At 64.3% G+C, this 96,855-nt stretch carries 76 protein-coding genes, 1 tRNA gene, 1 pseudogene and 1 riboswitch; of the genes and pseudogenes, 28 read left to right on the forward strand and 50 right to left on the reverse strand.

The genetic code is table 11. The annotated features are described in order from the left end of the window. Nucleotides 1–880: pseudogene (locus G3N64_RS06550) on the forward strand (hypothetical protein); the annotation flags it as partial. A gap of 88 nt (nt 881–968) precedes the next feature. On the opposite strand, the gene lnt reads toward G3N64_RS06550, so the two are convergent. The 8 genes from lnt to G3N64_RS06590 form a co-directional block, all read right to left on the reverse strand. Further along, nucleotides 969–2,657, reverse strand: a complete 1,689-nt coding sequence (gene lnt / locus G3N64_RS06555) for an apolipoprotein N-acyltransferase (RefSeq protein ID WP_205782905.1) — start codon at nt 2,655–2,657, stop codon at nt 969–971. 52 nt (nt 2,658–2,709) lie between these two features. Next, nucleotides 2,710–3,597, reverse strand: a complete 888-nt coding sequence (locus tag G3N64_RS06560; RefSeq protein ID WP_043190655.1) for a transporter associated domain-containing protein — start codon at nt 3,595–3,597, stop codon at nt 2,710–2,712. 306 nt (nt 3,598–3,903) lie between these two features. Then, a complete protein-coding gene (locus G3N64_RS06565) occupies nt 3,904–4,053 on the reverse strand; it encodes a hypothetical protein (RefSeq protein WP_205782906.1) in 150 nt (49 codons plus the stop codon). Nucleotides 4,054–4,106: 53 nt separating this feature from the next. Continuing rightward, nucleotides 4,107–4,739, reverse strand: a complete 633-nt coding sequence (locus G3N64_RS06570; protein ID WP_166963509.1) for a gamma-glutamylcyclotransferase — start codon at nt 4,737–4,739, stop codon at nt 4,107–4,109. A gap of 12 nt (nt 4,740–4,751) precedes the next feature. After that, the gene (gene ybeY / locus G3N64_RS06575) at nt 4,752–5,528 is read right to left on the reverse strand and encodes an rRNA maturation RNase YbeY (protein WP_166963507.1); all 777 of its coding nucleotides are present in this window, start codon (nt 5,526–5,528) and stop codon (nt 4,752–4,754) included. A 145-nt stretch (nt 5,529–5,673) separates the two neighbouring features. Continuing rightward, nucleotides 5,674–6,720, reverse strand: a complete 1,047-nt coding sequence (locus G3N64_RS06580; RefSeq protein WP_205782907.1) for a PhoH family protein — start codon at nt 6,718–6,720, stop codon at nt 5,674–5,676. A 29-nt stretch (nt 6,721–6,749) separates the two neighbouring features. Further along, entirely contained in the window at nt 6,750–8,135 is a 1,386-nt protein-coding gene (gene miaB / locus G3N64_RS06585; protein WP_205782908.1) for a tRNA (N6-isopentenyl adenosine(37)-C2)-methylthiotransferase MiaB, read from the reverse strand. A gap of 213 nt (nt 8,136–8,348) precedes the next feature. Then, nucleotides 8,349–9,290, reverse strand: a complete 942-nt coding sequence (locus tag G3N64_RS06590) for a LysR family transcriptional regulator (RefSeq protein ID WP_205782914.1) — start codon at nt 9,288–9,290, stop codon at nt 8,349–8,351. 144 nt (nt 9,291–9,434) lie between these two features. On the opposite strand from G3N64_RS06590, the gene G3N64_RS06595 reads away from it, so the two are divergent. The 3 genes from G3N64_RS06595 to ribB all read left to right on the forward strand — a co-directional run bounded on the left by G3N64_RS06595 (nt 9,435) and on the right by ribB (nt 12,699). Beyond that, on the forward strand, nt 9,435–10,610 hold the full coding sequence (locus tag G3N64_RS06595) for an MFS transporter (protein ID WP_205782916.1): 1,176 nt from the start codon (nt 9,435–9,437) through the stop codon (nt 10,608–10,610). 230 nt (nt 10,611–10,840) lie between these two features. Then, on the forward strand, nt 10,841–11,533 hold the full coding sequence (locus G3N64_RS06600) for an XRE family transcriptional regulator (protein WP_205782918.1): 693 nt from the start codon (nt 10,841–10,843) through the stop codon (nt 11,531–11,533). Between the two features lie 188 nt (nt 11,534–11,721). Further along, nucleotides 11,722–11,870: riboswitch (FMN riboswitch) on the forward strand. Between the two features lie 118 nt (nt 11,871–11,988). Next, nucleotides 11,989–12,699: a 3,4-dihydroxy-2-butanone-4-phosphate synthase gene (ribB, locus tag G3N64_RS06605; RefSeq protein WP_205782920.1), complete on the forward strand. Its 711-nt coding sequence runs from the start codon at nt 11,989–11,991 to the stop codon at nt 12,697–12,699. 98 nt (nt 12,700–12,797) lie between these two features. On the opposite strand, the gene G3N64_RS06610 is transcribed toward ribB, so the two are convergent. The 5 genes from G3N64_RS06610 to G3N64_RS06630 form a co-directional block, all read right to left on the reverse strand. After that, the gene (locus tag G3N64_RS06610; protein ID WP_205782922.1) at nt 12,798–13,484 is read right to left on the reverse strand and encodes an HAD family hydrolase; all 687 of its coding nucleotides are present in this window, start codon (nt 13,482–13,484) and stop codon (nt 12,798–12,800) included. A gap of 192 nt (nt 13,485–13,676) precedes the next feature. Next, complete coding sequence (gene iolG / locus G3N64_RS06615) at nt 13,677–14,663, reverse strand: inositol 2-dehydrogenase (protein WP_205782924.1); 987 nt, start codon at nt 14,661–14,663, stop codon at nt 13,677–13,679. Between the two features lie 70 nt (nt 14,664–14,733). Continuing rightward, a complete protein-coding gene (locus tag G3N64_RS06620; protein ID WP_205782933.1) occupies nt 14,734–15,561 on the reverse strand; it encodes a TIM barrel protein in 828 nt (275 codons plus the stop codon). 38 nt (nt 15,562–15,599) lie between these two features. Beyond that, nucleotides 15,600–16,634 carry a xylose isomerase gene (locus G3N64_RS06625; protein ID WP_205782935.1) on the reverse strand — a complete coding sequence of 345 codons (1,035 nt, stop codon included), beginning with the start codon at nt 16,632–16,634 and terminating at the stop codon, nt 15,600–15,602. 168 nt (nt 16,635–16,802) lie between these two features. Next, a complete protein-coding gene (locus G3N64_RS06630; RefSeq protein WP_205782937.1) occupies nt 16,803–17,867 on the reverse strand; it encodes a LacI family DNA-binding transcriptional regulator in 1,065 nt (354 codons plus the stop codon). Between the two features lie 232 nt (nt 17,868–18,099). Between G3N64_RS06630 and G3N64_RS06635 the strand changes: the two genes are divergently transcribed. Genes G3N64_RS06635 through G3N64_RS06645 form a run of 3 tightly spaced genes read left to right on the forward strand, consistent with a single transcriptional unit; the run spans nt 18,100 to nt 20,722 of the window. Next, entirely contained in the window at nt 18,100–19,122 is a 1,023-nt protein-coding gene (locus G3N64_RS06635; RefSeq protein WP_205783038.1) for a fatty acid desaturase family protein, read from the forward strand. A gap of 36 nt (nt 19,123–19,158) precedes the next feature. Continuing rightward, nucleotides 19,159–19,467: a non-heme iron oxygenase ferredoxin subunit gene (locus G3N64_RS06640; protein ID WP_205782939.1), complete on the forward strand. Its 309-nt coding sequence runs from the start codon at nt 19,159–19,161 to the stop codon at nt 19,465–19,467. A 4-nt stretch (nt 19,468–19,471) separates the two neighbouring features. After that, a complete protein-coding gene (locus G3N64_RS06645) occupies nt 19,472–20,722 on the forward strand; it encodes an FAD-dependent oxidoreductase (RefSeq protein ID WP_205782946.1) in 1,251 nt (416 codons plus the stop codon). Nucleotides 20,723–20,798: 76 nt separating this feature from the next. Here the strand turns inward: G3N64_RS06645 and G3N64_RS06650 are convergent, their stop codons facing one another. The 3 genes from G3N64_RS06650 to glpD form a co-directional block, all read right to left on the reverse strand. Continuing rightward, on the reverse strand, nt 20,799–21,515 hold the full coding sequence (locus G3N64_RS06650) for an MIP/aquaporin family protein (protein ID WP_006484467.1): 717 nt from the start codon (nt 21,513–21,515) through the stop codon (nt 20,799–20,801). Nucleotides 21,516–21,596: 81 nt separating this feature from the next. Further along, on the reverse strand, nt 21,597–23,099 hold the full coding sequence (gene glpK, locus G3N64_RS06655) for a glycerol kinase GlpK (protein WP_174955545.1): 1,503 nt from the start codon (nt 23,097–23,099) through the stop codon (nt 21,597–21,599). Between the two features lie 104 nt (nt 23,100–23,203). Next, entirely contained in the window at nt 23,204–24,727 is a 1,524-nt protein-coding gene (glpD, locus tag G3N64_RS06660) for a glycerol-3-phosphate dehydrogenase (RefSeq protein ID WP_205782955.1), read from the reverse strand. 162 nt (nt 24,728–24,889) lie between these two features. Here glpD and G3N64_RS06665 point away from each other — a divergent pair, with 162 nt between their 5' ends. Further along, nucleotides 24,890–25,258 (forward strand): hypothetical protein, encoded by a 369-nt coding sequence (locus tag G3N64_RS06665; protein ID WP_205782957.1) that lies wholly within the window; start codon nt 24,890–24,892, stop codon nt 25,256–25,258. Nucleotides 25,259–25,347: 89 nt separating this feature from the next. Here the strand turns inward: G3N64_RS06665 and G3N64_RS06670 are convergent, their stop codons facing one another. Both G3N64_RS06670 and G3N64_RS06675 read right to left on the reverse strand, forming a co-directional pair. Further along, nucleotides 25,348–25,545: a hypothetical protein gene (locus G3N64_RS06670; RefSeq protein ID WP_006751304.1), complete on the reverse strand. Its 198-nt coding sequence runs from the start codon at nt 25,543–25,545 to the stop codon at nt 25,348–25,350. Between the two features lie 302 nt (nt 25,546–25,847). Beyond that, nucleotides 25,848–26,627, reverse strand: coding sequence for a DeoR/GlpR family DNA-binding transcription regulator (locus G3N64_RS06675; protein WP_048025981.1), 780 nt, complete (start codon nt 26,625–26,627; stop codon nt 25,848–25,850). A gap of 222 nt (nt 26,628–26,849) precedes the next feature. Here G3N64_RS06675 and G3N64_RS06680 point away from each other — a divergent pair, with 222 nt between their 5' ends. The 3 genes from G3N64_RS06680 to G3N64_RS06690 all read left to right on the forward strand — a co-directional run bounded on the left by G3N64_RS06680 (nt 26,850) and on the right by G3N64_RS06690 (nt 30,223). Next, entirely contained in the window at nt 26,850–28,490 is a 1,641-nt protein-coding gene (locus G3N64_RS06680; RefSeq protein WP_205782958.1) for a gamma-glutamyltransferase family protein, read from the forward strand. 328 nt (nt 28,491–28,818) lie between these two features. After that, complete coding sequence (locus G3N64_RS06685; RefSeq protein ID WP_205782960.1) at nt 28,819–29,646, forward strand: ferritin-like domain-containing protein; 828 nt, start codon at nt 28,819–28,821, stop codon at nt 29,644–29,646. A gap of 70 nt (nt 29,647–29,716) precedes the next feature. Next, complete coding sequence (locus G3N64_RS06690) at nt 29,717–30,223, forward strand: hypothetical protein (protein WP_205782962.1); 507 nt, start codon at nt 29,717–29,719, stop codon at nt 30,221–30,223. Here the strand turns inward: G3N64_RS06690 and G3N64_RS06695 are convergent. From G3N64_RS06695 to G3N64_RS06705, 3 genes are all read right to left on the reverse strand, one after another. After that, nucleotides 30,217–31,665, reverse strand: coding sequence for a DEAD/DEAH box helicase (locus G3N64_RS06695; protein WP_205782971.1), 1,449 nt, complete (start codon nt 31,663–31,665; stop codon nt 30,217–30,219). The two genes, G3N64_RS06690 and G3N64_RS06695, sit on opposite strands and share 7 nt — an antisense overlap. 137 nt (nt 31,666–31,802) lie before the next feature. Continuing rightward, nucleotides 31,803–33,101: a cytochrome c gene (locus G3N64_RS06700; protein ID WP_205782972.1), complete on the reverse strand. Its 1,299-nt coding sequence runs from the start codon at nt 33,099–33,101 to the stop codon at nt 31,803–31,805. A gap of 19 nt (nt 33,102–33,120) precedes the next feature. Then, entirely contained in the window at nt 33,121–33,885 is a 765-nt protein-coding gene (locus G3N64_RS06705) for a c-type cytochrome (protein WP_041492946.1), read from the reverse strand. A gap of 376 nt (nt 33,886–34,261) precedes the next feature. Here G3N64_RS06705 and G3N64_RS06710 point away from each other — a divergent pair, with 376 nt between their 5' ends. Continuing rightward, nucleotides 34,262–35,194 carry a CopD family protein gene (locus G3N64_RS06710; RefSeq protein WP_205782973.1) on the forward strand — a complete coding sequence of 311 codons (933 nt, stop codon included), beginning with the start codon at nt 34,262–34,264 and terminating at the stop codon, nt 35,192–35,194. Nucleotides 35,195–35,361: 167 nt separating this feature from the next. Here the strand turns inward: G3N64_RS06710 and dgoD are convergent, their stop codons facing one another. Then, a complete protein-coding gene (gene dgoD / locus G3N64_RS06715; RefSeq protein ID WP_072443519.1) occupies nt 35,362–36,510 on the reverse strand; it encodes a galactonate dehydratase in 1,149 nt (382 codons plus the stop codon). 163 nt (nt 36,511–36,673) lie between these two features. On the opposite strand from dgoD, the gene G3N64_RS06720 reads away from it, so the two are divergent. Continuing rightward, nucleotides 36,674–37,357: an FCD domain-containing protein gene (locus G3N64_RS06720; protein WP_205783040.1), complete on the forward strand. Its 684-nt coding sequence runs from the start codon at nt 36,674–36,676 to the stop codon at nt 37,355–37,357. 23 nt (nt 37,358–37,380) lie between these two features. On the opposite strand, the gene G3N64_RS06725 is transcribed toward G3N64_RS06720, so the two are convergent. Next, nucleotides 37,381–37,626 carry a DUF1272 domain-containing protein gene (locus G3N64_RS06725; RefSeq protein WP_085042327.1) on the reverse strand — a complete coding sequence of 82 codons (246 nt, stop codon included), beginning with the start codon at nt 37,624–37,626 and terminating at the stop codon, nt 37,381–37,383. A 155-nt stretch (nt 37,627–37,781) separates the two neighbouring features. Between G3N64_RS06725 and G3N64_RS06730 the strand changes: the two genes are divergently transcribed. Then, complete coding sequence (locus G3N64_RS06730; RefSeq protein ID WP_205782974.1) at nt 37,782–38,129, forward strand: GFA family protein; 348 nt, start codon at nt 37,782–37,784, stop codon at nt 38,127–38,129. A gap of 34 nt (nt 38,130–38,163) precedes the next feature. Here the strand turns inward: G3N64_RS06730 and G3N64_RS06735 are convergent, their stop codons facing one another. The 3 genes from G3N64_RS06735 to G3N64_RS06745 form a co-directional block, all read right to left on the reverse strand. Continuing rightward, entirely contained in the window at nt 38,164–41,271 is a 3,108-nt protein-coding gene (locus G3N64_RS06735) for a transglycosylase domain-containing protein (RefSeq protein ID WP_205782977.1), read from the reverse strand. A gap of 245 nt (nt 41,272–41,516) precedes the next feature. Next, nucleotides 41,517–42,404 (reverse strand): LysR family transcriptional regulator, encoded by an 888-nt coding sequence (locus tag G3N64_RS06740; RefSeq protein WP_205782978.1) that lies wholly within the window; start codon nt 42,402–42,404, stop codon nt 41,517–41,519. A 291-nt stretch (nt 42,405–42,695) separates the two neighbouring features. Further along, nucleotides 42,696–43,613 carry a LysR substrate-binding domain-containing protein gene (locus G3N64_RS06745; RefSeq protein WP_205782979.1) on the reverse strand — a complete coding sequence of 306 codons (918 nt, stop codon included), beginning with the start codon at nt 43,611–43,613 and terminating at the stop codon, nt 42,696–42,698. Nucleotides 43,614–43,812: 199 nt separating this feature from the next. Between G3N64_RS06745 and G3N64_RS06750 the strand changes: the two genes are divergently transcribed. From G3N64_RS06750 to G3N64_RS06770, 5 genes are all read left to right on the forward strand, one after another. Then, nucleotides 43,813–45,129, forward strand: coding sequence for an MFS transporter (locus G3N64_RS06750; RefSeq protein ID WP_205782981.1), 1,317 nt, complete (start codon nt 43,813–43,815; stop codon nt 45,127–45,129). Nucleotides 45,130–45,180: 51 nt separating this feature from the next. Continuing rightward, entirely contained in the window at nt 45,181–46,659 is a 1,479-nt protein-coding gene (locus tag G3N64_RS06755; RefSeq protein WP_205782982.1) for an amidase, read from the forward strand. A gap of 117 nt (nt 46,660–46,776) precedes the next feature. Continuing rightward, nucleotides 46,777–47,979 carry a porin gene (locus G3N64_RS06760; RefSeq protein WP_205782983.1) on the forward strand — a complete coding sequence of 401 codons (1,203 nt, stop codon included), beginning with the start codon at nt 46,777–46,779 and terminating at the stop codon, nt 47,977–47,979. A gap of 356 nt (nt 47,980–48,335) precedes the next feature. Further along, nucleotides 48,336–49,814: a group II intron reverse transcriptase/maturase gene (gene ltrA / locus G3N64_RS06765; protein WP_205782984.1), complete on the forward strand. Its 1,479-nt coding sequence runs from the start codon at nt 48,336–48,338 to the stop codon at nt 49,812–49,814. Nucleotides 49,815–50,012: 198 nt separating this feature from the next. Then, nucleotides 50,013–50,297 carry a PAAR domain-containing protein gene (locus G3N64_RS06770; protein ID WP_059495397.1) on the forward strand — a complete coding sequence of 95 codons (285 nt, stop codon included), beginning with the start codon at nt 50,013–50,015 and terminating at the stop codon, nt 50,295–50,297. 58 nt (nt 50,298–50,355) lie between these two features. On the opposite strand, the gene G3N64_RS06775 is transcribed toward G3N64_RS06770, so the two are convergent. Together G3N64_RS06775 and G3N64_RS06780 are read right to left on the reverse strand one after the other, a co-directional pair. Next, a complete protein-coding gene (locus tag G3N64_RS06775) occupies nt 50,356–50,667 on the reverse strand; it encodes a cupin domain-containing protein (protein ID WP_205782985.1) in 312 nt (103 codons plus the stop codon). 67 nt (nt 50,668–50,734) lie between these two features. Then, nucleotides 50,735–51,418, reverse strand: coding sequence for a DJ-1/PfpI family protein (locus G3N64_RS06780; protein WP_205782986.1), 684 nt, complete (start codon nt 51,416–51,418; stop codon nt 50,735–50,737). 116 nt (nt 51,419–51,534) lie between these two features. Between G3N64_RS06780 and G3N64_RS06785 the strand changes: the two genes are divergently transcribed. The 4 genes from G3N64_RS06785 (at nt 51,535) to G3N64_RS06800 (ending at nt 55,240) form a co-directional block, all read left to right on the forward strand. Next, the gene (locus G3N64_RS06785) at nt 51,535–52,506 is read left to right on the forward strand and encodes a GlxA family transcriptional regulator (RefSeq protein ID WP_205782987.1); all 972 of its coding nucleotides are present in this window, start codon (nt 51,535–51,537) and stop codon (nt 52,504–52,506) included. A gap of 181 nt (nt 52,507–52,687) precedes the next feature. Next, nucleotides 52,688–53,662 (forward strand): LysR family transcriptional regulator, encoded by a 975-nt coding sequence (locus G3N64_RS06790; protein WP_205782988.1) that lies wholly within the window; start codon nt 52,688–52,690, stop codon nt 53,660–53,662. A 383-nt stretch (nt 53,663–54,045) separates the two neighbouring features. Next, nucleotides 54,046–54,705, forward strand: a complete 660-nt coding sequence (locus G3N64_RS06795; protein ID WP_205782990.1) for a hypothetical protein — start codon at nt 54,046–54,048, stop codon at nt 54,703–54,705. Nucleotides 54,706–54,748: 43 nt separating this feature from the next. Continuing rightward, nucleotides 54,749–55,240, forward strand: a complete 492-nt coding sequence (locus tag G3N64_RS06800; protein WP_205782992.1) for a DUF1566 domain-containing protein — start codon at nt 54,749–54,751, stop codon at nt 55,238–55,240. Nucleotides 55,241–55,831: 591 nt separating this feature from the next. Here the strand turns inward: G3N64_RS06800 and G3N64_RS06805 are convergent. The 5 genes from G3N64_RS06805 to G3N64_RS06825 all read right to left on the reverse strand — a co-directional run bounded on the left by G3N64_RS06805 (nt 55,832) and on the right by G3N64_RS06825 (nt 61,844). Then, a complete protein-coding gene (locus tag G3N64_RS06805; protein WP_205782994.1) occupies nt 55,832–56,170 on the reverse strand; it encodes a DUF2623 domain-containing protein in 339 nt (112 codons plus the stop codon). A 3-nt stretch (nt 56,171–56,173) separates the two neighbouring features. Then, nucleotides 56,174–57,226: a hypothetical protein gene (locus G3N64_RS06810; protein WP_205782996.1), complete on the reverse strand. Its 1,053-nt coding sequence runs from the start codon at nt 57,224–57,226 to the stop codon at nt 56,174–56,176. A gap of 709 nt (nt 57,227–57,935) precedes the next feature. Further along, the gene (locus tag G3N64_RS06815; protein WP_205782998.1) at nt 57,936–59,993 is read right to left on the reverse strand and encodes a hypothetical protein; all 2,058 of its coding nucleotides are present in this window, start codon (nt 59,991–59,993) and stop codon (nt 57,936–57,938) included. A gap of 531 nt (nt 59,994–60,524) precedes the next feature. Then, a complete protein-coding gene (locus G3N64_RS06820) occupies nt 60,525–60,866 on the reverse strand; it encodes a helix-turn-helix transcriptional regulator (RefSeq protein ID WP_046196282.1) in 342 nt (113 codons plus the stop codon). Nucleotides 60,867–61,574: 708 nt separating this feature from the next. Beyond that, nucleotides 61,575–61,844, reverse strand: a complete 270-nt coding sequence (locus G3N64_RS06825; protein ID WP_165935654.1) for a hypothetical protein — start codon at nt 61,842–61,844, stop codon at nt 61,575–61,577. On the opposite strand from G3N64_RS06825, the gene G3N64_RS39650 reads away from it, so the two are divergent. Together G3N64_RS39650 and G3N64_RS06830 are read left to right on the forward strand one after the other, a co-directional pair. Beyond that, nucleotides 61,789–62,205 carry a DUF6088 family protein gene (locus G3N64_RS39650; RefSeq protein ID WP_241020816.1) on the forward strand — a complete coding sequence of 139 codons (417 nt, stop codon included), beginning with the start codon at nt 61,789–61,791 and terminating at the stop codon, nt 62,203–62,205. The two genes, G3N64_RS06825 and G3N64_RS39650, sit on opposite strands and share 56 nt — an antisense overlap. Nucleotides 62,206–62,788: 583 nt before the next feature. Next, nucleotides 62,789–63,280: an HAD domain-containing protein gene (locus tag G3N64_RS06830; RefSeq protein ID WP_257010795.1), complete on the forward strand. Its 492-nt coding sequence runs from the start codon at nt 62,789–62,791 to the stop codon at nt 63,278–63,280. A 106-nt stretch (nt 63,281–63,386) separates the two neighbouring features. Here G3N64_RS06830 and G3N64_RS06835 read toward each other — a convergent pair whose 3' ends face one another. Continuing rightward, the gene (locus G3N64_RS06835; RefSeq protein ID WP_095413095.1) at nt 63,387–63,734 is read right to left on the reverse strand and encodes a helix-turn-helix transcriptional regulator; all 348 of its coding nucleotides are present in this window, start codon (nt 63,732–63,734) and stop codon (nt 63,387–63,389) included. Nucleotides 63,735–64,093: 359 nt separating this feature from the next. Here G3N64_RS06835 and G3N64_RS06840 point away from each other — a divergent pair, with 359 nt between their 5' ends. Both G3N64_RS06840 and G3N64_RS06845 read left to right on the forward strand, forming a co-directional pair. Next, the gene (locus tag G3N64_RS06840; RefSeq protein WP_205783000.1) at nt 64,094–65,047 is read left to right on the forward strand and encodes a DUF4189 domain-containing protein; all 954 of its coding nucleotides are present in this window, start codon (nt 64,094–64,096) and stop codon (nt 65,045–65,047) included. A gap of 323 nt (nt 65,048–65,370) precedes the next feature. Further along, entirely contained in the window at nt 65,371–65,673 is a 303-nt protein-coding gene (locus G3N64_RS06845; protein WP_205783001.1) for an H-NS histone family protein, read from the forward strand. A gap of 68 nt (nt 65,674–65,741) precedes the next feature. Here G3N64_RS06845 and G3N64_RS06850 read toward each other — a convergent pair whose 3' ends face one another. From G3N64_RS06850 to G3N64_RS06875, 6 genes are all read right to left on the reverse strand, one after another. Beyond that, nucleotides 65,742–66,752: a PoNe immunity protein domain-containing protein gene (locus tag G3N64_RS06850; protein WP_205783003.1), complete on the reverse strand. Its 1,011-nt coding sequence runs from the start codon at nt 66,750–66,752 to the stop codon at nt 65,742–65,744. 15 nt (nt 66,753–66,767) lie between these two features. Further along, the gene (locus G3N64_RS06855) at nt 66,768–68,369 is read right to left on the reverse strand and encodes a hypothetical protein (RefSeq protein WP_205783006.1); all 1,602 of its coding nucleotides are present in this window, start codon (nt 68,367–68,369) and stop codon (nt 66,768–66,770) included. After that, nucleotides 68,366–71,188 carry a type VI secretion system tip protein VgrG gene (locus G3N64_RS06860; protein ID WP_205783008.1) on the reverse strand — a complete coding sequence of 941 codons (2,823 nt, stop codon included), beginning with the start codon at nt 71,186–71,188 and terminating at the stop codon, nt 68,366–68,368. Before G3N64_RS06860 ends, G3N64_RS06855 begins: the two co-directional genes overlap by 4 nt. 301 nt (nt 71,189–71,489) lie before the next feature. Beyond that, entirely contained in the window at nt 71,490–73,490 is a 2,001-nt protein-coding gene (locus tag G3N64_RS06865) for a DUF3732 domain-containing protein (RefSeq protein WP_205783010.1), read from the reverse strand. A gap of 1 nt (nt 73,491) precedes the next feature. Beyond that, nucleotides 73,492–73,980: a three component ABC system middle component gene (locus G3N64_RS06870; RefSeq protein WP_205783012.1), complete on the reverse strand. Its 489-nt coding sequence runs from the start codon at nt 73,978–73,980 to the stop codon at nt 73,492–73,494. Continuing rightward, nucleotides 73,980–75,305, reverse strand: coding sequence for an ABC-three component system protein (locus G3N64_RS06875; protein ID WP_205783019.1), 1,326 nt, complete (start codon nt 75,303–75,305; stop codon nt 73,980–73,982). The genes G3N64_RS06870 and G3N64_RS06875 overlap by 1 nt, the downstream gene beginning before the upstream one ends. Nucleotides 75,306–76,396: 1,091 nt before the next feature. On the opposite strand from G3N64_RS06875, the gene G3N64_RS06880 reads away from it, so the two are divergent. Further along, nucleotides 76,397–76,777, forward strand: a complete 381-nt coding sequence (locus G3N64_RS06880; RefSeq protein WP_241020822.1) for a very short patch repair endonuclease — start codon at nt 76,397–76,399, stop codon at nt 76,775–76,777. On the opposite strand, the gene G3N64_RS06885 is transcribed toward G3N64_RS06880, so the two are convergent. The 10 genes from G3N64_RS06885 to G3N64_RS06930 all read right to left on the reverse strand — a co-directional run bounded on the left by G3N64_RS06885 (nt 76,759) and on the right by G3N64_RS06930 (nt 96,830). Continuing rightward, nucleotides 76,759–77,385, reverse strand: a complete 627-nt coding sequence (locus G3N64_RS06885) for an MAE_28990/MAE_18760 family HEPN-like nuclease (protein ID WP_205783023.1) — start codon at nt 77,383–77,385, stop codon at nt 76,759–76,761. The genes G3N64_RS06880 and G3N64_RS06885 overlap by 19 nt on opposite strands. 3 nt (nt 77,386–77,388) lie before the next feature. After that, a complete protein-coding gene (locus G3N64_RS06890) occupies nt 77,389–78,486 on the reverse strand; it encodes a DUF262 domain-containing protein (RefSeq protein WP_205783025.1) in 1,098 nt (365 codons plus the stop codon). 53 nt (nt 78,487–78,539) lie between these two features. Continuing rightward, the gene (locus G3N64_RS06895; RefSeq protein ID WP_186100895.1) at nt 78,540–79,715 is read right to left on the reverse strand and encodes a DNA cytosine methyltransferase; all 1,176 of its coding nucleotides are present in this window, start codon (nt 79,713–79,715) and stop codon (nt 78,540–78,542) included. Between the two features lie 298 nt (nt 79,716–80,013). Further along, nucleotides 80,014–85,860 carry a DEAD/DEAH box helicase gene (locus G3N64_RS06900; protein ID WP_205783028.1) on the reverse strand — a complete coding sequence of 1,949 codons (5,847 nt, stop codon included), beginning with the start codon at nt 85,858–85,860 and terminating at the stop codon, nt 80,014–80,016. Nucleotides 85,861–85,885: 25 nt separating this feature from the next. Continuing rightward, the gene (locus G3N64_RS06905; RefSeq protein ID WP_205783030.1) at nt 85,886–87,970 is read right to left on the reverse strand and encodes a hypothetical protein; all 2,085 of its coding nucleotides are present in this window, start codon (nt 87,968–87,970) and stop codon (nt 85,886–85,888) included. Between the two features lie 22 nt (nt 87,971–87,992). Next, the gene (locus G3N64_RS06910; protein ID WP_205783032.1) at nt 87,993–90,833 is read right to left on the reverse strand and encodes a hypothetical protein; all 2,841 of its coding nucleotides are present in this window, start codon (nt 90,831–90,833) and stop codon (nt 87,993–87,995) included. A 406-nt stretch (nt 90,834–91,239) separates the two neighbouring features. Beyond that, complete coding sequence (locus tag G3N64_RS40380) at nt 91,240–92,985, reverse strand: site-specific integrase (RefSeq protein WP_205783034.1); 1,746 nt, start codon at nt 92,983–92,985, stop codon at nt 91,240–91,242. Between the two features lie 175 nt (nt 92,986–93,160). Beyond that, nucleotides 93,161–93,237, reverse strand: a tRNA-Met gene (locus G3N64_RS06920). A gap of 160 nt (nt 93,238–93,397) precedes the next feature. Further along, nucleotides 93,398–95,056, reverse strand: a complete 1,659-nt coding sequence (locus G3N64_RS06925; RefSeq protein ID WP_205783036.1) for an MFS transporter — start codon at nt 95,054–95,056, stop codon at nt 93,398–93,400. 226 nt (nt 95,057–95,282) lie between these two features. Further along, nucleotides 95,283–96,830: a sensor histidine kinase gene (locus G3N64_RS06930; RefSeq protein WP_205783043.1), complete on the reverse strand. Its 1,548-nt coding sequence runs from the start codon at nt 96,828–96,830 to the stop codon at nt 95,283–95,285. Nucleotides 96,831–96,855 lie beyond the last annotated feature (25 nt).

Below are 96,855 nucleotides of genomic sequence, written 5' to 3' on the forward strand. Positions count from 1 at the left end.
TCCGGGCCCGCGCTGGCAGGGCGAGCCGCTTGCCGGCAAGACGCTGCTCGTGTGGGGCGAGCAGGGGCTCGGCGACGTGCTGCAGTTCTGCCGCTTCGTCGCGCCGCTCGCCGAGCGCGTGCATCGCGAGGGCGGCCGGCTCATCTGGAATACCTTCCCGCAGGTGGGTACGCTGATGCAGCGCAGCCTCGGTGCGCATGCGGACGCGTTCAGCGCGGGCGGCGGCGTCGACGTGCTGCCCGCGTTCGATTACGAAGTACCGCTGATCGGCCTGCCGCTGATGCTCGGCATGGAAGGGTCGACGCTCGCGTCGTCGGTGCCGTACCTGCGGGCCGATCCGCCCGCGCGCGACGCGTGGCGCGCGCGGCTCGCGGGCGACAGCCGGCTGAAGGTCGGGCTCGTGTGGACGGGCAGTGCGGGGCACCAGCGCAATCCGTTCCGGCGCGTCGGGCTCGAGCGTTATGCCGATGCGTTCCGCGGGATCGACGGCGTCGCGTTTCATTCGCTGCAGCCGGGCGCGCAGGCGGAGGTCGCGGCGGCGCGCGCGGCCGGCTTCGCGATCGAGGATGTCACGGCGGAACTGACGAGCTTCGACGATACGGCTGCGTTCATCGGCGCGCTGGATCTCGTGATTACCATATGCACGTCGGTTGCACACCTGGCGGGCGCGCTCGGCGCGCGCACCTGGGTGCTGCTCGACGTGAATCCGCACTGGCCGTGGCTGCTCGAACGCAAGGACAGTCCGTGGTACCCGACTGCGACGCTGTACCGGCAACGGGCGTTCGGCGCGTGGGAGCCGGTGATGGAGGACGTGAGCCGCGACCTGCGGCACCTCGCCGCGCAGCCGGTTCAACCGGCGGAGTCGGCCCGGCAGGCCTGAGCGGCCGGGCGGTTCGCTGCGACGGGCCGCTGCTGCATGTTGCATTTGGCGGCGGCCGCCACGCATTGCGCAGCGGCTGCCTGCTGCGTCATTCCGGCTGGTCGTCGCCGTTCTTCCGGCCGTTGCGCCGGCGCAGCCCGGGGCCGAACGTGAAGCCGAACGCGAGCAGCACGAACGACACCGCGAGCACGATGTTGTTGCCGCTCGTCACGTAAGGCGTGAAGCCGCTCGTGCCTTCGATCCGCACGTCGAGCGAGCCGATCGTGAACGGCTTCAACTGGCCGAGCACGCGGCCGCGCGCATCGATCGCGGCCGTCATCCCCGTGTTGGTCGACCGCAGCATCGGGCGGCCCGTCTCGAGCGAGCGCATCCGCGCGATCTGCAGGTGCTGGTCGAGCGCGATCGTGTCGCCGAACCACGCGAGGTTCGTCACGTTGACGAGCACGCCCGGCGGCTGCGGGTTGTCGCGGATCGTCGCGGCGATTTCCTCGCCGAACAAGTCCTCGTAGCAGATGTCGGCCATCACGGGCTGGTTGTGCACGAGGAACGGCTTCTGCACGGGCGCGCCGCGCGCGAAGTCGCCGAGCGGCATCTTCATCAGGTTGACGAACCACCGGAAGCCCCACGGGATGAATTCGCCGAAGGGCACGAGGTGGTGCTTGTCGTAGTGGTAGATGTCGCGCGAATTCGGCGTCACGCCGTACAGGCTGTTCGTATAGTCGACGTAGTGGCCGTCCTCGGTCACCGATGCGCCGACCGCGCCGAACAGCACCGCCGAGCCCGTCGTGTCGCTGAACTTGCGGATCGCGACGGCGAACGGCTCGGGCAACTCCTGGATCATCACCGCGATCGCGGTTTCGGGCGTGACGATCAGGTCGGCCGGCTTCTCGACGATCATCTTCGTGTACATCTTGATCGCCGCGTCGATGCCCGCTTCCTCGAACTTGATGTCCTGCTTCACGTTGCCCTGCAGCAGCCGCACGGTGAGCGGCGCGTTCGCGGGCACGGTCCACGCGACCTGCGACAGCCCGAGACCGGCCGCGACCAGCGCGACCGCGATGCCGGCCGGCGCGGCGATGCGCACGCGCGCATTACCGGCGCGGGGCTCGGCGAGCGGCGACGGCCGGGCGGCGGCGAGCGCCTGCACGACGAGCGCGGCGAACAGCGCGAGTACCCACGCGATCCCGTACACGCCGGCGACGGGCGCGAAGCCGGCGAACGGGCCGTCGACCTGCGAATAGCCGCTTGCGAGCCACGGGAAGCCGGTCAGCACGGTGCCGCGCAGCCATTCGCCGAGTGCCCATGCGCTCGCGAACGCGAATGCGCCGTGCCAGGTCGGCGAGAACGGCCGCGGATCGGCCGTGCGGCGATGCCACGCATGGCCCGCGCAGAACGACCACAGCCCGGCGGAGAACGCCGGGTACAGCGACAGGTACAGCGAGAACAGCACGAGCGCGCCGCCCGCGAGCGGCGCGGCCATCTCGCCGTACACGTGCATGCTGATGTAGAGCCACCAGATGCCGCTGATGAAGTTGCCGAAGCCGAACGCGCCGCCGGTGAGCGCGGCGCTGCGCCAGCTCGCGGTGCGCGTGAGCTGCGCGAAAAACCAGACGAATACGACGAGTTGCAGCCAGCCGCCATGCGGCGTCGGTGCGAAGCTGAGCGTATTGGCTGCGCCGGCGAGCAGCGCGGCCGGGTAGTGCCAGCGCGGCAGCGCGCGGCCGGGTGTCGGCGCGAGAAGGCCGCCAGCCGGGCGGGACAGGATCGGATCGTCCATGTGAAGCGAAAGTGGGCGAGCGGTTGTGGAACGCGCGGCTGGCGCGCGACGGTCAGTCCTCGTGCGAGGTTTCGGCGCGACGGCTGGCGAGCGGGTTGCGGCGCACCAGCAGCACGTGCACCTGGCGCGCATCGCCGCGCTGGATCTCGAACACGAGGTTGCCGAGCTGCAGCTTCTCGCCGCGATGCGGGACGCGGCCGAAATGATGCGTGATCAGCCCGCCGATCGTGTCGACCTCGTCGTCGGGGAAATCGGTGCCGAACGTCTCGTTGAACTGTTCGATCTCGGTGAGCGCGCGCACGCGGTAGCGGCCGTCGGGCCCCGAGATGATGTTGCCGGCTTCCTCGTCGAAGTCGTATTCGTCCTCGATGTCGCCGACGATCTGCTCGAGCACGTCCTCGATCGTGATCAGGCCCGCGACGCCGCCGTATTCGTCGACGACGATCGCGAGGTGGTTGCGGTTCACGCGGAAGTCGTGCAGCAGCACGTTCAGGCGCTTCGATTCGGGAATGAACACGGCCGGGCGCAGCATCCCACGCACGTCGAATTCCTCTTCGGCATAGAAACGCAGCAGATCCTTCGCGAGCAGCACGCCGATGACGTTGTCGCGGTTCTCCTCGTACACGGGGTAGCGCGAGTGCGCCTTTTCGAGGACGAACGGGATGAAATCTTCAGGTTTGTCGGCGATGTTGATCGCGTCCATCTGGGCGCGCGGCACCATGATGTCGCGCGCGCACAGGTCGGATACCTGGAAAACGCCTTCGATCATCGACAGCGAATCGGCGTCGATCAGGTTGCGTTCGTGGGCGTCCTGGAGGATTTCCAACAGCTCGCCGCGGGATTCGGGCTCGGGCGAGATGAAGTCGGTCAGGCGCTCGAGCAGCGAGCGCTTTTCTTGCGGTTTGTCGGTTGACTTACGACTGGGATACGAATCGTTCATGGTGGTGCGCCCGGGTCATGCCGGAGCGCGCTGTCACGGAGTAGGCAAGGATACACCAAGGGCACGACGCGACCGTGTCACACCAGCCGCATGGCCAGGGTGGGCAGATCGCGCGGGCCCCGCTCGCGGACGGCCGCGCCGGGCGCGACATCGTCCTCGTGTCCATCCTATCTCAGAAAGGGGCGGCAGGGCAGCGGCGACAAAAAACGGGTGCGGAAGGGGCGGGGAGCCGTGGCGCGGGAAAACGTCCGGCCGAGGCGGCCAGCGGCGGCATTCTGCCGCACGCGGGCGTCGCCGGGCCGAGGTTCAGAACCGCATGCCGGCCGAGCAGCCGCCAGCGGCCGCGCCGTTGGTCGCGGCGCCGCCGCAGCCGAGGATCCCGCAGCCGGACAGCGCGACGCACGCGGCGACGATCAGCGCGGCGACCCTGCAACGCGACCAGCGCGACGGTTTCATCGGTCCTGCCCTCGGTCGAGTGCGCACGCGGCGCGGCCGTGCGCCGTGCTGCATCACCGGCATCGTGCGAGCAGTCCTTCGAGCGCGCGATCGGGGATGCCGCTCGCGCGCAGCGCGTCGACCGTGCGGCTCACGTAGTCGAGCGTCGTGCCGTAGCGGCCGGCCGCGCAGCCGAACACTTCCTTGACGACGGGATCGGACAGCTTGCCCGTGTAGGTCGGCGCGTCGCGGCGCATCACGAACGCGAGCGCGTTTACGCGCTCGCCGTTCTCGAGCGAGCACGGCAGCCACGCGGGCCGGTACGAACCCATCGGCATCTCGCGTTTCCACAACGTTTCGAGGTGCGGCTGCGCGGTCGGGCCGGCGAGCCGGAACGCGATGCCCGAGCACGAGCCGCCGCGATCGAGCGCGAGCACGAGGCCCGGGCGTTCGGGCGTGCCGCGGTTCACGCGCGACCACAGGTAGAGCCCGCGATGATAGCCGTGCACCTTGCCGCGCACGGCGGCGACGGTCGGCAATCCCGGGTTCCAGATCAGCGAGCCATAGCCGAACAGCCAGAGATCCTGCTGGCCGTCCCAGTCGCGCATCGTGTGCGCGAGCGAGGCCGCGAGCTCGTCTTCCGTCAGCAGGCGCCCGTCGCCGATCGACGGCGGGTAGGCGGGCGGGAGCGTCGCGGCGTTGCGCATCGTGCGGACGGCTTACTGGTACGGGTTCGGGAAGCCCAGCTTCGCGAGGATGTCGACTTCGAGCGCTTCCATTTCGGCCGCGTCCTCGTCGCTCGTCTCATGGTCGTAGCCCTGCGCATGCAATGCGCCGTGCACCAGCAGGTGCGCGTAATGGGCCGTGAGCGGCTTGCCCTGGTCGTGTGCTTCCTTCTCGACGACCGGGCAGCACAGCACGAGGTCGCCGATCACGGTGCCGTCGGGCGCCGCGTCGTACGCGAAGGTCAGCACGTTGGTCGGGTAGTCCTTGTGGCGGTAGCCGGCGTTCAGCGTGCGGCCTTCGTCTTCGCCGACGAAGCGCACGGTGAGCTGCGCGCTGGCGAACAGCGCCGGCTCGATCCATTCGGCGATCAGCTTGCGCTTGGGGAGCGTCTTGCGCACGTCGCTCGTGATTTCGTCGCCGTACTGCACGGACAGGTCGAGCTCCGGTTCGCGCAGCGCGTCTTCGGTGTCGTCTTCGCGCGGTGCGGGCTCGGCGCCCACGTGCAGCGTCACGCTGTCGTAGTGTTCGGGCTGCAGCGCGAGCTTTGCGCGCATGGCCGGATCGTTGTGCTGCGCGACGATCGCAACGGCGGCTTCCCCCGAACTGCCCGACAGGTCGAACATCAGGCTGCGGCCGTCCGGGAAGTCGATGCGCAGCCCTTGCGCGTTGACGGTCCGGGCCTTGCCCTTCGCATCGAACAGCGAAAGGCGGGGGGAGGCGGGCGCGGCGGACTGGGCGCGCCCGGACTTGCGGGAACGGGAGGATTTCATGACGCGTGCGGCGATTGGAACGCGTTGAGGATACACCAAACGGCCGATCGCACCCGAATTCACGCAGGCGAAAAAAAGCCCGGCGCGCCGTCTGGCGGGCCGGGCCGGGGTCAGGCCGGGGCGGCGTGCAGGTGCCGCCGGCCGGTCAGCCGTCCTGGTGCTGCGCGTGGAATTCGTCGTAGGCCTCGACGATGCGCGCGACGAGCGGATGGCGCACGACGTCCGCGCTCGTGAAGCGCGTGAGCGCGATGCCGCGCACGCCGCTGAGGACCTGCTGCGCCTCGACGAGGCCGCTCTTGTGGCCGCGCGGCAGGTCGACCTGGCTCGTGTCGCCGGTCACGACCGCCTTCGAGCCGAAGCCGATCCGCGTGAGGAACATCTTCATCTGCTCGGGCGTCGTGTTCTGCGCCTCGTCGAGGATGATGAACGCGTGGTTCAGCGTGCGGCCGCGCATGTACGCGAGCGGCGCGATCTCGATCATCTGGCGCTCGAACATCTTCGCCGTCTTGTCGAAGCCGAGCAGGTCGTACAGCGCGTCGTACAGCGGACGCAGGTACGGGTCGACCTTCTGCGCGAGATCGCCCGGCAGGAAGCCGAGCCGCTCGCCGGCCTCGACGGCCGGGCGCGTCAGCACGATCCGCTTGACCTGGTCGCGCTCGAGCGCATCGACCGCGCAGGCGACCGCGAGGTAGGTCTTGCCGGTGCCGGCCGGCCCGATGCCCAACGTCACGTCGTGCGACAGGATCTGCTTCAGGTATTCGCGCTGCGCGGGCGTGCGGCCGCGCAGGTCGGCGCGCCGCGTGTAGAGCTTCGGCGCGGGCTCCTCGTCCGGCTCGCTGGCGTCGAGCTGCACGACGGGGTCGTCGAACGGATGGTCGGGGTCGCCGCGGAAGCGCACGTCGAGCGTGTCCTGGCGGCCGTTGCCGGACGTGTGGCGCACTTCGACCAGCGCGAGCTGGATGTCGTCGACCGACAGCGCATCGCGCGCGCGGTTGTAGAAGTTCTCGAGTGCGGCGAGCGCGAGCTTGGCGCCGCGACCGCGGATCGCGATCCGGTGGCCGCGTCGCGACAGCGTGACGTCGAGCGCCTGTTCGATCTGCCGCAGGTTCTCGTCGAGCGGGCCGCAGAGGTTGGCAAGGCGCGCATTGTCGTCGCGCGGCGCGACGAATTCCAGTGCTTGGGTCGGCTTCAAAGTGGCGTCGGGCTCCTGTTGAGCGTCAGTCAGTGGGTGGCCGCGCTCGCGTCGTCGCTCACGAGCACGAGCTCGCCGCGCAGCGAATGCGGGTACGCGTGGTTGATCTTCACGTCGATCATCTGGCCGATCAGGCGCGGGTGCGACGCGAGCGGCGCCGGGAAATTCACGACCCGGTTGTTCTCGGTGCGGCCCGCGAGCTCGTTCGGGTCCTTGCGCGACGGGCCCTCGACGAGGATCCGCTCGACCTTCCCGACCATCGACTGGCTGATGCGCGCGACGTTTTCCTCGATGGTCGCCTGCAGATGTTGCAGGCGTTTGAGCTTCACTTCGCGCGGCGTGTCGTCGTGCAGGTTCGCGGCCGGCGTGCCGGGGCGCGGGCTGTAGATGAACGAGAAGCTGGTGTCGTAGCGCATCTCGTGCACGAGCGCCATCATCTTGTCGAAATCCTCCTCGGTCTCGCCGGGGAAGCCGACGATCATGTCGGTCGACAGCGACAGGTCCGGGCGGATCGCGCGCAGCTTGCGGATCACCGACTTGTATTCGAGCACCGTGTAGCCGCGCTTCATCGCCATCAGGATGCGGTCGGAGCCGTGCTGGACCGGCAGGTGCAGGTGGCTCACGAGCTTCGGCACTTTCGCGTAGGTGTCGATCAGACGCTGCGTGAATTCCTTCGGGTGCGACGTCGTATAGCGGATTCGCTCGATGCCGGGGATGTCGGCGACGTATTCGATCAGCGTCGCGAAATCGGCGATGTCCGACGAACCGGCCGTCAGCGCGCCGCCGAATTTTCCACGATAAGCGTTCACGTTCTGGCCGAGCAGCGTGACTTCGCGCACGCCCTGGTCGGCGAGGCCGGCCACTTCGGTCAGCACGTCGTCGAGCGGGCGCGACACTTCATCGCCGCGCGTGTACGGCACCACGCAGTAGCTGCAGTACTTCGAGCAGCCTTCCATGATCGACACGAATGCGCTCGGCCCCTCGACGCGCGCGGGCGGCAGGTGGTCGAACTTCTCAATTTCGGGGAACGTGATGTCGACCTGCGCACGGCCGCTCTGGCGGCGCGCATCGATCATCTGCGGCAGGCGGTGCAGGGTTTGCGGGCCGAACACGAGGTCGACGTACGGCGCGCGCGACACGATCGATGCACCTTCCTGGCTCGCGACGCAGCCGCCGACGCCGATCAGCAGGCCGGGCTTCGCTTCCTTCAGCTCGCGCACGCGGCCGAGATCGGAGAACACCTTCTCCTGCGCCTTTTCACGCACCGAGCACGTGTTGAACAGGATGATGTCCGCGTCTTCCGGCGTATCGGTCTTTTCGAGGCCTTCGGCCGCATTCAGCACGTCCACCATCTTGTCCGAGTCGTACTCGTTCATCTGGCAGCCGAAGGTCTTTACGTAAACTTTCTTGGTCATGGGGATTCGCCGTTCGCAGTGGTTGACCTGGGGGCGTCGTCAAGTGTGAATCGGGACGGCCGTGCGCTGCATGCGGATGGCGCGCAGCCAGCATGAAAGGCCGTCGGGAAAGCTTTCCATTATAGCTTTTCATGCCGCCCGGGACGGGGGCAGGTTGCGGCCGCGCGACGCGGACTGTCAGGTTCCGACCCTTGGGCGGCGGCACGCCGGCCGTCAGCGGCACGCGTTCAGCAGGTCGTCGTGCGCGGCTTCCTCGCGCGCGAAGCGCTCGGCGAGAAAGTCGAGCAGCACGCGCACGCGCGGCGCCATGTAGCGCTTGCCCGGATAGATCGCGTGCAGCGACGCGCTCTGGTGCCGCCAGTCGGGCAGCAGGACCTTGAGCCGCCCGGCGCGGATGTCGTCGGCGACATCCCAGATCGAGTTCAGCACGATGCCGCGGCCGCGCAGCGCCCACTCGCGGGCGAGGCCGCCGTCGTTGGTCTCGAACGCGGTGGCGAGCGGCACCGTGCAGGTCTGCATATCGTCGCCTCGGTCGCCGCGCGTAAAGCGCCACGTGTTCATCGGCCCGGACGCCACCGTGATCACGTTGCACGGAAAGCGGGCCAGATCGTGCGGATCGCGCGGCACGCCGTGGCGTTCGACGAACGATGGCGCCGCGCACGGCACGCGCCGGTCCGCGGCGAGCCGGCGGGCGATCAGCGCGCCGTCCGGCGGCGCGGCGAAGCGGATCGCGAGGTCGATCTCGTCCTGCCACAGGTTCACCGTCGAGTCGGACGCCGTCAGCGAGAACGTCACGTCCGGGTAGCGCGTGTTGAATTCGTCGAGCCAGTCGAGCAGCCGGCGGCGGCCGAAATCGGACGTCGCCGACAGCCGCACCCGGCCGCCGACGACGTTGCGGCCGGCCTGCAGCAGCGCGTTGGCGTCGTCGAGCGCCTGCAACGCCTGCCGGCAGCCGTTCAGGTACAGGCGGCCTTCGTCGGTGAGCCGCAACTGCCGGGTCGACCGGTCGAACAGCCGGGTGGCGACCGCGGCCTCGAGCTTCGCGAGGCGCGCGCTCGCGGCGGCCGGCGTGAGGTTCAGCTTGCGTCCGGCGGCGGACAGGCTACCCAGGTCGGCCGCCTCGACGAACAGCCGGATATCGCCCAGTCGATCCATGCGATTTTCCAGAGATATTTGAAAATGGTTCAAATGCCACGCCAATTATCAAATATAGGCATCTTCGGGACAATGCGCACATCCTGCCTTTTGTGCGGTGCGGCACCGACCGGGCGCCGCGTCCGCCGCCTTCCGGAGAACGTCATGCCCATTCCGTTACTGGCGCTTGCGATCAGCGCCTTCGCCATCGGTACCACCGAGTTCATCATCATGGGCCTGCTGCCCGAAGTCGCGCACGACCTGGCCGTGTCGCTGCCGTCGGCCGGCCTGCTGGTCACGGGCTACGCGCTCGGTGTCGCGGCCGGCGCGCCGCTGCTCGCGGTGCTGACGAGCCGCATGCCGCGCAAGGCCGCGCTGCAGTGGCTGATGGTGATCTTCATCGTCGGCAACGTGCTGTGCGCGACCGCGTCCGGCTACGCGATGCTGATGGTCGCGCGCGTCGTCACGTCGTTCGCGCACGGGTCGTTCTTCGGGATCGGCGCGGTGGTCGCCGCGTCGCTCGTGCCGACCGACAAGCGTGCGAGCGCGATCGCGCTGATGTTCACGGGGCTCACGCTGGCGAACGTGCTCGGCGTGCCGTTCGGCACGTTCGTCGGCCAGTTGCTCGGCTGGCGCGCGTCGTTCTGGATCGTCGCCGCACTCGGCGTGCTGGCGCTCGGCGGTGTCGCCGCGCTCGTGCCGAACCGCCACGACAGCGGGCCGGTCGGCCTCGGCCACGAAGTGCGCGTGCTGAAGGAGCCGCAGGTGTGGCTCGCGCTGCTGATGACCGTGCTCGGCTTCGGCGGCGTGTTCGTCGTGTTCACGTACATCGCGCCGATTCTCGAGACCGTGTCGGGCTTCTCGCCGCGCTCGGTCGCGCTGATCCTCGTGCTGTTCGGCGCGGGGCTGACGATCGGCAACACGCTCGGCGGCAAGTTCGCCGACCGCGCGCTGATGCCGTCGCTGATCGTGATCCTCGTCGCGCTGATGGCCGTGATGGCCGTGTTCGCGAAGACGAGCCACCTGCCGGTCGCGGCTGCGGTCACCGTGTTCGTATGGGGGATCGCCGCGTTCGCGACGGTGCCGCCGCTGCAGGCGCGCATGGTCGAGAAGGCCGCGAGCGCGCCGCATCTCGCATCGACGCTCAATATCGGCGCGTTCAACGTCGGCAATGCGGGCGGCGCGTGGCTCGGCGGCGTTGCGCTGGAACACGGCCTCGCGCTCGATGCGCTGCCGTGGGTTGCGGTCGCGGTGACGTTCGCGGCGCTCGTGGTCACGTGGTTCGCGATGCGGCTCGACGCGCGCGGGCCGGCACGCGGCGCGGCGCCGGCGGCGCAGTGAGCGACGAAACGAGCGACGAAACGAGCGGTACCCGCGCGACGCGATAGCGGCAGGAAAAGGTTCGCGAGGAACGCATTCCTCCGCGATGCTGATAACGGTGTGAAGATAACTTCGTTTGCCGGTGCAAGACCGGGTGATAGCGTTTCGATACGCGCCATTGCTGGCGCAACCCGATTCCGATCCCGGCTTACCCCATACGCAGGGCTGCACAGCGGCCCGGAGGCAATGCTATGTCTTCATCCCTGGCGCTCGTGCGCGACGTGTCTTCCTTCGAGTCCGGCAACGCCGCCGATGCGCGGGCGTCCGCGTCGCTCGACGTTCTCGAACAGGTCGTTGGTGTGAACCTCGCGCGGTTGCGCGCCGAGCGGCAGTTGTCGCTCGATGCGCTCGCGCGGCTGTCCGGCGTGTCGCGCGCAATGCTCGCGCAGATCGAGTCGGCGCGCAGCGTGCCGTCGATCAAGGTGCTCTGCAAGATCGCCGCAGCGCTGAAGGTATCGGTCGCCGCCTTCCTGCGCCGCCATGCGGTGAACGGCTTCGAGCACCTGGCGGCCGAGCGCGCGTCGCGCGTCGTCAGCTCGAATGGCCGCTTCTCGGCGCGCGCGCTGTACCCGGAAGGCGAGCCGGCCGCGGCCGAGTTCCACGAGCTGCGGATCGCGCCGCTGCATACGGAGCCCGGCGCCCGCCGCGCACCCGGCACGACGGTCAACCTCGTCGTCAGCGAGGGCACGCTCGAAGTCAGCGTGCATGACCGCCGCCAGCTGCTCGCGACCGGCGACGCGATCGTGTTCGATGCCGACCAGCCGTACAGCCTGCGCAACCCGGGCGACAGCGAGGCGCGCGCATTTCGCGTGACGGTGAGCCCCGAGGTGCCGCCGCGCTGGCTCGTGCCCGACGCGGCACATGCCGCGCACGCGGCCGGCTGATCGCGCAGGCCGCACGGAGCGGGCCGCGTTCTCCCCGTTCGGGCGGGATCGCGGGCCATTCGTCGGCCGTTTGGACGATGCCGTTAGACGGGGTCGTCAGTAAGGTTTTAGGTGGTGTTGGCTGCGCCGCGCGCGCAGCTGTTGTATGCTTGGCCCGCCGTTGATGGGGTTGTCCCGTCCGGCAATCAGTGCGTCTTCAGGGCGGGGCGAAATTCCCCACCGGCGGTAGGCTGGCGTAAGCCGGCGAGCCCGCGAGCGCCCGCGCTTCCGCGCGGGGTCAGCAGATCTGGTCGAATGCCAGAGCCGACGGTCACAGTCCGGATGAGAGAAGATGTGCAGATAGTCATGTCCGCCAGGGCCGCTTCGCCATGCGTGCGAAGCGGGTTGTCGTTCTGTCTGTTTGCAATGCCCTGAAACGTTTTTCGCCCAAATCGTATTTGCGAGGAGCGTTTCACATGTCCTTGATGTCCGTTTCGTCGGCGCCCGCCGACGCCTTTGCCGATCTCCCGTTGCTGGATTCCGAACCGGTGCCGCCGCGCATCGCCGCCGCGCTCGATGCGATGCGCGCTGGCCGTGCGGTCGTGCTGCAGGACGACCACGACCGCGAGAACGAAGCCGACCTGATCGTTGCCGCCGAGCGCATCACGCCCGAGACGATGGCGCTGCTGATCCGCGAATGCAGCGGCATCGTGTGCCTGTGCCTGACCGACGACACGGTGCGCGCGCTCGAGCTGCCGCCGATGGTGCAGACCAACGAGAGCCGCAACGGCACCGCGTTCACCGTCTCGATCGAGGCGCGCGAGGGCGTGCATACGGGCGTATCGGCGGCCGATCGCGTGACGACGATCCGCGCGGCGATCGCCGAAGGCGCGAAGCCGTACGACATCGTGCGCCCCGGCCACGTGTTTCCGTTGCGTGCGCAGCCGGGCGGCGTGCTGGCGCGCCGCGGTCACACCGAAGGCACGGTCGACCTGTCGATCCTCGCGGGCCTGAAGCCGGCCGGCGTGCTGTGCGAGCTGATGAATCCGGACGGCACGATGACGCGCGGCGACGAAGTCGAGCGTTTTGCGCAACGGCACGGGTTGCCGATGCTGACGATCGCGGAACTCGTCGAGTTCCGCAAGGCGCTGGCCGCCGCGCGCGAGCGCTGCTGCGAACCGGCCTGAGTGAAGGGAAGGCGGGCGCGTTCGCGCCCGTGGGACGGCGTGCGTGAACCGGCGCACGCCGGATCGGCCCGCTCAGCCGGATCGGGCCGGCACGACTGTCAGGACTGTACGTCCCCGAATTCGCCGCGCATGCCGGCTTCGACGAACGCCGGCAGTTCGTCCATCTTGCGCATGATCCGTGTGATGCCCATCGCGCGCAGCGCGTCCGCGTAGTTGTCGGGGATGTGGCTCGCGCCGACGAACGCGATCGTCTTCATGCCTGCCGCACGCGCGGCATTCAACCCCGACACGCTGTCCTCGACGACGATGCAGCGCGCCGGCGCGACGCCGAGCGTGTGCGCCGCATGCAGGTAGACGTCGGGGTAGGGCTTCGGCCGCGCCACCTGCTCGGAGCTGAACACGCGATCGCCGAAGATTTCGCTGAGCGACGCGCGCTTCAGCGAGCTGCGCACGCGTGCGAGCCGGCTGTTCGACACGACGGCCACCGGCAGGCTCACCTTCAGCAGCGCGTCGCGCACGCCGGAGATCGGCGCGAGCGATTGCGCCAGCGCGCTCTCGATGTTGTGCTCGATGGTCTCGATGAAATTGGCGGGCATCTCGATCCCGAAGCGGGTTTCGATCCCGGCGAGGAAGCGCGACGTCTGCTGGCCGAACGCCGATTTCGCGGCGGCTTCGAAATCGAGATTCGGGAACGTGGTGGACAGCGTGTCGAGCAGCACGCGGTCGGCAATGACTTCGCTGTCGACGAGCACGCCGTCGCAGTCGCAGATGAGGTGATCGAGCATGGTGGTGAAAAAGCGGGATGTCGGCGACGCAGATCAATTCGCCATCATACGTGCTTTCACGCGCAGGCCGCGCGCCGCTTCGGCAAATTTTCCCGACGCGGTCGCGCGCTTTCCGCGTTTCGTCCGGGGGTGCTGCCGATCGTCCGGCGGCGGCTCGCTTGCGCGGCTCGCCCACGCTCGCCACCGGTTGCGTTACAGCTCGATTACGCGCCCCGTTTTCCACGACGTCATCGCGGCCTCGGCCAGTTCGAGCGCGGCGAGCCCGTCGTCGATCGTCGTCCGGACCGGCGTGCCGTCGCGCAGCGCGTCGACGAAGTGCGCGATCTCGGTCGCGTACGCATGCCGGTAGCGCTCGAGGAAGAATGGTTCCGGCACGTCCGTCGCGACGCCGCCCGCGAGCCACGCGCTCACCTCGGTCGGCCGCACGTTGCCGGCCTGCAGCATGCCGTTGCTGCCGAGCAGCTCGAAGCGCTGGTCGTAGCCGTAGGCGGCGCGCCGCGACGTGTTGATCTGGCACAGCAGCCCGCGCCGCGTGCGGATCGTCACGGCGGTCGAATCGATGTCGCCTGCGTCGCGCACCGCCGGATCGGTCAGGCAACTGCCGGTCGCGTGCAGCGTCTGCGCTTCGTCGCCGAGGATCCAGCGGAATACGTCGAAGTCGTGGATCAGCATGTCCTTGAAGATGCCGCCCGAACTGCGGATGTAGTCGACGGGCGGCGCGCCCGGGTCGCGGCTCGTGACGACCAGCATTTCCGGCGCGCCGATCTCGCCGCGCGCGACGCGCGCCTTCAGCGCGGCGAACGTCGGGTCGAAGCGGCGCTGGAAGCCGATCATGCAGGTCACGCCGCTGCGCCGGACGACGTCCGCGCACGCACGCGAGCGCTCGACGGTCAGGTCGACGGGTTTCTCGCAGAACACCGCCTTGCCCGCGTTCGCCGCCGCGACGATGAGGTCTGCATGCGTGTCGGTACTCGATGCGATCACCACGGCCCGGACGGCCGGATCGCCGAGCGCGCGCTCGATGTCGGCCACCTGTGCACCGTGCGCGCGGGCCAGCGCGTCGGCCGACGGCGCATGCCGGTCGACCACGTACCTGAGTTTCGCGCCCGGGTGGCGCGCGAGATTCGCCGCGTGGATCTTGCCGATCCTCCCTGCGCCGAACAACGCGAATTCGATCATTCCGTTCTCCTGTTGATTGCGTGGTTGTGCGCCGGCGCGCGGTTCGAGCCGCCGCGCGCCGTGGTGGCGGTCATTGATCCGACAGTTCGCCGCGCACGTAGCCGATGCTCGAACGCAACCGCTCCTCGATGTCGTCGGCCTCGGCGATTTCGTTCGCGAACGGCTCGAACGAGAACGCGCCGCGGTAGCCGCGCGCGAGCAGTTCGCGCAGTTGGCGGAGATTGCCGAGCCGGTCGGCGCCGCCGACCAGCACACGATGGCCGTCGCGCATCCGGTCGACCGGCAGCTTGTCTTCCTCGACACCCGAGATGTGCACGAGGCCCGTCAGGTTCGGGAAGAAGATGTCCTCGCCCGACAGGTGATGGTGGAACGTGTCGTGCACGAGCCGGAACACCTGTTCGCCCGCCGCGTCGTAGATCCCTTTCACCGCATCCGACTTGCGGCGCAGCGCGCATTCCTCGAAGCCGAGCGGCTCGATGAAGCCGAGCAGGCCACGCGCCTCGAGGATCGGCTTGAGCGCCTTCAACGCCTTCACGAGATCCGCGTGGCGCACGTCCACGCCGCGCGTGTCGCTGCGGCTGTTGGTCGGGCACAGCACCAGCGCACGCGCGCCGCATTGCGCTGCGTAGTCGGCCAGCACGGTCGCCTCGTCCGCACGCTCGGCGTTCCATTGCTCGAAGCGCTGCAGCGCGTTGATCGTCAGGATCGTCACGCCGCCGGCTTCGGCCGTCGCGCGTACGGCGGCAGCCGGTGTGCCGTCGGCGATCTCCACGCCGTCGAGATCGTTGCGGATCTCGATCGTGTCGACGCCGAGGCGCCTGCACAGCGCGACGTAACGGTCGAACGGCAAGCGCGGTGCGCTCATCCGGTTCAGCGAAAAATGGAAGGCTTGCGTCATCGTTCTGTCCTTGAGTCTTGAGTGGGGCGGGGGCCGAATCAGGTGGCGGTGCGCGCGATACCGTCTGCCGGCCGGTTTGCCGGCGGCGCGGCGAGCGCATGCCACGTGTCGCGCAGCCATTGCGCGCACGCAACGTTGTTGTCGAAGATCGAATAGCGTGCGCCGCCGCCGTAGTCGGGAAACGGGATGAACTCGCAACTGATCTGTTCGACGCGCGCCGGCAGTGCGTGGGCCTGCGATTGCAGCAACTGCCGAAGCGCGGCCTTCCACGTGTCGAGCGCCTCGGCGCGCCATGCGCCGTGATAGGCGCCCGGCGCGGGTGCGACGAACGGGTACTGGATGCCGCGCCCGGGCCTGCCGTCGGCGCGGCGCATCCACGGGTTGTCCGGATTGTTCGGCATCACGCTGCGCGCATGCGCATGCCGGACCCAGCCGCGCGCGATCCAGTCGGCGTAGAGGGCGTCGGGCGAGGCCGGGTCGAGCATGCGGCGGCCGTCGTCGGCCGCGTCGCGCATGCCCGATGCGTCGAGCTCGGCGCGATTGCCGATCTTGAACAGCAGGTGCGAATGATCGAGCGTGATCCGGAACGGCGCGCCGGCCTGTTCGACAAGCCGCGCGACGCGTGCGATGCGCGTGAAATCCTCGCTCCACATGTCGACGTGCACTTCGAGGCTCGGCAGGCAGCCGGCCGGCTCGCCGCGTTCGCAGGTACGCAGGTAGAAATCGGCGACCTCGCGGTCGGACAGCGGATGGCCGTCCGCGTGATTTGCATACAGCTGGCAGTTGAGCACCGTGCTGCCGAAGCGCGCGCCCGCATCGACGATCTCGGCGACGTGTGCTTCGTCACGTCCCGCGCACCAGATGCCGCCGATCACGCGAATCGGCAGCGCATGGCGTTCGACCAGCGCGAAATACGGCGACAGGTCTTCGCCGCGCGCCGGGTTCTTTTCGACGTAGTCGAATACACCGGCGCAGGCGACCATGCCAAAGCGTTCGGCCGGCGAGGGCAACGGCAGGCCGTCGTGTTCGAGCACGCCGTCGAGGTTCACGCCGATGAGGATCGGTTCTGCCATCGTCTCCTGTCCGCCGTTGTCATGGGATTGGCTGCCCAATGTACGGATGCGCGGCGCGGGCTGCATGACAAACGTTGGCGAAAAATCGCCAATGCGGCAGTCGATTTTTTCGCAACGCGCGTGCGGTGCGACAGACGGCGCGACAGACGGCGCACCAGGCGGCGCGATTCAGGCCGGCAGGTAGGCGCTGGTCCTCACGTTTGCCGGACAGAACACGCGGAACTCGACCGGGTCGGCCGGCGGCGGCTGGTCGACGATCCCGCACGCATGCAGCACGTGCTGCAGCGCGGCAATCACCTGGCCGTCCGGATCCTGGTCGATCGCGAGGTCCATCGCGCCAGCTTCGATGAAGGTGCGGTGCAGGTCGATCATCTCGTGGCCGATCCATACGACACGGCCGGCCGCGCCGGCCTTGCGCAACGCCGCTTCGATGCCGGCCGAGCCGGCGCCGCTGTTGTAGATCGCGACCACGTCGTCGTGCGCCTGCAGCGCCTTCGTCACGGCGCGGTAGCAGCGGTCGTCCTGGTCGAGCGTCTCGACCGGCTCGTCGTCGCTTCGGACGGCGGCGAATGCTTCGGCGAGCTGGTCGCGGCAGCCGGCCATCCGGTCCGCGTGCGCGCGGTAGCCCATGCGCCCGCCGAGCAGCAGCACGCGGCCGGGGCGCGCCGCGAGGCGGCCGATGTAGTAGCCGGCCGTGCGCCCGGCCCGGTAGTTGTCGATGCCCGCGAAGTGCACGCGGTCGATGCCGCCGATGTCGGTGACCATCGTGACGACGGTCTCGCCGCGCGCGATCGCGCCAGCCAGCGCGTTGCGCACGCGGGCCGTGTCGCGCGCCGTGACGATCAGCGCCGCGCGCCGGTAGGCGGGACGCTCGATCAGCGCGGCGGCCCGCTCGTCGTCGGCGGCGGGCAGGATCGTCCGGTGCACGACCACGCGCCGGTCGAGCATCTGCAGCGAGCGCTGCAGCGCCAGCTGCAGCCGGTGGAAGAACGCCGCGTCGGTATCCGGCAGCAGCACGTCGACGTGGATCAGCCCGTGCCGCGTGTCGGGCAGCTGGCGCGGCACGCCGAGCTGCCGCGCGGCCGCCACCACGCGTTCGCGCGCCTGCGCCGACACGCTGCCGCGCTCGTTCAGCACGCGGTCGACGGTGGTCGTGCTGACCCCGGCGAGCGCCGCGATCTCGTCGAAGCGCGCGGTGCGCTTGCGCCAGCGCGGCCCGGATTCGCCTGCCATGGTTGTCTCCATCGTGGTGTCGCCATCGAGACGTGGCGATGCGAGGAACGCTAAAGCGATGGCGAAATTTCGTCAATGTTTCGATTGAGCGGAACGGGCCGCGGGCCTAATTTTGATTCCATGCCGAAGCGCTTGCCGCGCTTCCTACGGACAAGGAATCCAGGAGACGCACGTGGTTCATATCGACGACCAGGCGCACGGCCGCACGGCGGCGCGCCGTCAGGACTACCGGATGATCGGCGGCGCCGGCGAACGCGCGCACGCGGCCGGGCTCGTCAATGCCGAGTGGTACCGGTGCCCGGTGCCGCGGCCGCTGATGAAGCAGCTGATGCAGCGCGGCGATGCGCGCGCGATCCGCGACACGCTGATCTGGTACGCGGCGATCGCGACCAGCGGCGTGCTCGCGTGGCTGGCGTGGCGCGCGCATTCGGCGTGGGCGATCCCCGCGTTCTTCGTGTACGGCACGCTCTACTGCAGCCCGGCCGACTCGCGCTGGCACGAATGCGGGCACGGCACCGCGTTCCGCACGCGCTGGATGAACGACGTGCTGTACCAAGTCGCGTCGTTCCAGGTGTTCCGCCGCGCGACGGCGTGGCGCTGGAGCCATGCGCGCCATCACACCGATACGCTGGTCGTCGGGCGCGATCCGGAAATCGCCGCGCCGAAGCCGACCGACTGGCTCTCGCTCGCGCTGAACGTCGTCGCGCTGAAGCATGTGGCCGGCGAGCTGCGCAAGATGATCGCGACCGCGTTCACCGGCCGGCTCGACGACGAGGAGCGTACCTACGTGCCCGCATCGGAAGTGCCGAAGGTCGTGCGCGAATCGCGCGTCCATCTCGCGGTATATGTGTGCGTGGTGGGCGCGTCGCTGTACGGGCACACGATCCTGCCGCTGCTCTACATCGGGTTGCCGAGCCTCTACGGCGCGTGGCTGTACCTGTACTTCGGCCTCACGCAGCACGCGGGCATGCCCGAGAACGTGCTCGATCACCGGTGCAACTGCCGGACCGTGATGATGAATCCCGTGTTCCGCTTCCTGTACTGGAACATGAACTACCACGTCGAGCACCACATGTTTCCGATGGTGCCGTTCCACGCGCTGCCGAAGCTGCACGAAGCGGTGAAGGCCGACATGCCGCCGCCGTATCGCGGCACGCTGGCCGCGTATGCGGAGATCGTGCCGGCGCTGGTCCGGCAGACGCGCGACCCGTCCCATTACGTCGTGCGGCCCGTGCCCGATGCCGCGCGTGCATGACCGACATCGACCCTTCCCACCCAGGAGACACGCAACATGACGCAATGGATCGACACCGGCGCGCTCGACGACATCGACGACGAAGACGTCGCGCGCTTCGACCATGCCGGCCACACGTACGCGATCTACCGCATCGACGGCGAAGTCTATGCGAGCGACGGCCTGTGCACGCACGAGCATGTGCATCTCGCGGACGGGCTCGTGATCGACCACGTGATCGAATGCCCGAAGCACAACGGGCGCTTCGACATACGCGACGGCCGGCCGCTGTCCGCACCCGCATGCGAGAAGCTGCGCACGTACCGCGCGAAGATCGAAGACGGCCGCATCCTGATCGAGGTGTGACGCGATGACGAACGATCGGGTGATGGCGATCGTCGGCGCGGGCCACGCGGGCGGTCGCGCGGCGCAGGTGCTGCGTGAGTCCGGCTGGGGCGGGCGGATCGTGCTGATCGGCGCGGAGGCGCACCTGCCGTACGAGCGGCCGCCGTTGTCGAAAGGCGTGCTGACCGGCGAGCGCAGCGCGGCGCAGTGCCGGTTGCGCGACCCGGACGCATGGGCGGCCGATCGCATCGAGCTGGTCGTCGCGACGGTCGAGCGCATCGATCCGCACGCACGCGAAGTGCACATGTCGGGCGCTCGCGTGTTCGGCTACGACGCGCTGCTGCTCGCGACCGGCGGCCGCGCGCGCCGCCTGGCGATTCCGGGCGCGACGCTCGACGGCGTGTTTGCGTTGCGCACGCTCGACGACGCGGCGGCGCTCGGCACACGGCTCGTGCCCGATGCGCGGGTCGTGCTGATCGGCGGCGGCTTCATCGGTCTCGAAGTCGCGGCGTCGGCACGATTGTGCGGCTGCCGCGTGACGGTGCTCGATGCGGCGTCGCGCCTGCTCGGGCGCGCGGTGCCGGAGACGATCGCGGCGCGCGTGCACGCGCTTCACGAACGGCAAGGCGTGGTCATTTGCGTGAACCGGAAGCCGGTTGCGATCGAGCGCACGGCGGGCGGCGCGCTGGCCGTCGTGCTCGACGACGGCGACACGCTGATCGCCGACACGGTCGTCGCCGGCATCGGCATCGAGCCGGCCGACGAGCTGGCGCGCGATGCGGGCCTCGCGGTCGAGCGCGGCATCGTCGTGAATGCGCGGCTCGAGACTTCGGCACGCGGCATCCATGCGGCCGGCGACGTCGCGGTGTTTCCGAGTGCGTTGTCGGGGCGGCTGGTCCGGCAGGAGACGTGGCATGGCGCCGAGACCCAGGCGCGCGTCGCCGCGCGCAACATGCTCGGCGCCGACGAGCCGTATCGCGAGACGCCGTGGTTCTGGTCGGATCAATACGACGCGCAGTTGCAGGTGGCCGGAGAGCCGGCGCTCGGCGAGCGATCGGTCGCGCGCGTGCTCGGCGACGACGCGGAAATCCATTTCCATTTCGACGCCGGTGCGCGGCTCGTCGCCGCGAGCGGTTTCGGCCGTGCGTCGGGATTCGTCAAGGAAATGCGCGTGGCGAGAATGCTGGTCGAGCGCGGGATCGACGTGAGCCCGGCGGCCGTTGCGGATACGGGGGTAAAGCTGAAGTCGCTGGTTTCGGCCGAGGGCGACCGATAGCGGAAACGAAGCGGAGGGGGGCGAAGGAGGGAGAAGCGCGCGGCAGTGGAGGCCGCGCGCTTCGGTCAGACGGCGATCAGATCGTCGTGTGCAGGTGCAGGTACAGGCCGGCCGCCGCGGCGCCGCCCAGCAGCGGGCCGACGACGGGCACCCATGCATAGCGCCAGTCGCTGTCGCGCTTGCCGGGGATCGGCAGCAGCGCGTGCATGATGCGTGGCGACAGGTCGCGCGCGGGGCTCATCGCATAGCCGGTCGGGCCGCCGAGCGAGATGCCGATGCCGAGCACGAGCAGGCCGACGGGCAGCGCGTCGAGTGCACCGAGGCCGACCTGCGGCGACGCGAGGTACAGCACGCCGAGGATCAGCACGAACGTGCAGATCGCTTCGGTCAGCACGTTGTGCGTGACGCTGCGGATCGCGGGCGCCGTGCAGAACACCGCGAGCTTCAGGTCCGCATCGGCTTCCTTCGCGAAGTGCTGGCGATAGGCGAGCCACACGAGCAGCGCGCCCGCCATCCCGCCGAGCATCTGCGCGAGGACGTAGCCGCCGACTTTCGACCACGCGAACTTGCCCGCGAGCGCGAGACTGATGGTGACGATCGGGTTCAGGTGCGCGCCGCTGAACGACGCGGTCACGTAGACCGCGACGAACACGGCCATCGCCCAGCCCATCACGATCACGATCAGGTCCGCGCCTTTGCCCTTGGTCTTTGCAAGCAGCACGTTTGCGACCGCGCCGTTGCCGAGCAGCACGAGGATCGCTGTGCCGATGAACTCTGCAATATAAGGTGACATGTTTGTCTCTCGTAAGTCGCGGCGGACTCGCGCATTGCGCGGTCCGCCGGTGTTGTTGTATTTCGTCCGGATGTCTGATGATTACTGGGCGTCGTCGGCCCACGCCTTCGCGGCGCGTACCGCACGCTGCCAGCCCGACATGCAGCGCTCCACCTGCTCCTTCGGCATCGACGGCGAGAAGCGGCGATCGAGCTGCCACTGGTCGCGCACTTCGTCGAGGTTCTTCCAGTAGCCGATCGCGAGGCCCGCGAGGTAGGCCGCGCCGAGCGCGGTCGTCTCGGTGATCTGCGGACGCACCGCGTCCACGCCGAGCAGGTCGGCCTGGAACTGCATCAGCAGGTCGTTCGCGCTCGCGCCGCCGTCCACACGCAACTCGCCGATGCTGATGCCCGAATCGGCTTCCATCGCGGCCAGCACATCGAGCGACTGGTACGCGATCGAATCGAGCGCCGCGCGTGCGAGATGCGCGGAGGTCGTGCCGCGCGTGACGCCGAACACCGAGCCGCGCGCCCGTGCGTTCCAGTGCGGGGCGCCGAGGCCGGCGAACGCGGGTACCAGGTAGACGCCGTCGGTGTGCGGCACGCTCGCGGCGAGCGCTTCGATCTCAGCGGCCGACTTGATGATGCCGACGCCGTCGCGCAGCCACTGCACCACCGCGCCCGCGATGAAAATGCTGCCTTCCAGCGCGTACTGCACGTTGTCGCCGATCTGCCAGGCGATCGTCGTGACGAGGTTGTTCTTCGATTCGATCGGCTTGTCGCCGGTGTTCATCATCAGGAAGCAGCCGGTGCCGTAGGTGTTCTTCACCATGCCGGACTGCGTGCACATCTGGCCGAACAGCGCCGCCTGCTGGTCGCCGGCGATGCCCGCGAGCGGGATCTTCGACGCGAACACGGTGGTCTTGGTGTGGCCGTAGATTTCCGACGACGCCTTCACTTCCGGCAGCATGCTGCGCGGGATGTCGAGCAGCTCGAGCAGTTCGTTGTCCCACTCGCGCGTGTGGATGTTGAACAGCATCGTGCGCGACGCGTTCGTCACGTCGGTCACGTGCAGTTCGTGCTTCGTGAAGTTCCACACGAGCCAGCTGTCGACGGTGCCGAACGCGAGCTTGCCCTGTTTGGCCTTCTCGCGTGCGCCGGGCACGTTGTCGAGGATCCAGCGGATCTTGGTTCCTGAGAAGTACGAATCGATCGGCAGGCCGGTCTTCGCGCGCACCTTCGCCTCGAGGCCCTGTGCTTTCAGCGAATCGCAGAAGTCGGCCGTGCGGCGATCCTGCCAGACGATCGCGTTGTAGACGGGCTGGCCCGTCTCGCGATCCCAGACGATCGTGGTTTCACGCTGGTTGGTGATGCCGATCGCGGCGATCGACGTGCCGTTCAGGCCCGTGCGCGTGACGGCTTCGGCGGCGACGCCGGCTTGCGTCGACCAGATTTCCTGCGGGTCGTGCTCGACCCAGCCGGGTTGCGGGTAGATCTGCTCGAATTCCTTCTGGGCGATCGATACGATATTACCCTGGCGATCGAACAGCATCGCGCGGGAACTCGTGGTGCCCTGGTCAAGCGCGAGGATGTACTGATCCTGCATGTCTCTCATCTCCATCCGTGGATTGGCGTAGTTGTGATGCGCGCCGCATGGGGGCGGCGCGTCGGTGAGTCAACGGCGGTACGGCAACTGCAACTGCATTCGGATCAGGCGTGCGGCGCGTGCGCGGCGGCGAACCACGCGTCGACCGCGGCGGTCACCGCATCGAGCGTGCCCGGCGTCACGTGCAGGCCGAGCTTCGAGCGGCGCCACAGCACGTCCTGCGCGCAGGTCGCCCATTCGGCGTCGCGCAGGTAGCGCAGTTCGGCGTCGTGGATGCCCGGTGCGATTTCGGTGCCGAGCTCGGCGAGCGACTTCGCGCCGTCGATCACGCGTTCCGCGCGCGTGCCGTATGCGCGTGCATAGCGGCGGGCGAGCGCGGCGGGCAGCCACGGATGACGCTTCGCGAACTGCGCGGCGAACGCGTCGAACTTCGCATCGGCGATGTCGCCGCCCGGCAGCGCGACGCCGGCCGTCCAGGTCTTCGCGTCGCGGCCGAGCGCGCGGCACAGCATGTCGCCGGCTTCTTCCGCGAGCTTGCGGAACGTCGTGATCTTGCCGCCGAACACCGACAGCAGCGGGGCGCCCGCGCCGTCGTCCAGCTCGAGGCGGTAGTCGCGCGTGACCGCCGATGCGTTCGCGGCGTTCTCGTCTTCCAGCAGCGGGCGCACGCCCGAGTAGGTCCAGTGCACGTCGGCCGGCGAGATCTTGCGCTTGAAGTAGCGATTGATCGAGTCGCACAGGTACTGCGTCTCGTCGCGATCGATCGCGACCTTCGCGGGATCGTTCGTGTATTCGACGTCGGTCGTGCCGATCAGCGTGAAATCGTGTTCGTACGGAATCGCGAAGATGATCCGCTTGTCCGGGTTCTGGAAGATGTACGCGTGGTCGTGATCGAACAGGCGGCGCGTGATGATGTGGCTGCCCTTCACGAGCCGCACGCTGTGATGCGCGCCGCGGCCGAGCGCGCCGTGCAGCACGTCGCCGACCCACGGGCCGGCCGCGTTCGCGATCGCGCGCGCATGCACGATGCGGATCGAGCCGTCGGCGTGCTGCAGCCGCGCTTCCCATTCGTCGCCGCGGCGCTCGGCGGATACCAGCTTCGTGCGCGTCAGGATCTCGGCGCCGCGCTCCTTCGCATCCATCGCGTTCAGCACGACGAGGCGCGCGTCGTCGACCCAGCCGTCCGAATAGACGAAGCCGCGCTTGATCGAATCGATCAGCGGCGCGCCGGCCGCATGGCGGCGCATGTCGATGCCGCGCGAGCCGGGCAGCAGTTCGCGTTTCGCGAGGTGATCGTAAAGGAACAGGCCGATGCGGATCAGCCAAGCCGGACGCAGGTTCGGCATGTGCGGCATCACGAAGCGCAGCGGCCACATGATGTGCGGCGCCGCGCGCAGCAGCGTCTCGCGCTCCTGCAGCGCCTTGCGCACGAGCCCGAACTCGTTGTACTCGAGGTAGCGCAGGCCGCCGTGAATCAGCTTCGTGCTGGACGACGACGTGTGCGACGCGAGATCGTCCTGCTCGCAGAGCATGACCGACAGGCCGCGGCCGGCCGCATCGCGCGCGATGCCCGCGCCGTTGATGCCGCCGCCGACGACGAGCAGATCGTAGCGATTCGGTTGGGTCACCTGCTGTCCTTATCGTCTGAGAGAAATGGTTGAACAGAAAATGTTCGAATTCGAAATTTAACGAACGAAATCGAAAAAGTAAAGTTCGAAAAAGCGGGGCCAGTAGCGCGCGGCGCGATCCCGGACGATACTGGCGGAATCGACCGTTTCGCGAGGTGAATCATGCGTATTGGGATGTGGGCCGGCGTGTGCGCCGTCCTTCTGGCGGGGTGCAGTGCCGGCATGCCGCCGCTCGTCGGCAACTGGCGCACGCCGTCGTTCGTCGACCTGCAGACGTCGTGCGGCGGCACGGCGCGAGACTGGGGTGCGGACGCGCAGCCGGTCTACTCGACGCTGGTCGACGCATATGTGGCGAAACGGTATCGCGGGCTGACCGAAGCGAACTATTGTGCGTTCGTAAACGAACTTTCGACCCACTATGTGGCGCCTGACGCGGCGGCGCGCGCCGGCTGGATCGCGTATTTCAACGGCGCGCGCGCGCAGGCCATCAGCTGGCGGGCGGCGGTCGATCCGACGCTGCGCGGCGGCTGAAGCAGGCCGCGGCGGGCCGGCGAGAGAAACGGAAACGACCGCGCGGCCCGGAATCCGGGCGGCACGGTCGGGTCAGGAACGGTGTGGTCTTACGAATAGCGGTATTTGATGGATCGCAGCGCGGCGTCGCCGGTTTCGGTCACGCAGTATTTGCGCCCCGATCCGAGCCCTTCCAGGCGAACGAGCTGCTGTTCGAGCAGTGCATCGATCTCGTCCCGATCCATGTTGGTTTGATCGGGGGCATCCTTCACAAGCAATAGCGTGGCGAATTCATGCGGACTCAGCATCGTTCTCTCCATGGCGACCAGTCAGCCCGCGCGGCCGGCGCAAAAGCCGACGCGCGATACCCATCGGGGTATGGCTTGGGGGGAAAGCTGTATTCGCCGGCCATGCCATTCGTCCGCGCCCTGGCACAGGCGGAACGGTCGAACGGGCCGGGGAACTGGAGTCTAGTCGAGCGCGCAGGCAACGACAAATCGTGCCCCGTTAATTTTCCCTTTGACAGCCGGGGCGCGCGCAAGCGGTTTGCTTGCGACGCCAACTTCTTGATTTCACTTGAAGTTTCAGGTGCGGTGCAGCATGGGAACCGTCACTCCGCGACGTACACCTGGGTGCCGGCGGCCGCCACGGCGTCGGCCATCTCGGGCGGCAGCGGCTTGTCGGTGAAGAGCGCGTGTACCTGGCTCAGATGGCCCTGGCGCACCAGCGCAGGACGGCCGACTTTCGAATGGTCGGCCACAAGGTAGACCGTGCGCGCATGCTGCATGATCGCCTCGGCCACGCGCACCTCGCGCGTGTCGAAGTCGCGCAGCGTGCCGTCGGCTTCGATCGCCGATGTGCCGATGATCGCGTAGTCGACCTTGAACTGGCGGATGAAGTCGATCGCGAGTTCGCCGACGATCCCCTTGTCCCACGGCCGCACGATGCCGCCCGTGATCAGCACCTCGCAGTCGGGGTAGCCGCTCATCATCGACGCGACGTTCAGGTTGTTCGTGATCACGTGCAGCCCGTGGTGGCGGTTCAGCGCGCGCGCGACTTCCTCGGTGGTCGTGCCGAGGTTGATGAACAGCGAGGCCTGGTCGGGAATGTGCGACGCCGCGAGCGCCGCAATGCGCCGCTTCTCGTCGTGGAACATCCGCTGGCGCGCCGTGTACGACACGTTCTCCGAACTGGTCGGCAGGCTCGCGCCGCCGTGATAGCGGCGCAGCAGGTTCAGGTCGGCAAGCCAGTTCACGTCGCGGCGGATCGTCTGTGGCGTCACCGCGAAGTGCGCGGCGAGATCGTCGACGGTCACGAAGCCGTCGCGCTGCACCCATTCGAGCAGTTCCTGCTGACGCGCGTTGAGGGTGAGGCGGGGATCTCGGGTCATGGCTCGATGGTCGTGTCGTGAGACGGAGCGGCTATTGTAAGGGCGGCAACGGCGTTAGGCCGGCCTGGCCCGCATGGTCGCCTGCTATTCATGCGGAAATTGCATTTATTCATGTGACAAATGAATTTGTGCGATTGCGCTGATCGCGCTGGAATGGTGGATTGCCCGCACACGCGGGTGCGCGTCCGGCGCGTTCATTCAGCTTTCGACGAGGTGGAACCGATGACTGGCTTCAACTGGCACAACCCGTATCCGACGACCCGCATTCCGGTATTCGCGCGCAACGTCGTGTCGACGTCGCACCCGCTCGCCGCGCAGGCCGGGCTGCGGATGCTGTGGAAGGGCGGCAACGCGGTCGACGCGGCGCTGGCCGCTGCGGCAGCGATCACGGTCGTCGAGCCCGTGTCGTGCGGGCTCGGCGGCGACGCGTTCGCGCTTGTCTGGGACGGCGAGCGGCTGTCCGGGCTGAACGCGTCGGGCGTCGCACCGGCCGCATGGAACGTCGACTATTTCCGCAAGCGCCACGGCGAGGCCGTGAACGGCCTCGCGAACAAGCCGACGCGCGGCTGGGACACCGTCACCGTGCCGGGCGTGATCGCGGGCTGGGAAGCGCTGCATGCGAAGTTCGGTTCGCTGCCGTTCGCGGAGCTGCTCGAACCGGCGATCGAGATCGCGGAGCGCGGCTATGCGGTGCCGCCGGTCGTCGCGCACAAGTGGGCGGCCGCCGTGCCCGAACTGCAGGGGCTGCCGGGCTTCGCGGACACCTTCATGCCGCGCGGCCGTGCGCCGCTCGTCGGCGAGCGCGTGTGCCTGCCCGGTCATGCGCTGACGCTGCGCACGCTCGCGAAGGAGGGCGCCCGCGCGTTCTACGAGGGCGCGCTCGCCGAGCGCATCGCCGCATTCTCCCGCGAAGGCGGTGGCGCGCTGACCGCAGCCGACCTAGGTGCGTACCGGCCGGAATGGGTCGAGCCGATCGGCAAGCGCTTCGGCCGCCACACGATCCACGAGATTCCACCGAACGGGCAGGGCATCGCCGCGCTGATCGCGCTCGGGATCGCCGAGCACGCGGGCGTGACCGAATGGCCGGTCGATTCGGTCGACTCGCAGCATCTGCAGATCGAGGCGATGAAGCTCGCGTTCGCCGATGTTTATCGCTACGTCGCCGATCCGCGCGCGATGGAAGTCACGCCGGAACAGATGCTCGACGACGCGTATCTCGCCGAACGCGCGAAGCTGATCGATCCCGCGCGCGCGACGCACTTCGGTGCCGGCCGGCCGCATTCGGGCGGCACGATCTACCTGTCGGCAGCCGACGAACGCGGCATGATGGTGAGCTTCATCCAGTCGAACTACATGGGCTTCGGCTCGGGGCTCGTCGTGCCCGGCACCGGCATCGCGCTGCAGAACCGCGGGCACGGCTTCTCGATGGACCCGGCTTCGCCGAACGTCGTCGCGGGCGGCAAGCGGCCGTTCCACACGATCATCCCGGCGTTCGTCACCGAGGAGGTCGACGGCCGCACCGAGGCCGTGATGAGCTTCGGCGTGATGGGCGGCGACATGCAGCCGCAGGGCCATCTGCAGACTGTCGTGCGGATGCTCGGCTACGGGCAGCAGCCGCAGGCTGCCTGCGATGCGCCGCGCTGGAAGGTCAACCGCGACTTCACGCTCGACGTCGAAGCGACGATGAATCGCGCGACCGTCGATGCGCTGGCCGCACGCGGCCATACGATCAAGTCGATCGATGATCCTTACATGGATTTCGGTTCGGGGCAGTTCATCTGGCGCCTCGACCGCGACGATCGCGAGCGCGGCTACGTGGCCGCGAGCGACAGCCGGCGCGACGGTCTGGCGGCCGGTTTCTGACGGATCGCTTCCAGCGTTCGCTTGCAGTTCTTGTCCTTTTGCGGGCGGCCGAACGGCCGCCCGTTTCGTTTGGTGCGGCCCGTTCCGTCGAGCGGCTGCAAGCGGTTCGAAGGACTCGTCTAACGAACGGCAACAAACGCCGCGGAACTGCGCTTGTCGGCTATGGTCAGTGCTCTGGAGCACGAACATCAAAGTCCGGCTAAGATGCCAGCATGGTTCGGCCGGACCAATCCACTATAAACGCAAGTAAAACGCCGCCTGCGGATCGGCTGGCGCCTGTGCCGGAGGCATGGGCCGGCCCCCGCGCAGCGACTGGGAGTGCACCACCATGGACACCGAAACGACGCATGTGATGCCGTGGCGAATCGAAGACATCGACCTGAACCGGATCGATCGTCAGCGTGCCGCCGCGAACGAGGATCTGTTGTTGCTGCTGTGCGCGTCGTCGTTCATCGAAAGCGGCTCGGATCTCTACACGAGCAATCTGAGCCAGTTCTTCAACGACGATCCGGAAGTCTCCGCATGGCTCAACAATGCATGGGAGCACGAAGAATTGCAGCACGGGCGCGCGCTGAAGGCGTACATCGCGCACGTGTGGCCGGAGTTCGACTGGGATACCGCGTTCGCGAACTTCTTCGCCGAGTATTCGCAGACCTGCAAGGTCGAGGCGTTCGAGAAGACTCGCGCGCTCGAGATGGTCGCGCGCTGCGTCGTCGAGACGGGCACGGCCACGCTCTATCGCGCGATCAACGAATGCTCGGACGAGCCGGTGCTGAAGGAAATCACCGACAACATCCGCACGGACGAAGTGCGTCACTACAAGCACTTCTTCAAGTTCTTCAAGAAGTACAACCAGGTCGAAGGCAACGGCCGGCTCGCGGTGCTCGGCGCACTGGCGCGCCGCGTGATGGAAATCAAGAACGAGGATTCCGAGATCGCGCTGCGCCACGTGTTCGCGGTCCGCTACCCGGATCGTGTCGGCGACAGCCAGTACAACCGCGAGCGCGCCGCGCGCATCAGCACGCTCGTGCGGCGCAACCTGTCGGCCGACATGTGCGTGAAGATGCTGCTCAAGCCGCTCGACCTGCCCGCGAAGATCCAGCCGGGCGTCCACTATCCGCTCACGAAGATCACGCGGCACGTGTTCCTGCGCTGATCGCCGCGGCGCGGCCCGTCGCGCGTATGCTGCGGCTTCTTCATCCGCTTTCCACCGGGGCCACGCCATCATGACCGATACCCATCGCCACGCGCTCGAACAATGGACGTTCGATGCGTGGCCGCCGGCCGTCGTCGCGCTGTTCGACGGCACCGCGCTCGAGCGTCATGCCGACTTCGCCGCATCGCTGATCGTCGCGACCGACGACGGCCAGTTGCGCACGACGCTGCTCGGCGTCGGCGAGATCTATGCACACGATGCACGCACGCTGCTGCTGGCGCTCTGGCCGCGATCGCGTGCGGCGCGCGCGATCGCGCAACGGCATACGGCCGCGTTGACGCTCGTCGCGGACGGCGCGTTCTTTCAGGCGCAATTGAGGATGGCGCCGCTCGAAGGAGACTTCGGCGGACTGGCCGGATTCGCTGCGACGATCGCGCACGGCGATGCGCAGCGGGTCGGCTATGCGCGTCTCGCGACAGGCGTCACGTTCACGCTGGAAGGGGAGCGCACCGCGGTGCTCGTGCGCTGGCAACGCCAGGTCGAGCACCTGCGGCGCGCAGCCGCGCGGCTTCAGTGACCGCGCTGGCCGCTGCGCGACGAACGGTTGCGGTTCGCGTGCGCGGCATTGCCGTTCGCCGGGCGTGCGCTGTTGCTGCCGCCCGAAGGACGCCCGCTGTTGCCGCCGGCGCCGCCTTGCCCTTGCGTGCGCGGCTTCGCGGCCTTTTGCTGCGATGCCTTCGGTTGCGCGTTGCCGTCGCGTTTCGCGGCCGGCTGGCCTGAGCCGCCCGCGCGCGGCTGGCGATTGCCGCCGCCGCCACCACTGCCGCGCGGCTGCTGCTGGCCGCGGCGCTGCTGGATCGGCTCCGGCTTCACGTTCGGATCGGGTTCGAAGCCCGCGATCACTTCCTGCGGAATCTCGCGCTTGATCAGCCGCTCGATGTCGCGCAGCAGTTGCTTTTCATCGACGCACACGAGCGACACCGCTTCGCCGGTCGCACCCGCGCGGCCCGTGCGGCCGATCCGGTGCACGTAATCCTCGGGTACGTTCGGCAGGTCGAAGTTGACGACGTGCGGCAACTGGTCGATGTCGATCCCGCGCGCGGCGATATCGGTCGCGACGAGCACCTGCAGCGTGCTGTTCTTGAACTCGGCCAGCGCGCGCGTGCGGGCCGACTGGCTCTTGTTGCCGTGGATCGCCATCGCGCTGATGCCGTCCTTCGTCAACTGCTCGGCGAGCCGGTTCGCGCCGTGCTTCGTGCGCGTGAACACGAGCACCTGGAACCAGTTGTGTTCGCGGATCAGGTGCGTGAGCAGCTCGCGCTTGCGATCGCGGTCGACCGGGTGGATCTTCTGCGCGACGCTTTCGGCGGTCGTGTTGCGGCGAGCGACCTCGATCAGCGCGGGCGAATCGAGCAGGCTGTCGGCGAGCGACTTGATCTCGTCGGAGAAGGTGGCCGAGAACAGCAGGTTCTGGCGGTCCGGCGGCAGCTTCGCGAGCACGCGCTTGATGTCGTGGATGAAGCCCATGTCGAGCATCCGGTCGGCTTCGTCGAGCACGAGGATGTCGAGATCCGACAGGTCGATGGTCTTCTGCTGCATGTGGTCGAGCAGGCGGCCCGGCGTCGCGACGACGATGTCGACGCCGCGCTTGAGCGCATCGATCTGCGGATTGATGCTGACGCCGCCGAACATCACGGTCGAGCGCAGCTTCAGATATTTGCTGTATGCACGGACGCTTTCCTCGACCTGCGCGGCGAGTTCGCGCGTCGGCGTGAGGATCAGCGCGCGCACCGCGCGCTTCGCACCGCGATTGTCAGCGTAGAACGTGTGCAGGCGTTGCAGGATCGGCAGCGTGAAGCCGGCGGTCTTGCCGGTGCCCGTTTGCGCGCCGGCGAGCAGGTCGCCGCCGCCGAGGACGGCCGGGATCGCCTGCTGCTGGATCGGAGTCGGCGACGTGTAGCCGAGCTCGTTGACCGCCTTGACCAGCGGTTCGGCCAGGCCGAGAGATTCGAAAGACATAGATACCACTCTTGAGTTTTATGATCGGCGATGCATCGCGCGGCCCGCGCGGCAAACCTGCATCGCTAAACAGCCAAAAAGCAAAAGGGCGCGGCCGCGGTTTCCCGCAGCCGCGCCCCGTTTGTGTGAGCCGCTTCTTAGTCGAGCGGCGCGGAACGCAGGTCGCTCACCTGTTGCGGCGAGATCGGCGTACCGTTGTTACCCCAAGACATCCGAATATACGTGACGACCGCCGCGACTTCCTGGTTCGACAACGACTGTGCGAACGGCGGCATCCCGTACGGACGCGGATTCTTGAACGTGCTCGGCGGATAGCCACCGTTCAGCACCATGCGGATCGGGTTGACCGCCGATTCCATCATGATCGAGTGGTTGCCCGCGAGCGGCGGATAGGCCGGCGGCTTGCCCGCGCCGCTTTCGGCGTGGCAGGTCGCGCAGTTGTCCGCGTAGATCTTCTTGCCCTGGTCGAACAGCGTGTTGCCGAACTGCTTCGACGGCTCGTACTGCATGTTCTTCGGCGCTTCAGCCTTCTGCGGGATCGACTTCAGGTACGTCGACATCGCGCGCGTATCTTCGTCGGTCATGTACTGCAGGCTGTTGTGGACCACGTCCGCCATCGGGCCGAACACTGCGCCCTTCTGCGACACGCCGGCCTGCAGCAGGTCGGACAGCTCCTGCACGTGCCAGTCGCCGAGGCCGAGTTCCTTGTCGTTCGTCAGCGACGGCGCATACCAGTTCTGCAGCGGGATCAGGCCGCCTGCGAACGCCGACGAGGTCACTGGGCCGCCCATCATGTTGATCGACGTGTGGCACATCGAGCAGTGGCCGAGGCCTTCGACGAGGTACGCGCCGCGGTTCCATTCGACCGACTTGGTCGGATCCGGCTTGTACTCGCCTTCCTTGAAGAACAGCGTGCGCCAGCCGATCAGCAGGTTGCGGTTGTTGAACGGGAACTTCAGTTCGTGCGGACGGCTCGGCACCGACACCGGCGCGACCGAGCGCAGGTACGCGTAGATCGCATCCGAATCCGAGCGCGTGACCTTCGTGTAGCTCGCGAACGGGAAGCCCGGGTAGAGCAGGCTGCCGTCCTTCGAACGGCCGGTATGCATCGCGCGGTAGAAGTCGTCCGACGTCCACTTGCCGATGCCGTCCTTGTCGTCCGGCGTGATGTTCGGCGTGTACATCGTGCCGAACGGCGTCGCCATCGGCAGGCCGCCCGCGAACGACTTGCCGCCGCGCACGGTGTGGCACGCGATACAGTCGCCGACGCGCGCGAGGTATTCGCCCTTCTTGATCAGCGCGGCCTGGTCGGCCGGCGTGGCCGCGACGGCGGAGGCGCCGTGCAGCGTGTCGTTACCCGGCCACAGGACCGGCACGAGGGCGGCAGCCGCGACGATCGCGGCAGCCGAGAGTGCAAACAGGGACTTGCGTTTCATTGTGTCTGTCTCCCTTGCCTTATTGCGGTTCGCTGCCGCAGGCGAGCGGAGTCTTCATCGAACGCGCCGGAGCCGGCACGGGGTTGGCGGGCGCCGGTTGCGCGGCGAGCCATGCGGTCACGGCCGTCACGTCTTCGTCGGAAAGCTTCGAAGCGACGTCATGCATGCAATCGGGCGCCTTCGCGTGACGGTTGCCCGAACGCCATGCACCGATCTGCGCGCTCAGGTAGTCGGCGTGCAGGCCGACCAGGCCCGGGATCGCCGGCTGCATGCCGGTCAGCGTCGCGCCGTGGCAGGCCACGCACGCCGGCAGCTTGCGGGACGGGTCGCCTTGCGTGACGAGCTGCTTGCCGCGCGCGAGCGTCGCGGCCGGCAGCGTCGGCTTCGCCGGCGCCGGGTACGGCGGGCGTTCGGCCGAGAAGTGCTCGGCCATCTCGCGCAGGTAGTCGTCGTTCAGGTACGTCAGCAGGTAGTTCATCGGCGGGTACTTGCGCCGGCCGTCACGGAAGTTGACGAGCTGGTTGTACAGGTACTCGGCCGGCTTGCCGGCAAGACGCGGGAAGTAGTCGTTGTCCGTGCCCTGGCCATGGACGCCATGGCAGGCCGTACAGCCGCGCACGCGCTCGGCCATGGTATCGGGTGCCTTGAGCGGCGCCTGCTGGGCGTGCGCTTGCTCCGTGGGCTTGGTCTGCGCTTGGGCAGCGCTCATAAGGCCCGCGCTGCCGAACATCAGAACGGCGAGCAGCGGACGGAAGAGGCGTCTTGAAGACACACGAGACTCCATGTTTATTCGACGGGGACCTGTCCGGGCTACGATCGGCTCGGCGCATGACGGCAAGGCAGCCGGGCTGCTGCGACGCGGCATTCTATCATCGATGGGTAATGGCGGCTATTTGGCAAAAGGACAGCGGTTCCTGTCCGTTTGCGACTTGCGACAATTTGACGCGCATTGCGACGCACCCGTGTGAACCGGCGTGCGTTTTCACCATCGAAGACCGTACACTCGCGGGTCGCGCGGCGCCGCCTCCGCCGCAGGTCCAGTCATTTCTCCCGTTTCCGGATTCATCGATGACGTTTTCTACCGTGCCGTTGCCTTCCTCACGCTGTCTGTCCCGCTGTTGCCGCACCGTCGGCCTGCCGCATTCGGGAGGGCGTGCGCGATGAAGTTCGACAGCTTGTGGATCGGTCAGGTCGCGCTCGCGGCGCTGATGGACGCCGCGTTCGCGATCGCGGTCGGCTCGGCGCTGCTCAAGGCCTGGCTCGGCAAGGACGGTGCGCGTCCGGTCGTCGCGCCGTCGCATCCCGCGTGGCTGCGCGCGCAACATTCGCTGGTCGCGGCGGCGCTGGCGCTGGTGCTCGCGGATCTCGGCTGGCTCGTCTACGAGGCCGCGACGATGAGCGGGGCGGGGCTCGGCGGCGCGTTCGCCGCGATTCCCGTCATGCTGATGCAGACGCATACGGGCTTCGCGTGGAGCGTCGCGTTCGCCGGCGCCGTGGTGCTCGCGATCGTCGCGCTGGCGAAGCCGGACGGCCCGGTCGCACACGCGGTGCTGTGGCTCGCGGTGATCGTGGTCGCGGCCGGCAAGGCGTCGCTCGGCCATGCGGCCGATACGGGCGCGCTGTCCGCGGCGGTCGGCGTGCAGACGCTGCACCTGCTCGCAACCGCCGTGTGGGGCGGCCTCGTGCTCGCGGGCGGGCTCGCGGTGCTGCCGGCGCTCGGTTCGTCGGTCGCGCGCGGGGCGCTGATCCGCATCGGCCAGCATCTGTCGCGTACGTCGATCATCGCGGTCGTCTTCGTGCTCGGCACCGGCGCACTCAACGCGATCCGCGGGCTCGGCGGTTCGCTCGCGCCGCTCGACGGCAGCACGTGGGGGCGCGTGTTGCTGCTGAAGCTGCTGCTCGTCGCGCTTGCGCTCGTGCTCGGCGGCCTGAACCGATTCGCGGCGCTGCCGCGCCTGCGCCGCACCGCGTCGACCGAGGATGCGCACACGTTCCGCAACATCCTGCATCTCGAAGCGCTGACGACGATCGGCGTGTTCGTCGCGGCCGCGGTGCTGTCGTTCAGTGTGCCGGGGTTCGCGGCGCTCGGCTGACGGCAGGATTCGCGCGGCGCGGCGCAAGGCTGCCGAACGCGCGCCCGGCACGCGCCGGGTGTCGCACCGCGCATGCAAAAACGGCTGCCCGTCGGGCAGCCGTTCTCGAATCGAAACCTATCGCGACTTACCGCGCGGGCCGCAGCCGCGCGCGTTGTCCCTCGCGCTCACCACTCGGCGACGCTGCCGTCCGCGTGGCGCCACACCGGGTTGCGCCAGCGGTGGCCCGTCTTCGCCATCTCGCGCACCTTCTCCTCGTTCACGTCGATGCCGAGCCCCGGGCCCTGCGGGATCGCGACGAAGCCGTCCTCGTAGCGGAACACCTCGGGGTTGCGCAGGTAGTCGAGCAGGTCGTTGCCCTGGTTGTAGTGGATGCCGAGGCTCTGCTCCTGGATGAACGCGTTGTAGCTGACCGCGTCGAGCTGCAGGCACGCGGCGAGCGCGATCGGGCCGAGCGGGCAGTGCAGCGCGAGCGCGACGTCGTAGCTCTCCGCGAGCGTCGCGATCTTGCGGCACTCGGTGATGCCGCCCGCGTGCGACGCGTCGGGCTGGATGATGTCGACGTAGCCGCCCGCGAGGATGTGCTTGAAATCCCAGCGCGAGTAGAGCCGCTCGCCGAGCGCGATCGGCGTGTTGGTCTGGTTGACGATGTCGCGCAGCGCCTCGGCGTTTTCCGACAGCACCGGCTCCTCGATGAACATCAGCTTGTACGGGTCGAGCTCCTTCGCGAGCACCTTCGCCATCGGCTTGTGCACGCGGCCGTGGAAGTCGACGCCGATCCCGACGTGCGGGCCGACCGCGTCGCGCACCGCCGCGACGTTCGCGATCACCTGCTCGACCTTGTCGTAGGTGTCGACGATCTGCAGTTCCTCGGAGCCGTTCATCTTCACGGCCTTGAAGCCGCGCTCGACCACCGCGCGCGCATTGTTCGCGACGTCGCTCGGCCGGTCGCCGCCGATCCACGAATACACCTTGATGCGATCGCGCACCTGGCCGCCGAGCAGCGCATGCACGGGCACGCCGTGATGCTTGCCCTTGATGTCCCACAGCGCCTGATCGACGCCCGCGATCGCGCTCATCATGATCGGGCCGCCGCGGTAGAAGCCCGCGCGGTACATCACCTGCCAGTGATCCTCGATCAGCAGCGGGTCGCGGCCGACGAGGTAGTCGGCCAGTTCCTGCACGGCGGCCTCGACCGTGTGCGCGCGGCCTTCGACGATCGGTTCGCCCCAGCCGACGATGCCTTCGTCGGTTTCGATCTTGAGGAACAGCCAGCGCGGCGGGACGACGAAGGTTTCGAGGCGGGTGATTTTCACGATGCGGGTCTCCGGGGTTGACCGGCGCGGGCAGTCGGGCGCGGCGCACGGTCGCATGATTTCGCGGTTATCCTAGCGCAGACCGATAAAAAATAGTATTAATAGCACTATTGTGCAGATAGTGGGCAGCCGGCACGCCCGGGGACCGGCATAACGGAGAACGATCATTCGACGCGACCTGCATGGACAGACGGCCTTCCGGCTTGCCACGGCGATCCTGCGCGGCGACTACCCGCCCGAGTCGCTGCTGCCGAGGGAGCCCGACCTGATGGCGCTGTACGGCGTGAGCCGCACGGTGATGCGCGAGGCGCTGCGTACGCTCACGTCGAAGGGGCTCGTCGAATCGCGGCCGAAGATCGGCACGCGCGTGCGGCCGCGCGGCGTGTGGAACCTGCTCGACGCCGACCTGCTCGACTGGTACGCGCGTGTCGCGCCGCCGCTCGCGTTCGCGCTGAAGCTGCAGGAGATGCGCGAGATGGTCGAGCCGTACGCGGCCGCGCTCGCCGCGCGCATGCATACGCCGGACACGTTCGACGCGATCGACGCTGCGGCGCGCGCGATGGCCGCCGCGCGCAACGTCGACGAATGGGTGCGCGCCGACCTGCGCTTTCACCTGAGCGTGCTCGAGGCCGGCGGCAACGAGCTGCTGGTGCCGCTCGGCGCGCTGATCGATCGCACGCTCGAGGCGCAACTGCATCTGAATGCGCGCCGCGCAGACGTGTACAACGCGTCGCTCGCCGAGCACACGGCCGTCAGCGACGCGATCCGCGTGCGCGACGAGGACGGTGCGCGCCGCGCGATGGCGGCGCTGCTCGCGGTGACGCGCGCGCGGATCGAGATGTCGTGACGGGCGCGGGCGGGGCGGCGCCGTCAGGCGTTCGCGCAGCCACCCGGCTTGTGGATGCGCTCGGTCGACGCCGGGTATTTCGCGAGCAGGCTCGCCGACCGCCGCGGGCGCACGACCAGGTCGCCGCCGCAGTTCGGGCAGCGGCCCTTCAGCACGTCGTCGGCGCAGGTCGCGCAGAACGTGCACTCGAACGTACAGATGCGTGCATCCGCCGAATCGGGCGGCAGGTCCTTGTCGCAGCATTCGCAGCCGGGGCGCAGTTCGAGCATGACGGTTTTCCTCGGGTTCGGGCAGGGTCGGGACGGGCGGCGCCGGACATTGCGTGCGGCGCATGTGCGCGCTACTGTACCTGCTTGGATCGGCCCGGCCAACAGTGTCCCGCCGGGGCACCGTCGATGCGCACGGGCCGCACCGGGAGACGACCATGCTTTATCGCGGAAGCTGTCACTGCGGAGACGTGAAGTTCGAGGCGGAAGGCGACCTGCAGGGCGTGATGGCGTGCAATTGCTCGATCTGCCAGCGCAAGGGCGCGCTGATGTGGTTCGTGCCGCGCGACCACATGACACTCCTCACGCCCGACGAACATCTCGCCACCTACACGTTCAACAAGCACGTGATCAAGCACCGCTTCTGCAAGCGCTGCGGGATTCACACGTTCGGCGAGGGCGTCCACCCGAACGGCACCGCGATGGCCGCGATCAACGTGCGCTGTCTCGAAGGTGTCGATATCGACGCGCTGCCGGTCACGCACTACGACGGCCGCTCGCACTGAGCGGCGCGTCGGCGCATGAACGTCCGCGCGGCCGTCAGGACGGTTGCGCGGCAGCGGCACCCGGCGCGGGTGTTTCCGCCTGCGGGGCGGGGCCCGCGGTGTGCGTGCCGGTGCCGGCCGGGCGTTCGATCAGCGGGGCGAGCGCCGGCGCCATCGACTTCAGCAACTGCACGGCCATCGCGCTCGTGAAGTCGTAGCGCGCCGCATACGGTTCGTGCGCCGTTGCGGTCAGGACCCCGAAGAACCGGTCGCCGAGCACGAACACGAACGTGCCGCTGCGGTTCACCTTGCGCGACTCGATCAGCCGCGCGCCGCGCGCATAGACGTTGAAGCGCTGGTCGCCCGTCCCCGTCTTGCCGTACACGTCGAGCGTCTTGCCGTCGGGCAGCGTGAAGCCGCCCGCGAGGCGCCGCGCGGTGCCGTTGAGCACGACGCCGCGTAGCAGCGTATGCACGACGTTGACGATCTCCGGCGACAGCATCGGCTGCGGCTGCGCGGCCGCGCGCACGAAGCGCGTTTCATACGGCGTGCCCTTCGCGAAGTCGAGCCGCGTGATCGTCTCGGTCGGCGCTTTCTGGCCGCCGTTCGCGATCAGGCCGATCAGTTTCGCGAGTGCGTCGGGCTGGTCGCCCGATGCGCCGATCGCGGCCGCGTACGACGGCGTGACTTCCGCGAACGGGTAGCCGAGCGCGCGCCACGACTTCGTGATTTCCGCGTACGCGCGCAGCTCGACCATGCGGCGGATGCGGCGGTCCTGGGTCGCGTGGTAGCGCGTCTTGTACAGCCACGAGTACGTGTAGAAACGTGCATCGCGGCTCTCGCGCTGGACATCGGCAAGCGACGCCGCCGGGTGCGCGCGCAGGTAGTTGAGCGTCCACAGCGCGAGCGGATGCACGCTCGCGATATAGCCGCGATCGTTGAGGTTGAAGCGGTCGATCGCGTACTTCGCGTAGAGCCTGGCGAGGTCGTCGTCGGACAGCGTCGCGGCCGGCGTGCCCTTCAGTTGCGCGCGCATCTGCGCGTCGAACCACGCGAGCGATTCGTTCGGCGCGACGCTGCGCAGCACCGTCGCAATTTTCGGCGGCGACTTGCGCACGTCCTTCAGCATCAGCGCGAGCGCGTCGTCGGGCGCCTTGCCTGCATAGCGCGTGTAGTAGCGCTTCACGTAGACCTGGCTTTCGCCGTCGACGAACTGCCGCAGGTAATGCTGGCGCTGCCCCGGATCGCCGAGCCACGACGTCGACGGGCCGGCGGCCTGCAGCGTCTCGTAGTGGACGATGTCGCGCATCAGCCGCACGAACACGAGGTTGACCGAATGCTCGAACGCGGCGTGCAGCGTCAGGATGCGGCCGTTGTCCGATTTCTCGAAGTTCGAGAACACCTGTGCGCCGCCGCCCGTGTAGAACACGTCGGGGCTCGCCGAGTATTTGCGCTCGACGGACGCGTCGAGCATCGCCTGCAGCGAGCGGTCGCGCGTATGCGACAGATAGTCGAGCGCCCACCGCGACAGCCCGTCGATCGGGTCGGGCTTCACGCGGGCCAGCTCCGCGTTCGACAGGTTCGCGTAGCGCGCATGCAGGTCGGACACGATCTGCAGGTAGGTGATCAGCGTACGCAGTTTCGCGGTCGAGCCGAGGTTGATGCGGCCGCCGCGATTGACGTCGAACGGCTCGTTCACGCTGTCGGTCTGCACGCGCAGCAGGTTCGCGCCGTTGCGGCGTTCGTACAGCGTGAAGCTGTACGTGAGGTGCGACGGGTCGTCCTTCGGCGCGAGCATCTCGAAACCGTACAGGCCGGCGGCCTGCGCGCCGTCGCGCGTCGACGCCTTCGCGAGCCGCTCTGCGACGGCCCGCTGCACGCCGTTGTCGAGCGTGCTCGTCGCCTCCAGGTCGAACTGGTCGAGCTGGTACACGTCGCTGATGCCGAGCGCCGACAGTAGCGATGCGCGCGCGGACGTCACGGCCTTGCGCGACACGAACGACTGCACGTGCGCGGCGGCCGGTGGCGCGCTGCGTTCGATCTGCGCGGCGAGCGCGGCATCGCGCAGCGCGGGCGAGATCACGCCGCCGTTCGACAGCAGCCGCAGGTAGCTGTCGGTCAGCTTCTGCAGCGCCGGATAGCCGCGGTTGAGGAAGTACGACGGCGCACGCTGCGCGATGATCAGCGACAGCACTTCGCGGAACGTCTTGCCCTGTTCGTCGACGTTGTCGCCGGTCGTCGGCGCGGACAGGATGCGGTTCACGTCGTTGAAGTCGCGGCCGTACCACGCGGCGAGACCGTCGCCGATGCCGGTGATCTCGCCGATATGCGGCCGCGCGGCGAGCGGCACCGAGTTCAGGTAGCGCACGACGATGGTGCGGCGCGCGAGCATCGTCTGCGGGCCGTTCAGGTACGCGCGCACCGACGCGGACCCGATCTGCCGCAGCTTCTCGGGCGGCGTCGCGGTGCGGCCTTCGGGCGAATGACGGAACTTCTCGATCTGCGTCGCGAGCGTGCTGCCGCCCGGGCGCGCCTGGTGACGGTTGACGACGTGCAGCGCCTGGTCGGCGAGTGCGCGGCTGAAGCGCCCCCAGTCGATCGCCGGGTTGCGGTTCGGCTCGTTCGCATCGAGCAGGTAGCGATCCTCGATGAACAGCAGCGAATCGACGACCACGCGCGGCACCGTGTCGAAGTCGGCGTATACGCGCTGCGGGAACACGGTCGCGAACAGCGGCGCGCCGGTCGAGTCGAACAGCATCAGGCCCGCCTGGTCCTTCTCTTCGAACGGGAGGAACAAGCCGCGATCGCCGAGCGACAGCATCCGTTGCGAATCGCGCGCCTGCTTGCCGACGACGAAGCCGCGCGCGAGCAGCCGCTCCTGAAACGCCGGAATCATCGCGTAGCCGAGGCGCTGGTCGTACGGGCCGTTCGCGGGAAAGCGGATGTGATCGCTCGGGCCCGTCTCGACCGTATAGCCGACGTCGCGGGTGAGCTCGGACAGGTAGTGCGCCTGCAGCCGGGACGTTTCGAACTCGCTCTGCACGAGCCGCGCAACGATCGCGACCGCGATCAGCAGCGCGGCCAGCAAAGACCACTTGACCCACGTCCAGACCGATGCGAGACCGGTCACGCGCGGCAGGATACGATTCAGCGGCCGATTCATGGCGGCGTCTCCCTGAAGGCGCGGGCTCCGGCCGCACCCCATTAAGGATTAGTGTAGTCCTCAACAGCGGGCTGCCAAGGGCGGTTCTCTACGGAGATGCACCGGCGCAACAGATGTGCCCGCACGGTTCGCGGGTCGTGGCGCGATCGCCCGAGCCCCGGCTGGCGCGCCTTCGCAGGCGTCGGCGGGTGCGTTGGCGGAGCCCGTCATCGATGCAGGAAATGGTGCGCGATCGCATCCTTTTTTCATCTGACGAAATGATCGATCAGGTGATCGACGAACAGCCGGGCCTTGCGTGGAAAGTGCCGCCGGCTCGGGTAGGCGACATTCATCTCGAGTTCCTCGAGCCGATAGTCGGGGAGCAGCGCGAGCAACTGCCCGTCGGCGAGTTCCGCTTCGACGAGGAAGTCGGGCAGGACCGCGATGCCCATGCCCGACAACGCCCAGTTCCGGATCAGCCCGATGTTGTTCGACGATGCGGACTTGTTCGGCCGCACGGTGATGCGCGTAGGGTCGTGATCGAACGACAGGTATTCGCCCGCAAAATCGGCATGGAACGCGAGGCACGCGTGCGACGCGAGATCGTGCGGATGGCCCGGTGCGCCGTGCGTTTCGACATACCGGGGCGCCGCGCAGACGATCCGCTTGAGCCGCGTGAGCGGGCGCTTCACCAGCGTGTTGTTGCTGATGTGCTGCGACAGCAGCAGCCCGACGTCGAAGCCCTCCGACACGAGGTCGACGTTGCGGTCGACGATCGTGACTTCCGGCACGATGGCCGGATGCAGCGTCTTGAACGCGTCGATCGCCGGTGCGAGCACGTGCAGGCCGAACATGACCGGCGCGGCGATCTTCAGCGACCCGATCGGCTCGTGGTGCATCGACGCGATCGTCTCCTCGACGCGGTCGATTTCATCGATCACGTGACGGATCTGCGCGAGATAGAGATGGCCTGCGTCGGTCAGCGACAGGCTGCGCGTCGTGCGGTTCAGCAGACGTGCGCCGAGCCGGTCCTCGATGCCCATGACGAGGCGCGTGGCCGACGAGTTGGAGATGTTCAGTTCCGTCGCCGCACGCGCGAAACTGCGGAGTTCGGCTACCTTGATGAATAGCCGCATTGGCATGAATTCGTCCATTATTTTATTGAGAAACAGAAATTGTTTATTGAATTCTATCTGCCCATTTAATGGAGTTGAACGGCTCGTTGTTGAGAATAAGTGTTATGAAATGGAGTGTTGATTTGGTGTCGGATTGGTTTCAAGATAAAAGGTTGGTGACTGGGCTTTGCCCTGATTTTATCGGTTGAATTTATTTCATATAAATCTACCTGATGGATTTGTATTTAGTAATTGTACGAAAATATACGGGCCTTTTTTATAAAGGCGATGGATATTCGTAATGAAATGCGAATCGAATAGGACGCGTCGCTATCGCCACAGCAGCTTCGCGCGATCGTGCCGGCGTACGGCCTCGACGAAGCAGTGGATCAGGTAGTCACATGCAATCGTGTTCAGCGCATCGCGGCGCGTGAGCACGCCGACCGACACGGCCGGAATCCGCTCCTCGATGTCGATCGCGACCATCCGCTCGCGAATCCAGTCGACCTCCATGAAGCTCCGCGGCACGCAGGACACGGTGTCGGTATGCACCGACAGCGAAAACGCCGCGCTGAACGACGTGCATTCGACGATCGGCTGCGGCGCCGGATAGCCGTGCGCGACGAACATGTCCTGCAGCAGCCGGCCGATGCTTTCCGGCGACGTGTTGAGGATCCATTGCGCGTCCTGCAACTGCGCCAGCGATGTGCAGTGACGCAGCGGATTGCTCGCGCGCGTCATCAGGATCAGCTCCGATTCGAGCAGCGGCCGGAACGCGAATTCGGGCGACAGCCGCGGCGCGTCGACGATCGCGATCACGAAGTCGAGCGAGCCGTCGCGCAGGCACGGCAGCGCCGTGTCGAGAAAGCCTTCGCGCACGTCGAGGCGGATCGTCGGCATCCGCTGGCGGAACGCATCGAGCGCGGCCGGCAGGAAGCCGAGTGACATCAGCGGCGTCAGCGCGCAGGCGAGCGCGCCTTCCTTGCCTCCCGACAACTGGATCACGTCGTCGCGCGCGTGCTGCATCTCCGCAAGGATCAGCCGCGCGCGCGCATAGACGGCCTGCCCGAAACGCGTGAGCTGCGCGCCGCGCGCATTGCGCGTGACGAGCGGCACGCCGAGATCGAGTTCGAGTTCGCGGATCGCCTTCGTCAACGCGGGCTGCGACAGGTGGATCGCGCGTGCGGCCGCGCGCAGGCTGCCGTGTTCGGCGATGGCGGCGAGCGCCCGGAGCTGGTGGTGTTTCACGGCGTGGCGGGGCGCGGCGGCAGTGGCGACGCGCCCATCCTACACCGCGCCGCCGCATTCAAAGCATGCGATAACCGTGCGTTATCACGATCGAAAAATGTCGCTCCGGGCTGCGGTTTTTGAATGCCTAGACTGCATGCGCAGGCCGTCGAACGGGCCGCGCACACGCCACGCACAACCAGTACGGAGACACACCTTCATGAAGGCGCCCCGAGCGGACAGCATGGTCTGCGGGCATGTCGGCAACGTTGCCGCATCCCCGTCCAATCGTCAGTTGATTATCGCGATCACGATCGGCAACGGTCTCGAATTCTTCGATCTCACCGTGTTCAGTTTCTTCGCGGTGCTGCTCGGCAAACTGTTCTTTCCGGCGGTATCCGCGCAGCAGCAATTGCTGATGTCGGTCGCGACCTTCGGTGTCGGCTTCATCGCGCGGCCGGTCGGCGGCGTCGTGATCGGGCTCGTTGCCGACCGCTTCGGCCGCGTGCCCGCGATGAACCTCACGCTCGTCACGATGGCGCTCGGCACCGGAATGATCGGCGTGACGCCGACCTACGCGCAGATCGGCATGGCGGCGCCCGTGCTGGTGATCGTCGCGCGCCTGCTGCAGGGCTTTTCGGCCGGTGGCGAGGTGGGCGTGTCGACGTCGCTGCTCGCCGAGCGCGCGCCGGCCGGCGCGCGCGGCTACTACACGAGCTGGCAGTTCGCGAGCCAGGGCGCCGCGGCGCTCGCCGGTTCGTTCGTCGGCTTCCTGCTGTCGCATTTCCTCGACACGGCCTCGCTCGAATCGTGGGGCTGGCGCGTGCCGTTCCTGCTCGGTGTGCTGATCGCGCCGGTCGGCCTTTACCTGCGCGCGCGCTTCAACGGGATCGAGCAGCACGCGCCGGCCGCGGCCGCGCGGCGTTCATCGGCCGTACTCGGCACCGTGCTGCGGCGCGACGGCGGCGCGGTGCTGACCGCGCTCGGCCTCGTGATCGGCGGCACGGCCGCGCACTTCATCGTGCTGTATTACATGTCGACGTATGCGATCAAGGTGCTGCACCTGCCGATGGATACCGCGCTGTGGTGCGGGATCCTGTCCGGCGCCGTGATGTTCGTCGCCGCGCCGATCGGCGGGCGGCTGTCGGACCGCACCGGCAGCAAGCGTGTCGCGCTGTGGTCGCGCATCGCGCTGACCGTGCTGATCCTGCCGGGCTTCTGGCTGATGCGTGCAGTGCCGTCGATCGCGACGATGGTTGCGGTCGTGATGCTGCTCGCCGCACTGCACTCGATCAATGCCGGCGCGAACGGCGTGATTCTCGCCGAGCTGTTTCCGAAGAGCACGCGTGCGACCGCGCTGTCGATCGCGTATGCGGGCGGCGTGTCGATCTTCGGCGGCTTCGCGCAGTTCATCGTCACGTGGATGATCGGCGCGACCGGCAATCCGGCCGCGCCCGCGTGGTACGTGATCGTCTGCGGCGTGCTGTCGCTCGTCGCGCTTGCGTTCGCGTCCGATCGCAGCGATCGCGATGCGTGACCGACTGCGCCCGATACCGCGTCCTTCCTTTCTGCCTTCGTCCGGAACCGTATGACCGCCACCGCTTCGTTTTCGTTTTCGTCCCAGTCCGTCGACGCCACGGCCGGCGAACTGTGCGACTTGTCCGCCTGCACGATGCTCGACCTGCTGAAGACGCGGGAGATCGGCGCATGCGACCTGCTCGACGCGCATCTCGCGCGGATCGCGACGGTCAACCCGCGCGTGAACGCGCTCGTGACCGTCGTCGATCCCGACCTGCTGCGCGCCCGTGCGCGCGACATCGATGCACGCTGGATGCGCGGTGAATGGCAGGGGCCGCTGCACGGGCTGCCGGTGTCGCAGAAGGATCTCACCGCGACACGCGGCGTGCGTACCACGTACGGATCGCGTTTGTTCGCCGATCACGTGCCGCAGCACGACGCGCTCGTCGTGCGCCGTTGCGCGAGCGCTGGTGCGCTGATGATCGGCAAGTCGAACACGCCCGAGTTGGGCGCCGGGTCGCATACGTTCAACGACGTGTTCGGCGCGACGCGCAACCCGTGGGACCTGGCCCGCTCCGCGGGCGGCAGCAGCGGCGGTGCGGCCGTCTCGCTCGCGTGCGGGATGAATCCGCTTGCGTGCGGCAGCGACATGGGTGGCTCGCTGCGCAATCCGGCCGCATGGAACAACGTCGTCGGATTGCGGCCGTCGCCGGGCCGCGTGCCGCGCGCGCCGGACCTGAATGGCTGGACGACACTCGGTGTCGACGGGCCGATGGCGCGCGACGTGGCCGACACTGCGCTGCTGCTGTCCGCGATCGCCGGGCCGAGCGGCGAGACCGCGACCGAACTCGCTGAACCGGGTGCACGCTTCGCGCAGCCGCTCGAACGCGACTTCCGCGGCACGCGCATCGCGATGTCGCGCGGCCTGCCCGGCGTGCCGATCGATCCGGAGATCGCGCGTGCGGTGGACGCGCAGGCGCGCGTGTTCGCCGCGCTCGGCTGCGAAGTCGAATTCGACGATCCCGATCTGTCGGAGGCCGAGGACGTGTTCCGCATCGAACGTGCGTGGATGATCGGCACGCTGGTCGACGGGCTGGACGACGCGCAGCGCGCGGTGCTGAAGCCCGAGATTCACGACGAATACCGGCTGCATCGCTCGCTGACGGCCGCCGATCTCGGCCGCATGTTCATGCGCAAGACGCGCCTGTTCGAGCGAATGCGCGCGTTCATGCAGCGCTATGCGTTCTATGTGCTGCCGACCACGCAAGTGATGCCGTTCGACGTCGACCTGCGCTCGCCCGCGCACGTGCCGGGTGCCGCCAGCACCTCGTACATCGACTGGATGCGCGTGTGCTGGTACCTGTCGTCGACCGAGGCGCCGATCCTGTCGGTGCCGTGCGGCTTCGGTGCAGCCGGCCTGCCGATCGGCATGCAGGTTGTCGGCCGCTACCGCGACGACTGGGGCGTGCTGCAGTTCGGCCACGCATACGAAGTCGCGGCCGGCCGCCGCTGGGCGCCGCCAGCCGTCGTCGCCGACACGATGCGCTGACCGCCTTTCCCGCCTTACATCCAACCGGTTCCGGTTCGCACCGGAGCAGGCCGCGCGCCTGCGGGGGACGCGCACGCCTGCGTTTTGCCAATCGACCCGCGCAATGGAGACCTTCCGATGAAACAACGGCTGTTGGCAGGCGCGGGCGTCGCGCTGATCGCGGGTGCGGCGCACGCACAGAGCAGCGTGACGCTGTACGGCATTGTCGACGAGGGGCTGACCTACACGAGCAACCTCGCGGTGGCCGGCCCGAACGGCACGGTGAGCGGCAAGCCAGCGTGGCGGATGCTGGGCGGCGTGCAGCAGGCGAGCCGCTGGGGGCTGCGCGGCGTCGAGGATCTCGGCGGCGGGATGACGGCCATCTTCACGCTGGAGAACGGCTTCGACCCGAGCACGGGCAAGCTCGGGCAGGGTGGGCTGATCTTCGGCAAGAAGGCGTTCGTCGGACTGTCCGGGCCGTTCGGCACCGTCACGCTCGGGCGCCAGTACGACACCAACGTCGACTTCCTCGGGCCGCTCGAGGCAGCCGCGCTGTTCGGCGGCTACATGGTTGCGCACCCCGGCGACCTCGACAACGTGAACAACGCGAACTCGACCAACAACGCGATCAAGTTCACGAGCAACGACTACGGCGGGTTCCGCTTCGCGGCGATGATCGGCGTGGGCGGCATCGCGGGCGCGGCGACGCGCAACCAGGTGTGGTCGACGACGGCCGGCTACACGCGCGGGCCGCTCGTGGTCGCGGCCGGCTACCTGAACGCGCGCAACCCGAACGCGTCGTTCTTCGGCACGACGGGCAGCCCGGCACCGGTCACGGGTGGCGTGCCGGGCAACAACACGCTGTCGCCGGTGTATTCAGGCTATGCATCTGCGCGCACGCTGCAGGTCGCGGCGGCGGGCGGCACCTATGCGATCGGCGCGGTCACGCTCGGCGCGATGTATACGAACACGTCGTTCCGCCGGCTCGGCGACCTGTCGTCCGGGCCGAATCCCGGCGGTGTGTCCGGCAATGCGGTGTTCAACAACGTCGAGGCCAGCGTGCGCTACGCGTTCGCGCCCTACCTGTTCGGCGGCGTCGCGTACGACTACACGCGCGGCGGCGGCGTGAACGGCCGCGACGGCGCGACGTACCATCAGGTCGCGGCGGGGCTCGACTACTTCCTGTCGAAGCGTACCGACGTGTACCTGACCGCCGTCTACCAGCGCGCGTCGGGTACCGACTCGACCGGACGCCGGGCGGTCGCCGCGATCAACGGGCCCGGCGCATCGGCGAACGACCGGCAGGTCCAGGCGCGCGTGGGTCTGCGGCACAAGTTCTGAGTGCGCCGGGAGACCGGCAAGGAGCAGGTGGTGCAAGTCCACTGCGATGAAGGCGTAGCGAACCACATTGGCCCCGAGCCGTGCGACGGCCGCCGCGAGGCGACCGGCGAAGCGTCGGTAGGGGAACGTGCGGGCCAGCCATTGAGCCGCGATAGTTGTGTTATTCCGGGTGCCGACGCGGTTCAGAACGCGGAAGGCAACACGAAGAGGTGCGCAAGCGCGAGTGCCTCGACGACCCGGCGTGGTCGGAGAACCTGGCACGTACGGACGCTCTTTGCGCGGGAACCGGGAGGTCTCTCGTTCGGCCAACTGCAGCACGGGTTGGTCCGCGTCGGGAAGGCGAGGAGCCGTAGCCGATGATGAACGGACGAGAGAAGTCAGACTCCGCCATAGTAGCGAGGAAGCCTGCGAACAACGCCGGGAAGCCGGCTGCGGAGTGGGTGGAGCCAAGGGCGGGGACCAAGAGGAACACGGGTCAGTCGCACACGTGCCGGGCGCAGAACCGGGCAAGCGTGTCACAGGGGCTGGACCGTGTACGGCAGGCTGCAAGGCAGCGGAAGAAGGAACGGTTCACCGCGCTGCTGCACCACGTCACGATCGATCGCCTCAGGGCGTCGTTCTTTGCGCTCAAACGCAATGCGGCCCCTGGGGTGGACGGTTTGACCTGGCGGTACTACGAGGCAGGACTGGAAGACCACCTCCAGCGCCTGCACGCGCGAGTACACAGTGGAGCGTACCGGGCACTACCCGTACGGCGACAGTACATACCGAAGCCGGATGGCAAACAGCGCCCGCTGGGGATTGCCGCGCTGGAAGACAAGATCGTCCAGCGCGCGGTGGTCGAAGTGCTGAACGCGATCTACGAGGGGGACTTCCTCGGATTCTCGTACGGGTTCCGGCCCGGGCGCAGTCAGCACGATGCGTTGGACGCGTTGGCGACAGCGATCACCGGCACCCCGGTGAACTGGATTCTGGACACCGATCTCAAGAGCTTCTTTGATTCGGTCAGTCAGGAATGGCTGGTCCGTTTCATTGAGCACCGGATCGGCGACCAGCGCATCATCCGTCTTGTGCGTAAGTGGCTCAAGGCGGGCGTGCTGGAAGACGGAGAGCTAAGCGTGAGTGAGACAGGTACTCCGCAGGGATCAGTGGCCTCGCCACTGTTCGCGAACGTGTACCTACACTACGTCTTCGATCTCTGGGCCAATCGTTGGCGACGGCGGGAAGCCAAGGGCAACGTCATCATTCTGCGATACGCAGATGATGTCGTGGTCGGCTTCGAGCACGAAGCCGACGCACGGCGCTTCTGGGATGCGATGCGTTCGAGGCTGGAGGAGTTCGCGCTTGCGCTTCACCCGGACAAGACGAGGCTGCTGGAGTTTGGTCGCTATGCAGCGGCAAATCGCCAACACCGCGGTCTTGGTCGGCCGGAGACCTTCGCCTTTCTAGGCTTCATCTTTATCTGCGGCAGATCGCGCCGTGGTGCCTTCCAGCTTCAGCGGAAGACCCGAGGCGATCGCATGCGGGCGAAGCTCAGGGGGATCAAGGAGGAACTACGGCGGCGTATGCATGAACCGATCCCAGTGCAAGGGAAATGGCTTGGGCAGGTGGTGCGCGGCTACTTCGCGTACCACGCGGTACCGACGAACTCGCGCGCACTTGGCGCGTTCCGTTACCACGTCGTGGATCTCTGGCGACGGGCGCTTCGACGCCGTAGCCAGAAGGATCACATGACGTGGACACGGGTCGAGCGGATCGCGGATGCCTGGCTACCCCAACCTCGAATCCTTCATCCGTGGCCCGACCGGCGCTTTGCCGTCAAACACTCAAGGTAGGAGCCCGGTGCCCGAATTGGGCACGCCGGGATCTGTGCGGGGGGTGTCCAGTAATGGGCATTCCTACCGCGATCGGAGGCGGCTGCGACGAGCGGTGATATGCTCGCGGAACGCCCGCGACCGACGGGCGGATTCCGATTGCCCGCGCGCGGCCATGCTGCCGCGTTGCGCGGCATCTCCGAGGGAAGAACCGACAACATGAGCCGCAAATTCATTCTGAAGGGCGACACGACCGACCATGGCGGCGTCGTGCTCGAAGGGATCGCCAATTCGTCGTTCGACGGACGCGAACTCGCCTATCTCGGCGCGTCGGTGTTCTGCGCCGCCTGCAAGTCGCCGGGCGTGATCGTGTCCGACGGCGGCGAGCGGACGATGACCGTGATGGGCAAGGTCGTCGCGCTCGAACACGACCTGTGCCAGTGCCTGTGCACGCCGCAGCCGAAGCTGATCGCGTCGCAGGCCACGGGGACGATCACCGGATGAAGCCCGCCGCGCGGATGCGATTGCGATCCGCGCGGCATCGGCGCACGGCCACCGGCCGTCAGACGCTGCCTTCGGTTTCGATCACGAGGATGCGTGCTTCGCCGAGCGGATGCGCGACGTGCTCGGTGCCGGCCGCCGCGTGGAATACGTCGCCCGTTTCGAGCACCGTCGCGTGCTCGACGCCTGCTTCGCGATAACGCATCTCGACGCGACCGTCGAGCACCGCGAACACTTCCTCGCCGTCGTTCACGTGCCATCGATACGGCTGGTCGGTCCAGTGCAGGCGGACCGTGATGCCGTTCAGGTTCGCGATGTCGAGGGCGCCCCACGCGCGGTCCGCGGTGAACGCGGCGCTGCGGATGATGTTCATCGATGTGTTCTCCGGCACGAATGCGCGCCGTCTTCCCGTATTCGAGTCAATTTTCGGGCGCTCCCATTCAGCGCGACATCGCGCGCAGCGCCTGTTCGATCGTCTCCTTGCGCTTCGCGAAGCCGGCCGCCGACCGTTCGGTGACGCGCTTCACGACCGCAGCCGGCGCGGTGTCGGGCGAACCGGCGTCGAACGGCGGCGCGGGCGCATATTCGAGCTGCAGCTGGATCGCCTGCGCTTCTTCATCGCCGGCCAGTTCCGCGGCGATCGTCAGTGCGAAGTCGATGCCGGCCGTGACGCCGCCGCCCGTGATCAGGTTGCCGTCGCGCACCACGCGCTCGCGCACCGGCACCGCGCCGAGCGGCTCGAGCAGCGCGTGGAACCTCCAGTGCGTCGTCGCGCGCCGCCCGCGCAGCAGGCCGGCTACGCCCAGCAGCAGCGCGCCCGTGCAGACGGACGTCACGTAGCGCGCGGTGGACGCGCGCTGCTGCACGAACGCGATCGTGTCGGCGTCGAGCAGCAACGCGTTGATCCCGATTCCGCCCGGTATGCAGATCACGTCGAGCGGCGGGCAGTCGTCGAACGTGCAGGTCGGCGCGAGCGCGAGCCCGCTGCTCGACGCGACGGTGTCGCGCGACTTCCAGACCAGATGGACGGTTGCGTCGGGCAGCGACGCGAGCACGTCGTGCGGGCCGGTGAGATCGAGTTGCTGGACGCCCGGAAACACGAGAAAGCCGATATGCAGGGTCATGCGAAGACTCCGGTTGGAAGGGGGCGCACCGTTGCCGGCACGGGATGGACAGATCGATTCTAGGCGCGTAGTGTTTGGCGAAATTGCCATATCACCCACGTTTTCAGCCAATCGCCATGCCTGCCGCCCCGCGTTCGATCCTGATCCTCGCGTTTCCTCGTGCACAGCTGCTCGACGTGTCGGGGCCGCTGCAGGTGTTTGCGTCCGTCAACGAGCTTGCGCTGGAGCGCGGCGAGCCGGCGCCGTATGCGCCGCGCGTCATCGCGGCCGATGCGGGGCCCGTCGAGACGTCGTCGGGCCTGGTCGTGATGGCGGAATCGCTGCGCTCGGCTGCGCGCCATTCCGATACGCTGATCGTCGCCGGCGGCAAGGGCGTGCAGGCGGCATCCAGGGATGCGCGACTGGTGCGCTGGGTGCGGCAGCAGGCGGCCCGCACGCGGCGTGTGGCATCGGTCTGCACCGGCGCATTCCTGCTTGCCGAGGCCGGCCTGCTCGACGGGCGGCGTGCGGTCACGCACTGGGCGCGATGCGACGAATTCGCCGCGCGCTATCCGAACGTGCGCGTCGAATCCGACCCGATCTTCATCCGCGAAGGCGCACTGTGGACCTCGGCCGGCGTGACGGCCGGCATCGATCTCGCGCTCGCGCTGGTCGAGGAGGATCTCGGGCGGGCGACCGCACTCGACGTCGCGCGCGAACTCGTCGTGTTCCTGAAGCGTCCGGGCGGACAGGCGCAGTTCAGCACGATGCTGTCGATGCAGCGCACCGACGACCGGTTCGGCGAACTGCATGCGTGGATGGCCGAGCACCTGACGGCCGACCTGTCGGTGCCGGCGCTGGCCGAGCGCGTGCGCATGAGCGAGCGCAGCTTCGTGCGCCACTACCGCGCGGGAACCGGCCGCACGCCCGCGCGCGCGGTCGAGCAGATCCGCGTCGAGGCCGCGCAACGCCTGCTCGGCGAAACGGCATGGCCCGTCAAGCGGATCGCCGCGCGTTGCGGCTTCGGCTCGGAGGAGACGCTGCGACGCTGCTTCGTGCGCGTGCTGGGTGTGTCGCCGCAGGGGTATCGCGAGCGATTCGTGCGGTAACGCACTGCGGGCGGATGCGATCGGGGCTGGAACGATTGCCGGGCGGAACTGAACGGAAATCGATCGCTTTCGAGTCCGAAGCGCTGGAACTATTCAGGATCGGAGAACAATGGGCGGGGGCTTGTGCCGCGCCCGTCGCGCGCTCTATTCTGTTCCGTTGGCGATTCGAAGGGGGAGCAGCATGGACCGAATCCAGGCAATGGAAGTATTTACCCGCGTGGTCGACGCGAACAGCTTCACGCGTGCGGCCGACACGCTCGCGATGCCGCGTGCATCGGTGACGACCATCATCCAGAACCTCGAGGCGCTGCTCGGCGTGCGCCTGATGCACCGGACGACGCGCAGGCTGTCGCTGACGCCGGAAGGTGCGGCGTACTACGAGCATTGCATGAAGATCATCTCGGAGATCGCGGAGGCCGACGCGAGTTTCCAGACCGGCAACCGCAAGCCGAGCGGCGTGCTGCGCGTCCACATGCCGAGTTCGCTCGGGCGGCGCATCGTGCTGCCGTCGCTGTCGATTTTCCGGCAGCGTTACCCGGACATCACGCTCGAACTGGGGCTCTCCGACCGCTACGTGGATCCGGTCGAGGAGGGCATCGACTGCATGATCCGGGTCGGGCCGCTCGAGGATTCGTCGATGGTCGCGCGGCGGATCGGGATGCTGAAGCGCGTGACCTGCGCATCGCCCGATTACCTCGCACGTCACGGCGAGCCGCACGAGATTGCCGATCTCGCCGAACATCATGCGGTGAATTTTCGTGCGAGCCACGGCGCGCGGGCGATTCCGTGGGTGTTCATGATCGACGGCAAGCCGTTCGAGGTGCGGATGAACGGGAGCGTCACGGTCAACGATTCGGATGCCTACGTGACGTGTGGGGTCGAAGGGTTCGGGATGATCCAGCCGACGCTGTTCATGGTGCTGCCGCACCTGCTCGACGGCTCGCTGGTCGAGGTGCTGCCGGACTGCAATCCGAAGCCGAAGCCGATTTCGATCGTCTATCCGCACAACCGGCATCTGTCGCAGAAGGTGCGCGTGTTCGCCGACTGGATCGCGGAGGTGTTCGAGGCGACGCCGTCGCTGGAAGGCGGGGAGAACTGGCGGGGGCGGGTGGGGGCGGAGGCGGCGAAGCTCCAGAGAGGGGCGGTGGCAGCCTGACGCAGGCTATGTCGCGTCACGCTGCGCATCGGCGCGCCACGCCTGGCCGCCGTTTCGGTTGCCTCATCGAATGCCGTCGCCACGCGATCCGGCCGTGGATGGCCGAGTTCCTGACAGACCCGACAGTTATCTTTTGACCGACTGATTCGTTAAATTCACGCACCGGCTTTTCGCATCCGGCGGATAGCCCCGGCAGGGCGGATGTCGGTGTAAAAAAATGATTAATGATTAGCGGGGAAGCGATGTCGAGGCCCATGAGGATCGTCCGATGCCTGACGTACGTTACGTGCGCGTTGGCGCTCGGTGCGTGTTCGAGCGATTGCCGCGATCTGTTTGCCAGGAGTCATTCGACGCCGTGCACGGTTGCGTGGGGCGCGGCCATCGTGGCTGTCGCGCCCGTCGCACTGGTGTCCAACGCCATTGACGAGCACCGGCAGAATGCGCGTGAGGAAGAAACGTGGAAGCGGTGGAACGCGGGAGATCCACCGGTCGTTGCGCAATGCGTGGTGAACTGTCGAGTGCCGTTGCGCGTGACGCAATCAAAATCGGACGAGTACCAGCAGCTGTTCGCGCGTAGTCTCGACCAGATCATCGGATGGTGGGGCGAGCACCCGACACCCGGCCAGCTTCCGGTCGTGGCCGCTGCATACAAATACAAGGGATGGCGCCTGATGCGGTCGGATCCCGCCGCGGCTGAAGCGTATCTGCGCAAGGCGGCTGTCATGGTGGCCGAGCCGGAAATGGCCGAAGGCCTCAAATCGGATTATTTTCCGATCGGCGTGGTCCTGAACAATCAGTCGTACTACGTGGACATGGCGCAGGAAATCCAGGAAAGCCTGATGGTCCTGCGATTCAAGAAGGACGGCGCCAATGCCGACGATTTCAGGTGTCAGCCCATTGCCGCATGGCCACCGAGCTACTCGGTGAAACTGGATAAAGCTTGCGACGGCGCGTATCAGCAACTTTTCGATCCTGAGTTCAAGACGATTTCCTACCGATATCAGCGTATCGACAGCGTCTATGAACCGGTTCAGCAGAAGTGACCGGTTCGGGCGACGGTTGCGGGACCGGGAGGCGAGTAGCGATATGAAGAAGCGCCAGAACGACTGCCGGCTGCCGCATACGTCGGGTATCTGCCGCGCAAGGAAGCCAGAGGTCGCCAAATGGAGAGCCATCGGGATGCTCGTATTGCTGCTTGCCGGCACGACGTCATTTGCTTCTCCTCGCTTCGCCGGGTCCGCAAGCACATTGATCGACAACCGCTATCTGATTCAGGGCAATGGCGCGACGGTCAAGGACACCCGGACCGGCCTGACATGGATGCGATGCAGCGTCGGGCAGAAATGGGACGGGATGGACTGTCGAGGCGTGCCCGAGCGGCTTACGCTGGCCGAAGCCGGAAAACGCGTTGCCGAGGGCGACGTCGGAGCGGGACAGGCGCGATGGCGCTTGCCGACAGGTGACGAGTTGGCGGGCTTGCTGCTCTGCACCCATTCTCCGGAGGTGGTGCAGAAGGGGGGGTGCCGAAACGCCCGCCGGCAAGGCAGTATCGGAAGTCGCTTTTCCCGGCATACCTGACCGTCCGTACTGGAGCGCGTCGACCGGGGACGATGGTAGCCCGGTGAGCGTTCTGTTCGATATCTCCGGATCGATGTACGGTTTTTCGGACCCGCAAGACGGCCTGTTCGTGCGGCTCGTCGAGGTCGAGCGGTGATAGGGTGCCTGGAGCGTCCGATAATGGCCGGGCCGGATCGTCGCGAGGGAGCGGGCGGTGGTGTTTGATGCCAGCGGGAATGTTGCGACAGGAAGGCACTGAAGCGTGACGCAAAGAAAAAAGCCGCTGTTTCTTTCGAAACAGCGGCTTTTCGCATTTGGTGGCGAATCAGGGATTCGCGACGATTGTCGTCAGAGCCCTGCTCCGCCTCGTTTTGCAGCCGCTACACGTTTTCAAGATAGCAGGCGAGGGTAACAGTTCCAAGCTCCAATTCCCTTCCAATCGGCCGCAGCACACTCGCTTACAGTTCACGTACGGCGCAAGCTCGGCAGCAAACACCACCTCATCGTCGACGCGCAAGGCATCCCGCTCGCAGTCCAAAACGAAAAACGCCCCGTTTGGAACGGGGCGTCTGAATTCAGCCTGTCACGCTGTCGACCGTGAGCCGGCTCGTCTTATGCAAGGTCGTCTTCTTCAGACTCGTCGTCGTCCGGGTCACCGGGCTCATACGCTTCTTCGACGATACCGCATAGGTCGTCCGGTAGCTCCAATTGCTCGAGCAAAACGTCCAGCGGAACGTTGTATCGCGGGCCCAGGTCGGCTGCCATCACCGCAGCGGCCATCGGGCTTGCCCGGCGAATCGACTCGGCAGTGCTGTGGCCCACAACGAAGCCCAGCCGGTAGTCGGGCTCGAAGAACGACATATCATAGTCTGACGGCTCTACGTCCGCCTGCATGCCTGCCTCGTAGCCGGCGTCCAGTGCGGATTGTGGTTTTTGAGATTTCGTCGCCATGATTTACGCCCCCGGTGCGAATTGTGCCGTGTTCGGGTTGTATCCCGCGATGATAGCCATGTGAAAGTACGCGAGCGAACGCTCCTCGTCTGGCTCGACCACGCCCGAATAGATGTCCGCCTTGGCATCAAAACGCGTTTTTGCGTAGAACAAGCAAGCGTTATAGGCTGACTCTCCGTCTCCAAGGTGCGCCGCGCGTTCGCACATCTTCAGCGCGAGGGGCAGGTCGCGCGCGCCGACCTCTCCACCTGCGGCCAGTCCCGCGACCAGCTTGCAGTACTCGATTGTCGCCGCGTCGGTTGTGAACGTATCGATGTCGACCGACCGGAGGAGCGCCCATGCGCGCTTCGGCGCCTGCTCGCATCCCCAGCCGTAGGTCAGCGCCTTCGCGAGCGACACGCGTGGATAGTCAAAGCCGCTGCCCTCGAACGCCTCCAGAATGCGAACGCCAATCGCCGCATCCGGATGCTCGCGCAAATTGACGAGTCGCACGGCGACGATACCCGCGTCGGCCTGGATAAGGGCTGCGCGCCGCGGGTCGCGGCTGAAGTACACGTTGTCGAGAATCAGTTCGACCTGCTGCGCCTTCGGTACCTCGCGCGAGTAAATCAGGCGGTTGAGCAAAACAGCGCACAGGCGCTCGGAACCCGTGTAGCCGTTGTTGGCCTGGACTTCGTAGAAGCGCGCCACGTCGAGTTGCGGACGACGCGCCGACGGCTGCCAATTGCGCAGTAGCGTCGCGGCGGCGCCACGTTCAAGCGGCACACCTTGCTTCGCGAAGAACTCAATCGCGCGTTGAACCTGCTCTTCACGTCGAGCACGGAACACCTCCGGACCGCACTCCTCGTCGAGCGGTGAGGCGGCTTCCGGCGTGTCAGAAACATTGACGAGGCCGTGCCACGATGCCGACGCGCCGCACAGCACGTAGGCGGTCAGGTCCTTGTGGGGAAATTTTTGCTTGCCGGATGCTGGAAGCACATCCGCCAGTAGTTTCTCGACGTCCCGTGCGGCGCGCTTAGGAATCGAGTCGGTAGCGAAAATCATAAGATGGGTCATGAGCGTTGTCCTGTTTTCTGGCGCAAACAAATACGGCTCGACGCAAGGCGTGAGACCGTCCGAAAATCGGATTGACTTGAAAAAATCCGAACTGCCCGGTTTGTTTGCGTTGCCGATAGGCCAAATGGACGCCCGCGAAAGCCCCGAGGGTGCTGCTTTCGCATCGCTCACGGAACGTACGCTTTGCCCGCGCAAAGTCTCGCCCGGCCGAGGCGTTGCCGCGGCAACTGTCGAGACGGAGAGGGGGGGCTGCGTAGTTCATGGCTTGAATTTATCGAAACGATTCAGAGGCGTCAAGCGGCCTCCGCAAAGCGCGCCTGACGGCCGGCGGCGCAGTCTGCTGAAAAATCACGGGGAAGAACGAGGTGGGGCAGTCCTCAGGGATGCAGGCGAGAGCCTGCGCACTTGGACCCAAATCCACGCCAATGCTCCGTCCGTAACTGGTCATGTGCAGGAGAGTTTTCTGGCACAAATTCAAAATGCATATGCGGCGACGGTACGGGCATCCGTGCGTCGAGAAGGGGAGTGGCCGCGACTGAGCTATTCGCACCTAATTGGATTTGGCCCGCGTAGGATGGCTGTGCTTGCGCTAGGGCAAGCGGCCGAAGGTTTTGCTGAGCACTGTGCATGGTCGATAGTCATCGCGACCGCGAAGTGGGGGCAGTGACCTTTGCCGCCCCCCATTCTTTGCAGCGACGCTATTCGGTTCTTACTTGTGCGACTCGCCGAGTTCACGCATAGCCTGCGCCACGCCAGCGTGAAGCACGCGCAACCCGTCATCTACCTTCAGGTGCGCATAGTTCTCCATCACTGTCTCGAGTGTATCGTGCAAGAGTTGAGCGACTGTCAGATAGTCTTGCGGGTGGCGCTTGAGGTGGTCGGTCGCAATAATATGGCGAAATGTATGCGGTCCGAACCCATCTCCTTCCGGCATGTATCGGGCTGTCACGACGATTACACGTTTGGCCAGACAGTCGGAAATCCAGTTTCCGGCCAACTCGATGTCCAGTGCTGCGTAGCCTGCCCCTCGGTTGGGACCTTCAACACGGGGCAAAAACAGAAAGTCAGTTTCCGCGTTAACAAGCGAGGGACGTGCTTCTGACAGGTAGCGGCGAATCCATGGCCACACGGTCGGCTCCACGGCGGCGTCGTATTCTTCGAAGGCCGCACCTTTTTCGTTCTTGAAGTCACTGGGGTCGAAGCGAAGTCGCCAGGAACCATCCGCTGTCTGATATAAGTTTGGTCGACTGCCACGGAAACGCATGATGCTGAATTGGGACACGCGTAGCGGATTGCTGATGAGCATCTTGCAAAGAAGGACATCACGAATCCAGACGGTGTAGTCTCGCTCATGAGTTTGGGGCGGCTCATCGGCTTCGAGGTCGCGCACCATTTTTACCAGGCGTTTAAGTGGGAACTCATCTCCCAATATGGTTGCGACGCGTTGGCTGCGCTTCCGTGCGTAGCGCACGGGTGAGTGAGCCGCGAGAGACTTTTCTAAGTTGAGCAGTTCACGATGCGCTTCTGCACAGTACGAGCGCCATGCGGTCTCGCGATTCAATTGAGTCGCAATGGTCAGCGCGCGTGCATCGCCAGCTGCGCACAGGTCATCGACAAACTCCGGGCGATGCCACAGAAACCCGGTCTCAGGGCGCAGGTGCGACCGCGCATTGTTAAGCAACGTGATGACACCATGGTGCGTGACATTGCCAGCCCGTGTACGCAGAAACTGCACATACGATTTCATATGCCCGGTTGACGTTAGCCATGCAAGGGAATCTGCATGTTCGCTGGGCACTGTACGTCCCCGAACGGTATGCGTTGTGATGAAGCCAAGGAAGGGAGCAAAGAAGGACCATTGCAATCCGGCGGTGGCGCATACTGTTCCGTCACACATGTTTGCCCATCCAATGCGGAAGCCTGTGTCTTCGACTGACTTCAATCGCCAAGTATTGCGTTTGGTCGCGCCATATCTGGTTACATCCGATTTGAAGCGAATCAGCTCCTCCCACTGAGACATGAGCCGTGCTGTTGGACGTAGCATCGGACAGGCTACCTTTGCGGCGCGTTTGGACTTTGCCGATGTGTCTGTCGATGCATCCATGAGCTCATTTTTCCGTCGCTCGTAACGTGCACGCCGTCGTGGCGGCAACCGGTTCGCCAAGCAATCAGGAGGCAATCCCAAAGCCGACTCTAGGCCGGGAATCCGCGCATAGCTCGTCTGGTGCTGGGGTGTTCCTTTGCCTTGGACCCACTGGCCCAGGACCTGCGGAAGAATGCAAGACTGCCGGCCAATCTGTGCGAGTGTTTCCCCGCTTCGGTCAATGGCATAAGCCAGTGCATCGCCGAAGACAGGTGGAAGCAAATCGTTGATGGAGAGCGCGTCGTACAACTGCTTCAGCTTCCGGATTTGTTCCTGACGGTCCTTCTGAGTTCGGGGCGCGAGTCGTGGCGCCATTTCATCTTCGAAGCGCCGAAAGCTTTTGGCGAAGCTGCATCCTAACTCCTCGCCCACGATGTCATCGGGCCTACGTTGGAACACCTGCATCCAGCCGTGCATCGCCGAAACGAAATTCGCGACGCGCTGACCGCCCCACCCGTCGGCGGTAAGATGCTTCCGGATGTGTTGCTCGAGCTCCTGGTAGGTGAGCTTGGCATGTCCTTGGGCAATGGAACCACTCGGGGCAATTGGATGGGCACCCGCGTCGTGTTGAATAGACGCGTTCACGGGGAGCGTCGCCTGGGAAATAACGGGTTCGTTAAGCATTTTTTAACGGCTGAAATCCGTGTCAGGCCGGCCACGCAAGGATGCTGGCGAACAAAGCCGTCACGGATTTGATTCGTAAAATGCAGGAGCACTGCCGTTATGTGTTTCGCAGCGTCCCGCGGCGCGCGGAGCGTTGCGACGTCCATCAGCGATGGCCAAGCGTCGCAGCGTTCCAAAGGCATATAGCGACGTTGGATGAACAGGCTGTTTTAGGCGAAAAGAGGGAGGAAGGGGAGAGCGGTTCAAGCCCTGCCCAACATGTGCGGATTCGGAGTCACGCACACAACGCGGATGGGCGTGGCCTGACAGATGGCCGCGCTCGGGAGGCCGGGCTCCTTGACCACGAGCTTTTGCGTTGGTGTCAGGGCGCCGTCGAGGCGTGGCTGTGAGCGTCATGGACGTCGTTCCGCGACCGAGTCGGTACAGCCATCCTGCGACGAGGCAGCACTCTTGGCTCTGCCACCACGAGTACGATTTTTTGAGCGGACGCGTTTAAGACACCGCGCCGGCATCAACCGGATAACCGAGGCGTTAAGTTTTCGGCTTATTGCGGTCGCCCGTGGTCTGGCCGCCTGCGTCGGTCTTCTTCTTGCGGCCGGTCTTGATGGATACAGGGCGCTCGGTAGGTTCTAGGAGCAGTTGAGACTCGTGAACGCCGAGCGCATTGGCGAGCGACACCAGAGTGTCCAGAGTTACGTTCGCCAAGCCCCGCTCAATCTGCCCGACGTGATTCCGGTGCAACCCCACGCGGTCAGCGAGCACCTCTTGCGAGATGCCCAGCTTCCCGCGTAACAATTTTAGATTCGCACCGAGCCGCAGCCGGGCAGCCTTTTGGTGAGGTGTTGTGGTGTCTTCCATATGCGACAGGAGCATCGCCCATCGCCAGCTGTGAATCTACCCTATTTAAAGTGGCAGTTTATAAACTGCCAATCTTTACATTGCATGTTTTCCGCTTTAGACTGGGCACCCATCGGCCACCCGGGTCGCAGAGAGCGCATGTCCTCCCTGCGCAGGGTTACCGACTTATAGGTGGCCCCGGGTTTGCTGCTGGTGCAGAACGTGTTTGGTGCCGACGCCTGCTAGGAATGGCGTGCAATCGTGTGACACCGAGACAGGCTGCCGTCAACGAGACGCGATGTAACAGGAGCAGTGGTGATGTTGGCTTATGTAGTAGAACCGGCGCGATTCAGGCAGGACGAGGATATCGCCATTGCCGTGTGCGTTGGCCGTTTCGGCTCAGACCTGCGATGGACGCAAGAGCTGTACACCCGGTGCATACAGCACAGCGGCGTTCCAGATATTTGGGCTGACGCATATCACGCTTTACACCGATATGAGAGCGCACAACTCATATCGGAGGACGGTCCCGTGATAGCAAATAGGCCTGTGCCGACTACACAACGGGGCCGCGTAGCGCATGTGACCTGCCTCGTGGAGCGGGAGCGAGCGTCTGTGCAAAATGCGGCCGGTCGGTTCACAGTATCTGTTGACTCGGTAGGGCGAGTACGTGGGGAGGCTGTTGCCACTGGCCAGCGGGTGGTAAAAATCGCGCGAATGCGCGTGGACCCATCTCATTCTGCTTCAGAAATCGGCCTTGCTGTGCTGCTCCATCTGGCTAGTAGAGACCATCAACCCGCGGTCGCGGACATCATGCTCCGTATGCGGCGGGGAGACCCGCTTTGAAGCGTCGCTCGTTTGGTACTGGTCGCGTTCTGCGGGATGCAAGTCGACGCAGCAATCGGGAGACTTCTTTGCGATTGGCTTCATCCGGCAATGTGCCGGGCTACTGGCGAAGATGACACTGGAAACTCGTGTCGTGCGCTCCATCCGCCGGCGCAAGAGCGTCGTCATTCTTCGCTCGGAGGTGTCGGGACTGGGAAGCCAATCGCAGCTGACCCGTGTGCTAGCCAAGCTGGTCGCGACTGGACAACTGATACGAGTAGGCCATGGCATATATGCCAAAACTCGCATAAATCGATATACAGGCCGTCCCGCGCCGGCCGCAACGTTCGAGTCAATAGCTGCGGAGGCTTTCAAAAAGCTGGGCATTTCCGTCGGTCCGGGGGCGTTAGCCAGGGAGTACAACTCTGGCAGGTCCACGCAGATACCGATGGTGGCAGTCGTCACCACTGGCCGACGACGTATAACCCGGAGGATTCAGGTGGGTAGCAGGAGAGTCGTCTATGAGCGCGTTGGCAAGGACACGCGGTGAGGCAAATCTACAGACATGAGGACAGGCGATGAGCGAAGCTCTTGATTTGTCGCCAGGCGCGCCTTTGCTGAGGACAAATGTCGCCGTGTACCTGGGTGACTGTACTGGCGCCACTTTGCCCGTGGTGTGCGATGGCAGCTCCATCGAATCGCGCGGGTCAACGTGGCATCGCGCGTCACTGGCTCTTGCCTGCCCAACGCCACGTGGCCCATATCCGGTGTGCGAGCGCTTCACTGTTTTCGTTTACGAGACTTGCGATTATGCATTCACGCGCCCGAGCGCGGTGGTTGCTTTTCGAATCGATGTTCGATGCGAGGGCAGGTTGATATACGCCAGCGTTCGAAGTGCTCAGTCCAGTGCTGACCTTCCGCCAATCCCGTATCTGATTGGTGATGATGTGGTCACCACGGTTCGACGCCTGTTCCAGACTACGTCCTGGCCTTGATGCTGTCGAACGAAAGCGCCCGCGCGCGTCGAAATCGCGCCTCATCGCCGCAGTCCACACCGCCTTGAAGAAAAAATGCTGACAGGAATCCCAGGGCCGGCCTTCTCCGTACCGCCCCCACGACACACGGGCGGGCGCGTGCTCTTTCTCGATTTTGATGGCGTGACACACCCTGAGTCCGTGTATCTGCTGCACAAGCGCGGTCCTATTTTGGTGGACGCGCTTGGCCATTCCCTCTTTGAGCACTGCCTACTGCTCGAAGAAGTGCTGTCGCCATACCCGGACTTGCGAATAGTGCTGTCGACATCGTGGGTGCGCCGCTATCGAGGAAGCGTCGTCCGGGTGTCGCGCAGACTGACGCCGGGCCTGCAGGCGAGAGTTGTTGGTGCCACGTACCACAGCGGAATGGACCCGCGGGAGTTTGCATCCGCTCCGCGCGGCATGCAAGTGTGGTCGGATGTGTTGCGCCGCAAGCCAGATGCGTGGCTGGCGTTGGACGACGACTGGCTGCATTGGCCTGCATGGTGCCGTGACCATCTAGTGCGCACAGACCCGCTGCTTGGGATAAGCGAACCTTCCGTGCTCATGGAGTTGAAAATAAAGCTGGCGAAGATGTGTAACGGCAACTGACGTTACCACGTTGCGCGGTACCAGCCGCCATGTCCCGCGCGTAGCGGAAATTTGGCGTCGTGCTCGCCGATGCGCGGTGTGACGAGGTTCACCGGCTAGCCATCCGCTATTTCCGTTTCGCGAGCCTCTCGCACATCTCGGTTACCCACCGACGCACAAAATCACGGTTTGGCGAGTCGAGCTTCGACAGCATCTCGGCAATGTCAGTTGCCTCGTCCGCAATCCGATTGGAATTCGCTCGCAGAAGGGATTCAAGCGGAACGTCGAAATAGTCGGCGAGCTGTATCAGCCGCGGTAGCGGCGGCAAGGTCGCACCACGCTCGAAGCGGCTGACGGTTTCCTGTTCGACGCCAATGATTTCGGCGAGCTGCTCCTGCGTCAGGCCGCGTGCCATCCGTTCGCGCGCAATCGCTTTCCCAAGCCGTTCCGGTATTCCCGCCGATTGCCGCGCCATAACCACGTCTGTTGTTGTTAAGCAACATGAAGTGTGGTGCCGGGCAGCTCTAAAGTTAACGACATAGAATGTCGTAATAAGTCGTTAAATGAATAATAGTGCGGATGCACGTCGTGACATGTGGGCGATGGCGCGTCGACGCACTGCAGTTACGGGGAAACAATGAAAAGACGGGCTTTCTCATCGTGGCGCCGTTGCCCACGGTGTTGCGTACTGGTTGCGGCGGAGTCAACAGTTATCGCGTCGAAGGTGAAGGATACTCACACCTCAGCCGCTCAGAGTCAGGTTATCTTCTGCATGCCTAAATTCGTGCTCACGGATAACTGTAGTGCGGTCGCGGGTACGGATGGGGTGTCGATATGAAGTTGAGGAAACAGCGCATTGTGCTCATAGCCTGGCTTTGTGTGTTCACTACGCAGGCAAGTGCATGGGTAGTCGCCGCCCATGGCGACAATGGATTTGCGTTTGTCGCGCGTGACGCGGCATCTTCCGAAGAGGCCACTCGAGCGGCACTGGACGGATGCGGTAAGGAATCAGGCGGATGCCGTCTGGTGGGCAAGCCAGTTGCTGGGCCTATTGCGCTGGTCATTGCTCGCAGCGATGACGGCATATCGGTGTCGACGGACAGAAACCCGGAAAGCGCTGCTGAGCGCGCAATGAAAGATTGCAAGACCACGTTTAAACGGCACTGCCGGTTGGACCTTGCGTCATGGGATAGCGGCGAGCGATGGTACGCCGTGACTATGGGCAAGGGCGGCGCTTATGTGGAGTATGGCAGTGAGTCACCTGAACAAGCTAAAGCAGGTGCGCTTGAAGGCTGCCGGAAACGCACCAATCAACCAGAGACATGCGAAGTCAAGACATCGAACGACGCGTCAGTCTGGATTGCGGTAGCTGAGAGCAAAACTACTTCATCGTGGGTGATAGACGATACGAAGGACGGCGCCCTGGGGCGAGCACAGAGCGCGTGCGAGCAGTTAAAAAAAGGTGAGAGCTGCGATAAGAAAGCCGCTGTATTCAATACAGGCCCTGTCGCGGTGCCAGCATCGTTTGAGCAGGTGCAACGACGAATTTCGCAGCAACGAGACACCAGCACGCCGCACGACGCGCCTGCCAATGCCGGTACTGTCACTCGGTACTCAGACTCTTGTCGTAACGCGGATTGTATTCGCCGGTACGAAAATGGCAGGTCGGTGAGATATACGGCGTGCCTGAATCCCGCTACGGCCTTGCCGATGAACGACCCGATGCGTATCGGCGGATGTGGCGGAGCGGATTCCCGCGGCAATTTGTTCGGGACGGGAGCCATGTGAGGGACTGAGGCGGCGCCGACCGAAGTGAATTGTCACGCAAACTGCATTTGCAGCGCGCAATACCGCTTACGTCGGCGCTATGCGCTGGTGCCGGCATAGTTGAGAACAAACCTGACGAAGATGGAGTCGACGTGCGATACGAGGAATCGATACGCGACGCGCGCAATGAAGAGCTGATGCAATCGACACGCGTCCATGCCGCGTTTGATGCCATCTACGCCGGCTGGTGTGAGAGAGATTCGAGCCGGCGTTATACTGCCGTCTAGCGATTACTGCATTGTCCTGATGCATGAATCGCGCTTAAACGACGGGAGAGCTAAAGAATGGCAGAAAACTATAAGGCACTGAAGGCCCAACTCGATGCGCTTCAGGAGCGCACGGAGGCAGCGCGCGTTGCTGAGCTCGAAGCAGTCGTCGCACAGGTTCGCGAGCTTGTCGCTGAATACGGTATCACTGAAGACCAGATTTTTGGTCGCAAGCGCGCCAAGAAGACTACGGGTTCGGCAACGACTTCTGAGCCGAAGTACCAGAATCCGAAGACTGGCGAGACGTGGTCAGGCCGTGGTCGTGCTCCGCTCTGGATTCGCGACGCAAAGAACCGCGACCGTTTCCTCATCGCAAAGTAAGGCATCAAGTTCGGCAAGACCGCGCGCATCGGAATTTGAGCGCGCGGCTTGGCGAACTCATTCGCACGTCATGCTTTGCGTTCAAACTCCCAGAGCGCTGGTTGGGAGCGATATGCACCTGACCGGTCCGGAGCGAACACTTCGGGCATGCGCTCGCCTTGTTGCACCATCACGCCTGGCACGTTGTGTCCCTGCGCTTTCCAGATACCAGTCTCCGGGCATGGCTGGCCTGTGCGCACAGTCGTTGCAGAGCTACCTTGAAACGCCGGCGCGGTTTCCTTTGATGCGTCGAAGCTGCGGGCGAAGTCAGCGAGGTCCTTCGGATACAGCAGATGGTCCCGGAATGCGGAATCATCTACCTTCAACAGGTAGGCCGCAGCGGCAGCCTCTATCGCCCAGTAGCCGACATATGCACCTTTGCCGTTCCTCTGGGCTTCAAGGTGGCCGTCGTGCCACGGCGCGCTCGCCATACCCGGATACCAAGCCTCCAGATATTCGATGATGTCGCTGACACACTCATCTTTCGTCTCGCGATACAGGGAAAAAACGAGCGGACGATAAGGAACGTCGTGGAACCAACTGTCTACGTCGACTCGGCCCGTGAACTCATACGACAAGAGGTCCTCGTACAGCGTGTCTTGTCCGCGATAGGCTGGGTCGAACATCTCCACAATTCGGGGTAGCAGGTCACGTCGATGCATGAGGTAGCAGCAACCAATTAGCTGCATGACATTCTCGTAATCTCCGATGACGCTAAATGCCAACGGGGGTTGCTCTGCGTCCTCCTCATAAAGACGCTTGGCTTTGGTGTATTGCGCAAAGGCATCCACGACTGAGTCGAGTTCGCCACGCAGTAACCCGATATCCACGCCGCCGGTGTACATCAGCAAGAAGCGACGATAGAGGTAAGATGAGAGGTATAGGGCAGTAGTCGCTTTACGCTCACTTTCGGTTTCGCCAGTGGGGGCAGTATTTTCGGACCAGTAGGTAGCGTCGTCACTCAACGACGCCATCAACCACTTGAAGTAGTCTTCGCCCAGAAAACGCTGTCGCCGCTTAGAATCAAAATCGTCGCTCATGTCCACTCTCTCAAGTTACGTCCGCGATTTTAGCCTGCTGGCTTTGAGCTTGACAGCTTCCGCCACTTCCCCTTCTTTGTAATGGTGGGTAAAGGGAAGGTCGTGGTCCGTATGTCCGTGTTCGTCCCCCACAGCCAATGCTTCAACGTGCTGCGCTGCTGAAGGAAGGTAGAACGGAACGTACAGAATGTGTCGGGAATACCCAGACCGCAAGATTGCCGAAACCATTGGTTCGGGTACGGCCTGCGGAAGATTCCGCTGAATCCAGGCGGTGCTCATTTGGACTCTATCGACAGATTTGTCGCCCTTGGCGGTGTCTTTTCCGCCAGCCTCAGTGGTTGCGCCAGAGCTGGTGTCCGGTGATGTAGATGGGGACTTCTGCTGGCCATGTTCAGGACCCTCTCCGGCACCACCTCCAGCAGCTGGTTTGCCCCCACCGGACGGCTTTCCTCCCGCACCTCCGGGCTTACCTCCACCTCCTGGCTTACCGCCCCCTTTAGAGGGTATCGTTGGACCGGCATCTTCAGGCGGCTCGAGCAGGTCGTTTGCCGGTGGCCGGACGGCTTCCTTCACGGTTCCAAGTTTGCCAGCAATACCATGCTTGGCATTAGGGTCCTTCAGCTTTCGTGTCGTCGTCGATGCCTTGATTTCGACGATAGCGAAGTCCTTCGTCTGATTGCTGAACGGTGCAGCACGCCAAACGCCATCTATACCGTGGCCGCGTGCCTTGAGGTCGAAGAGTTTGTTCAGCTTGCCTTTGTCATTGAGCTTGCCCATGACCCGAAGGCCCGGCTGCTCACTCCATTTGCCACTTAACCCCTTGTCGTGGTCCTTCCAGCCGTTGCCCCACTTGAGTTTCTCGTAGCAGTAGTAGTCGCCGATATGCTCACCCAGAATGCCGGTGATACCCGTTGTGATATCGGTTACCGCGAGCTTGGCATTCACCACGCCTCGCGAGGGTGTCGGGACCGGGCGGTCATGGCCCGCCTTGGCCTCTTCTCCCTTGGCGCCCGGCTTTTCGGTGGTCCGATGCTCTTCGAGGGTGCTGACTGCGGCTGAGTTTGGCTGCTTCTTGCGCCAGTGGAGCAGCTTGCGCTGGACGAACTGCGCGAGCCAGTACGGCAGGTTCGTTTCGACGAAGGTCAGCGCCTGCATAAACGTGACTTGCATCGCGGACGGCATCTCCCGATACAGCCAGGATTTTTGGATATGCTCGCGCGCCTCGGTCAGGTACTTCTTGACGCCTGTGGCATCGAACAGTCTATCAATCAACGCATCCGGGCTGGTTTGAATGTGCGCTTGCTGAAGCACCAAACGCAGAATGTCGAACAGCAGCGGGCCGTAGATTTCAGACTTGTGATTGACGAGGCGGAACGTACGCTTGACGCCGGCGCCGACGACAGGGACCCACCCCACGACGGCGAACACCAAGTCGATGCCGGCCTCGATTTTCGTCATCTCGTCCGCACTTTCGCGTGCGTTCCATACGGTCCAGACGCTCTCCGTGGTGTCGTAAACGTTCTGCGCGACGTAGAACAACGGGACAGCGTTGGTTGCCATCGACCAGCCAATCTCTTTGACCGCGTCTTCAATTGCTTGTTGGTCGCTTTCGTTCATTTCACATCCGGCCGGCCAGAAAATTTGTTGAATAGGCTGTAGAGGTTTTCCTCCGTAATGCCCTTGTGCCCGGCTGCATGCAGTTCTTTGAGAACATCAGGCTGCGCGAGCTCCGTGGGCGCGGGGACGGGCTGGGGTGTGAATGGGCGGGCGTCCTCCCCGAAGAAGACCTTTGCGGTGCCGTCTGGTACGTCGCGCAGGACCGCGTGGCCGTTTCCATCGAGCTTGCCAGCCAGAGTCGTCCCGTTCTCAAACACGACTTTGTAGGGAGCTTGAGGCACAGCCTTGAGGTTGTCGTCCGTGAGATTCAGTTCGAGCTTGTTGTGCAGGTCGCCCTTGGGTAGGGCCGGCAAATCGTAGGGTGCGCTCGTGGGGCCGGCGAACGCATGCTGCGCTCCCTTGATGTCTATCTTGCCCGGAGCGTGAATCTCGATATTGCCGCCCTGAATGCGGATATACGCGCCACCTGAGGTCAGCAGGATGCCCTGACTTGCGGCCACTTCGACCTTCTCGGTCGCCGATAGCACCTTTACCGTTTTTTGCGCGGTCACTTCGATGTTGTCCGACTGCGCCTGGATTTCCACCTTGCCCTTCGCAGCGAAGAGCTTCATCCCGGCGTTCTGGGCGAACAGGCTGATACGTTCGGCGACACTCGCAAGCAGCGATTTTCCGGCCGCGATGTGGGTGCTCTGGCCGCTGACCACGTTCACGTGTTCGTCCGCACCCAAGTGCACCGACCGCTGCGTCGACAGTGCAATGCCCGCCGGGCTTGTGGCCAGAAGAATAGGTCTTTTGAACGCGTTGGCTGCGCCCGTGCCGCCTCCCGCCGTGCGGCCGCCGCTCCCCTGGTCTTGCCCCTGAACGTTGTCGGTCGTGGCGTCCGTGAAAGCCTTGAGCGCGTCTTGGCCCGCTTTCAGGCTTTCGGCCTGGTGCTGGCTGCCGACGTCGGAAAGCGACTCGACCAAGTTGTGAGCGCTGGTGAGTTGCTGCTGGGCTTGTCGGACCTCCAACTGCTGGTGCGTCGCACCCGAACCAGGATGGGTCGTGAGGAAAAGCCCCCGATTGGCGCGAATCGCGCCGTACGCATCGGTGCGAAGGTCGAAGCCGCTGCCGAGATAGCTGCCGCGGACATTGCCGTCCTGGGCAATCAGGTATCCCAGGTGAAGCATGGAACTACCTTGCGACGAGAACAGTTGCAGCCTGTTCTGCCCAGTCGCATCGTCCATCACGAGATGGTTGTAACCGTTGCCGCCGTGTTCCTTCGAGCTGAAGCCTGACAGGATGCCGTTCGAATGCCAGCGCGGCTGCGTTGCGCCGTTGTAGACGCGGCCTGTTGCAATGGGGCGGTCACAATCACCACCAAGCCATTCGATGGTCACTTCTTCGCCAACGCGCGGCACGTGCACGCTGCCGTAGCCGCCGCCAGTATCGGAATAGGAAACGCGCACCCAGCATGTCGCTCCGATGCCCTCACGTCGGTCCCAGTGCATGCGTACCAAGATGCGGTTCAGCGCATCGGTATAGACCTCTTCGTCGCCAGGGCCGACGACCGTCGCCGTCTGAAGGTGCATGACGGGCTTTCGGTGTTCGAACGGGCTGCGAAACGGCACCTTCTGGCGCTGGGCTTCGACATCAACGAGGAAGAAGCCCTCGCTGCCTGAAGCATCTTTAACCGCGAACGCAGGTGCCGATTCCTCGTGAGCATCACGAACCTCGGCAAGACGGGCATCGAGGCTATGCGGATAAGGGCGGGTTTCCCCAATCGGGAGATTGTTGCGGATGTACCATGTGGCTTCGACCACCGCAAACTTGCGGTCCTCAGCACTATCTCCGTCGTGCTCGGGGTGGTCTAGCAAACTGAACCAGCCGCCGACGTCGATACTCGGTGCGCTAGCTACACCGTGGAATCGCTTCGCGCGCGACTCCCATTCCTCGAGCTTGAGCTTGGTTAACCGGTCGCCGCGGTCATCATCGAGGTACGTGTATGGCCCCGTGTATTCGTAGACCTCAGCCTGCTGCGGAAGCTCGCCCTGGTTCGCGACGGTCGGAAACGATTTCTCCTTGCGCGCTTCGGGGTTCTTATAGTCGAACGTACTCGTCGAGTACGACGTGCTCTGTAAGGTCCGCGTGCCCGACCAGTGCACGAACGCGTCGGGCTGACGCGTGACGCCGGCACGATAAAACCGGACCTGTTCAGGCTCCAGCGGTTTTAGCGAATACAGGTCGTCTGTGACAACGAGGGTGTGAGATTTACCGTCGTCGGCATGCTCGAAGTAATAGAACCAGCCTTCTGACTCCATCAGCCGGTGCACGAAGTTCCAATCGTCTTCGTACTGCACGCAGAACGAGCGTGCCGGTGACGGTTTGCTCACCTCGATTCGGTACGCCCCAACTGCCTGAGGATGCCCTTGGAACACTGTCTCGAGAATGGCTTCGACGGTCTGGTCCTGGAATATGCGCGCGTCCTTGCGGAACTTCAGGAAGTGAAGCCACGACGAGAAAATCAGTTGCAGGCTGACCAGCCGCCCGTCGGCACCCAGCCGGCGGGCCGTATGAACATACCCGTGTCGGGGACGATACGTTTTGTCAGACTGCTGAATCCAAAGTGTGACGGGCTGCGCGATGAGGGACTTCAGCTCGATTGAATCCTGCAGCGAAACAACGTCGACGGTAATCTCGAAATTGCCACCCAGGCGAGCAGTGCCCACCACAATATGTGGCAGAAGCACATTCGGTCCGGCGGGGGTATCCAATTTAACAATCCGGTCGGACTGGAGTAACCCCGAATTTGTCAATGCGATAAGGTCCTGCGCTCCCATTTGATTTTCCTTGTGCGGGCCTCTCTCACGGCCGAGCAAAATCATATAGGGAAGACCCTATGCAGGCAATATGACAGACACAATCACGCGTACGGAGAGGTTGGGAGGGGCACTCGCGGCTTCTCACGCTTTCTCAACGGAAATGAGAAAACTTGGCCTGAATCTGGCCCCAAATGTACTGCACTTTGTGCGCAAAGTGCAGTACCGCCAAGCCCCTGTCGCACGAGGCCTGGCGTGGATTCCATGCTGACGCATACAGCCTGTAGTTCTATACAGCTCTCATCCGTCCCCGCCACCTCAGTCAGCGGCCGAACCATTCGCGGGGAATGAGCCCGTCGCCTTCATTTTTCCACGCGGCTACCTCATTCATGTGGTCTGCACTCCCCCAAATGGATTTGTCTGCATGCTCGACGACGATAATCTGATACTTGAACTTCGTACGTACGAGACCACGTGCTAAGGCAAGAAAGATTTTGCGGGTGTCTTCAATGTCGGCGTCCCTGGAACCACTCAAGCTCTTGGCCTGGTCGTCATGCTCATCAAGAAGATTCTCCCCTGAGTGAGCGCTTGGAAAGAACACTTGGCTTGGCTGGTCAATCGTGAGGAAACTGAAAACCGGGCCATTTAAACGTTCTGGCTTAGTGAGGAATTCGTGCAATGCCAGGAATGTCGAAACGTGATATGCCATCCAGTTGGCACCACTGCCGATTTCCCACAGATAGTCCTTATGGGTTCCGGTGTCTCGCGAAAAAGTCAGAGTCAGTTCCTTTTGGTCCAGTTCAACAGTTGCCTTCGACCGAAGTCCAAACCATTTCGCATAGCCTCTGATGTATTCACCGAGTTCTACAGCGACCGCTCTCTCTCTTGCTTCCCGGCCTGAATTTCGGAAATAGTCATCTAGTCGAGCAAGCTTCTCCTCCGTATCGCGGATGCGGTTTCCTAAGTCATCCTCGCCATCCAGCGTCGCCAGAGCACCGAGAAGAGCCTGTAATTTTCCGAGGAGCACATACACTCGGCCCAAGGATTCCGCTGGCACCGAGGCCTTGGGCTCGAGGCTCAGCCGGTGCATTCGTGCCGCGTGGAGGACGTCTTCCGCTTCGGAGAGATTCTTTTCGAGGGCTGCCAGTTGCCTGTCGACAATCGGTCCCTCAAGAAGCGCTGCCGACAGTCGTGTCACGCTGTCGAGCTTTTCTTCGAGACCATTCAGGACGTCATGGTTGTGATTGCTTGCCGAGCCACAGACTACGCAGGACGCGTCTCGCACCAAGTTGCGCTGGAGCCAATCGAGGTTCACAACGCGAACCTTCTCTTCCTCCATTGCTCCCGTCAGCTTCTTCGCTCGCTGTGATAACCCCTGATAGTCACGCAACTCCTGCATCAAATCATCGACCTGCCTTTGCGCCTCTTCCTCTCGTTCGGTCGCGTCTAGGAATAGTTCGTTTGCGAAAGCGTGATTTGGTGTTCGCAGCCGCTGAGCAAGATGTCCTGCAACGTACGCGTCGTTTAACGCCTTTAGAGTAGTCACGCAAGCTTCAAGCGACACATTCTCACGCTCGTCCGACAATCCCAGTTGAACCGATTCGTTCCAGAGCGCCCTAACATCGGCTTGCCAAGATGCGAATGCAGTCTCACGAGTCCGTTGTACCTTATAGAGAGCTTCGAGATTCTTCAAATTGCGCGTGCGCTCTCGTGCCTTCTGTAGATACTCTGCATTGACAATACCCAGCGCGTACGGAAGGACCCGTTTAAACTTGTCTTTGTGTTCGTATGTGTCGGTTTTGTAGAACAGAACGTTTGGATTGGCGACGATGTGTTGGGGGAGAAAGTTGAACGCAGCCAAATCACGATAGGATGGTCGATTCTCAGCGTTCTCAGCGTCTTCGTCGTCTATCAGTGACATGTTCGTGACGCGCGCTATCCGGTTGAACTCGTCCTTGTATTGGGAGTGGGTGTGTGTCGCCTCGATACGGGACGGTATGGGCGCGTCGCGACCATCCAGCGTCAAAAAAAAGAACTCACCGCTCCCAAAGCTACTTGGCGGTGTGCGGCGGCCAATCAGAACCCATGTGTCACGAATCCGGACCTTTAGACCGAACCATTCCGTCTTCTGCCGAATTTCGCCAACTGGTATGGTGCACCGTTTAGCACCGAGGCAGTAATCAATGATGGCAATGATGGATGACTTCCCAGTTCGGCTGCGCCCATGAATGACATTGACCTTATCTTCCTGAAATTCGAGCGTTCGAATCTTGAGGCGTTGATTTTTCGGCCAAAGAATCAGATGTGAAATGAAGAATTGCATATCAATATAGGCCGAGTGTTGCGAAGAGTTCTGCAGTGGTGAAATCCTTGAACCAGTTCGCAAGGCGCAGCACGGAACCGGACATTTCTCTATCGATGCTCGTCGGACTACTTCCTTGGGGCCATCGCGAAGGGGAAAAGGCAAATTTCCTTTCTTCAGCGTCGAAACGCTCAACAAGAAGCCCTGTTGCACATGCGATATTGAGTCCCTGCGCCGATACAGCCGCGTGGGCGCCGACTCTGTCCGACAGTCGTTCAGTGATGCGAGGCTCATCTGCAAGGACTGCATGCAATCGGGTGCCGAAGTTTCGATTGCAAATGCCTCTTCGGCTTGGGCCATGCCAAATGAGAGGCAGCACGAGCAGCAGCTTTTCGAACGACGGATGGTGCTCGTTACCGGTGCGAGTCTGATATTCCTTGGTGAAACTCGCCAGAAGGAAGCATGCAAGTGCGCTGTTATGGATGAGCGAGCGGTCGGTGTAGCCTGACATCAGGAGCCTCCTTCGTCATCGGCGTCCCTCCGGGAACCGTATTCTGGATGCCAGTAGACGAAAAAGCGGCCATCAGGCTCATTCGCCATCTGATGGTAGTGCCCGTGGGTGAAGTACGAGTTACCAGTTTCGTGCCTTCCCAGCGGGGCTTTGAAATTCTCGTCCAGCGTTTTGGTGAGAGTTCGCACACCGATTTGCTCAGGCGTAGCGCTCGCTTGCATCATCGACTCCATCACTGCGTTGTCGCGGCAGTCCTCCCATCGTTGATGGAGACTATCTTCGCGGGCTTCCCAGTCGACCTGGTTGAATCCTTCTTTCTCAAGCCGTACGCGCTCGACATAGAAGGCCCAGAATTTCTCCAGGTGACGGTCAATGATTCTGGGTGGGATGTCGAGGCGGGAGAGTTGCTTCAGGAAAAAGAACTCACGGCCCCCCCTCGCGACCAGATTCTTGAAATCAACATGCATCATCGGGCGGTCGAGGTACTTATAGAGAAATCTGCGGTCTCGCTCGTTGTGAAGGTGGTCCCTAAAAACCTGAGGGGAAAGCCAGACTATTTCTCCAGCAGTCCACGCCTTACGACAAGTGTCGACTACGATACCGAGTAGGTATCGGTAGACTTCCTCACCATGCTCCACCAGCGCCGACGGCAGCTGGAAAAGCTCAATGGTGGCTTCACGCGGCTGCGCGACCGAGCTGGTGCCCCCGTCGTCCAATAATTCCAGCCCACGAACGAGGTAGCTCAAATCGTTGTCGTCGTGGTTGAGAACTGCCTCCGCCTCTGTCTTCGCGGAAGAACTTTTCTTCGTTGATGTCTTCGGCTTTGAAGCGGGATTTGCTGTCGCTCTCGACTTCTTCTTCGTCACGACGACCTGAGCCTGCGCGCGCAGTGCAGAGACCGCAGCCTTTACCTGCTCGTCCGACTTCGCGTCGGAAAGCACGCGAGCCAAGGCCTTCTCGGGAACCTTGGCGTTTGTGACCAAGCAGAACTGGACGTCTGCATACTTTTCTCGCAACACTTTGACATGACTCAACCAAACGCGAAGCGTGTGCCACAGCTTATAGCTGCTGTCCTGAAACGGTTGGCCTGCAGATTGGACTGTGTTTGCATCCTGCTCAAGCCGAGCAGCCACGGAGCCATCGGCATTCCGCGTCAACTCTGCCACATCGTCGAGTGTCTCAATGCCGACTTGGGTCCGCTTCGCATTGCCTGAGAACAACGAGTACAACGCGCGCTCAAACTGGAACGTAAACGCTACGATAGTCGGTGCCGCATTTGTATCGATTGGCTTTTCTACTTCTGGTTTTTGGTCTCGCTTATTCATACGCTTCCCCGATGGGACCCTGTAGTCTCCCTGAAATAAGCGAGTCGCGAAATACTGTACAAATCAACAGTTCACTAGCCTTCCAGTTCAGGCATCCGGAGCCGTTCAAATATTCCTCGGGTCAGCATCGCATCCTGTTCGGCGGATAGAATGAAGTTTTTCTCTTTGAGAACAGGTTTTCAAGTCTGGATTGTGGTGAGTGTCTTGAGCTATGGGGCGAAGCTCCCCCCTAGCCCAGCACGACACTGGGAAAAGGGGGAGCTTCGCCCTTGAGCCTGCGCGCTGGACTGCGGAGCCGGTCTCTCGTACGGGGCATCGGGGTCGCGTGCATCGCCCCGACTCGGCTGGACCAACACAAGGTATGCACACCTTGCCGCTCACCCTCCAGCCGCTGCTCCCGGGTTGCGCCCGGAGCTCCCGCTTGGCGCCATTCCGCTGGCCGCGGGGTATTTAGCCCTCTCCTCCAGCCAAGGGTATACGGTGGCGACTTTAAACGCTGCAAGAAATCAAGTTTTGGTTGTTTCGGGCGACGTTGCTTGCGGACCGCCTTCCGGGACTGTTCGGTCGCCGCGGTACCTTGTCACACGTGGGACTGAGATGCGAAGAGACCATTACTGGCGCGGAGCAGGGCGGTTCAAGTGCATGGTGATTTCGCGCGACGCACGAGATGCCCCATACTGAGTGGGATAAAGAGCTTCTCTATTGTCCATGGGCCGATTGCGCACGGTATAGGGCAGCATGCCGGCGGAGTGTAGCGACCGTTCTAAATCAAGTGCGTCGCTAAAACACCGGCAAGCTGTGTGTGGCTATGGGGTTTAGGTGGTCTTAATGAGCGGCCGCTTCGGTTGCCACTGAAGTCGTCGCAGACTCGGGATACGACGTCTGCGCTGGCACGCGTCGAAAAGACGCGGTGGGATGGCCAAATCGCACGCGGTGCCAGGCGTCGTTTCACATCGCCCGCCCGTGGAGCGCGAGCATGGGAGGCCCTAAAAGTTGCTCACTCGCTGGTAAGCTGTCCAGACCGCGAACTGGAAGGTTGCAAAGGTTTTATCATGGTCGACATCCTCACGCCTGAGCAGCGGAGCGTCCGCATGGGACGAGTGCGGCAGGCTGGAACCGATATCGAGCTGCGATTACGACGTGCACTCTGGGCTACAGGTCTTAGGTATCGCATCAAGGCGGCGAACTCACTGCCTGGTCGGCCAGATGTTGTATTCGTCGCCGCCAGGGTCGCCATTTTCGTAGACGGGTGCTTCTGGCATGGATGCCCACTTCATGGCACGAGACCGGTCTCAAACGCGATATTTTGGGCCGAGAAAATCAGGCGGAACCAGCAGCGAGACCAACAGGTGGATGACAAACTGTCTGCTGCCGGGTGGCGTGTTATACGCTTGTGGGAGCATGAAGTGAAAAAAGACCTGGCGGGATGCGTGAGCCGGATACGCGTAGCGATTCAAACCGCGGACAGATAGTGACGCTGATTGAGAAATTCTTCGACGTCGTTGAGTACGGAGGCTAGCAAGGTGCTTACGCGTTCATAGTCGCGAATGAGCTCGCCCGCAGTCAGGTCCTTGCCGTAGTCGCCAAAAGATTCCGCGCCGTGCGCGAGCCGGTTTCTGGCCACCATGATGGCGTTAAGACGTTCCTCCTTGTAAGCATTGGTTGTTTTAATCCCGAATTCGGTCAGCTTTTCGCGTATTTTTTTCGAATTCACGTTTCCGTTGAACACCTTGGCCTTGTCGAACGTGCAGCCAATGATGTCGGTGGTGATGGCGACCAGCTTGTCCGTTAGCTTGTCCGCAGCCACGTTTTTGACGTTCGCAAGTACGGCAACCTTGAGGCAGGTACTCAGTGAGTCGAATGCCACTTTTCTCGTCTGCAACTCGTCAAATATGGCTTCTACCGCGTTGGTCATGGTCGACTCAATCAGGTTGTAAAGCAACAGCATCGCGGCGGCCTTCATCGTGGGCGGCAGTCCCTTGGGGATGCCGTGGTCCTTCGATTCGGCGTCTTCAAGCCAGTCGAGATAGTCTTTGATTTCAGCACATCGTTTGTCGAAGTCGGCGCGAACGGAGTGCATTTTTTATACGCGCAGAAGTTGGTCTCGAACAAATTCGATGCGGGCTTTCACCTTGGGCCGCGAATTGCTCGCGTCAGATACTGTATGTTTCGAAAATTCCTCTGACGCCAACCAATCGGCAATATCCTGCTTCGAGGCATTGAGCTCAGGGTTTTTCACCAGCGCGAGCGTTACGCCGACAGAAATTGCCTCGAAACGGACTCGTGGTACGGACGAGTTTGTAGGAGATTTCCGGAAGCCGAAGGGAAAATTGTCGCGAACGAACTCAAGCATCGTTACAAAGCGGGCGAGCAACTTCTCCTTATCGAACCTGTCCTGGTGTTCCTTCAGGTAGCTGTCAAGGAAGCTTCGCACGCTATGGTTGAATTGTTCGTAGCGGTCGGCATACGCAAAATAACGAAGTACCATTTCTTCCGCTTCTTCCCTCCGCTGCTTCCGATACGAAATCGGACACACTTCGTTAAACAGCGGAAGGGCGGCGCATTCCGCGATGAAGTCGTAGAAAGGCCCTGTAAAGATGCCTTTGCGTTTCTCCATCGCCCGGAGCTCGTCACTGCCTGTATTGATGCGTTCAAATATGTCGCGCCTGACCGATTCCGTGGCTTTCTCGGATAATTCAATCACACGGATAGGGCGCCGCTTGAACTTTCTCTGCCGTGAGAGTTCGATGTCCGAAAAGCTGAATCCGTTCAGTTTGGACAGCTTCTCCAGGCCATCGAGAATCAGCTCGTCGTTTAGGAAGGCCGCGAGCGTGCGAATGCGTTGCGAACCGTCGACGATTTCGACACGACCTTCGTCCGAATCGATGTCTTTCGCGAGGGAAGCCGTGAACACGTAAGGTATCGGGAGCCCCAGCATCACCGACTCGATGAACTTGCTTTGACGGTCGGGGCTCCATACGAAGTCGCGCTGGTAGGCCGGAACGAAGAGTTCGTTGGCGTCCTCGGGCTCTCCTTCGAGATACTTCTGCACGATGAGTTCGACCGTGTATTCCTTGGTTTCGTAGTCGACGTCAGTTTGCAGCTCACGAACCTGTGCTTCAGCTGCTGTTTTGTCTTCGTCGGTGATAAACCGGAGCTGGTTTCGTCCTGTCGTTGCCATGGTAATTTATCTGAAATGTTCCGTATCGCGCACTGCGCCCCTCGACGTCAATGTCAGGCCGACAGCAGTTCCAGCTGTCTTTCAATCCGGGGCGGAATTTCGCCGCCTAGCAGCTCGACATGGCGCTCCACCGCCGCTATGAAGGCATTGTCAAACTTGAGCTTGGCGCGACGGGTTCGGGTCAGGAAGCCGAGTGTTGCCTTGAGCGAAAGCGGGTCACCCTCATCGAGCAAGAAATCCGAAAGGGAAGGTGGCCGGTGTCCTAAGGGGTCGACGCCTATGGATACCTGATATCTGCGCTTGCCGTCAAAGCGCGCGGCCCGCGGAATCCGGCCTGACGCCGGAAACTCGCCGTCCAGCTGCCTGTCATAGGCCCCTGGATTGGCCAGCCGTTGCCCCAGCCATTGGGCAACCGGAACGCTGACGGCACTTCCCACGAGACTCCAGCGAAACGACGGTCGAACGGTCTCCTCGGCGGGTTCAGTCCAGCCCGGTGCAAATCCCTGCAATCTTTCCGCGTCGCGGATACTCGGCTTGACGATTTGTCCATCTGGCAGCAATACCGCCGGTGGCGACGGAATGCCAATCGTCGAGCCATTCTTGAGCGTCGGGACGCTGTCGACCGCCCACCCGAGACCCGTTAGTCCCTCGGTCCAGTAAAAGCCATGCGCAATGCGACCCACGTCGGTCTTCGGACGGGGCAGTACATTCTCGTCGGCGAGAACAACCCCTGCCGGGTCGATTTCGCGCGAAGCCACCATAAAGACCCGTTCCCGCCGCTGCGGCAGGCCGAACGCAAAGGTATCGACGACGCGATATGCCCAGCGATAGCCGCGGCGCTCGAATTCGTCAGCGATAGCCCGCATGGCTGCACCGCCGCTCAGCTGCAGCATGAACGGCACATTTTCGATAACAACGGTAGGGATTCGCCGTCGCGACAACAGGCGGAATACTTCCGCAATGAGCCCGGACTTCTGGCCGTCAAGCCCTGCACCGCGGCCCGCTTGGCTCAAGTCCTGGCATGGAAAGCCAGCGCAGATTGCGTCAATGTCGGACGGAAGGGACCTCAGCGTCGTTATATCGGCATGGTAAGGCACGTCGGCGAAGCGGCGTTTCAACACTGCTTCGGCTGCGACATTGACATCACAGAGCAGTTCGGTAGTATGTCCGGCCCTCGCCAGGCCAAGCTCGAATCCGCCGATTCCGGCAAAGAGTCCCGCAAATCTCATTTTTTCATCTGTCGCTATTTCTGGTCACGCGAGAAGCCTCACATCAAGACCGAGTCGTACGTTTCTGGCGCTTCCATTCAGGAACCGGGTTACCGGGCGCCACCCGGAAGGATACTCGAGTTTGCCAATGGCCTCGAGGACTTTTGGCAGGTATTGTGGTCTTCGCATGCAGACGGTCGGCACGCCGTGACTCCGGCGCGTCAACGGTGGGGGCAGGCGAAGGGAGGACGCCCGGCACCGGACGCGCTCCCGCTCGGTAGGTCCTAACGCGGGAGCACCTGGGTGCTCGCAGGGTGGTTTACATGAGTCCATGCTTCTGCGCATGCTCCCGTGCAGCGAACAGGACGCGTTGCGGGCGCCTTGCCGCCTGGAACGTGTCAATCAGCAACGTCGTCCCGGAAAAACCGTCTACGCATTTTTCCAGCACGGCCTTTCTCGACCAGAACGGATGAACGACTACGTATCGACGCGGAGTATTGCGCTCCTCTATCGACGGTAGTCGCAGTGGGCCAACGCGTTTCAGGTCGTATAGGTCAGGGCTGAGTCCGGCAATCTCTTCCGCCGAGCGCCAGGCCAAATCCGGCCAGTCGGAGAGTTCGGGGGAGGTGGCCCAGTTGCCGTCCAGACCCGTCATCGACGATGCGTCGAGAAATACCCGGAGCATCGACAGTCCGAGGCGCCAATCCAGCAAACCGTGATAGGCTCGGTTGCCATACCGCTGCATACACTCGTAGCACGCCTGCGAACACGTACCGCGATGCATCTCGTGAAAGTACGGTGCAACGAGGCTGTCCGATAGAGGGGCATCGACCATGGACTTCGCGAGCATGACGACGAGCGGAGGATTCCCTTTGGCCAGGCGGTTTGAAAATCCGGCGCCATTCACGAGGAAGTCTGCAATCTGCAGCAATGGCTTGCCGTTGCGCAAGCGCGGCTCTAGAGCCTCGAACTCGTCGGGTGCGATATCAAGTTCGAGGGATGCCCGCTGCATCAACAGATGAGTCGCGCTAATCAGTGCCGCACGGACCGAGGTGTCTCCGAAGTCACGGCCGACCCGGCCGATATCCAGCCCCTCCGGAACCCGGACCGGAGTGAGATACACGGCGTCCGTCTTCTTGCGGGCCATCAGCCGGACCCCTTCGTCGGTCAAGTCCGTGTTGCGTCGCACAGCGCCACGCAAGTCCAGTTCGGCGAATTTTTCTTCGCTAAGGAGTTGACCGTCCAACGACCATTTCCGATTTCCCGGTGCTGGCACCCGGTGGTCCTTGGTCGGCACCATGGCGAACGGCTGGGCCGCGCCGGAATCATCGAGCTTGCCTTCGTTGAGTCGAAGAACGCGTGCGTCCGCTGTCGTGCCAACCGACATGTTCGAATCGGGCACGCTGTCGAGAGAAACATTGGAGGCCTCAGTTGTCGTTACGCGCCGGAACACGGGCGCCAGTTCTCCTTCTTCGACAGACTTGGGCCGGAAATCAGTGGTGAAAGCAACCGGACTGGTATATCTCGCGAATCTCTCGCTGGGAATATTACTTTGGCAATCCACGCATCGGACCTCTTCCACCGGGAGGTCGGCCAGACTCGACACGGCCCCGCAGGACTCGCAAAACGCGATGTATCGGATTTCTGCTTTCCATGACCCGAATGACGTCGCGCGATTCGGTTGCACGTCCGGTTCGCGCAGTGCTGGCGAGAAGCCAATTGACTCGTGCTTCCTCTTGTCGCGCACGAGCGAACGCCCCGGCGCAAACTCGTAGACCGCGATATCAAGGTCCCGGTCAACAGTTGCAAATTCAGGAGTCTTTTCCTCGTTGTTCTCGATGCCCACGTACAGGTCGCGTACCCTTGTTGGCATGCCGTACATGGGCAGCAAACCCTGCTCAGCAAGAAACTGTGCCAATGGCAATGGACTGCCCGCCCCTTCTCCGGCAAGGGACCAGACTTGGTGCGTCAGGTGTTGTGGTGTCATTGCATCTTTCATGGTCCTGGCTTGGGTCGTGTCCTTGTCGGACAGTGCATCGATGACCCGGTCCCGCGTCGCGAGCGTGGCGGCCAGCGCGCCCTCGAGCCGACTCCGCCAGTTGCCAGTGGCGGCATAGAAGTTGGGCGCGGGCGGAAACTCGCCATGCGTATCCGTCAGGTCATCTCCTGGATAAGCGGGGCCGTCTTCATCCCGCAGGCGTGCAAACGCGGCAGCCAGCCAGGCCTTTCGCACAATCCGTTCGACAATCACGACATGTCCCGTGGTCAGAAATGGCGGAGGCGGCACGTCACCGGTTATTCGCTTGGGATTGCGGAAATAGTGGAGGTCGTGACTTCGGCTCCGGCATAAGGTGACTACCATTGAAAATGCCTGACCACGCCGGCCCGCGCGACCGACGCGCTGTTGATAGTTGAATCGCTGCGGCGGCATGTTTGCCTGATACACGGCCTGCAACGCACCAATATCGATACCAACCTCCATCGTCGTCGTGACCGACAGCAGGTCGATTTCGTTGATGCGCTTGAAGAGCTCAAATTCAGGCGACTGCTTTTCTCCGACGAAAATTCCCTTGAAGGCTCTGAGCCGGGCAGCCGGCGAGCCGGTCTGTCCCGTGAGCTCCTCGCAATGGAGCCGGAACGCTGATTCATTGCCCTGCTCGGAACGCGTGGTGCGCCGTGCCAGGAAGTTCGAATCCCACAGTTGTTCGACATTGCCTTCCTGCTCAGTAGGCAATGGGTCAAGGCAGCGCGTGCATATGCCGGTTCCTCGATGCAGGTGAACACGGCCACAGTTGCTGCAACGATAGTAGGGGTCTCCCCGTTGGCTCAGCCTGACGTAGAGTTTGCTGAGCTCCACGATACCGTGTGCGTGTTCGAGGGCTCTGAATTTCTCCAGCACGTCGTCCAGTTCAACGACGGGCGCCGCGGGTACGCTAGCGCGCGCGAACTTGAAAATCCGGTGCCGTGGGCCAAATTCCTGCGCATGGTCGACATGGGCCGCATCCTCGGACCAACGGTTTCCCGCAACACGATACGCATCTGCGAATACCCGCAGATAGGCATCGAGTCGGTTCGAATCAGTGGTCTGGCTGGCGGTCATCGACGGATAGCCAATACCCGTCTCCTCGAGCGCGAAGTAGGTCTTCGCGAACAGCACTTCGTAGGTCAGCGGACGCTGGTCCTCGCGAATCTCGGCGCGAGCCTCCCCGGCCTCCCCGCTGTCGCTGTGTGCAGGCCATTCTGGCTTCCCGCTTGCTCCAGCAGGGACGACCCAGTGATTCCACGGCTCGTTGCGGATGTAGCCGATACCCGCGGCGTCCGTCGGATGAATGCCAAGCTCGACATGTCGCCGCAGGTAAGAGCGCAGTTCGTTCGAAGTCAGCAGCACCGGCTCTATTACTTCGGCAAGTGCAACTCGTGACGGGTCGGTCGCAAGTTGCAACTTTGCCAGCTCATCGGAGAGCCGCTTCAGTTCGAGGAAGTCGCCCCTCTTGAGTGCCTCGTCAGCTTGTTTCTTCTTCTCCTCGCGCGCTTCGCCATTTGGTCGCTCAGCAACGACCGACTTCAGCGCTTCGATGAGCATCTGCCTGCGGGTATCCTGATGGTGTCGGCGCTCGATGTCCAGAGCAGCACGGGCCGCATCCTGACGGCTGTCGGAAAAGACCACGGACTTGGGAGTTCGACCGCTCACCCTCAAGGCCGAAAACAGCTCGGTCGCGAGCAACTGCGAGGTTTTCGCGAAACCGGTACGAAAACTTCGCAACGGCGACATGGCCCCCATCCCTGGTCTGCGCCTGCTGTAGTCGGTCCCGCAAGCGGGGCAGCAGCGCGGTGAAGCTGACCCGGGCTTCCTGGCCAGGTCGTCCGCTTGATTCATGTGGAAGAGCCGTCCCGCGAGACGCGAGTTGTCGGATGCGGCAACGGGCGTGACCATCGCGTTGCGCGTATCAAGAGACGCATCCGGCCAGTGTTCGTGCGTGGTTTCACCGTCCTTCGGCTCGTCGCGCCGCGGCCAGAAAATGGCGTACTCGTTATAGCTGAGATTTTCGTAGTTGGTAATCGCGGCAGCTTCGGGTAGCTGTTCCAAGTTCGGCGCCGTCGTCAGCAGCTCGGTCGCCCCCAAATTGTCGTCGGCGTTTCGACGTCCACCGACAAACAGTTCGCCGCACGCTTCGCAGTACACGAGCTCAAACAGTCGCCTGGTCGAACCGTCATCGCACAGAGCGTGTGTGTGACCGCGCTCAACCGAGAGCCCGTCGAAGTGCAGTTTTCCGCCGCTATCCCGATAGGGTGCGGCGAACATGCCCTCGATACTCCGGAAGAACGAGTGAAGGCGGACACTCGGCAGTCCGTCCGGAACCGCGATGCCGTAGAGTTCGGGCGTTGATACCGTGTCGGCAAGCCCGCGCAGGATGCACAACCCTCGAACCGCTCTCTCGGCGTCGACGCCATCGCTTCCGAAAAGTCGCTGGGCGATTTCACTGACCGCGGTGGCGCGCAGCACTGCGGACGTTCCATCGTCGGTCGTGCAGGCATGAACTATTGCGGATGATGCGGCGGCAATCACTTTGGGCAGAGCCGCGGCGACATCCGTCGGAGTTGCGTCTATTCCCAACGACCTCGCGACCCGCGCGAGGGCGACGTCGAGCGCGGAAGTGCGCGCGGTTACTTGTGGAGCAAAATCAGCCCCGTTGACGTCCAGGACAGCGGCGAGCTCCACGAACGGCTCGGTAGCGAGCGGCAGGGTGCCGTTGAACCGCTGTGTGAGTTGCCGTCCACGCACGATTGCATGGCGCCAGTCTGCGGGTGTGTCGAAACCAGCGTCGCCGGGTTCGCGGGCCGAGCCAAAGCTGCCGAAAAAATCAAACAGATACTGGAGACTGACCTCCGAGTCGGGACCCTCATCGGGCAACGAGGCGCTCGACGCCAGAATCCTGACCTTGTGCCGATGCTCCGGTCTGTCGAGACCCAGCTTGGCGAAGAGGCTTCTCAGGAGGCCGACGACCTCCATTCCGGCCGAGCCACGAACCAGGTGGAGTTCGTCCATGACCAGAAAGAAATAGGCATCGTCGTTTTCTTCAAGCCATTTGCGAGTCGATGTGAAGATTGGCTCGTCGACCTCGCGCACGAGCATCGTCGCGAGCATCGATGTATTGGTAATCAGGATATCCGGCGGGGTTGCCTGCATGTCCCAGCGGGTGACCATTTCCGCGCCATCGAGCGAGGGAAACAAGAACCTTGTGGGTTCGGGGGCATCTCGACCAGCCGCGTGTGCATCGGCAAGTTCGCGCGCATCATGTTCGCGCGCAAGTGTCTGCGTGGCTGCCAGGTCGCTCATCCGGCTGCGCATCGTCTCCATGCGGCGCGCCCGTTTACGCTTTTCCTGTGCAGTGTTGGCCCGTCGAGGATGATTGAGGTGGCCGGTGACCGGTGCGGCGCCAGTGTATCGGCCAAAGAAAATGCGATTTCCGCTGAATCGTTCATCCATCACGGATGTGGCTTCGTCGGAGTCGAGGGCGCGGCGTAGCCGCGTCATCTGGTCTTCGACTAGCGCGTTCATCGGATAGATGAGCAACGCGCGAACCGCTTTGGGTCGGCCGGGACTTTCCTTGGACCGTTGTGCGACGAATTCCTGTCCGGCTTCCTTGTACCATTCGTTCGAGAGCTCTTCGCCATGTGGCGCAGGCCACCGCACGGCCTCCTGCGCGATGGTCGCGAAGATGGGCAGCATGAACGATTCGGTCTTTCCCGAGCCGGTTCCGGACGTCACGATTCCAGGCATACCGCGACCCACACCGCGTTCGAGCATCTGCCATTGATGCAGGTAGGGGCGCACATTGCTGGTTCGCCGCACGTCGTCCCTGTCGGACGCTTCTCCGGGAAACAGTCCGGACAGTGCCAGTTCCACAAACGCGCGCCGGGCCACACTCGAAAAAGAGCGCAGCGGATTCCCCGAGTCGAGCAGGACGAGGTCCTGGAGGAAATGCGTCACCTGTTCATAGCGTGGCACCGGTTCGAGGAAGGGCTCCGTCGTCAGAGTGCCGTGTCGGGTTAGTAGTTGTCGCCGTGCTGCCGAGACGGACTGGTCGCGAATCCGGAAAGCGGTTTCCAGATACGACAGGAAGAATTCCCGGATTCTATGGGTAGCGCCTATCGGGTCGAGCATGTCGTTTACCGTGATTGTTGTGTCTTCAATTCGTCATCGACGTATAACCGTCTCTCAGTGTCGACGGGAGGCTTGTTGCATCCCTGGAGTCGAGAAACTGTCCCCATTTTTGAACGGCTGTCATCAGGTGCTCGGCGTCGTCGCCGATGAACTGATTTCTGAATCTTGCTAGGCGGGCGAGCACGCCCGGAGGCAAATCAAATGTGACGACCCGTGTGAGCCAGTCGCCAGCGGCGGAACCAGTCGGGACGGTATCCGGGGCAACCGACAGGCGGCTAGGCGGCGGGACGGGCGCGACGGCGCTCGCCAGTGCTGCGACGGCACCTGCGTCATGCACGCCGGGAAAAACTGGAACCAGGTATCCGGACGGACTATCGTCAGGGGACCCCATGCCAGCCTGCGTGTCACTTCGGCCCGTGGTCGTCGCGAATACCAAAAGGTTGGTCGGACGGGAGGCGCTCTGGAGGACGGTCTGAAACGACGCGAGCCATAGCCGGTAGGGCGCGGCATCAATGTCGCGCATGCAGAGAATATGAAAGCAATCGGGTGCACCCAAGGCTGCCTGCCAGGCATGCGCGAACGCGGTCGGTGTTTGCGTCCCGGGGGCCCGCCAGAGGTCGTCAAGACCGATGATGCTGGGGTCCAGAGCCATCGTTCGATAAACACCGGTGGAGATGCAACGCGCATACGCCCGGAGGGTGAGCTCGGCCTGCGGCCCGCATAGCAGGACCAACTCACCCGCTCGCGCGAAAATGTCCGTCAGTCGTAGCGCGTTTTCATCGATTCCATGGCGCTTCGCTTCCTCGCTGATGACGGCGGTCAAGGAACCATATCCAATTTCGTCGCAGGCGCCACTCGGCATTCCGGTTCCCCAAGGCGGCATGGCCGGTGGAATCAGCGACGGCCCATGGTAATCGTGCTGAGTCAGCATGCCCTCGAGTCGTTCGGCAATGAACGACAGCGCGGGATGGCCTTGAACGGGGCTTTGGGCGAGGCTGGTGCGCAATTCTGAGGCAACCGCCGACAAGCCATCCGACATCGCCTTCTGTTGCTCACGCCTCTCGTTACACAGTCTTTCCAGTTCTGCGAGGTCGCTCGAAGCCCGGGCGCGACGCTGCTCCAGATTCAGGACCTCTGCCGAGAGTTCGTCACGCTGACGTCGTGCTTCGGTAAGTGATGTCTCGGTTTCCTCTCTCACCTGACGCTCAAGGCTGGGCCGTGCCTCTTCGAGAGCATGGCGGGTCGCCAATTCCGTCGCGGCCGCCACTTTGTCCTTGGTACTCTTGAGGTCGAGTATCAACGAAGCGAGTTCTTCGGACGCCTCCAATCGTGCTTCGAGTATCGGCCAGTCTGTCTGGAGCCGTTCCATGTCAAGCACGATGCCGTTGTCCTCTCCCGGCATGAGGTCCGCCTGCCGGAGCGCGCGAGAAATGTACTTGACGGCATCCCGTGACGGTCGCGCGTAAGGGGTATCTCCAACACCCTGCATGAACTTGCGGAAGCGGTCGATAACGCGCTCGATAAAGTCCTGGTCACTACACCAGTTGACCGTCCTGATGACGGCAGCATGCGGTATGGTTTGAGCTGGAATGACCCGCAATCCGTTGAAGTCCAGTGACGATTTCCAGCCGTTGGGCATTTCCTTCAGTTGCACGGGCCGCGAGAGGCTGCTGCTGCGCCAGAAACCATCGGCCGAGCGCGTGAGCGTGACATCACAGAAGAGGTCATCGGACAGCAGGGCGACCGCAGTCACCGAGCTGAATTCAAGCGGGAGGTGGACGCCCTCATTAAAGAGCCTTCGTCGTGCCATCTCCAGTGAAATCGACGACAGGTCGACAATTGGCGTCGCCCGCACGATGTTCTCGGCCAGCAGGAGGTCAGGACCATGTAGGTCACGTAACTCGTTCGGACGCCGCGTGAATGTCCACAGGCTGTCAGTCGGGGCGTTAAGCAAGCCGCGCCTCGAGAATATTTTGCCTTCCTTGGGAAAGCTCTCCACAGCGTTTTCGATTCTTGTCCATTCCCCTGCGACTCGCACTGCGAGGGGCTCCATCCGTGCCCAGTTCGCTTCGTTTCTGAAGACCTTTCCCAAAAACAGCTCGTCGTCCATCACAACCCCATAATCCTCATATCTACCGTCGCCCGATAGGGGGCGGAGTCAATTCCTGAATCCGAAACACGTTCCTGTTTCGGGACCATCCGACTGCTTCCGCCGACGGGCTACTCAACTTTGTGTCAAGCGCCGACCTGTCGTCGACAAAGGCCTGGCCGAACACTGAGCGTATCCAGCCAACGCAGTCTGCAGTCATGTCGTAGACATACGTCCAGCGCCCGTCCACCAATGCCGGACCGGGACTTCGACAGGACGAAAGCATGGCGAGATTCGCAAGTGGCTCGACGAGGTGACCGTCCTCGCTGTTGCGTACAAGGCGCGCACCGTCCCATCTGAACATCGCGATTCGCGCGCGTCGGTACGCCTCGACGATTGCTGACGTCCGGCAAGTGCTCACGTACCGGGCTGAACCGGGGCCCGTGACAACGAAGATGTCATCTCGGTCGCCCCGTTCTCGCCGGAAACGTTCAAGGCTCACCGGCCCGGGATTCGTAGCATCCCGGCTTCGAAAACCGCCGCTGTCCCAGTTCCATCTCCCCACGCGGCGATGGCGGGACTCGTCGACGTTCTCGGGTGGCCAGCAGTCCGGCGCAGCCATGGGTGTGCATATCGGTCGTTCGGTCACGACCCATCCGAGTTCCTCCACGACTTCGCCCAGGGCGGGTCCCCGCGCGAGCTGCATACATGCCGTGTACTCACTTGCTCCGGGGCGCTCCATCACCGTACAGCCTGCGGCCTGAGCGGTTTGCTGGAAGCGGCGCCGGATGTTCGCGGGTGCACTTCCAACGAGCAGCAACCCTTCTATACCTTCTGTATTCCTAATCTTGATAAGAGAAGGCGGGGTCAGCCACCATCGGCGTGCCCGCCATCTCAGGTTGGAGGTTGGCCTCAACCAGCCGCACTCCATCAATCCGCGCAGTATGTCCCAGATGGGGAGAGCGTTGTCTCCGAGGACGGCGCGCATGGTCGTCACAAGTTCCTGTTCCGACCAGCCGGCGCGGCCACCGGCGTACAGCGCCTCCAGACAGTCCTGGAACCGTGCTGAGCGCTCACTGTCGACTGGCGGGCAGTCATCGGTGAGGTCTGTAACGACAATAGGCCCGGGTGTCGAACGAACACGCGCTTCCTCGCGCCGCCGCCACGTCGACTCGTCAATATCCCCGAGTTTGGCGTGTTCAAGGGCGTCGCGGAAAAAGACAACCGAGGTTTCGATGGCGAGAGGTTCGGCCGACGGAATCACGTCCTCGTCCAGACGAAGCTTGTATGCGCCCTCGAGAGGGGTGTCCGTGACGATTGAATAGAGGTCTTCGGAATCAGGACGGAGCTGACACTTCACACCGTTTTCTTGCACTGGACGCAGCGTCACGGCGCCAGGACCTGCAATCCTGATTTGCGGAAGAAGTGATTCCCGGCCGAGAAGTCCTGAGCCGGTCCTGTGTTCGCCGACAAGCATCATGGCTTGGGATGGCGAACCGGCTGGTTCGATGCTCCGTCCCAAGTATTGATACACGGAGCGGCAGTCGCGGGCCGGGATGGGCCCCGCCAGTCTCCACTCGTCTCCAATCGGCTCCGTACTGACGCCCCATTTAAGGGCAACGTCCCGGTTTTGCTTTGACAGGAGGAGAAGGCAACGGGTGGGTACGGATGGCTGGAGCAGACTCGAATGCCATACGCCGAAGCGGGACTCGACGAACGGGACGCCGCCGCGGCTGATGGCCGAAACAAGCGCTTCACTTGCGTTTTTCCCGACTCGCTGGCTGGTCCAAGATGCCGTTTGCGCCAAGACAAGGTCCGGGAAATCCTCTAGGACTTGGAGCGGGTCGACGTTCCCTTTCATGTCAGCCAAGACGACCCGCAGTTCCACGTCGTCGAGCGTTGCGCCGAATCTGAGCTCGAGGCGCGGTACAAAGAATCGCTCGGCTGTCGGTGAATGCCGTTCCCTCAGGAGACCGGCCAAGGCTACCCAGAAGCGATGCAGGCCAAGCAACGAGGCTTTGCTCAGATACAGCTGCCGGTATTCCGTGCTCGCCTGGCGCATTGCCGACGAAAAGCTGGCATCGTTTTCGACCAGGGGGGCCAGCTGAATTGCAGCCCCTACCGGGTCGACGATTGAGCGGTATTCCGACCTACGGTCTAGAAGTTGACGCAGTCGCTTGACGTCACGCCAACTCGGGAACGTTATCGCGTTGGTGAGGCCCAGGTGCTTGCCCGTGCCCGGTGGCGGAAGCATGACCTGTCGGATGGCCTCGCCGGCGGCATGCGCCTCGTCGCACCAGTCTTGCAACCGGAGCCACAGGTCGGGCAGCGACGAACGGTTGTTGAATGGATTCTGGGTTCCGAAGGCTCGGGCGAGGTTTTCGCCGAACTCCTGCGTGGAGTCGTTGTTGTCGGCCGTCGCAACAATCGCACATGTCATCACGAGGAACCGGAAGAAGCCCGGCAGTCCCGGCTTGGGTTTGAATGGCACGACACCGTTGGCCAGCGCGTCAATCATCGCGGCCGGACCACCGCAGGCTGCGGCAAGCAATCGTACCGGGTCTGCGTCCTGCGCGATGTTCAAAGCCATGCGCAGTTGCGATTCGGACGCGTCGATATAGCGCAGCGGGCCGGCACCAAACGCCCCGTCGGAATGCAGATAGTAAGCCGTGAGCGCGGCTTCGACGCGCAGCTGGTCCGCTGCCGAACACCGGTCTGCCACTGGAGCTAACACCGAATGGCCCTCTTTCCAGGAATTTCTTTGCTCTCGTTTGCAGTGCTGCTTTCCGCTTGTCGGAGCCGAAAGCGCCTTCTTCTGACTGTATAAATGTAACAGGATGTTACCCCAAACGCGCATCCAAAAATCACGAGTCACTTGATTCACCCGCGCATGTCATCGACTCGTGTCGTTGGGAAACGGAATGGTTGGGGCAGCCAGCGGAGTTGCTGCTGGCATTGCAAGAGGAGCGGTCTTGAACGGAGCGGCTCTGTAACCGGTGTTGCGCTCGTGGGCTTGGCGGGCGGGGGGCGCTGCTTCGGCTAACACGAGGAAACCGCGATAAGCAAACCGCTGCGCTCCGGTCCGAAGTTTGGGGTCCGCAATCGAGGGGCCGGCCAGCGCTCGGTCACGCATCGGCTCCACGCGCGAATTCTGCGAAGGTGTACCAATGGGACGCCAGATTGGGGAGCGTGGCCTGTGCCTGCTCAACCTTGTATAAAAGGAAGCCGGCCGAGTGAGCGGCCGGCCAGCTCCACCGGGCTCGGAGTGGTATCCCGGAGCCTGGGCGGGATTATGTCCGACCCGCGTAGGGCAGGTGGCCCAGTTCGAGTCCGGGAAAATCCAGCTTCTCCATCGCCTGCGCCAGCAGTTCGAACGGCAGGCGCTTCTCGGTGCCTTCGTTGCGACCGTACCAGTCATCCGGCGCATGTCCCAGCAGCTCTTCAATCACCGCACCGTCAATGCCGGAGAGTTGCCCAAAGACCTTGAAGGTATGGCGGAAACTGTGAAAGTCGAGTCGTGGGTCGGCAAGACCGACATCCGTGTCAAGGTACTCGTTGAACCAGGTACTCCACGTCGCACCGAGCTGCCCATACTTGTTGGGCTTGAGATGCGGGAACAGCAGGCCGTCGGCATCCTGGGCCCGGACGTAATCAAGCCATCCGAGGCGAACGAGCGTCCGGTGAACGGGTACGTAGCGCATGGTGCTCCCCTCGCCGGTCCGGTGCTCGCGTTTCGTGTCGTGCAGATGGAGACACCACACGCCGGCGCGCTGCACCACGTCCCGCGTGCGCAGGCGGCACAGGTCCTCGAGACGCGCGCCGGAGTGAAGACCAAGCAGGGGCACCCAGTAAGCGGCCTCGCGTCCGCCCTTGCCGGGACGATGGCCATGCACGTAGACGCGGGACGCGTACAGCCGATTGAGTTCGTCGGCCGTGTAGGCGTCGCGCAATGCTTCAGGGTCGGCGTCCCTGCGTACCGCCTTCCGGTTGTATTTCGCGCCTGCAAACGGATTGGTGCCGAGCGTCGTCAGCTTCTTCTTCATCGCCACCGTGATGACCGCCGAGAGCAGCGACAGAATCGTGTTCACGCGGCTCTTGCTGACCTTTTCCTGGTCGAGGCACGCCGCCTTGAACTGCTCGACATGTGTGCTGGCCAGGGCGGACAGCGGAAGCGAACCGACCAGCCGCTCGAACCGGGCGACCTGCGTCCTGACCTCGTCGGCCGTCTTGGGTTGTGGGACCGCTTCGGCGACCCAGCCCTGCACGGCGGCGGACCACGTGTCGTTCTCGTCGACCAGCGGGACCAGTGCCGGGTCGGGCTGGCCTTTGCCCGCGTACCGGCGCAGTTCTTCGTCAAGGGCGTCGAGGCGAGCCGTCGCGAATTCCACCAGCAGCCGCCGGAAACCATCGGACGCCGCCGGCAGCCAGGCGCGCTCGAACGTCAGCAGTTCTTCGACCTGCTCGCGCAGGTCGGTGTAGTCCTCGGCGGCGTGCGCGTCCTTCAGCTGCTCCATTTCCTGCCGGAGCAGGTCGAGGTGGACAGCGGCATCGTAGCCTTCCTCGGCCAGACGCTTGCGGGCAGCGTCCCGGGCTTCCTCGTCGGGCTCGCCTTCGGCGCCGGAAATGTCCTTCGCGAGCAGCGCGACACGGTACGCCCGTTCGCTCGCGAGGGCATGGGCGCGATACCGCTCGAGGAGCCGGGGCACCTGGACGTCGGCCAGCGGGGTCCAGCCTGCGGGGCAGGCGGTCGGGTGGTACGGGTGGGGCGCGTCGTTGCCCGCGGGACGCATTCTGTGCGGCAACCAGGCGTCTGCGGCCATGGCGGCCGAGGCGGCCGCCGCCCGCGCCGGAGCGACGAGACGCTCATACTCGAGGGCGGCCATCGGCAGCCGGGTGATGGCCTCGGTCCGGCACGGCGTTTCCAGGCTCACCCAAATTTCAGTTTTCTGGAGCTGGGCGCGCAGCTCGAGCGGCACCTTGCGACGGAAGTAGTAATGGGTCGAATCGGCGCGGGTGGTCAGGTACGGGTGTTTCACGGTGTGCTCTCCACATTGAGGTAACAGTGGCGTGTAGCACCCGCTTCCGGAAAAGCGCCCGCACCTAAAACGGTTGGCCGCTTTAGATGCGTAATGCGCCAATTCGGGCGCATTTCCGGCGTTCCAGAACAAAAAAGCCGCTGCTTCGTGAGAAGCAGCGGCTTTTTCTTACAACTGGTGGCGAATCAGGGATTCGAACCCCGGACCTGCGGATTATGATTCCGTCGCTCTAACCGACTGAGCTAATTCGCCGAAGACTTGAATTATGTCGATCGGCCGGCCGGCTGTCAATACCTTTTTCCATCTTTCCCGAAAAAAGTTGCTGTCGGCCGGTGCCGGCCTCCATCACGGGCGGGAGCCGGCCACTGGAAGGAGTACCTCCGCCGGCCGTCCCCCCGCTCCACGCAAGACCTCAATCCTGCGCGTAGATGTTCGAGTCCTTCGTCTCCTTGACGAACAGCAGGCCGATCACGAACGTGGCCAGCGCGATCACGATCGGATACCAGAGGCCCGAATAGATGTTGCCCCTCGCCGCGACGATCGCGAACGCGGTCGCCGGCAGGAAGCCGCCGAACCAGCCGTTGCCGATGTGATAGGGCAGCGACATCGACGTGTAGCGGATCCGCGTCGGGAACATCTCGACCAGCATCGCGGCGATCGGGCCGTAGACCATCGTCACGAAGATCACGAGGATCGTCAGGATCACGATCGTCATCGGCCAGTTGAGCTGCGCCGGGTCCGCCTTCGCCGGGTAGCCGGCCGCCTTCAGCGTCGACGCGAGCGTCTTGTCGAACGCCGCGCCCTGCGTCTTCGCGTCGGCCGCCTTGCCGTCGTAGGCCGGGATGACCGAATCGCCCACCTTGATCTGGGCCATCGCGCCGGCCGGCGCCGCGACGTTCTCGTAGTTCAGGCCGGCCTTCGCGAGCGCGCTTTTCGCGATGTCGCACGAGTTCGTGAACTTCGACGTGCCCACCGGGTTGAACTGGAACGAGCAGGCGGCCGGATCGGCGATGACCGTGATCGGCGCCTTCTGCGTCGCGAGTTCGAGCTGCGGGTTCGCGTAGTGCGTGAGCGCCTTGAACAGCGGGAAGTAGGTCAGTGCCGCGATCAGGCAGCCCGCGAGGATGATCGGCTTGCGGCCGATCTTGTCCGACAGCGAACCGAAGAACAGGAAGAACGGCGTGCCGATCAGCAGCGCGATCGCGATCAGGATGTTCGCGCTCGCACCGTCCACCTTCAGCGTCTGCGTGAGGAAGAACAGCGCGTAGAACTGGCCCGTGTACCACACGACGGCCTGGCCGGCGGTCAGGCCGACGAGCGCGAGGATCACGATCTTCAGGTTCTTCCACTGGCCGAACGCTTCGGTCAGCGGCGCCTTCGACGTCTTGCCTTCCGCCTTGATGCGCAGGAACACCGGCGATTCGTTCAGCTGCATCCGGATCCACACCGACACCGCGAGCAGCAGGATCGACGCGACGAACGGCACGCGCCAGCCCCAGTTGCCGAACGCTTCCTCGCCGATGAACGTGCGCACGCCGAGGATCACGAGCAGCGACAGGAACAGGCCGAGCGTGGCAGTCGTCTGGATCCACGCGGTGTAGAAGCCGCGACGGTTGGCCGGCGCATGCTCGGCGACGTAGGTCGCCGCGCCGCCGTACTCGCCGCCGAGCGCGAGGCCCTGCAACAGCCGCATCGCAATGAAGATCACGGGCGCGGCCATGCCGATCGACGCGTAGCCGGGCAGGAAGCCGACCACGAACGTCGAGATACCCATGATCACGATCGTCACGAGGAACGTGTGTTTGCGGCCGACGAGGTCGCCGAGGCGGCCGAACACGATCGCGCCGAACGGCCGCACCGCGAAGCCGGCCGCGAAGCCGAGCAGCGTGAAGATGAAGGCGGCGGTCGGATTGACGCCGGAGAAGAAACTCTTGCTGATGTAGGCCGCGAGCGAGCCGGCCAGGTAGAAGTCGTACCACTCGAACACGGTGCCGAGCGACGACGCGAAGATCACCTTCTTCTCTTCGCCCGTCATCGGCGCGTGCGAAATTTGCCCGCCTAACGTTGCCATGAGTCGTCTCCAAGTCCCTTGATATAGATATGCGGCCGCCTTGGGTGGGCGGGCCTGTCGACGATTATTGGTACGGAAACTTACGGCGGACTGACTCGCGCGTGCAAAACGTCTGCACGTTAACCCGTGCCGAATCGGCCGCTTCGCGTGCCTATCGTTCTGCGAACGTCCGTCAAATCGCTGGTTTTGATGCAATTGCGGCGCGCTGTGGCTGCGCGTGTCAGGGTTAATCCGGGGCGGTTTCGGTCAGCGGCAGGCTGACGCGCACGAGCGTGCCGGCGAGGCGCGGCGCGTGCTGGTAGACGTGATCGTCGAGCGTCAGCGTGCCGCCGTGCTGCGTGGCGATCTCGCGCACGATCGCGAGCCCGAGGCCGCTGCCGTCGCCTTCGCGGCCGAGGATCCGGTAGAAGCGCTCGACGACGCGCTCGCGTTCGGCGGCCGGGATGCCCGGCCCGGTGTCCTCGACTTCGAGATGCACGAGCCGCGCCGCGGGCTCGGCGCGCACGCGCACCGTGATGCGGCCGCCGTCCGGCGTGTAGCGGATCGCGTTGTCGATCAGGTTGCCGAGCATCTCGCGCAGCATCACCGGGTTGCCGTCGACGTCGAGCGGCGTGTCGTCCGGCGGGCCTTCGTAACCGAGATCCATCCGTTTCACGAGCGCGGCCTGCACCCAGTCGCGCACCGCACGCCGCGCGAGCGTGGCGATCTCGACCGGCTCGAACGTCAGCCCGCTCGCGCGGTTCTCGGCGCGCGCGAGCGCGAGCAGCTGCGTGACGAGCCGCGCGGCCTGCTCGGAGCTCGTCGCGATCTGCTCGAGCGAGCGCTGCACGTCGGGCGGGACGGGGTGGCGCAGCGCGAACTCGGCCTGCGTGCGCAGGCCCGCGAGCGGCGTCTTCATCTGGTGCGCGGCGTCGGCGATGAAGCGCTTTTGCAGCGCCATGTTCTGTTCGAGACGGGCGAGCAGGTCGTTGAACGACGTGACGAGCGGCTCGATCTCGGGCGGCGCGCGCTGCGCCTCGACGGGCGACAGGTCGTCGGGCCGCCGCGCGCGGATGTGCGCCTGCAGCGCATTGAGCGGCGCGAGCCCGCGCGACAGCCCGAACCAGACCAGCAGGATCGCGAGCGGCAGGATCACGAATTGCGGCAGGATCACGCCCTTGATGATGTCGTTCGCGAGCGCGTTGCGCTTGTCGAGCGTTTCGCCGACCTGCACGAGCACGGGCTGCGTGCTGTCCGATTGCGGCAGCGCGACCGTCGTATAGGCGACGCGCACGTCGTTGCCGCGCAGCAGGTCGTCGCGAAACATGACGACGCCCGGCGGCGGGCGGTCCTCGTCGCGCGGCAGCGGCATGTCGGCCTCGCCCGCGACCAGCTCGCCGCGCGTGCCGAGCACCTGGAAGTAAACGCTGTCGACGTTGTCCGCGCGCAGGAAGTCGCGTGTCTGCTCCGGCAGCGTCAGTTCGGCGACGCCGTTTACCGGATGGATCTGCCGCGCGAGCACGTACGCGTTGGTCTCGAGCGCGCGATCGAACGGACCGTTCGCGATCGTCTTCGCGACGAGATAGGTGACGGCGATGCTCATCGGCCACAGCAGCAGCAGCGGCGCGAGCATCCAGTCGAGGATCTCGCCGAACAGCGAGCGCGGGCGCGGCGCTTCGGGCGCATCGGTTTCGTCGGGCGGCGCGAACGGGTTCTCGTAGCGCGCGTCGCGCGCCTCGTCGGCGGCCGACGACGGCGCGCCGGTCGGGTGGCGGGGATGGGCCGGCGTGGCCATCGCGGCGACGTCCGGGTTCAGCGCA

The sequence above is a fragment of the Burkholderia sp. Ac-20344 genome, from assembly GCF_017104975.1.
In the GTDB taxonomy this organism is placed as follows: Bacteria; Pseudomonadota; Gammaproteobacteria; order Burkholderiales; family Burkholderiaceae; genus Burkholderia.

Bases quoted from the DNA above. Each gene is read 5' to 3' on its own strand.
- lnt (WP_205782905.1), bottom strand. From the start codon at position 2,657: ATGGACGATCCGATCCTGTCCCGCCCGGCTGGCGGCCTTCTCGCGCCG.
- G3N64_RS06560 (WP_043190655.1), bottom strand. From the start codon at position 3,597: ATGAACGATTCGTATCCCAGTCGTAAGTCAACCGACAAACCGCAAGAA.
- G3N64_RS06565 (WP_205782906.1), bottom strand. From the start codon at position 4,053: ATGAAACCGTCGCGCTGGTCGCGTTGCAGGGTCGCCGCGCTGATCGTC.
- G3N64_RS06570 (WP_166963509.1), bottom strand. From the start codon at position 4,739: ATGCGCAACGCCGCGACGCTCCCGCCCGCCTACCCGCCGTCGATCGGC.
- ybeY (WP_166963507.1), bottom strand. From the start codon at position 5,528: ATGAAATCCTCCCGTTCCCGCAAGTCCGGGCGCGCCCAGTCCGCCGCG.
- miaB (WP_205782908.1), bottom strand. From the start codon at position 8,135: ATGACCAAGAAAGTTTACGTAAAGACCTTCGGCTGCCAGATGAACGAG.
- G3N64_RS06590 (WP_205782914.1), bottom strand. From the start codon at position 9,290: ATGGATCGACTGGGCGATATCCGGCTGTTCGTCGAGGCGGCCGACCTG.
- G3N64_RS06595 (WP_205782916.1), top strand. From the start codon at position 9,435: ATGCCCATTCCGTTACTGGCGCTTGCGATCAGCGCCTTCGCCATCGGT.
- G3N64_RS06600 (WP_205782918.1), top strand. From the start codon at position 10,841: ATGTCTTCATCCCTGGCGCTCGTGCGCGACGTGTCTTCCTTCGAGTCC.
- ribB (WP_205782920.1), top strand. From the start codon at position 11,989: ATGTCCTTGATGTCCGTTTCGTCGGCGCCCGCCGACGCCTTTGCCGAT.
- G3N64_RS06610 (WP_205782922.1), bottom strand. From the start codon at position 13,484: ATGCTCGATCACCTCATCTGCGACTGCGACGGCGTGCTCGTCGACAGC.
- iolG (WP_205782924.1), bottom strand. From the start codon at position 14,663: ATGATCGAATTCGCGTTGTTCGGCGCAGGGAGGATCGGCAAGATCCAC.
- G3N64_RS06620 (WP_205782933.1), bottom strand. From the start codon at position 15,561: ATGACGCAAGCCTTCCATTTTTCGCTGAACCGGATGAGCGCACCGCGC.
- G3N64_RS06625 (WP_205782935.1), bottom strand. From the start codon at position 16,634: ATGGCAGAACCGATCCTCATCGGCGTGAACCTCGACGGCGTGCTCGAA.
- G3N64_RS06630 (WP_205782937.1), bottom strand. From the start codon at position 17,867: ATGGCAGGCGAATCCGGGCCGCGCTGGCGCAAGCGCACCGCGCGCTTC.
- G3N64_RS06635 (WP_205783038.1), top strand. From the start codon at position 18,100: ATGATCGGCGGCGCCGGCGAACGCGCGCACGCGGCCGGGCTCGTCAAT.
- G3N64_RS06640 (WP_205782939.1), top strand. From the start codon at position 19,159: ATGACGCAATGGATCGACACCGGCGCGCTCGACGACATCGACGACGAA.
- G3N64_RS06645 (WP_205782946.1), top strand. From the start codon at position 19,472: ATGACGAACGATCGGGTGATGGCGATCGTCGGCGCGGGCCACGCGGGC.
- G3N64_RS06650 (WP_006484467.1), bottom strand. From the start codon at position 21,515: ATGTCACCTTATATTGCAGAGTTCATCGGCACAGCGATCCTCGTGCTG.
- glpK (WP_174955545.1), bottom strand. From the start codon at position 23,099: ATGCAGGATCAGTACATCCTCGCGCTTGACCAGGGCACCACGAGTTCC.
- G3N64_RS06665 (WP_205782957.1), top strand. From the start codon at position 24,890: ATGCGTATTGGGATGTGGGCCGGCGTGTGCGCCGTCCTTCTGGCGGGG.
- G3N64_RS06670 (WP_006751304.1), bottom strand. From the start codon at position 25,545: ATGCTGAGTCCGCATGAATTCGCCACGCTATTGCTTGTGAAGGATGCC.
- G3N64_RS06675 (WP_048025981.1), bottom strand. From the start codon at position 26,627: ATGACCCGAGATCCCCGCCTCACCCTCAACGCGCGTCAGCAGGAACTG.
- G3N64_RS06680 (WP_205782958.1), top strand. From the start codon at position 26,850: ATGACTGGCTTCAACTGGCACAACCCGTATCCGACGACCCGCATTCCG.
- G3N64_RS06685 (WP_205782960.1), top strand. From the start codon at position 28,819: ATGGACACCGAAACGACGCATGTGATGCCGTGGCGAATCGAAGACATC.
- G3N64_RS06690 (WP_205782962.1), top strand. From the start codon at position 29,717: ATGACCGATACCCATCGCCACGCGCTCGAACAATGGACGTTCGATGCG.
- G3N64_RS06695 (WP_205782971.1), bottom strand. From the start codon at position 31,665: ATGTCTTTCGAATCTCTCGGCCTGGCCGAACCGCTGGTCAAGGCGGTC.
- G3N64_RS06700 (WP_205782972.1), bottom strand. From the start codon at position 33,101: ATGAAACGCAAGTCCCTGTTTGCACTCTCGGCTGCCGCGATCGTCGCG.
- G3N64_RS06705 (WP_041492946.1), bottom strand. From the start codon at position 33,885: ATGGAGTCTCGTGTGTCTTCAAGACGCCTCTTCCGTCCGCTGCTCGCC.
- G3N64_RS06710 (WP_205782973.1), top strand. From the start codon at position 34,262: ATGAAGTTCGACAGCTTGTGGATCGGTCAGGTCGCGCTCGCGGCGCTG.
- G3N64_RS06725 (WP_085042327.1), bottom strand. From the start codon at position 37,626: ATGCTCGAACTGCGCCCCGGCTGCGAATGCTGCGACAAGGACCTGCCG.
- G3N64_RS06730 (WP_205782974.1), top strand. From the start codon at position 37,782: ATGCTTTATCGCGGAAGCTGTCACTGCGGAGACGTGAAGTTCGAGGCG.
- G3N64_RS06735 (WP_205782977.1), bottom strand. From the start codon at position 41,271: ATGAATCGGCCGCTGAATCGTATCCTGCCGCGCGTGACCGGTCTCGCA.
- G3N64_RS06740 (WP_205782978.1), bottom strand. From the start codon at position 42,404: ATGGACGAATTCATGCCAATGCGGCTATTCATCAAGGTAGCCGAACTC.
- G3N64_RS06750 (WP_205782981.1), top strand. From the start codon at position 43,813: ATGAAGGCGCCCCGAGCGGACAGCATGGTCTGCGGGCATGTCGGCAAC.
- G3N64_RS06755 (WP_205782982.1), top strand. From the start codon at position 45,181: ATGACCGCCACCGCTTCGTTTTCGTTTTCGTCCCAGTCCGTCGACGCC.
- G3N64_RS06760 (WP_205782983.1), top strand. From the start codon at position 46,777: ATGAAACAACGGCTGTTGGCAGGCGCGGGCGTCGCGCTGATCGCGGGT.
- ltrA (WP_205782984.1), top strand. From the start codon at position 48,336: ATGATGAACGGACGAGAGAAGTCAGACTCCGCCATAGTAGCGAGGAAG.
- G3N64_RS06770 (WP_059495397.1), top strand. From the start codon at position 50,013: ATGAGCCGCAAATTCATTCTGAAGGGCGACACGACCGACCATGGCGGC.
- G3N64_RS06775 (WP_205782985.1), bottom strand. From the start codon at position 50,667: ATGAACATCATCCGCAGCGCCGCGTTCACCGCGGACCGCGCGTGGGGC.
- G3N64_RS06780 (WP_205782986.1), bottom strand. From the start codon at position 51,418: ATGACCCTGCATATCGGCTTTCTCGTGTTTCCGGGCGTCCAGCAACTC.
- G3N64_RS06785 (WP_205782987.1), top strand. From the start codon at position 51,535: ATGCCTGCCGCCCCGCGTTCGATCCTGATCCTCGCGTTTCCTCGTGCA.
- G3N64_RS06790 (WP_205782988.1), top strand. From the start codon at position 52,688: ATGGACCGAATCCAGGCAATGGAAGTATTTACCCGCGTGGTCGACGCG.
- G3N64_RS06800 (WP_205782992.1), top strand. From the start codon at position 54,749: ATGAAGAAGCGCCAGAACGACTGCCGGCTGCCGCATACGTCGGGTATC.
- G3N64_RS06805 (WP_205782994.1), bottom strand. From the start codon at position 56,170: ATGGCGACGAAATCTCAAAAACCACAATCCGCACTGGACGCCGGCTAC.
- G3N64_RS06810 (WP_205782996.1), bottom strand. From the start codon at position 57,226: ATGACCCATCTTATGATTTTCGCTACCGACTCGATTCCTAAGCGCGCC.
- G3N64_RS06815 (WP_205782998.1), bottom strand. From the start codon at position 59,993: ATGCTTAACGAACCCGTTATTTCCCAGGCGACGCTCCCCGTGAACGCG.
- G3N64_RS06820 (WP_046196282.1), bottom strand. From the start codon at position 60,866: ATGCTCCTGTCGCATATGGAAGACACCACAACACCTCACCAAAAGGCT.
- G3N64_RS39650 (WP_241020816.1), top strand. From the start codon at position 61,789: ATGACACTGGAAACTCGTGTCGTGCGCTCCATCCGCCGGCGCAAGAGC.
- G3N64_RS06825 (WP_165935654.1), bottom strand. From the start codon at position 61,844: ATGACGACGCTCTTGCGCCGGCGGATGGAGCGCACGACACGAGTTTCC.
- G3N64_RS06835 (WP_095413095.1), bottom strand. From the start codon at position 63,734: ATGGCGCGGCAATCGGCGGGAATACCGGAACGGCTTGGGAAAGCGATT.
- G3N64_RS06840 (WP_205783000.1), top strand. From the start codon at position 64,094: ATGAAGTTGAGGAAACAGCGCATTGTGCTCATAGCCTGGCTTTGTGTG.
- G3N64_RS06845 (WP_205783001.1), top strand. From the start codon at position 65,371: ATGGCAGAAAACTATAAGGCACTGAAGGCCCAACTCGATGCGCTTCAG.
- G3N64_RS06850 (WP_205783003.1), bottom strand. From the start codon at position 66,752: ATGAGCGACGATTTTGATTCTAAGCGGCGACAGCGTTTTCTGGGCGAA.
- G3N64_RS06855 (WP_205783006.1), bottom strand. From the start codon at position 68,369: ATGAACGAAAGCGACCAACAAGCAATTGAAGACGCGGTCAAAGAGATT.
- G3N64_RS06860 (WP_205783008.1), bottom strand. From the start codon at position 71,188: ATGGGAGCGCAGGACCTTATCGCATTGACAAATTCGGGGTTACTCCAG.
- G3N64_RS06865 (WP_205783010.1), bottom strand. From the start codon at position 73,490: ATGCAATTCTTCATTTCACATCTGATTCTTTGGCCGAAAAATCAACGC.
- G3N64_RS06870 (WP_205783012.1), bottom strand. From the start codon at position 73,980: ATGTCAGGCTACACCGACCGCTCGCTCATCCATAACAGCGCACTTGCA.
- G3N64_RS06875 (WP_205783019.1), bottom strand. From the start codon at position 75,305: ATGAATAAGCGAGACCAAAAACCAGAAGTAGAAAAGCCAATCGATACA.
- G3N64_RS06880 (WP_241020822.1), top strand. From the start codon at position 76,397: ATGGGACGAGTGCGGCAGGCTGGAACCGATATCGAGCTGCGATTACGA.
- G3N64_RS06885 (WP_205783023.1), bottom strand. From the start codon at position 77,385: ATGCACTCCGTTCGCGCCGACTTCGACAAACGATGTGCTGAAATCAAA.
- G3N64_RS06890 (WP_205783025.1), bottom strand. From the start codon at position 78,486: ATGGCAACGACAGGACGAAACCAGCTCCGGTTTATCACCGACGAAGAC.
- G3N64_RS06895 (WP_186100895.1), bottom strand. From the start codon at position 79,715: ATGAGATTTGCGGGACTCTTTGCCGGAATCGGCGGATTCGAGCTTGGC.
- G3N64_RS06900 (WP_205783028.1), bottom strand. From the start codon at position 85,860: ATGCTCGACCCGATAGGCGCTACCCATAGAATCCGGGAATTCTTCCTG.
- G3N64_RS06905 (WP_205783030.1), bottom strand. From the start codon at position 87,970: ATGGACGACGAGCTGTTTTTGGGAAAGGTCTTCAGAAACGAAGCGAAC.
- G3N64_RS06925 (WP_205783036.1), bottom strand. From the start codon at position 95,056: ATGGCAACGTTAGGCGGGCAAATTTCGCACGCGCCGATGACGGGCGAA.
- G3N64_RS06930 (WP_205783043.1), bottom strand. From the start codon at position 96,830: ATGGCCACGCCGGCCCATCCCCGCCACCCGACCGGCGCGCCGTCGTCG.